This is a genomic window from Actinoplanes sp. NPDC049548, assembly GCF_040676695.1.
Classification (GTDB): domain Bacteria; phylum Actinomycetota; class Actinomycetes; order Mycobacteriales; family Micromonosporaceae; genus Actinoplanes.
In genome coordinates this window covers 113,490-227,430 of sequence record NZ_JBFAPM010000010.1, presented here as the reverse complement: position 1 = coordinate 227,430, position 113,941 = coordinate 113,490, and the positions used below count along the sequence as shown (strand labels likewise).

103 protein-coding genes and 1 pseudogene (2 of these 104 only partly in view) are annotated in these 113,941 nt (G+C 72.8%); 39 read left to right on the top strand and 65 right to left on the bottom strand.

Annotated elements, in window-relative coordinates:
- Window positions 1–602 carry the 3' end of a hypothetical protein gene (locus AB0J80_RS21425; protein WP_364707458.1) on the top strand. 790 nt of this gene lie to the left of the window's left edge, so only the last 602 of its 1,392 coding nucleotides appear in the window; its start codon lies off the left edge, out of view; it ends in the stop codon at window positions 600–602.
- A 7-nt stretch (window positions 603–609) separates the two neighbouring features.
- Here the strand turns inward: AB0J80_RS21425 and AB0J80_RS21420 are convergent, their stop codons facing one another.
- Window positions 610–954 (bottom strand): STAS domain-containing protein, encoded by a 345-nt coding sequence (locus AB0J80_RS21420; RefSeq protein ID WP_364707456.1) that lies wholly within the window; start codon window positions 952–954, stop codon window positions 610–612.
- 142 nt (window positions 955–1,096) lie between these two features.
- Here AB0J80_RS21420 and AB0J80_RS21415 point away from each other — a divergent pair, with 142 nt between their 5' ends.
- Together AB0J80_RS21415 and AB0J80_RS21410 are read left to right on the top strand one after the other, a co-directional pair.
- A complete protein-coding gene (locus tag AB0J80_RS21415) occupies window positions 1,097–2,236 on the top strand; it encodes a zinc-dependent alcohol dehydrogenase (RefSeq protein ID WP_364707572.1) in 1,140 nt (379 codons plus the stop codon).
- A 9-nt stretch (window positions 2,237–2,245) separates the two neighbouring features.
- Entirely contained in the window at window positions 2,246–2,815 is a 570-nt protein-coding gene (locus tag AB0J80_RS21410) for a hypothetical protein (RefSeq protein ID WP_364707453.1), read from the top strand.
- 12 nt (window positions 2,816–2,827) lie between these two features.
- Here AB0J80_RS21410 and AB0J80_RS21405 read toward each other — a convergent pair whose 3' ends face one another.
- Window positions 2,828–3,133: a hypothetical protein gene (locus AB0J80_RS21405; RefSeq protein WP_364707450.1), complete on the bottom strand. Its 306-nt coding sequence runs from the start codon at window positions 3,131–3,133 to the stop codon at window positions 2,828–2,830.
- Between the two features lie 192 nt (window positions 3,134–3,325).
- Between AB0J80_RS21405 and ligD the strand changes: the two genes are divergently transcribed.
- Entirely contained in the window at window positions 3,326–4,513 is a 1,188-nt protein-coding gene (gene ligD / locus AB0J80_RS21400; RefSeq protein WP_364707447.1) for a non-homologous end-joining DNA ligase, read from the top strand.
- Here ligD and AB0J80_RS21395 read toward each other — a convergent pair.
- The 4 genes from AB0J80_RS21395 to AB0J80_RS21380 are packed head-to-tail and all read right to left on the bottom strand — an operon-like array spanning window position 4,494 to window position 8,311.
- A complete protein-coding gene (locus tag AB0J80_RS21395; protein WP_364707445.1) occupies window positions 4,494–5,627 on the bottom strand; it encodes an EAL domain-containing protein in 1,134 nt (377 codons plus the stop codon). The genes ligD and AB0J80_RS21395 overlap by 20 nt on opposite strands.
- A 7-nt stretch (window positions 5,628–5,634) precedes the next feature.
- The gene (locus AB0J80_RS21390; protein WP_364707442.1) at window positions 5,635–5,814 is read right to left on the bottom strand and encodes a DUF1059 domain-containing protein; all 180 of its coding nucleotides are present in this window, start codon (window positions 5,812–5,814) and stop codon (window positions 5,635–5,637) included.
- A 20-nt stretch (window positions 5,815–5,834) separates the two neighbouring features.
- Window positions 5,835–7,931 carry an ATP-binding protein gene (locus AB0J80_RS21385; RefSeq protein ID WP_364707440.1) on the bottom strand — a complete coding sequence of 699 codons (2,097 nt, stop codon included), beginning with the start codon at window positions 7,929–7,931 and terminating at the stop codon, window positions 5,835–5,837.
- Entirely contained in the window at window positions 7,928–8,311 is a 384-nt protein-coding gene (locus tag AB0J80_RS21380) for a response regulator (protein ID WP_364707439.1), read from the bottom strand. The genes AB0J80_RS21385 and AB0J80_RS21380 overlap by 4 nt, the downstream gene beginning before the upstream one ends.
- 149 nt (window positions 8,312–8,460) lie before the next feature.
- On the opposite strand from AB0J80_RS21380, the gene AB0J80_RS21375 reads away from it, so the two are divergent.
- The 5 genes from AB0J80_RS21375 (at window position 8,461) to AB0J80_RS21355 (ending at window position 11,711) form a co-directional block, all read left to right on the top strand.
- Complete coding sequence (locus AB0J80_RS21375) at window positions 8,461–9,183, top strand: hypothetical protein (RefSeq protein ID WP_364707437.1); 723 nt, start codon at window positions 8,461–8,463, stop codon at window positions 9,181–9,183.
- Window positions 9,180–9,599, top strand: a complete 420-nt coding sequence (locus AB0J80_RS21370) for a phage holin family protein (protein ID WP_364707436.1) — start codon at window positions 9,180–9,182, stop codon at window positions 9,597–9,599. The genes AB0J80_RS21375 and AB0J80_RS21370 overlap by 4 nt, the downstream gene beginning before the upstream one ends.
- Window positions 9,575–10,246 carry a DUF3618 domain-containing protein gene (locus tag AB0J80_RS21365; RefSeq protein ID WP_364707433.1) on the top strand — a complete coding sequence of 224 codons (672 nt, stop codon included), beginning with the start codon at window positions 9,575–9,577 and terminating at the stop codon, window positions 10,244–10,246. Before AB0J80_RS21370 ends, AB0J80_RS21365 begins: the two co-directional genes overlap by 25 nt.
- Window positions 10,247–10,366: 120 nt before the next feature.
- Window positions 10,367–10,546: a YegP family protein gene (locus AB0J80_RS21360; protein ID WP_364707430.1), complete on the top strand. Its 180-nt coding sequence runs from the start codon at window positions 10,367–10,369 to the stop codon at window positions 10,544–10,546.
- A gap of 469 nt (window positions 10,547–11,015) precedes the next feature.
- Entirely contained in the window at window positions 11,016–11,711 is a 696-nt protein-coding gene (locus AB0J80_RS21355) for a hypothetical protein (RefSeq protein ID WP_364707428.1), read from the top strand.
- Here AB0J80_RS21355 and AB0J80_RS21350 read toward each other — a convergent pair.
- Complete coding sequence (locus AB0J80_RS21350) at window positions 11,665–12,891, bottom strand: ROK family protein (protein ID WP_364707426.1); 1,227 nt, start codon at window positions 12,889–12,891, stop codon at window positions 11,665–11,667. The two genes, AB0J80_RS21355 and AB0J80_RS21350, sit on opposite strands and share 47 nt — an antisense overlap.
- 33 nt (window positions 12,892–12,924) lie before the next feature.
- Entirely contained in the window at window positions 12,925–14,349 is a 1,425-nt protein-coding gene (locus AB0J80_RS21345; RefSeq protein WP_364707424.1) for a cellulase family glycosylhydrolase, read from the bottom strand.
- Between the two features lie 237 nt (window positions 14,350–14,586).
- Here AB0J80_RS21345 and AB0J80_RS21340 point away from each other — a divergent pair, with 237 nt between their 5' ends.
- From AB0J80_RS21340 to AB0J80_RS21330, 3 genes are all read left to right on the top strand, one after another.
- Window positions 14,587–16,758 carry an RICIN domain-containing protein gene (locus AB0J80_RS21340; protein WP_364707421.1) on the top strand — a complete coding sequence of 724 codons (2,172 nt, stop codon included), beginning with the start codon at window positions 14,587–14,589 and terminating at the stop codon, window positions 16,756–16,758.
- An 82-nt stretch (window positions 16,759–16,840) separates the two neighbouring features.
- A complete protein-coding gene (locus AB0J80_RS21335) occupies window positions 16,841–17,818 on the top strand; it encodes a Ppx/GppA family phosphatase (protein ID WP_364707418.1) in 978 nt (325 codons plus the stop codon).
- Window positions 17,819–17,852: 34 nt separating this feature from the next.
- Window positions 17,853–19,823 (top strand): ATP-binding protein, encoded by a 1,971-nt coding sequence (locus AB0J80_RS21330; RefSeq protein WP_364707415.1) that lies wholly within the window; start codon window positions 17,853–17,855, stop codon window positions 19,821–19,823.
- A 35-nt stretch (window positions 19,824–19,858) separates the two neighbouring features.
- Here AB0J80_RS21330 and AB0J80_RS21325 read toward each other — a convergent pair whose 3' ends face one another.
- Window positions 19,859–20,344 (bottom strand): hypothetical protein, encoded by a 486-nt coding sequence (locus tag AB0J80_RS21325; RefSeq protein ID WP_364707412.1) that lies wholly within the window; start codon window positions 20,342–20,344, stop codon window positions 19,859–19,861.
- 140 nt (window positions 20,345–20,484) lie between these two features.
- On the opposite strand from AB0J80_RS21325, the gene AB0J80_RS21320 reads away from it, so the two are divergent.
- Entirely contained in the window at window positions 20,485–21,336 is an 852-nt protein-coding gene (locus tag AB0J80_RS21320) for a polysaccharide deacetylase family protein (RefSeq protein ID WP_364707409.1), read from the top strand.
- 9 nt (window positions 21,337–21,345) lie between these two features.
- Here the strand turns inward: AB0J80_RS21320 and AB0J80_RS21315 are convergent, their stop codons facing one another.
- The gene (locus AB0J80_RS21315) at window positions 21,346–21,651 is read right to left on the bottom strand and encodes an STAS domain-containing protein (RefSeq protein ID WP_364707407.1); all 306 of its coding nucleotides are present in this window, start codon (window positions 21,649–21,651) and stop codon (window positions 21,346–21,348) included.
- Window positions 21,652–21,759: 108 nt separating this feature from the next.
- On the opposite strand from AB0J80_RS21315, the gene AB0J80_RS21310 reads away from it, so the two are divergent.
- From AB0J80_RS21310 to AB0J80_RS21300, 3 genes are read left to right on the top strand one after another with little or no spacing between them, the layout of a single operon-like run.
- Window positions 21,760–22,887, top strand: coding sequence for a hypothetical protein (locus AB0J80_RS21310; RefSeq protein ID WP_364707404.1), 1,128 nt, complete (start codon window positions 21,760–21,762; stop codon window positions 22,885–22,887).
- The gene (locus tag AB0J80_RS21305) at window positions 22,884–23,798 is read left to right on the top strand and encodes an ATP-binding cassette domain-containing protein (RefSeq protein ID WP_364707402.1); all 915 of its coding nucleotides are present in this window, start codon (window positions 22,884–22,886) and stop codon (window positions 23,796–23,798) included. Before AB0J80_RS21310 ends, AB0J80_RS21305 begins: the two co-directional genes overlap by 4 nt.
- Window positions 23,795–24,625 (top strand): ABC transporter permease, encoded by an 831-nt coding sequence (locus AB0J80_RS21300; RefSeq protein WP_364707399.1) that lies wholly within the window; start codon window positions 23,795–23,797, stop codon window positions 24,623–24,625. Before AB0J80_RS21305 ends, AB0J80_RS21300 begins: the two co-directional genes overlap by 4 nt.
- Here the strand turns inward: AB0J80_RS21300 and AB0J80_RS21295 are convergent.
- Complete coding sequence (locus AB0J80_RS21295; RefSeq protein WP_364707396.1) at window positions 24,600–25,796, bottom strand: MFS transporter; 1,197 nt, start codon at window positions 25,794–25,796, stop codon at window positions 24,600–24,602. The genes AB0J80_RS21300 and AB0J80_RS21295 overlap by 26 nt on opposite strands.
- A complete protein-coding gene (locus tag AB0J80_RS21290; RefSeq protein WP_364707394.1) occupies window positions 25,793–27,430 on the bottom strand; it encodes an FAD-dependent oxidoreductase in 1,638 nt (545 codons plus the stop codon). The genes AB0J80_RS21295 and AB0J80_RS21290 overlap by 4 nt, the downstream gene beginning before the upstream one ends.
- 87 nt (window positions 27,431–27,517) lie before the next feature.
- On the opposite strand from AB0J80_RS21290, the pseudogene AB0J80_RS21285 reads away from it, so the two are divergent.
- From AB0J80_RS21285 to AB0J80_RS21265, 5 genes and pseudogenes are all read left to right on the top strand, one after another.
- Window positions 27,518–27,820: pseudogene (locus tag AB0J80_RS21285) on the top strand (metalloregulator ArsR/SmtB family transcription factor); the annotation flags it as partial.
- Between the two features lie 12 nt (window positions 27,821–27,832).
- Complete coding sequence (locus AB0J80_RS21280; protein WP_364707569.1) at window positions 27,833–28,201, top strand: metalloregulator ArsR/SmtB family transcription factor; 369 nt, start codon at window positions 27,833–27,835, stop codon at window positions 28,199–28,201.
- A gap of 72 nt (window positions 28,202–28,273) precedes the next feature.
- Window positions 28,274–28,963 (top strand): helix-turn-helix domain-containing protein, encoded by a 690-nt coding sequence (locus tag AB0J80_RS21275; RefSeq protein ID WP_364707391.1) that lies wholly within the window; start codon window positions 28,274–28,276, stop codon window positions 28,961–28,963.
- On the top strand, window positions 28,960–29,685 hold the full coding sequence (locus AB0J80_RS21270; protein WP_364707388.1) for an MIP/aquaporin family protein: 726 nt from the start codon (window positions 28,960–28,962) through the stop codon (window positions 29,683–29,685). Before AB0J80_RS21275 ends, AB0J80_RS21270 begins: the two co-directional genes overlap by 4 nt.
- Window positions 29,682–30,086: an arsenate reductase ArsC gene (locus tag AB0J80_RS21265; RefSeq protein WP_364707386.1), complete on the top strand. Its 405-nt coding sequence runs from the start codon at window positions 29,682–29,684 to the stop codon at window positions 30,084–30,086. The genes AB0J80_RS21270 and AB0J80_RS21265 overlap by 4 nt, the downstream gene beginning before the upstream one ends.
- Window positions 30,087–30,138: 52 nt before the next feature.
- Here AB0J80_RS21265 and AB0J80_RS21260 read toward each other — a convergent pair whose 3' ends face one another.
- The 26 genes from AB0J80_RS21260 to AB0J80_RS21135 all read right to left on the bottom strand — a co-directional run bounded on the left by AB0J80_RS21260 (window position 30,139) and on the right by AB0J80_RS21135 (window position 62,231).
- On the bottom strand, window positions 30,139–30,903 hold the full coding sequence (locus tag AB0J80_RS21260) for an alpha/beta fold hydrolase (protein ID WP_364707384.1): 765 nt from the start codon (window positions 30,901–30,903) through the stop codon (window positions 30,139–30,141).
- A gap of 53 nt (window positions 30,904–30,956) precedes the next feature.
- On the bottom strand, window positions 30,957–31,916 hold the full coding sequence (locus tag AB0J80_RS21255; protein WP_364707382.1) for an ATP-binding protein: 960 nt from the start codon (window positions 31,914–31,916) through the stop codon (window positions 30,957–30,959).
- Window positions 31,917–31,962: 46 nt separating this feature from the next.
- On the bottom strand, window positions 31,963–34,209 hold the full coding sequence (locus tag AB0J80_RS21250) for an ATP-binding protein (RefSeq protein WP_364707379.1): 2,247 nt from the start codon (window positions 34,207–34,209) through the stop codon (window positions 31,963–31,965).
- Between the two features lie 103 nt (window positions 34,210–34,312).
- Window positions 34,313–36,058, bottom strand: a complete 1,746-nt coding sequence (locus AB0J80_RS21245) for a hypothetical protein (RefSeq protein ID WP_364707376.1) — start codon at window positions 36,056–36,058, stop codon at window positions 34,313–34,315.
- Window positions 36,055–37,332, bottom strand: coding sequence for a hypothetical protein (locus tag AB0J80_RS21240; protein ID WP_364707374.1), 1,278 nt, complete (start codon window positions 37,330–37,332; stop codon window positions 36,055–36,057). Before AB0J80_RS21240 ends, AB0J80_RS21245 begins: the two co-directional genes overlap by 4 nt.
- Complete coding sequence (locus tag AB0J80_RS21235; protein ID WP_364707372.1) at window positions 37,329–40,847, bottom strand: hypothetical protein; 3,519 nt, start codon at window positions 40,845–40,847, stop codon at window positions 37,329–37,331. Before AB0J80_RS21235 ends, AB0J80_RS21240 begins: the two co-directional genes overlap by 4 nt.
- On the bottom strand, window positions 40,844–41,854 hold the full coding sequence (locus tag AB0J80_RS21230) for an endonuclease/exonuclease/phosphatase family protein (RefSeq protein ID WP_364707369.1): 1,011 nt from the start codon (window positions 41,852–41,854) through the stop codon (window positions 40,844–40,846). The genes AB0J80_RS21235 and AB0J80_RS21230 overlap by 4 nt, the downstream gene beginning before the upstream one ends.
- A gap of 133 nt (window positions 41,855–41,987) precedes the next feature.
- Window positions 41,988–44,264: a fibronectin type III domain-containing protein gene (locus AB0J80_RS21225; RefSeq protein ID WP_364707366.1), complete on the bottom strand. Its 2,277-nt coding sequence runs from the start codon at window positions 44,262–44,264 to the stop codon at window positions 41,988–41,990.
- A gap of 71 nt (window positions 44,265–44,335) precedes the next feature.
- On the bottom strand, window positions 44,336–45,289 hold the full coding sequence (locus AB0J80_RS21220; protein ID WP_364707363.1) for an endonuclease/exonuclease/phosphatase family protein: 954 nt from the start codon (window positions 45,287–45,289) through the stop codon (window positions 44,336–44,338).
- Entirely contained in the window at window positions 45,286–45,678 is a 393-nt protein-coding gene (locus AB0J80_RS21215; protein WP_364707360.1) for a response regulator, read from the bottom strand. Before AB0J80_RS21215 ends, AB0J80_RS21220 begins: the two co-directional genes overlap by 4 nt.
- Before the next feature lie 5 nt (window positions 45,679–45,683).
- Entirely contained in the window at window positions 45,684–45,995 is a 312-nt protein-coding gene (locus AB0J80_RS21210; protein WP_364707357.1) for an STAS domain-containing protein, read from the bottom strand.
- A gap of 66 nt (window positions 45,996–46,061) precedes the next feature.
- Window positions 46,062–46,484, bottom strand: coding sequence for an ATP-binding protein (locus AB0J80_RS21205; RefSeq protein WP_364707355.1), 423 nt, complete (start codon window positions 46,482–46,484; stop codon window positions 46,062–46,064).
- Window positions 46,481–47,875 (bottom strand): PP2C family protein-serine/threonine phosphatase, encoded by a 1,395-nt coding sequence (locus AB0J80_RS21200; protein ID WP_364707353.1) that lies wholly within the window; start codon window positions 47,873–47,875, stop codon window positions 46,481–46,483. Before AB0J80_RS21200 ends, AB0J80_RS21205 begins: the two co-directional genes overlap by 4 nt.
- A complete protein-coding gene (locus AB0J80_RS21195) occupies window positions 47,872–48,216 on the bottom strand; it encodes an STAS domain-containing protein (RefSeq protein ID WP_364707350.1) in 345 nt (114 codons plus the stop codon). Before AB0J80_RS21195 ends, AB0J80_RS21200 begins: the two co-directional genes overlap by 4 nt.
- Window positions 48,216–49,055 carry a dolichyl-phosphate beta-glucosyltransferase gene (locus tag AB0J80_RS21190; RefSeq protein WP_364707347.1) on the bottom strand — a complete coding sequence of 280 codons (840 nt, stop codon included), beginning with the start codon at window positions 49,053–49,055 and terminating at the stop codon, window positions 48,216–48,218. The genes AB0J80_RS21195 and AB0J80_RS21190 overlap by 1 nt, the downstream gene beginning before the upstream one ends.
- Window positions 49,052–50,344, bottom strand: a complete 1,293-nt coding sequence (locus AB0J80_RS21185) for an oligosaccharide flippase family protein (protein ID WP_364707344.1) — start codon at window positions 50,342–50,344, stop codon at window positions 49,052–49,054. The genes AB0J80_RS21190 and AB0J80_RS21185 overlap by 4 nt, the downstream gene beginning before the upstream one ends.
- A complete protein-coding gene (locus tag AB0J80_RS21180) occupies window positions 50,341–51,498 on the bottom strand; it encodes a glycosyltransferase (RefSeq protein WP_364707342.1) in 1,158 nt (385 codons plus the stop codon). The genes AB0J80_RS21185 and AB0J80_RS21180 overlap by 4 nt, the downstream gene beginning before the upstream one ends.
- 266 nt (window positions 51,499–51,764) lie before the next feature.
- Window positions 51,765–52,454 (bottom strand): response regulator transcription factor, encoded by a 690-nt coding sequence (locus AB0J80_RS21175; RefSeq protein ID WP_364707339.1) that lies wholly within the window; start codon window positions 52,452–52,454, stop codon window positions 51,765–51,767.
- Between the two features lie 87 nt (window positions 52,455–52,541).
- On the bottom strand, window positions 52,542–53,297 hold the full coding sequence (locus AB0J80_RS21170; RefSeq protein WP_364707336.1) for an EAL domain-containing protein: 756 nt from the start codon (window positions 53,295–53,297) through the stop codon (window positions 52,542–52,544).
- 144 nt (window positions 53,298–53,441) lie between these two features.
- Entirely contained in the window at window positions 53,442–53,876 is a 435-nt protein-coding gene (locus AB0J80_RS21165) for a glycosyltransferase (protein ID WP_364707333.1), read from the bottom strand.
- A gap of 45 nt (window positions 53,877–53,921) precedes the next feature.
- Window positions 53,922–54,950 (bottom strand): hypothetical protein, encoded by a 1,029-nt coding sequence (locus AB0J80_RS21160; protein ID WP_364707330.1) that lies wholly within the window; start codon window positions 54,948–54,950, stop codon window positions 53,922–53,924.
- Between the two features lie 77 nt (window positions 54,951–55,027).
- On the bottom strand, window positions 55,028–57,331 hold the full coding sequence (locus AB0J80_RS21155; RefSeq protein ID WP_364707327.1) for an ATP-binding protein: 2,304 nt from the start codon (window positions 57,329–57,331) through the stop codon (window positions 55,028–55,030).
- Window positions 57,292–58,977: a S8 family peptidase gene (locus AB0J80_RS21150; protein ID WP_364707324.1), complete on the bottom strand. Its 1,686-nt coding sequence runs from the start codon at window positions 58,975–58,977 to the stop codon at window positions 57,292–57,294. Before AB0J80_RS21150 ends, AB0J80_RS21155 begins: the two co-directional genes overlap by 40 nt.
- A gap of 139 nt (window positions 58,978–59,116) precedes the next feature.
- Window positions 59,117–59,500 carry a response regulator transcription factor gene (locus tag AB0J80_RS21145; RefSeq protein WP_364707321.1) on the bottom strand — a complete coding sequence of 128 codons (384 nt, stop codon included), beginning with the start codon at window positions 59,498–59,500 and terminating at the stop codon, window positions 59,117–59,119.
- 5 nt (window positions 59,501–59,505) lie between these two features.
- Window positions 59,506–60,690 (bottom strand): response regulator, encoded by a 1,185-nt coding sequence (locus tag AB0J80_RS21140; RefSeq protein WP_364707318.1) that lies wholly within the window; start codon window positions 60,688–60,690, stop codon window positions 59,506–59,508.
- Window positions 60,687–62,231 (bottom strand): ATP-binding protein, encoded by a 1,545-nt coding sequence (locus tag AB0J80_RS21135; protein ID WP_364707316.1) that lies wholly within the window; start codon window positions 62,229–62,231, stop codon window positions 60,687–60,689. Before AB0J80_RS21135 ends, AB0J80_RS21140 begins: the two co-directional genes overlap by 4 nt.
- A gap of 177 nt (window positions 62,232–62,408) precedes the next feature.
- Between AB0J80_RS21135 and AB0J80_RS21130 the strand changes: the two genes are divergently transcribed.
- Together AB0J80_RS21130 and AB0J80_RS21125 are read left to right on the top strand one after the other, a co-directional pair.
- Complete coding sequence (locus AB0J80_RS21130) at window positions 62,409–64,571, top strand: ATP-binding protein (RefSeq protein ID WP_364707313.1); 2,163 nt, start codon at window positions 62,409–62,411, stop codon at window positions 64,569–64,571.
- Window positions 64,568–65,758 carry a response regulator gene (locus AB0J80_RS21125; RefSeq protein ID WP_364707311.1) on the top strand — a complete coding sequence of 397 codons (1,191 nt, stop codon included), beginning with the start codon at window positions 64,568–64,570 and terminating at the stop codon, window positions 65,756–65,758. Before AB0J80_RS21130 ends, AB0J80_RS21125 begins: the two co-directional genes overlap by 4 nt.
- On the opposite strand, the gene AB0J80_RS21120 is transcribed toward AB0J80_RS21125, so the two are convergent.
- The 5 genes from AB0J80_RS21120 to AB0J80_RS21100 all read right to left on the bottom strand — a co-directional run bounded on the left by AB0J80_RS21120 (window position 65,745) and on the right by AB0J80_RS21100 (window position 70,397).
- Entirely contained in the window at window positions 65,745–66,908 is a 1,164-nt protein-coding gene (locus AB0J80_RS21120) for an HD domain-containing phosphohydrolase (protein ID WP_364707309.1), read from the bottom strand. The two genes, AB0J80_RS21125 and AB0J80_RS21120, sit on opposite strands and share 14 nt — an antisense overlap.
- Before the next feature lie 81 nt (window positions 66,909–66,989).
- Window positions 66,990–68,177, bottom strand: coding sequence for an ABC transporter permease (locus AB0J80_RS21115; RefSeq protein ID WP_364707307.1), 1,188 nt, complete (start codon window positions 68,175–68,177; stop codon window positions 66,990–66,992).
- A complete protein-coding gene (locus tag AB0J80_RS21110) occupies window positions 68,174–68,827 on the bottom strand; it encodes an ABC transporter ATP-binding protein (protein ID WP_364707304.1) in 654 nt (217 codons plus the stop codon). The genes AB0J80_RS21115 and AB0J80_RS21110 overlap by 4 nt, the downstream gene beginning before the upstream one ends.
- On the bottom strand, window positions 68,824–69,861 hold the full coding sequence (locus tag AB0J80_RS21105) for a peptidoglycan-binding protein (protein ID WP_364707303.1): 1,038 nt from the start codon (window positions 69,859–69,861) through the stop codon (window positions 68,824–68,826). Before AB0J80_RS21105 ends, AB0J80_RS21110 begins: the two co-directional genes overlap by 4 nt.
- Window positions 69,858–70,397, bottom strand: coding sequence for a hypothetical protein (locus tag AB0J80_RS21100; protein WP_364707301.1), 540 nt, complete (start codon window positions 70,395–70,397; stop codon window positions 69,858–69,860). The genes AB0J80_RS21105 and AB0J80_RS21100 overlap by 4 nt, the downstream gene beginning before the upstream one ends.
- 105 nt (window positions 70,398–70,502) lie before the next feature.
- Here AB0J80_RS21100 and AB0J80_RS21095 point away from each other — a divergent pair, with 105 nt between their 5' ends.
- Together AB0J80_RS21095 and AB0J80_RS21090 are read left to right on the top strand one after the other, a co-directional pair.
- Window positions 70,503–71,159: a response regulator transcription factor gene (locus AB0J80_RS21095; protein WP_364707298.1), complete on the top strand. Its 657-nt coding sequence runs from the start codon at window positions 70,503–70,505 to the stop codon at window positions 71,157–71,159.
- On the top strand, window positions 71,156–72,403 hold the full coding sequence (locus AB0J80_RS21090) for a HAMP domain-containing sensor histidine kinase (RefSeq protein WP_364707295.1): 1,248 nt from the start codon (window positions 71,156–71,158) through the stop codon (window positions 72,401–72,403). Before AB0J80_RS21095 ends, AB0J80_RS21090 begins: the two co-directional genes overlap by 4 nt.
- Here the strand turns inward: AB0J80_RS21090 and AB0J80_RS21085 are convergent.
- The 5 genes from AB0J80_RS21085 to AB0J80_RS21065 all read right to left on the bottom strand — a co-directional run bounded on the left by AB0J80_RS21085 (window position 72,349) and on the right by AB0J80_RS21065 (window position 76,873).
- Window positions 72,349–72,846 carry a GNAT family N-acetyltransferase gene (locus AB0J80_RS21085; RefSeq protein WP_364707292.1) on the bottom strand — a complete coding sequence of 166 codons (498 nt, stop codon included), beginning with the start codon at window positions 72,844–72,846 and terminating at the stop codon, window positions 72,349–72,351. The genes AB0J80_RS21090 and AB0J80_RS21085 overlap by 55 nt on opposite strands.
- On the bottom strand, window positions 72,846–73,862 hold the full coding sequence (locus AB0J80_RS21080) for an LLM class flavin-dependent oxidoreductase (RefSeq protein WP_364707289.1): 1,017 nt from the start codon (window positions 73,860–73,862) through the stop codon (window positions 72,846–72,848). The genes AB0J80_RS21085 and AB0J80_RS21080 overlap by 1 nt, the downstream gene beginning before the upstream one ends.
- 78 nt (window positions 73,863–73,940) lie before the next feature.
- A complete protein-coding gene (locus AB0J80_RS21075; protein WP_364707286.1) occupies window positions 73,941–75,314 on the bottom strand; it encodes a S41 family peptidase in 1,374 nt (457 codons plus the stop codon).
- 70 nt (window positions 75,315–75,384) lie between these two features.
- A complete protein-coding gene (locus tag AB0J80_RS21070; protein ID WP_364707283.1) occupies window positions 75,385–76,404 on the bottom strand; it encodes an LLM class flavin-dependent oxidoreductase in 1,020 nt (339 codons plus the stop codon).
- Window positions 76,405–76,447: 43 nt separating this feature from the next.
- A complete protein-coding gene (locus AB0J80_RS21065) occupies window positions 76,448–76,873 on the bottom strand; it encodes a hypothetical protein (RefSeq protein ID WP_364707281.1) in 426 nt (141 codons plus the stop codon).
- Between the two features lie 95 nt (window positions 76,874–76,968).
- On the opposite strand from AB0J80_RS21065, the gene AB0J80_RS21060 reads away from it, so the two are divergent.
- Window positions 76,969–78,012, top strand: a complete 1,044-nt coding sequence (locus tag AB0J80_RS21060; protein ID WP_364707278.1) for a hypothetical protein — start codon at window positions 76,969–76,971, stop codon at window positions 78,010–78,012.
- Between the two features lie 20 nt (window positions 78,013–78,032).
- Here the strand turns inward: AB0J80_RS21060 and AB0J80_RS21055 are convergent, their stop codons facing one another.
- Genes AB0J80_RS21055 through AB0J80_RS21035 form a run of 5 tightly spaced genes read right to left on the bottom strand, consistent with a single transcriptional unit; the run spans window position 78,033 to window position 85,007 of the window.
- Complete coding sequence (locus AB0J80_RS21055; RefSeq protein WP_364707276.1) at window positions 78,033–79,064, bottom strand: 5'-3' exonuclease H3TH domain-containing protein; 1,032 nt, start codon at window positions 79,062–79,064, stop codon at window positions 78,033–78,035.
- A 42-nt stretch (window positions 79,065–79,106) separates the two neighbouring features.
- Complete coding sequence (locus AB0J80_RS21050; protein ID WP_364707275.1) at window positions 79,107–80,024, bottom strand: ABC transporter substrate-binding protein; 918 nt, start codon at window positions 80,022–80,024, stop codon at window positions 79,107–79,109.
- A complete protein-coding gene (locus tag AB0J80_RS21045; RefSeq protein ID WP_364707272.1) occupies window positions 80,021–81,988 on the bottom strand; it encodes a bifunctional diguanylate cyclase/phosphodiesterase in 1,968 nt (655 codons plus the stop codon). The genes AB0J80_RS21050 and AB0J80_RS21045 overlap by 4 nt, the downstream gene beginning before the upstream one ends.
- Before the next feature lie 18 nt (window positions 81,989–82,006).
- Complete coding sequence (locus AB0J80_RS21040) at window positions 82,007–82,594, bottom strand: TetR family transcriptional regulator C-terminal domain-containing protein (RefSeq protein WP_364707269.1); 588 nt, start codon at window positions 82,592–82,594, stop codon at window positions 82,007–82,009.
- A 13-nt stretch (window positions 82,595–82,607) separates the two neighbouring features.
- Window positions 82,608–85,007, bottom strand: a complete 2,400-nt coding sequence (locus AB0J80_RS21035) for a PEP/pyruvate-binding domain-containing protein (protein WP_364707266.1) — start codon at window positions 85,005–85,007, stop codon at window positions 82,608–82,610.
- A 198-nt stretch (window positions 85,008–85,205) separates the two neighbouring features.
- On the opposite strand from AB0J80_RS21035, the gene AB0J80_RS21030 reads away from it, so the two are divergent.
- The 3 genes from AB0J80_RS21030 to gabT all read left to right on the top strand — a co-directional run bounded on the left by AB0J80_RS21030 (window position 85,206) and on the right by gabT (window position 89,049).
- Window positions 85,206–86,240 carry a hypothetical protein gene (locus AB0J80_RS21030; protein WP_364707263.1) on the top strand — a complete coding sequence of 345 codons (1,035 nt, stop codon included), beginning with the start codon at window positions 85,206–85,208 and terminating at the stop codon, window positions 86,238–86,240.
- A gap of 92 nt (window positions 86,241–86,332) precedes the next feature.
- Entirely contained in the window at window positions 86,333–87,769 is a 1,437-nt protein-coding gene (locus tag AB0J80_RS21025) for a gamma-aminobutyraldehyde dehydrogenase (RefSeq protein WP_364707262.1), read from the top strand.
- 2 nt (window positions 87,770–87,771) lie between these two features.
- The gene (gene gabT, locus AB0J80_RS21020) at window positions 87,772–89,049 is read left to right on the top strand and encodes a 4-aminobutyrate--2-oxoglutarate transaminase (protein WP_364707261.1); all 1,278 of its coding nucleotides are present in this window, start codon (window positions 87,772–87,774) and stop codon (window positions 89,047–89,049) included.
- Here gabT and AB0J80_RS21015 read toward each other — a convergent pair.
- Complete coding sequence (locus tag AB0J80_RS21015) at window positions 89,035–90,240, bottom strand: saccharopine dehydrogenase C-terminal domain-containing protein (RefSeq protein ID WP_364707258.1); 1,206 nt, start codon at window positions 90,238–90,240, stop codon at window positions 89,035–89,037. The genes gabT and AB0J80_RS21015 overlap by 15 nt on opposite strands.
- A 101-nt stretch (window positions 90,241–90,341) precedes the next feature.
- Between AB0J80_RS21015 and AB0J80_RS21010 the strand changes: the two genes are divergently transcribed.
- The 7 genes from AB0J80_RS21010 to AB0J80_RS20980 all read left to right on the top strand — a co-directional run bounded on the left by AB0J80_RS21010 (window position 90,342) and on the right by AB0J80_RS20980 (window position 98,497).
- Window positions 90,342–90,824, top strand: coding sequence for an Lrp/AsnC family transcriptional regulator (locus AB0J80_RS21010; RefSeq protein ID WP_364707255.1), 483 nt, complete (start codon window positions 90,342–90,344; stop codon window positions 90,822–90,824).
- Window positions 90,821–92,191, top strand: coding sequence for an aspartate aminotransferase family protein (locus AB0J80_RS21005; RefSeq protein WP_364707566.1), 1,371 nt, complete (start codon window positions 90,821–90,823; stop codon window positions 92,189–92,191). Before AB0J80_RS21010 ends, AB0J80_RS21005 begins: the two co-directional genes overlap by 4 nt.
- Window positions 92,176–93,447: an FAD-binding oxidoreductase gene (locus AB0J80_RS21000; protein ID WP_364707252.1), complete on the top strand. Its 1,272-nt coding sequence runs from the start codon at window positions 92,176–92,178 to the stop codon at window positions 93,445–93,447. The genes AB0J80_RS21005 and AB0J80_RS21000 overlap by 16 nt, the downstream gene beginning before the upstream one ends.
- A 145-nt stretch (window positions 93,448–93,592) precedes the next feature.
- Complete coding sequence (locus AB0J80_RS20995) at window positions 93,593–95,914, top strand: hypothetical protein (RefSeq protein ID WP_364707249.1); 2,322 nt, start codon at window positions 93,593–93,595, stop codon at window positions 95,912–95,914.
- Between the two features lie 237 nt (window positions 95,915–96,151).
- Window positions 96,152–96,667 (top strand): helix-turn-helix domain-containing protein, encoded by a 516-nt coding sequence (locus tag AB0J80_RS20990; RefSeq protein WP_364707247.1) that lies wholly within the window; start codon window positions 96,152–96,154, stop codon window positions 96,665–96,667.
- Window positions 96,664–97,875, top strand: coding sequence for an MFS transporter (locus tag AB0J80_RS20985; RefSeq protein WP_364707244.1), 1,212 nt, complete (start codon window positions 96,664–96,666; stop codon window positions 97,873–97,875). The genes AB0J80_RS20990 and AB0J80_RS20985 overlap by 4 nt, the downstream gene beginning before the upstream one ends.
- 31 nt (window positions 97,876–97,906) lie before the next feature.
- Window positions 97,907–98,497 (top strand): hypothetical protein, encoded by a 591-nt coding sequence (locus AB0J80_RS20980; protein ID WP_364707242.1) that lies wholly within the window; start codon window positions 97,907–97,909, stop codon window positions 98,495–98,497.
- On the opposite strand, the gene AB0J80_RS20975 is transcribed toward AB0J80_RS20980, so the two are convergent.
- On the bottom strand, window positions 98,472–98,654 hold the full coding sequence (locus tag AB0J80_RS20975) for a hypothetical protein (protein WP_364707240.1): 183 nt from the start codon (window positions 98,652–98,654) through the stop codon (window positions 98,472–98,474). The genes AB0J80_RS20980 and AB0J80_RS20975 overlap by 26 nt on opposite strands.
- A 420-nt stretch (window positions 98,655–99,074) precedes the next feature.
- On the opposite strand from AB0J80_RS20975, the gene AB0J80_RS20970 reads away from it, so the two are divergent.
- Window positions 99,075–100,382, top strand: coding sequence for a hypothetical protein (locus AB0J80_RS20970; RefSeq protein ID WP_364707237.1), 1,308 nt, complete (start codon window positions 99,075–99,077; stop codon window positions 100,380–100,382).
- Here AB0J80_RS20970 and AB0J80_RS20965 read toward each other — a convergent pair.
- The 8 genes from AB0J80_RS20965 to AB0J80_RS20930 form a co-directional block, all read right to left on the bottom strand.
- Entirely contained in the window at window positions 100,379–101,200 is an 822-nt protein-coding gene (locus AB0J80_RS20965) for a phosphotransferase (protein WP_364707236.1), read from the bottom strand. The two genes, AB0J80_RS20970 and AB0J80_RS20965, sit on opposite strands and share 4 nt — an antisense overlap.
- Window positions 101,201–101,355: 155 nt before the next feature.
- Window positions 101,356–101,832 (bottom strand): NUDIX hydrolase, encoded by a 477-nt coding sequence (locus AB0J80_RS20960; RefSeq protein ID WP_364707235.1) that lies wholly within the window; start codon window positions 101,830–101,832, stop codon window positions 101,356–101,358.
- Window positions 101,833–101,859: 27 nt separating this feature from the next.
- Entirely contained in the window at window positions 101,860–103,245 is a 1,386-nt protein-coding gene (locus AB0J80_RS20955) for an FAD-dependent oxidoreductase (RefSeq protein ID WP_364707234.1), read from the bottom strand.
- A gap of 3 nt (window positions 103,246–103,248) precedes the next feature.
- On the bottom strand, window positions 103,249–104,025 hold the full coding sequence (locus AB0J80_RS20950; RefSeq protein ID WP_364707231.1) for an ABC transporter permease: 777 nt from the start codon (window positions 104,023–104,025) through the stop codon (window positions 103,249–103,251).
- Window positions 104,022–104,879 carry an ABC transporter permease gene (locus AB0J80_RS20945; RefSeq protein WP_364707228.1) on the bottom strand — a complete coding sequence of 286 codons (858 nt, stop codon included), beginning with the start codon at window positions 104,877–104,879 and terminating at the stop codon, window positions 104,022–104,024. Before AB0J80_RS20945 ends, AB0J80_RS20950 begins: the two co-directional genes overlap by 4 nt.
- A gap of 2 nt (window positions 104,880–104,881) precedes the next feature.
- The gene (locus tag AB0J80_RS20940) at window positions 104,882–106,135 is read right to left on the bottom strand and encodes a spermidine/putrescine ABC transporter substrate-binding protein (protein ID WP_364707226.1); all 1,254 of its coding nucleotides are present in this window, start codon (window positions 106,133–106,135) and stop codon (window positions 104,882–104,884) included.
- The gene (locus AB0J80_RS20935) at window positions 106,132–107,235 is read right to left on the bottom strand and encodes an ABC transporter ATP-binding protein (RefSeq protein ID WP_364707223.1); all 1,104 of its coding nucleotides are present in this window, start codon (window positions 107,233–107,235) and stop codon (window positions 106,132–106,134) included. The genes AB0J80_RS20940 and AB0J80_RS20935 overlap by 4 nt, the downstream gene beginning before the upstream one ends.
- Window positions 107,236–107,247: 12 nt before the next feature.
- Complete coding sequence (locus AB0J80_RS20930; RefSeq protein ID WP_364707221.1) at window positions 107,248–108,684, bottom strand: aminobutyraldehyde dehydrogenase; 1,437 nt, start codon at window positions 108,682–108,684, stop codon at window positions 107,248–107,250.
- Between the two features lie 272 nt (window positions 108,685–108,956).
- Here AB0J80_RS20930 and AB0J80_RS20925 point away from each other — a divergent pair, with 272 nt between their 5' ends.
- Together AB0J80_RS20925 and AB0J80_RS20920 are read left to right on the top strand one after the other, a co-directional pair.
- Window positions 108,957–110,534 (top strand): GGDEF domain-containing protein, encoded by a 1,578-nt coding sequence (locus AB0J80_RS20925; protein ID WP_364707219.1) that lies wholly within the window; start codon window positions 108,957–108,959, stop codon window positions 110,532–110,534.
- A gap of 69 nt (window positions 110,535–110,603) precedes the next feature.
- Entirely contained in the window at window positions 110,604–111,302 is a 699-nt protein-coding gene (locus AB0J80_RS20920; RefSeq protein WP_364707217.1) for a helix-turn-helix domain-containing protein, read from the top strand.
- Between the two features lie 184 nt (window positions 111,303–111,486).
- Here AB0J80_RS20920 and AB0J80_RS20915 read toward each other — a convergent pair whose 3' ends face one another.
- Window positions 111,487–112,983: a S8 family serine peptidase gene (locus AB0J80_RS20915; protein WP_364707216.1), complete on the bottom strand. Its 1,497-nt coding sequence runs from the start codon at window positions 112,981–112,983 to the stop codon at window positions 111,487–111,489.
- A gap of 70 nt (window positions 112,984–113,053) precedes the next feature.
- On the bottom strand, window positions 113,054–113,941 hold the 3' portion of the coding sequence (locus AB0J80_RS20910) for a type III PLP-dependent enzyme (protein WP_364707214.1). Its footprint extends 234 nt past the window's final position; 888 of the gene's 1,122 nt are visible here — the last part of the coding sequence; its start codon lies beyond the right edge, outside the window; it ends in the stop codon at window positions 113,054–113,056.

Sequence of the window (113,941 nt, the reverse complement as noted above, 5' to 3'; positions counted from 1 at the left end):
TCCCGCCGGACCCGGGCCCCTCCCGGTACGCCGAGCTCACCGGCGAACCCGGGTTCGACCAGGACCTGCGCCGCTGCGGAAGCCCGGCGCACCGCGTGCTGTACCCCAGCCCGTCGGTGCTCAGCGCGTTCACGGCCGACCTGCACCGGCAGTGGTGGGGGACCGAGGGACGGGCCGCGGACCGGTGCGTCGTGGAGACGGGCTCCTTCATCGACCCCTGGCACGTGCTCAGCGCCGGGCTGGTGCCGTACTGGTGCGAGTCGGCAGCGCAGCGCGCCGTGGACGCCGCCGGATGGTGGCTCGCCGGCAGCGAGGCGTTCGACGAGGTGGCCGTCCTGCCGCAGCCGCCCGGCGTGCGGAGCGAGACGTACGCGACCGCGCCGCTGTGGCGCTCACTGGCCGCCTTCGCGGGCACCCGCCCGCACGTCGACAAGCTGGCCATGACCCGCTACCCGATGCTGCCCATGGCGGCCGCGCGGGCCTCGTCGGCGCTGGCCACGATGAGCCCGGCCGACCCCGCCCCGCCGCCGCGGATGCCCGTCGCCGGGGTGCTCGCCGCGCTGCGGTCGTCCGGACCGGGCGCCGGGCTGCTGGTCGCCTGACCGCAGCTCAGCCGGCCGGCTCGCCGGCGGGCGACGGCTGCGCCTCGTCGGTCAGCGTCGCGTGCAGGTTCGTCACCTCGAGCACCATCCGGACGACCGGGCCCGGGTCGCGCAGCTTGAGCGTGATGCCGCGGGCGTTCGCGGCCCGCTGGGCGGCGACCAGCATCCCCAGCCCCGACGAGTCGAGGAACGTCACCGCGCTCATGTCGATGTCGAGGCGCGTGCAGTCGCGGCGGTCGACCACCTGCTGCAGCACCTGCCGCAGCAGTGCGGCGTTGTCCACGTCCACGTCGCCCTCGGGAACGACGACGATGGTGTCGCCCTCCCGCTCGATCGTGCAGTCGAAAGGCATGGTCCGGCTTCCTCCCCAGGGTGCGGGCGCCTGCGTACCCCGCCCTGCCGCATCGGAAACATCGCCACGGCCCGGGCGTTTGCCCCCACCTCCGCCGGGTAGCCAGGGCCGCAGCCGACGTGGAGGTGGGACAGTGCGCGCGATGGTCTACCGGGGGCCGTACCGGGTCCGGGTGCAGGAGAAGGAACGCCCGGCGATCGAGCATCCCAACGACGCGATCGTGCGGGTGACCCGCGCGGCGATCTGCGGTTCGGACCTGCACCTCTACCACGGGATGATGCCGGACACCCGGGTCGGCATGACGTTCGGCCACGAGTTCGTCGGCGTTGTCGACGAGGTCGGCTCCTCGGTGGAGAACCTCAAGGCGGGCGACCGCGTCATGGTGCCGTTCAACGTCTTCTGCGGCAGCTGCTACTTCTGTGCGCGCGGGCTCTACTCGAACTGCCACAACGTCAATCCCAACGCCACTGCGGTGGGCGGCATCTACGGCTACTCGCACACCTGCGGCGGCTACGACGGCGGGCAGTCCGAGTTCGTCCGGGTGCCCTTCGCCGACGTGGGGCCGAGCCTCATCCCCGAGTGGATGGACGAGGACGACGCGGTCCTGCTCACCGACGCGCTGGCCACCGGCTACTTCGGCGCACAGCTCGGCGACATCGTCGAGGGGGACACCGTGGTGGTCTTCGGCGCCGGGCCGGTGGGCCTGTACGCCGCCAAGTCGGCCTGGCTCATGGGCGCCGGCCGGGTCATCGTGATCGACCACCTCGACTACCGGCTCGCGAAGGCCGAGTCGTTCGCGCACGCCGAGACGCTGAACTTCACCGAGTACGGCGACATCGTCGTGCACCTCAAGAAGATCACCGACCACCTCGGCGCGGACGTGGTCATCGACGCGGTGGGCGCCGAGGCGGACGGCAACTTCCTGCAGCACGTGACCGCGGCGAAGCTGAAGCTGCAGGGCGGGTCGCCGGTGGCGCTCAACTGGGCCATCGACGCGGTCCGCAAGGGCGGCACGATCTCGGTGATGGGCGCGTACGGACCCATGTTCAGCGCGGTCAAGTTCGGCGACGCCATGAACAAGGGGCTCACCCTGCGGATGAACCAGTGCCCGGTGAAGCGGCAGTGGCCCCGGCTGTTCGAGCACGTCAAGAACGGCTACCTGAAGCCGAGCGAGATCGTGACGCACCGGATCCCGCTCGAGCACATCGCCGAGGGCTACCACATCTTCTCCGCGAAGCTCGACGGCTGCATCAAGCCGCTCATCGTCCCCAGCGCGTCCTGAGGAGCAACCATGGCGTACACACCGGAGAAGCCCAAGGCGGCCGAGTCCAGCGACCAGCTGCGGGCCCGCATCCCGGGCTGGGGTGCCGACCTGGATCCCAGGGACCGTCCCGCCGTGCCGCGGGAGCGGTTCGACCCGAACCTGAGCGGGGCACGCTGGGAGTTCCCCGAGCGCCAGCCGGAGAAGTGGCCGCGGGAGCGCTCGATCGAGCACAAGTTCCTCACGCCGGTGTTCGGCACGTCCTGCCCGCCCAAGGGCCTCTCGGGCGTCATCCGCAGGTACGCGTACCGCCGGTACAGCGAGGGCCGCGCGGCGCACTGGCTGCTGCTGCTCGCCGCCGACCGGGTCGACACCGCGGAGAGCACGCTGCGCTCCTTCGTCAGCCTCCGGCCCGACAACCCGGTCACGCAGACCGGTGTGCTCAGCGAGATCTCGCACCACGGGCTCGCGTCTCGGCGCGGACACGGACGCGCGGACGTCAGGCATCACGCGCTGGACCCGGTCATCGTCGCGGCGCCGTGGGTGCTCGGCGGCTGGGTGGCCTACCGCCTGGCCCGCCGGGTCGCCGGCCGGCGCTGAGCGGTCGGCCGGTCAGATACCCGAGGGTGTTCCCGGGCTGTCGTCGGTGGAGCCCTGGCCGAGGCTGCTGCGCCGGCCCGCCACCGCCGGGTCGGGGGAGAGGTTCGGCTGCCCACCCTGCTCTCCGGCCTGCGGCTGGTGCTCCTCGTCCGGGTCGTAGGCGATTGGCCGGTCGGGTGGCCGTACGTCGGTGCCGTCCTGGGCGGTCGGATCCTGCGCGGCGCGCTGCTCGGCGATGCTGCCGTCGCCCACGGCGGTGGGCTCGCTGCCTTCGTCCAGAGGGTTGTCCGCGTCGATGCCCCACGGTTGTTCGCTCATGGGCACGGGCTACCCGGTGCGGCCCCGGCTAACCCGCGTCCGGCTCCCGGTATGCCCGGGTGCCTCCCGAACCCCATTGATGTAGTTCGCGGAGATCGCGTCGCTCCGCTTGACGAGCGCCGCCGCAGGGACGTCACTGGAGATCATGACGGCGCTGACCGGGTCCGCGACACCACCGCAGGGTAGCCTCGCGTGACCGCCCGTGCGCCGCTGCCCGAGACGGTGGCGCCGATGCTGGCCACCCTCGGCGCGCCGCCAGGAGGACCGGGGCAGGCCATCGAGTTCAAGTGGGACGGCATCCGCTGCGTCGCGTACGCCGAGGACGGCGCCGTACGCCTGCAGAGCCGCAACGCCAACGACCTGACCGGCGCGTACCCGGAGCTCGCGAGCCTGAGCGACCTGGCCGGCGCCCGTTCGCTGGTCCTCGACGGCGAGCTCGTCGCGCTGGACGCCGCCGGCCGCCCCTCGTTCGGCCGGCTGCAGCAGCGCATGCAGGTGGCGCAGCCGGCGCCGGCCCTGGTGGCGGCGGTGCCGGTCGTCTACTACGTCTTCGACCTGCTCAACCTCGACGGCGTCGCGACCCTGCAGCTCCCGTACGCCGAACGCCGCGCCCTCCTCGCCGGCCTCGGCCTGAGCTCCGAGGTGGTCCGGGTACCCCCGCACTTCGTCGACGCCGACCCGCAGGCGGTGCTGACCGCCGCCGAGGCGCAGGGCCTCGAGGGCATCGTCGTCAAGCGGCTGTCGTCGGCGTACCAGCCGGGCCGCCGGTCCCGGGACTGGATCAAGGTGCCGTTCAACCGGACCCAGGAGGTCGTGATCATCGGCTACAAGCCGGGACAGGGCCGCCGCGCCGGCACCATCGGCTCGCTGCTGCTGGCGGTGGCCGGGCCGGACGGCAGGCTGTCCTTCGCGGGCGGCGTGGGCACCGGCTTCACCCAGCAGATGCTGACCCACCTGCAGGACATGCTGCGGCCGATCGCGCGGTCGTCGGCGCCGGTCCCCGGCATCCCCCGCGAGTTCGTCCGCGGTGCCCTCTGGGTCGAGCCCGAGGTGGTGGGGGAGGTGGCGTTCCGCAACTGGACGTCCGACGGCCGGATGCGGCACCCGTCCTGGCGCGGCCTGCGGCTGGACAAGCGCCCGGCTCAGACCTGGCCCGGGGCCGCCGGCGAGGACGTCGAGATGGCGATGACCACCGCCGACGGAAGCTGGCTGGTGGAGGTGATCCGGCAGGGCCCGGTCACGTTCTGCCGCATCACCCACGGCGACGACGTGATCGACCGTATCCCCGAGATCGCCGACGTGGAGGCGATCCTCACCCGGGCGGGCGTGCGGCTCGCCGACCTGCACCCGGCGACGGGGGTCACGTCCGCGACGGCGTGACCGGGTCGTCCGCGGTGCTGATGGCGTGGATCAGCCGGGGCATCCGGACCACCCCGACGTAGCGTCCGGCGTTGTCGGTGCACAACAGCGGCTGCGCCCAATCGGTACGGGTGATGGCCCGCAACGCCGCCTCGGCGACCGGCGAGTCGACGTTGACCCGCATCGCGGGCGTGATGACGGGCACCGGGGCGCTGCGGTCGTCGAGCACGGCGACCGGGCGCTGCTGGTCGTCGCAGAGCACCACCAGGTCGACTGCGGCGTCGTGGAAGGCGGCGCCGGCCATCGCGGCGTCGGTCACCACCGGGGGATGCTCGAGGTGCCGGCGCAGGGTGTGGCCGGTCCCGGCCCGGCTGCGCGTGCCCAGCGCGAGGGCGACGTCGGGCACGACGGGAGCCCAGGGCGCCGCCGGCCGGCCTAGGTGGTAGCCCTGCGCCAGCGGTACGCCGAGGTCGGCCAACGCGGTGAGCTCGCCGGCCCGCTCGATGCCCTCGGCCAGCAGCCAGGCGTCGATCCGGCCGGCGAAGATGCCGAGCATCTCCACCAAGGCGCGTTTGGCCTCGTCGTGGTCGATGTCGACGATCAGAGCACGATCCAGCTTGATCATGGCCGGGCGCAGGGCGAGCAGGCGGGTGAGCCCGGCGTACCCGGACCCGGCGTCGTCGACGGCGAGCAGGGCGCCGGCCGCGCGCAGGCGGTTGAGGTCGGGCTCGAGCCCCCGCCAGTCGTCGATGACGACATGCTCGGTGAGCTCGACGATGACACCGCGCAGGTCGCCCTGGTCACGCCACACGGCCCGGACGACGTCGGCGTCGAGCACCTCGGGCCCGATGTTGACGGTGAGGAAGCAGTTGGCGGGCAGCGAGGCACGCTGCGCGAACCCGGCGCGCAGGGCGGCGGCCTGCAGCTCGGCGCTGAGGCCGTGCTCGTGGGCGGCGGCGAACCACGGCTCGGGGCTGCGGACCGGATGGCCCGCGAACCGGGTCAGCGCCTCGTAGCCCACCACGACGCCGCGGGCGACGTCGACGATGGGCTGGTAGACGGCGTGCAGGCCGTGCCCGGCGATCGCCGAGCGCAGCATCCCCGGCCAGTCGGGCGGAGGCTCCTCGGCCGGCACGGCGTCTCTAGACCCGCACGGGCCGCACCGCGGCACGGACGGCCTCGACGAGCTCCGGCGGCACGGTGGTCAGACCGTGGTCCTCGGCGGCGTGCCGGGCCACCGCCGCCAGGATCTCGTCCTCGGTGTCACAGACGAACCGCGCGTCGCAGCCGGGTACGACGTCACCGCAGGCAAAGGTCTTCATGTCCTTCTCTTCGGTCGTGATCAGGTCTCGCTGAGGGTCCGGGCGGGTTGCGGGCCGCCCGCCGGTGCGGAGACGGCCACCGGGAGGGTGAACCGGATGCAGGTGCCCTGCCCGTCCGGGTTCGGTTCGGCGGTGATCGTCCCGCCGTGGCGCTCGACGATCCGGCGGCAGATGCCCAGCCCCAGGCCGGTGCCCTGGTAGCCGGCCGTGCGGTGGGCGCGGTGGAAGTTGTCGAAGACGCGGCCGTGCTGGCCGTCGGGGATGCCGATGCCGTTGTCGCGGATCCGCACCTCGACCTGCCCCGACCCGCCGTCCACCGCGGTGACCCGCAGCTCGGGGGTGACCCCGGGCGCCGTGTACTTGATGGCATTGCTGATCAGGTTGTCGAGCAGCTGCCGGATCAGGACCGGATCGGCGTGCACCGGCCGCAGCTCGTCGACGTGGAAGCGGGGCACCGGGCCGCCGCCGCTCTGCGCCTGGTCGACCCGGGCGGTGGCCAGATCGGCGACCACGGCGCCCAGCGGCAGGTCGACCGTGGCGAGGGCGGCGTCGCGGGCCGTGGTGTAGGCGAGCAGGTCGTTGATGAGGTTGCGCATCCGGGTCCCGGCGCGCTGGATGCGGCGCAGGCCGTCGCGGGCGTCCTCGACGGCCGCGTGTTCCGGGGCCTCTTCGAGGGCCGACACGGCGGCGTCGGACCAGCCTTCGACGGTGGCGAGCGGGTTGAGCAGGTCGTGGGCGACGACGCCGGCGAAGGAGGCGAGCTCGTCGCGATGCCGGCGGTCGGCGGTGACGTCGCTGAAGATGCTGACCGTGCAGGGGCGGCCGTCCACCAGGCGTGGGATCTGGGTGGCGGCCACGTGCAGGATGCGTCCGTCCGGCACGCTGGCGTTGCGGACGACGATGTCCATGCTGTGTGGTTCGCCGCTCTCCGCGGCCCGCCGGTAGGGCAGCTCGTCGGTGCCCAGCGGGGTGCCGTCGGGGTGGAAGAGGCCGTAGAAGCCGGCATCGGCCATGTGGCCGCTGGTGCTGACCACACCGCCCATCAGCCGGACGGCGGCCGGGTTGCGCAGGATGAGCCGGCCGCGGTCGTCCATGACCACCAGACCCTCGGCCATGCTGTCCACGATGGTCACCAGCATCGACGCCTGGTCGCCGGCCCGCTTCTCGGAGGCGCGCAGGTCGGCGAGCAGCCGTGCCCGCTCGTCACGGCTGAGGGCCAGGGCGAGACCGACGACGGCGACCATGCCGACGAACGCCTGAGCGACCAGCGCCCGTACCGCGTTGTCGCCGATGTGCGCGAACGGCCCGTCGCCGTGCAGCGTGAACAGCACAGCGACCGCGCCGAAGACCAGGTCGTGCAGCACCACGAAGCCGGTGTGCAGCCGGAGCCCGGCCCAGACGGTCATCGTCAGCAGCGGGAACGCGAGGGGCAGCCCGTGGTCGACGCCGAATGCCACGGTGTACGTGAGCGCCGAGACCACGATGACGGCGACGTACTCCAGCAGCCGCACGCCGCCGGGTGCCGGGATCGCGGAGCGCCGTCCCGCCCGGCGCTCGGCGCGCCAGCGGTGCAGCGCGTGGCCCAGCCGCAAGCCCGCCGCGCCGATCAGCAGGATGCTGACGGTGTTGCGGGTCATCCAGACCGCCGCCCCCGGCCACGAGTAGACCCCGTTGACGATCCAGCCGGCGGTCGGTCCGACAGCGGCACCCGCGACGGTGGAGAGCAACGCGCAGACGGTGAGGCGCCACAGCTCGCCGAGCCGGGCCAGCGGCTCGTCACCGCCACCGCCCCACAGGTGCGGCAGCCAGCGCCGGAAGAGGTACGCGAAAAGCCCCGCCTGCACGAGGTTGGCCACGACGAAAAGCACCGCGAGCAGCGCGGGCGCACCCGTCGCCATGTTGACCGTGACCGTCACCGCCGACAGCGCCAGCACGTCCACCCATCGCCACCGCGAGCGGTACTGGGTGAGGAACCAGACGGCCGAGACTCCGGCGGCGGGCCAGACCAGGCTGAGGTTCGTGCCGTCCAGGATCGTCTGCCGGCCCAGCCAGGTGGCGGCCAGGTACAGCACCGTGAAGACCGCCGTACGCCCCAGCGAGCCGCGCAGGGTGATCATGGCGTCTCCGGCCGCCGGCGGGCGCGAGAGGTCACGTCGTGCAGTGCGTCGTGCAGAGCCGCCGGCGAGAAGGGCTTCGCGACGTAGCCTGCGCCGTACCGGGCGGCCGACGCCAGGACGTCGGCGTCCCACAGGACCGTCACGAACACGGTCGGCAGGCCGGGGACGGTCTCCCGGAGGCGCTCGAGGAGAGCGAAGCCGTCCATGCCGGGCATGTCGACGTCGAGCACGGCGGCGTCCGGCGCGCCGTGCACCGCCACCTCGGCCAGCGCGGTCGGCCCGTCGTGCGCGCAGATCACCTGATGACCCGCCCGGACCAGATGACGCGCGGTCAGGGCGCAGATGTCGGGTTCGTCGTCGACCACCAGCAGCCGTGCCATTCGCCGCACCCCCTTCGCAACTCCTATCGGCAGCATGCGTGCGGACGCTGAGATCGCTTTCACCCGGTGGAGAAGGATTGCAGTGGATCACGGTGGGTAGGCAGAGGACCGCACCACACTGCCGATCACCTTCAGGAGGAGGCGCTGATATGACTGACGTATATGCGGACCCGTACGCGCCGAACGGCACGCACGCGGGCGCGTCGTCGGCGGCCAGACAGGCGGCGGGCCAGAGCGCCCAGGCCGCCGGGCAGGCGGCGAGCGAGGTCGCCGGCACTGCCAAGCACCAGGCCCAGCGGGTCGCGGCGGAGGCCGGGACCCAGGCCCGGACGGTCGCGGCCGAGCTGCGCGACAAGGTCGGCGAGCAGGCCCGTACGCAGAGCGACAAGCTCGTGAGCACCATCCGTGAGACGGCCGACCACCTCGACGAGATGCGCGGCGACCGGCAGGACTCCCCGGCCGCGGCCGTGGTCTCCCGGGTCGCGGAGGGCGGCCGGCAGCTGGCCGACTACCTGGACCGCAACGGCCCGGACGGAGTGCTGCGCGAGGTCACCGACTTCGCCCGCCGTCGTCCCGGCGCCTTCCTTGCCACCGCCCTGGCCGCGGGCTTCGTGGTCGGGCGCCTGGGCAAGGGCGTGGTGAAGGCCGGTGACGACGACGGCAAGCCGGCGAGCGACGCGTTCGTCTCCCGCACGCCCGACACCCCGTCGTACGGCACCGAGTCGTACGGGACCACCGGCTACACCCCGGCGTCCACGTACGGCACCGGCACCACCTACGGCAGCTCCACCCAGTACGCCGCCACCGGCACCGGCACTCCCGTCGTCGCCGACAACGGCTACGCGACCGACCTGCCCGGAGGGACCCGATGACGGCGACCGCCCACCGCGGCGAGCACCGCGAGGACGTCGGCTCCACCTCCATCGGTGAGCTGATCGGCAACGTCAGCAACGACCTCTCCCAGCTGTTCCGCCAGGAGGTGGAGCTCGCCAAGGCGGAGCTCAAGCAGGAGGCCACCAAGGCCGGCAAGGCCGCCGGGATGCTCGGCGCCGCCGCGTTCGCCGGCTACATGACCATCGTGCTGCTCAGCTTCGCGCTGGTGTTCGCGCTGGGCAACGTGATGGACCTCGGCTGGGCCGCGCTCATCGTCGCGGCACTCTGGGGCGCCGCGGGCGCGGTGCTCGCCCTGAACGGCCGCAAGAAGCTCAAGACCGTCGATCCCGTACCGCACCGCACCGTCGACACGATCAAGGAGGACGCGCAATGGCTCAAGAACCCGACCGGCTGAGGCAGGAGATCGAGCAGACGCGGGCCTCGCTCACGCGCGACGTGGACCTGCTGGCGGAGAAGACCAGCCCCACGCGCGTCGCGCAGCGGCGGTGGACCGCGGTGAAGGAGAAGATCATGGGAACCTCGGACCACGCCCGGCACGCCGCCTCCGGCGCCGCCCACTCGGCGGCCGGCACCGTGCAGGACAAGGCCTCGCAGCTCGGCGACAAGGCGTCGCAGCTGGGCGGCATCGCGTCGGACAAGGCGTCGCAGCTCGGCGACAAGGCCTCGGACGCGGCGCACAACGTCGCCGACACGGTCCGCGGCACGCCGCAGGCCGTCACCCAGCAGACCCAGGGCAACCCGCTCGCCGCCGGCATCATCGCCTTCGGCGTCGGCATGCTGGCCGCCACCCTGATCCCGGTCACCGAGGCCGAGAAGCGCGCCGGTGAGCAGCTCAAGGAGCACAGCGGCGACCTGACCGACAAGGTGAAGGACGTCGCCGCGGGCATGAAGGACGAGCTGTCCGGCACCGTTCAGGAGGCCGTCGGCCAGCTCAAGGAGACCGCGCAGGACGCGGCCCAGACGACGAAGCAGCAGGCTCAGTCGTCGGCGCAGGACGCACAGGAGCAGAGCAGGCGCGCGCTCAGCGAAGCCCGTTCCTGACCCGTCGTACCACCCGACAGGCCCGCGGTCGTACCGCGGGCCTGTCGCTGCGCAAGGTGTGAACTCCTGGTTTCAGTGCGGTCCGGCATCGGGTATCAGCTGGTCAGGAGGTGATCACCGATGAAGTTCATCGTGAAGAAGTCGAGCAACGGGCAGTTCCGCTTCAACATGGTCGCGAGCAACGGCCAGACGGTGGCGACCAGCGAGACATACACCCGCAAGGCGTCCGCGCTGGAGACGATCGAATCGATCCGCAAGAACGCGCCCGGCGCAACCGTGGACGACCAGACGTCCAACTAGGACGGCGCCCGGCCCGGCCTCGTCCCTCGTTTCGCCCATGCACCATCCCTGAGCTGACGAACTCCCCTCGGTAGGCGAACCCTCCCGTCACTCTGACCGGGACACCCCGCGACGCGCGCGGGGGAGGGCCACGACAGGGGCGGCGATGACGATGGGTACCCCGAGGTACGGGCCGGCCGGGCCTTCGTCGTCTTCTGGCCGGGCTGAGCTCTCCTGACCCGCCCTGCAACGGCTACGAAGCCGTCGGCCCACTGCCGCTGGAGAAACGGCTACATAGCGCTCGCCTCCGGGCAGCGCCCCGGCGACCCCCGGCCCCGGCCTCGGTGCAGGTGTTCGGACTGAGCCGGCTGAAGTAGCCTCAAGATTCGCTCAACGACAGGTCAGCATTGCGGCAGTCCGCTCACTGAGGCGTAGTCCCCGGACGATCGGCACCGGAGTCCGGGCGTCGAGTGGAGCGACTGTGAGAAGGATGCGGCGAGGTGACGCCGCGGGCAACCGGCCCCTCGTCGCCCTGGCGGTCGCTATCGCTCTGTCGCTGCTCGCCGCGCTCATGAGCATGGGCTTGACCAGCCTGACGGAGCAATCGCAGATCGACGAGAAGCTGTACCAGAGGAGTCTGAGGGACACGTCGTACCGCAACGACGAAGCCCGCTTGCAGGCGGGCGTCCAGAACCTGCGAGACGAGGCGCTTGTTGCGCGCACTCGGGCGGTGGCCACCAGCTCGTACAGCACGAAGTGGATCATCGAACTCGACAGGGATTTCAGGCGCGGGTTCCCAGGAACCGGCACTGACCCGGAGCTCCTGGACGCGTGGACGCAGTTCCTGAACGTGTGCCTTCGCGAGCTGAGCATCGCTGACGGCCGCCCCGCCCCCGTCACCGCAGGACCCGACCCGGTGATCGCTGCGGAGAGGCGTCTGATGACCGTGATGAAGGCTGACGAGCGCGTGCACGACGCGTCGACCCAGCGGACCTTCGACGAGGAGGTGCTGCCCATCCGGCACCGGGCCGGCCGGGACAGAGCCATCGCCGCCGCGTGCGGCTTGTTCGTCGCGACGGCTGCCGTCACCGTCATCGTTCGCCGGCGGCGCGCCGCGACTAAGGCCGCTCGATGCCCGGTCAGGTCGCTGTCGTCTCGGCGGCGATCATCGCCTCCACCGGCATGATGGCCGCGCCCAGGGCCACGGCGTCGCCGCCGAAGGTCGAGGGGCGCAGGTCGAACTGGGCGCCCGGGCGGAGCAGGCTGTGCTTGCGGATGGCCTGTTCCAGGGGCTCCGCGAGGCGTTCCATCAGGCGCAGGCCGACCCAGCCGCCGATGATGATGCGCTGGGGGTTGGTCAGGTTGACCATGTTGGCCAGGCCGATGCCCAGGGTGTCGATCACCTCGTCGCGCAGCCGGGCGGCGGCGGGGTCCGTCTCGGCCGCCTCCAGGAAGGCGCCGATGGCGCGCCAGCCGGTGCCGTCGAAGACGCCGCCCTGGTCGCGCCAGGCGGTGAGGATGGCGTCGGAGCCCGCGTACGCCTCGACGCAGCCGTGGCCGCCGCATCGGCACGGGCGCCCGCCACGTTCCACTTTGGTGTGGCCCCATTCGGTGGCGCTGCCGGCGTACCCGTGGGTCAGGCGGCCGTCGCTGACGACGCCGAGACCGACGCCGCGGCCGAGCAGGGCCACCAGGCAGTGCTCGACCTCGTGCGCGGCGCCGAACCACAGCTCGGCCTTGGCCTGGGTCTTGGCGCCGTTCTCCGCGAAAACCGGGGCGTCGGCGGTGACCAGCCGCTCGACCGGCACCGGCGGCCAGCCCAGCGACTGGGCGTAGAGCACCTGCTTGCCGTCGGCGTCCGTCTCGACCAGGCCGGGCAGGCCGACGCCGACGCCGAGCAGCCGGGTCCACGCCTGCGGGTTGCGCTCGCGCAGGGCCGCGATGGCGTCGCTCAGGTCGTGGGCGATGGTCTCGGCGTCCTCCTGCTCGCGGCCGCCGCGGAACTCGCGGTCGACGCGGTTCATCGTGAGGTCGAACAGCTCGACCGCGACGCCGCGTTCGCCCATGTCGGCGCCGACCGAGTAGGCCGCCTCCGGGCGGGGGCCGATGAGCGCGATGGGCCGGCCGCCGCGGGAGGCGACGGAGCCGTTCTCCTGGACCAGGCCCTCGGCGATCAGCTCGCCGACCAGCTTGGTGACCGAGGCGGGGGAGAGGTCGCAGAGCCGGCCGAGCTTGGCCCGGGTGGTCTCCCGGGCCAGGATGATGTGCCGCAGGACCAGCGAGCGGTTGCGGTGGCGCAGCGACGTCACGGTGGATGCCTCGGGGACGACCAGCCGCTGGCGACCCGAGGTGAAACTGACGCCCAATATGCCTCCGACAGCCACGACCTGCGCTTATGTCTACCCGGTTCGTCCGGTGAGGTCCAGTCCCCGCAGTTCGCCGCTGGTCGTCGCGCGGATCACCAGCGCGTCGCCGGACCAGTGCGCGTCGAAGGCGGCCGGGTCGGCGGCGTCGATCGTCCAGCCGGCGGGGCGGGCGGCGAGCGGGAAGCGCAGCTCGTCGCCGGCTTGCAGGGTGACGGCGAGCGGGTCGGCGTACGGCTCTCCGGCGGTGTGGTGCCAGATCGCCTCGAGCGTGGCCTCGTCGTGGCCGGCGAAGCGGCTGGGCGCGGCCGGGCCGGTCTCCGCGTGGCCCCACGCCGGCAGGCGCAGCGGTGCCCGGCCGAACAGCGCGTTCAGGACGTCGTCGCGGACCTCGCACCGGTCCAGGGCGACGTTGTCCAGCATGGTGTCGAGCAGGCGCTGCGCGGTCGCGGCGTCCACGTCGTCGGCCGGGTCGGCGATCCGCTCCCAGCCGTCGGGTACGCGGGCCGAGACGGGCGAGGTGCGGGTGCCGAGCTTCTTCCAGGGCCAGAAGTTCCAGCCGATGCCGTGCTGCTCGTAGAGCCGGGTGGCGGTGTAGATCCACTCCGGGGTGTTCTCGCCGCCCTCGCCCATGTAGATCGGCACGCCGAGGCGGTCGCGGGCGCGCAGGTAGTCGTCGATGCTGGCGCGTTCCGGCGCGCACCAGTAGCGGTGGAACTGCAGCACGGAGTTGGGGTCCAGGACCTCGGTGAAGACCGACACGTCGGTGGCCCACTGCGGGCCCTCGTACATGATGAGATGGTCCGGGTCGACCTCGCGGATCGCGGCGGTGAGCTCGGTGTAGAGCTCGATCAGCTCGCGGGGGTAGACGTGCTGCCACTGCTCCGGCAGCGGCTCGTTGAGCAGGTCGTAGCCGAGGACGGTGGGGTTGCCGCGGTAGCGCCGGGCGATCTCGCGCCAGAGCCGGACGGTCAGCCGCCGGTAGCGCTCCTCCATGAACAGCTCGGGCTTGCCGTGAGGCGAGTCGTCGATGTTCGTGCCGGTCTGGCCTCCCGGCGCCCCGTGCAGGTCGAGCAGCACCCACAGCCCGTGCCGGGCGCACCAGTCGATCAGCTTGTCGATGAGGGCGAAGCCTTCGGCGAGCAGCTCGCCGTCGTCGGTGATCACGACTCGGGAGTTGATCGGCAACCGGACGTGGTCGAAGCCCAGGGCCGCGATGCGCGCGATGTCGTCCTCGGCCACGAAGACGTCGCGGAACCTCTTCCAGAAGTCGGCGGCCGCGTCGGCGCCGATCAGCCGGGCGATGCGCGCCTCGATCTGCCGGGGTGAGGCGAGGCCGTCGCCGAACCGCCACATGTAGCCCTCGGGCAGCAGCCAGTTGCCCAGGCCGACCCCGCGCAGCAGCAGCGGGCGGCCCGAGGCGTCGACGATCTCGGCTCCGCGCGTACGGATGTGACCCATCGGGCCTCCCGGGGTTTCGTTCAAGCTAAAAATAAGGGTAAGCTTGCTCGGCAGGCTAGCAGGAGCCGGCCGCTGCGGACAGTCCCGAGCGACGTCGTGAGTCATTCAGGAATGGCGAGAGAGCGCTCTCCAGACCTCATTCGCAGGTTTTCTTTAAATGCGGTTCATCGTCTTGACTCGATGACGTAACGCGTTTTGACTGACGTCCCCCCACCTCCTTTCCCCGAGAAGGACGTCATGAAGAAACGCAGACTCGCTGCGGGGCTCGGCGCCGCCCTCGCGGTCGGTGCGCTCGGCATCGCCGGCATCACCGACGCGTTCGCCGCCACCACCGGATCCCTGGTCAGCGCGGCGAACGGCAAGTGCCTCGACGTGGCGGACAACTCGACCGCCGACGGTGCGGTCGTTCACATGTGGACGTGTTACGACAGCGTGGCGAGCCAGAAATGGACCCTCGCCGACAACGGGTCGGTGCAGTCGCAAGGCAAGTGCCTGGACGTCGTCAACGGCGCCACCACTGACGGCGCGGTCGCGCACCTGTGGACGTGTTACGACAGCGTGGCGAGCCAGAAATGGACGCTGACCGCCGGCCGGGACCTGGTGAACACCGCCTCTGGCAAGTGCCTGGACATCAAGGACAACAACCTGGCCGACGGCGCCCGGCTGCAGCTGTGGTCGTGCACGGGCGGCGCCAACCAGAAGTGGACGGCGTCCGGCACACCGACCACCCCGCCGACCACCGTGCCGCCCAACCCGCAGAACCCCGACCTCGGGCCCAACGTGACGGTCTTCGACCCGTCGATGTCCGCCGCGACCATCCAGAACCGGCTCAACCAGGTCTTCAACCAGCAGGTGGCCAACCAGTTCGGCAACGCCCGGTACGCGTTGCTGTTCAAGCCGGGCAGCTACAACGTCGACGCCAACGTCGGCTTCTTCACGCAGGTCGCCGGCCTGGGCCTGACGCCGGACGCGGTGACCATCAACGGCCGGGTGCACGCCGAGGCGGACTGGTGGCCGGACGGCTCGCAGAACGCGACCCAGAACTTCTGGCGCTCGGCCGAGGGCCTGTCCGTCACGCCGACCGGCGGCCTCGACCGGTGGGCGGTCTCCCAGGCGGCGCCCTACCGGCGCATGCACGTCCGGGGCAACCTGGCCCTGTCCGACGGCGGCTGGTCGTCGGGCGGCTTCATGACCGACACCAGGATCGACGGACAGATCCAGTCCGGTACGCAGCAGCAGTGGCTGACCCGCAACTCCACGATGGGCAGCTGGACCGGCTCCAACTGGAACCAGGTCTTCGTCGGGGCCCAGGGCGCCCCGGCGAACAGCTTCCCGAGCCCGCCGTACACCACCGTCGGGCAGACCCCCAAGGTCGCCGAGAAGCCGTTCCTGTACGTCGACTCGGCCGGCGCCTACCAGGTCCTGGTGCCGTCGGTGCGCACGAACTCCGCCGGGACGACCTGGGCGAACGGGAACCCGGCGGGCACCTCGCTGCCGATCAGCACGTTCTACGTGGTGAAGGCGGGCGACACTGCCGCCACGATCAACGCCGCCCTGGCATCCGGCAAGAACCTGCTGGTCACCCCGGGCGTCTACCGGCTCAACGCGCCGATCAACGTCACCCGGGCCAACACCGTCGTGCTGGGCCTCGGGCTGGCGACCTTCGTGCCGGACAACGGCGTCGTGGCCATGAACGTGGCCGACGTCGACGGCGTACGGGTGGCCGGCCTGCTCTTCGACGCCGGCACCACCAACTCCCCGGTGCTCATGGAGGTGGGCCCGAACGGCGCGTCGGCCGACCACTCGGCGAACCCGACGGTGCTCTCGGACGTGTTCTTCCGCATCGGCGGCGCGATCGCCGGCAAGGCATCGGTCAGCCTGCGGATCAACAGTGACGACGTCATCGGCGACCACGCGTGGATCTGGCGGGCGGACCACGGCAACAGCGGCACGGTCGGCTGGACGATCAACACCGCCGACAACGGCCTGACCGTCAACGGCGACGACGTCACCTTCTACGGCCTGTTCGTCGAGCACTACCAGAAGTACCAGACCGTCTGGAACGGCGAGAACGGGCGCACGTACTTCTACCAGAACGAGATGCCGTACGACCCGCCGAACCAGGCGGCGTACATGAACGGCTCGACGCAGGGCTGGGCGGCGTACAAGGTGGCCGACTCCGTCACCAACCACCAGGCGTGGGGGCTCGGCAGCTACTGCTACTTCAACGTCAACCCCGCCGTCGTCAACGCCCGGGCCTTCGAGGTGCCGGCCAAGCCGGGGATCAGGTTCACCGACATGGTCACGGTGTCGCTGGGCGGCACCGGTACGATCTCGCACGTCATCAACAACACGGGCGCCGCGGTCAACAGCGGGCACCAGGTCACGTACCTCACGACCGGCCCGTGACCTCGCCGCGGTCCGGCCGGCGGGGTGACCCGGCGGCCGGACCGCCAGGTGAGAGAACGTGAATCGTGGGTAGGCGGCGGCCATGCGTCTGGCGGTACTGGACATCGGCTCGAACACGGTGAACGTGGTGGCCATCGACGCCGACGGCGGGGTGCCGCTGCCGGCGCACAGCTGGAAACTGCACACCCGCCTCGCCGAGCGGCTGGGCCCGGACGGGACCATCGCGCCCGGCGGACGCCGCCGCCTGGTCGCGGCGGTGGAGCAGGCCGCCGGGGAGATCCGGCGGGCCGGGGTGGACTTCCTCTTCGCGTACGCGACGGCCTCGGTGCGGGACGCACCCAACCGGGACGCGGTGCTGACCGGGATCCAGGCCGCCACGGGGATCCGGCTCGGCACCCTGTCCGGGCTGGAGGAGGCGCAGCTGACGTTCCTGGCCGCGCGGCGCTGGCTGGGCTGGAGTGCCGGGCCGATGCTGCTGCTGGACATCGGCGGGGGCACGCTCGAGGTGGCCTTCGGCCGTGACCGGCTGCCCGACTCCGCGCTGTCGCTGCCGCTGGGCGCCGGGCGGCTCACCCGCGAGTTCCTGCGCGACGGGGACCCGCCGTCCCGCCGGGCGGTCCGCAACCTGCGCAAACACGTCCGCGACCAGGTGCGGCGAATCGCCGCGCACGGCTCCTGGGAGGCGCCCCGGACCGCCGTCGCCGCCTCCAAGACCTTTCAGCAGCTCGCCCGGCTCACCGGGTCGGCGCCGCTGCGCCGGGGGCCGTTCGTGGTCCGGGAGCTGCAGCGCCGGACGTTGCGGCCGTGGATCGACCGGCTCGCCGGCCTGCCGGCGGCCAAGCGGCAGCGGCTCCCCGGGGTGTCGGCACACCGGGCCGGGCAGATCCTCGCGGGCGCCATCGTCGGGTACGAGGTGATGCGCGGGCTCGGCGTCGACTCCGTCCGGATCTGTCCCTGGGGGCTGCGCGAAGGCATCCTCCTGCGCCGGCTGGAGGCGTACCAGCCGGAGCTCGGCAACGCCGCGTGGACGTCGTGGCCCCCTCCTCTGGCGGCGATTTAGCATGTTTCGCCGCTTTCCGGCCTAGGGTGGAAGGATGGCCACGGTACTGGTCGCGGAGGACGACCCGGATCACCAGCGGTTGATCGCAGGGGTCATCCGCCGCGAAGGGCACGACGTCATGGTGGCCGGCGACGGCCGCGCGGCGCTGCTGGCGACCGCGCACCGGCGGCCGGACCTGGTCGTCGCCGACGTGGACATGCCGGAGATGGACGGGCTCCAGCTGTGCCGGGCGCTGCGCGCCGACCCGGACCTGGCCGACGTGCCGATCGTGCTGGTCACCGCCTTCTCGCTGCCCGGTGACACCCGGCTGAGCGAGGCCGGCGCCACGGCGGTGATCCGCAAGCCCTTCACCCTCCAGGAACTGGGCAAGGCGCTGTCTCCGCACCTCGGCGAGGCCTCCGCGCGGTCGCCGGCGGCGCACATGCCCCTGCTGGAGGACGCGGCGCTGGACCCTGTCTTCGTGGAGGCCCTGCTGCAGAGCGTCGACACCGGGCTGGCCGCCTGCGACGCCGACGGCCGGATGATCCTGCTGAACCCGACGGTGCGGGAGTTCTTCGGCGACACCAGCGAGGCCGTCCCGCTCGACGAATGGGCCAAGCGGTTCGCGCTGCGTCACCACGACGGCACCGAGCTCAGCGCCGAGGACCTGCCGATGACCCGCGCCCTGGCCGGCGAGGTGGTCGAGCAGAGCGGCCTGCTGGCCACCGACCGCCACGGCCGCCAGCGCTGGCTGACCATCAACGCCCGCCCGGTCCGCGACTGGGACGGGGCGGTGGTGGGCGCGGTCGCCGCCGTGCAGGACATCACGCTGGCCTACCGGTCGCGCCTCTACCAGGCGTGCAAGACCGAGGTGCTCAAGGCCCTCGCGGAGAGTACGAGTGCCGCGGAGGCCCGCGCGCAGGTGGTGCGTACGGTCGGCGACATGCTGGGCTGGCGCACCGTGCGCCTCTGGCTGGTCGACCCCGTCACCGACCGGTTGCGCGTCGAGGCGGTGTACACCGGGCCCAATGAGCGGCCGCTGCCCATCCCGGCCAGCATGGCCCGCGGGGAGGGCCTGGCCGGTCAGTGCTGGCAGCGCGGGGAGCTGCTGTGGGTGACGGACCTGCACGCCGAGGACTCGCCGGTGCTGCCCGAGGTCGTCGCCGCCACCGAGTTCCGTGCCGGGGGAGCGGTGCCGGTCCGCAGCGGCGAGCACATCACCGGCGTCATGACGTTCTTCTCGTACGACCAGCAGGAGCCCGAGCCGGCCCTGGCGTTGCTGCTGACCGGCGTCGCGGGCAGCATCGGGGCGCACGTGCAGCAGCACCGGGCCGACGACCTGGCCCACCATCTCGCGGCGGCCACGGACGAGTACGTCGCGCTGGTGGGGCACGAGCTGCGTACGCCGCTGACGTCGATCAGCGCGTACATCGAGCTTCTCGCCGAGGCGCCCGGCCTGACCCCGGACCTGCGCGAGCTGGCCCAGGTGGTGGACCGCAACAGCCGCAGGCTGCGCGACCTCGTCGACCAGCTGCTGGACCTCGCCGCGCTCGACGCCGGGCACCGCACCATCACGGTCGGCGAGGTGAACCTCACCGAGGTGACCGGCGCCGCCGTCGCGGCCGCGGGGGAGCGCCGCATCACCTTCGAGACGAGGCTGATGCCGGGACTGACCATGACCGGGGACTCCGACCGGCTGCGGCAGGTCGTGGACAACCTGGTCGACAACGCCGTCAAGTTCAGCCCCGACGGCTCCACCGTCACGGTGGACCTGACCGGGGACGACGAGACCATCGTCCTCACGGTCACGGACAACGGCATCGGTCTGCCCGGCGACGACCGGCCGGCGCTGTTCCGCCGGCTCTACCGCGGGGACAACGCCCGGCACAGCGGCATCCCGGGCAACGGCCTCGGCCTGGCGCTGTGCCGCGCCGTGGTGGAGCGGCACCACGGCACCATCACCCTCAGCCGCCATGAGCCGGCGGGCACCACGGTCACGGTCCGGCTGCCCCGCCTGCACGGCTAGCCCGGGCCCCGCTGCCGGAGCCCGGACGCGCCGGGTCAGCGGCCGAAGCCGCCGCGGCCGTGCCCGCCGAAGCCCCCTCCGAAGCCGCCTCCGGGCCCGCCTCCCGGGCCGCCCGGCGGCAGGACGCCCGACTCGGCCGCCTTGAGGATGGCGGCGGCCTCGTCCTTGGTGAGCTTGCCGGCGGCCACCGCTTCGTCCAGGCGCGTCTTGAGCTGCGCCGTCCTGTCGGCCTTGGCCTTCGCCTGCAGGTCGGTCTGCACCTTCTCCAGCGCGGCGGCCACCTTGGCCTTGTCGATGCCCAGCTCGGTGGCGAGCGCGCCGGCCAGCTCGTCCTGGCGCTGCGCCCGGGCGGCGTCGCGGTCCTCCTGGCTCTTCGCCGGGGCCGAGGTGGACGGGGAGCCCGACGCCGAGGGGCTCGGCTCGGCCTGGGCGGGGCCGGCCAGCACGAGCCCGAGGACGCCGGCCGTACCGGCCGCGGCCATGCCGGCGACGGCGGTGGTGAGTTTCGTCGAACGCTTCACGTCGTACCTCCGTGTGCAGTGGTCAGCATCACGGTCGGCGGTGGACCTGTCAGGAACCTGTGATGACGCCAGGTAGCACCTGAAAACAGGGTCAGGACGGGACGATTCGACCTTGTCCATATTTGCTAGCTTGGTTTGCCATGATCAACCCACGGACGGAGGTCTCCCGCCGCCGGCTGCTGCGAACCGGTCCGGCCATCGCCGGCGCGCTGATGCTGGCCGCTTCGGCCCCGGTCCCGCAACCCCGCCGGCCCCGGTACACCACCGCCCCCCGTCCGGCCACGCCCCAGCAGCCCGTGAAGCCGGCTCCGGCCCGCACCCCGGCCGTACCGGTGCTGAAGCGTCCGGTGTTCACCCTGCGCGACTACCGGCGGGTCGTGCCCGGTCCGGCCTTCCCGGGCGACGCGGTGGCGCTCACCATCGACGACGGACCCCATCCCCTGTGGACGCCGAAGATCCTGCGCCTGCTGCAGAAGCACCACGTGCCGGCGCTGTTCTGCATGATCGGCAACCAGGTGCTGGGCCACGAGGCCGTGGCGCGCGACGTCGTGCGCGACGGCCACCTGGTCGCCAACCACACCTGGAGCCACCCCGTACGGATGTCGCGGCTGCCGCAGGCCAAGGTCCACCGGGAGCTGGACCGGGCGCAGAACAAGATCTACGACACCACGGGGCAGGCACCGGCGCTGTTCCGCTCGCCCGGCGGCGACTGGTCCCCGGGTCTGCTGGCGGGCGCGGCCAAGGCCCGGATGGTGCCGCTGGACTGGAGCGACGATCCCCGCGACTGGTCGCGTCCGGGCGTACCGGCCATCACCCGCCGGCTGCTGGCCGCCCGGCCCGGCCAGATCCTGCTCTGCCACGACGGCGGCGGGGACCGGTCCCAGACGTACGCGGCGCTGCGGACGGTGATCCCCGCCCTCAAGGCCCGCGGCTACCGGTTCGTGGCGCTGCACCAGCCCGGCGCTCAGCCCACGAAGACGCAGAAGGGGTGACCCGCCGGTTCACGAGCCGGGGTCGGTGAGCGCGTCCAGCATCCCGGTGATCTCGAGGACCCGCCGCACCGTTCCGGACACACCGGTCAGGCAGAAGGTGATGCCCCGGGCGACGCCCTCGGCGTACGCGCGGTCGAGGGCGGCGACCCCCGAGGAGTCGCAGAAGGTCACCCCGGCGAAGTCGGCGACGACCCCGGTCGCGTCCGGCACCGCGAAGGCGTCCCGCAGGGCCGTCTCCAGGGCGCCGACGGTGGCCATGTCGATCTCGCCGGTGACCGTGAGACGGACGGCGCTGCCCGGGTGTGACTCGGTCACCACATCCACCGGCACCCGTCCTCCGCTCGCCTCGATCAGGGTCAGCTAACCACATCGCGCGCGCGTTCCACGGCGCGTCCGTCCGCCGCTCCGGCGTAGATTCGCAGCATGAGGGACCTCCGGCAGACGGGCCGCACGGTCCGGGGGCAGGCCCGGCGCCGGTGGAGCCTCGTCGCCGCCCTCATCGTCGTGCTGACCGCCATCCCCGTCGTGCTGGCCCATCGGCCGGTGCCGGCCACCGCGGTGGCCGCCGGCACGCTGCGCGACCGCATCACGGCCTCCGCGGTGCGGCCCTTCCACGGCTACGCCCAGAGCGCCGGCTCCCTCGGCCTGCCCCGCCTGCCCGGCCTCGACCGGGTCACCGACGTGCTCAGCGGCACCACCGAGATGCGGGTCTGGTACGCCGCACCCGACCGCTGGCGCGTCGACGTCCTCGGCCCCGGCACCGAACGCGACCTGTACCGGACACCCGAGGGTCAGGTCGCCTGGGACTACGGCGACAACCAGCTCACCGAGATCGTGGGCGAGCAGCCGGTGCACCTTCCCCGCCCGGCCGACGTGACCCCGCCCGAGCTGGCGCGCCGCCTGCTGAGCCTCGCCACCGGCGATCGCATCGAGGCGCTGCCGTCCCGGCGCGTGGCCGGCACCGTGGCGGCGGGGTTGCGCATCGTCCCGGCGGCCGCGGGCGCCACCATCGCGCACGCGGACATCTGGGCCGATCCGGAGACCGGCCTTCCGGTGCGGGTGGAGGTCACGGCCCGGGGCGCCCGGCGTCCCGTCTTCGTCACCCGGTTCCTCGAGGTGACGCTCGCGGAACCGCCCGCCGCGGTGCTCGTGCCACCCGCGCGCAGCCCCGGCACCGGCTTCACCTCCACGGCCGCCGCCGACGTGGTGAGCTCCCTCGCCCGGTGGGACTCGACGACGCTGCCGCCCCGGCTCGCGGGGCAGCCGCGCAGCCCCGACTCGGGCGTCGTGACCGCGTTCGGGGCGTACGGGACGGGCCTGGCCCGGTTCGTGGTCGCGGGGCTGCCCGGCCGGCTCGGCCGCGACGTGTACGGCGACGCCGCCCGCTGGGGCAGCCGGCTGAACGTGCCGGGCGCGGACGCCGTCCTCATCGCGGCGAACCCGCTGCACATCCTCGTGGTCCGCGCCGACCGGACCTGGTTCGTCGCCGGCTTCGTGGACCCGCCGATGCTGACCCGCGTCGCCGCCGAGCTCGCGGGGGTCGCCGCATGATCGTCACCCGCGACCTCACCAAGACCTACGGCCGGGTGACAGCGGTGCACGGCGTCGCCCTCGAGGTGCGCGAGGGGGACCGGTACGGCCTGCTCGGCCCGAACGGCTCCGGCAAGACCACGCTGATCCGGATGCTGCTCGGCCTCGTGTACGCCACCCGCGGCGAGATCGAGGTGTTCGGCCTGCCGATGCCGAAGCGCGTCAAGGAGGTTCTGCCGCAGGTGGGGGCGCTGGTCGAGGGGCCGGGGGCGTACCCGCACCTGTCCGGGCGTACCAACCTGGCGCTGCTCGACGCGGCCGGTCCCGGAGGTGCGCGGCGCGACCGGCGGCGGCGCATCGGTGAGGCGCTGGAACGGGTCGGGCTCGCCGGCATCGACGGGCGTCCGGTCCGCGCGTACTCGCTGGGCATGCGGCAGCGGCTCGGCCTGGCGGCGGCTCTGCTGCGCCGGCCGCGGCTGCTCGTGCTGGACGAGCCCACCAACGGCCTGGACCCGCGCGGCATCCGTGAGGTCCGCGACCTGCTCACCGAGCTGAACGAGGGCGGCACCACGGTCCTGCTCTCCAGCCACCTGCTCGCCGAGATCGAGGCGTTCTGCACCCGGGTGGGCGTGATGGACCGCGGGCGGATGGTGCTCCAGGACGACCTGGCCACGCTGCGCGGGCCGACCGGCCGGGTGCTGTTGGACACCCCCGACGGCGACCGTGCGTGCGCGCTGCTGGACGGCCGGGTGGAGCACCGGGAGGGGCAGCGGCTGACCGTACGCCACGACGCGCCCCACGACCTCAACACCACGCTGGTCACCGCCGGCATCCGGGTGGCCGGGCTGGTGCCGGAGCAGCGCTCGCTGGAGCAGGTGGTCATGGCGGCGACGACCACCAGCTCCGACCGGGTCGAGGGGAGCACGGCATGATCCGCGTGGAGCTGGCGAAGCTGTTCCGCCGACCCCGCACGTACGTGATGGCGGCCCTGCTCTGCGCCCTGCCGTTCACGGTGGCGGTCTTCCTGGCCACCACCCGGATCCCGCCCCCGCCGGGGCAGGGCGGCGCCTTCCTGTCCGCGGTTCTGGGCAACGGCGCGCTCTACCCGGCGGCGGCGATGGCGCTGGTGCTGCCGGTGCTGCTGCCGGTGTCGGTGGCCGTCCTGGCCGGCGACGCGGTGGCCGGTGAGGCGGCCGCCGGCACGCTGCGCTACCTGCTCATCCGGCCGGTGGGGCGCACCAGGCTCCTGGTGGCCAAGCTGGTGTCGCTCATCGTCTTCGTCCTGTTCGCGATCGGCACCGTGCTGGTCACCTCGTACCTCACCGGCACGGCCCTGTTCGACGCCGAGCCGGAGGGGTCGGTGACGTTGCCGGCCGACGTCACGTCGCTGTCCGGGGTCGCCATCACCCCGGCGGGTCTGGCGATGCGGCTGCTCGGCACGGTCCTGTACCTGACCGTCTCGATGCTCGGGGTGGCGGCGCTGGCGCTCTTCCTGTCCACGGTGACCGACTCGGCGCTCGGCGCGGCGATGGGATCGCTCGCCGTCCTGGTCGCCAGCCAGGTCCTGGTGACCCTCGACGCGGCCGCCTCGGTGCGGCCGTACCTGCCGACCCGCTACTGGCTGGCCTGGATCGACTTCTACCGCGACCCCATCCTCTGGCGGGACATCGAGCGCGGCGCCGCCCTGCAACTGGTCTACCTGGTCGTCCTCCTGGGCGCCGCCTGGGCCAACTTCATGACCCGCGACGTACGCAGCTAGCCGGAGACGCGGCCCGTAGGGTGGCCGCACCGATGGCGGTTGCTGCGATGACGCAGCAGGCGGCAACTCCGGTGAGGACACCGGTGTAGCCCGTCGTGGTGGCGTGCAGCCAGGCGGCGGCCAGTGGCGCGGCGGCTTTGGCCAGGGTTGCGGGGATGACCAGAACGCCGGCGAGGGTGGCGTAGCGGCCGGTGTCGTAGCGTTCGGCCAGGAGCAGCGGCCGGGCGATGGTGGCGACGCCGAAGCCGATCCCGAAGCCGGCGACGGTGACGATGGCTCCCGCCGTGGTGGTGCCGATCCGGGGCATGGCGAGCGCGGCGAGGGCCTGAACGGTGAAGACGGCGGCCGTGACGGTGCCGACGCGGTAGCGCCGCTGCAAGCCGGAAGTCAGCAGACGCCCGGCGACGGAGAGGACGCCGAGCAGGCCGGCGATGGTCGCGGCGAAGGCGGGCCGGTGCCCCCAGGCGACCAGCGCGCCGACCAGGTGCACCGTCAGGGCGCTGACGGCGGCGGTGTGGGCGGTGAATCCCGCGGCGAGCAACCAGAATGCCCGGTCGGTCAGGGCGGTGCTGACAGCTGCCCGGGGCCGGTGCGATGTCGTGAGGTCACTGTGGAACGGGCGTCCGATGGTCAAGGCGTGCAACGGCACGGTGACGGCTTGGACGGCGGCGAGGACCACCAGGGCGGTGCGCCAGCCTCGGATGTCGGTGAGCCAGCCGGTCAGGGGAAGGAAGACGGTGCTGGCGAGGCCGGCCACGGCGGTGAGGGCGAGGAGTGCACTGCCGCGCCGCCGGCTGTCCGTGCCGGCGATGATGACGGCGAATGCGGCCTCGTAGAGGCTGGCGGCGCCGGCGGCGCCGGCGCCGATCTGCACGACGTAGAGCTGCCACAGGTGGTCCATGACGCTGGACATCACCAGAGCGAGCACGCCGAGCAGGGACCCCGCGGTCATGAGGCCACGTCCGCCGTGACGGTCGAGCCATCGGCCGACCGGGACAGCCAGCACCGCCGCGGTCAGGACGTTGCCGGTGAAGGCGCCGGTGACCGCGGTGGTGCTGACGTGGAGGTCCGCAGCGATGGGGGAGAGCACGACCGGGAACGCGTAGTAGAGACAGCCGTAGCCGATGGTCTGGCTCATCGCGAGCCCGGCGACCAATCGGCTGCCGGTCACCCGCAGCAACCACCACCGCCGGAGGTGACGACCTCCGGCTCGGCGGCCTCGGCAACGATGTCGAACTGGTTGCCCGCCAGGGCGGCGAGCTGCACCGCGACGGCGGGGTCGATGCCGACCTCGGCGGCTCCGGCGCGGGCGGCGGCGGCCACCGTGCCGGCCTCCGGCAGGTGCTTCAGCGCGGCCGAGATGAGCCGGCCGGGGACGTCCGGGGCGAGCCTGTATCGGGTGGCGGCGTCGTCGAGCATTGCCTTGGCGCCGAGGGTGGCCGAGCAGACACCGGTCTCGGGCAGGTCGAGCTGCACGTCCCGGGCGGCGACCCAGTCCCCGGCGAGGGCGGCGGTGATGGAGCGGACCTGTTCGTAGCCGGTGGCGAGCAGGAACGTGGGGGCGCGGCCGTAGGACTTCATGCCGACGGCGTAGTAGCCGGGCTCCGGCTGGGTGAGCTCGTCGACGCCATGCGGGCGTACGGTGCCGCACGAGTGCTCGTTGGGGTCGATCAGCGGGGCGAGCGCCCGGGTGCAGCCCAGCGCCGGGTCGAGGTCGAGCCGCAGCTCACCGGCGATCGAGTGGTCGGGCCGGAACCCGGTCGCGGCGACGATCCGTTCGGCGGTCAGGGTGCGCCCGTCGTCCGCGATCAGCTCGGCGCGTCCCTCGGCGGTACGGACGGCCGTGACGGCGAACCCCGTCACCAGCTCGATCCGGCCCGACTGCACGAGCAGCTTGACGCCCGTGCCCAGCGCGCCCCGGCCCGGCAGCGCGTCGGCGTCCCCGCCACCGACCGCGCGGTCGATGCCGCCCCTGGTGGCCCAGGTGATGCGGGTGCCCGGGACCTGCTCGGCCAGCTCGGCGAGGGCGAGCAGGGTGTTGGCCGCGGAGTGGCCGGCGCCGGTGACGACGGTGTGCTTGCCGGCGAACAGTCCGCGGTCGGCACCCAGCACGTCAGGCAGCGCGTCGCCGATCAGCTTCGCCGCCTCAGGCTCCCCGTGGGCGGGCAGGCCGTTGGCCCCGAGGACGTTCGGGGTGCGCCAGGTGCCCGAGGCGTCGATGACGGCCGCGGCCCGGATGTCCTCGCCGGTGGCCAGGCGTACGACGAACGGCGCCTGCTCGCGTCCGGCTGTCTTGACGCGGTCCACGCCCACCCGCCCGATCGCCACCACCTGCGCGCCGTAGCGCACGTGCGGGGCGAGGGCCGGCAGCTTCGCGAGCGGCTTCAGGTACGCCTCGACCAGCTCGTCGCCGGTGGGCAGGACCTCCGGGTCCGGCTCGGCCCAGCCCGCCTCGGCGAGGAGCCGGCGCGCGGCGTGGTCGATGTCGTAGCGCCAGGGGGAGAACAGGCGCACGTGTCCCCACTGCGCCACCGCAGCTCCGGCCGACGGCCCGGCCTCCAGCACGAGGAACGGCAGCCCTCGCTCGGTCAGGTGTGCGGCCGCCGCCAGCCCCACGGGTCCAGCTCCGATGATCACGACCGGATCCGCCCGCTTATCAGCCGGCACTGATGCGTCCGACGCGGCGCCGCAGCACGAGGCGCCGGTCGCGACCGCGTCCGCCTTGGCCGCGGGGTCGCAGCAGGCGCCTGCCCGAGCGGCGGCCTCCGCCGTACCGCAGCACGGCCCGATCTGGTCCTTGTCCATGAGCGTTCCTTCCCGTTCATAACTTGATCGCCGTCGAAGTGGCTCGTCAACCTTGCCCCTCGTTTAGACACATGTCAAGCTAGATCCATGTCCGCTCTTTCCCCGGCTCCGGCCGCCGCCTTGCCGGCATGCTGCCCGCCGCTATCGGCGCAGGCACTGAACTCGCAGGTCGCCGGGCGTCTCGCCCCGGTGTTCAAGGCGCTGAGCGATCCCGTCCGGCTACGGCTGCTGTCGTTGATCGCCTCCACCAGCGAGGTGTGTGTCTGCGATCTGACGGATGCGTTCGAGGTCACCGGCGCGACGATCTCGCATCACCTGCGAGTCCTGCGGGAATCCGGCCTGGTGGACTGCGAGCGGCGGGGTACCTGGGTCTACTACTGGGTACGGCGCGATGCCCTCGACTTGCTCGGCGGACTGCTCAGCACCGCGACCGCCGGGACCGTCACGGCGCCGTGCAGGACGGATCAGTCCGCGGTTATATCACCACAGCCTGATGTCGTTCGGCTCCTGGCCGATCCGCTCCGCGCGCAGATGGTGCAGATCCTCGCCGAGGGACCGGCCACCACCTCGGATCTGGTGACCGGCACCGGCGCCAAGCAGCCCAACATCTCCGGGCACCTCAAGCAGCTGCGCGAAGCCGGCGTAGTGAGGGCCGAGCCGCGTGGCCGGTTCACCTACTACCGGCTCGACCCGGCCGCCCTGGACGGCGCGGCGATGCACCTTGCCGGTCTCGCCGCGCGGGCGCGGGCCGACACCGAACCGGCACGGTAGCGCCGCCCGCGGGTTGTGTTCACCGGCTGTTCGCTTGCCCGGGCCGGGAACAGCGCAGTAGACATTGACTCAATGATGACTGAGTATTCCGTGCGCGCCCGGTCCCGCGTGCATGCCGCACTCGGCGATCCGGCCCGGCTGGCGATCGTCGACGCCCTCACCGTCGGCGACACCTCCCCAGGCGAGATCGCATGCACCCTAAGCATGCCGAGCAACCTCGTCGCCCACCACGTCAAGGTGCTCGCCGAGGCCGGGATCCTGGAACGGACCCGCTCCGAGGCCGACCGGCGCCGCACCTATCTGCGGCTGCGCCCGGAAACCCTGGCGATGCTGCGACCGCCGCGGCTGCCCGGAGTCCGGCGGGTGGTCTTCGTCTGCACGCACAACTCCGCGCGCTCGCAGCTGGCCGCCGCGCTCTGGGCCGACCGGGCCCACCGGCCGGCCGCTTCCGCCGGCACCCACCCGGCGCCCCGCGTCCATCCCAAGGCGGTCGCCGTGGCACGGCGGCACGGGCTTCGGCTCGAGCCCTCCGGTACCTCGCACGTGGCTGACGTCGTCGGCGACGGGGACCTGGTCATCGCGGTCTGCGACAGCGCCCATGAGGACCTCGGCACCGGCGCGTCCCCTCGCCGGCTGCACTGGTCCGTTCCCGACCCGGTCCGGGTCGGCACCGACGCCGCCTTCGAAGCCGCGTACACCGACCTCGCCGGACGCATCGACCGCCTCGCGCCCGCGCTCGCGCTCGCCGGGGAGCCGTCATGACGCGGCGGGTGCTTGCCGAGTTCGTCGGCACCGCACTGCTCGCGGCTGCCGTCGTCGGCTCCGGCATCATGGCCACCAGACTGTCGCCCGGCGACGTCGGCCTGCAACTGCTGGAGAACTCGCTCGCGACCGCGTTCGCCCTCGGCGCGCTCATCCTGACCTTCGGCCCGGTGTCCGGGGCCCACTTCAACCCGGTCGTGTCCGCCGCGGACTGGTGGCTCGGCCGCCGCCACGGCACCGGCCTCACCGGCAAAGAGCTGGGCTGTTACGTCGCCGCGCAGACCGGGGGCGCGGTCGCCGGAACGGCGCTGGCCAACGCGATGTTCGACCTCGTCCCGGTCGCGCTCTCGACCACGAGCCGCACGGGGACGCACCTGTGGCTGGGCGAGGTCGTCGCCACCGGTGGCCTTCTCCTGCTGATCTTCGCGCTGGTCCGCTCCGGCCGGGCCGCCGTCGCGCCCGCGGCCGTGGGTGCGTACATCGGCGCGGCGTACTGGTTCACCTCGTCCACCAGCTTCGCCAACCCCGCCGTCACCATCGGTCGGGCCTTCACCGACACGTTCGCCGGCATCGCCCCGGCCTCCGTGCCCGCCTACCTCGGTGCTCAGCTCGCCGGCCTGCTGGTCGGCACAAGCCTCGTCGCCGCCCTCTACCCGCACGCCGGAGCGGACGCCGACGACGTCGTCGTCCCGCAGCCATCCCACCGCATGGAGCGCCCGTGAGCCGCAAGCCGTCCGTTCTCTTCGTCTGCGTGCACAACGCCGGTCGTTCGCAGATGGCGGCCGGCTGGCTGCGTCATCTCGCCGGTGACAGCGTCGAGGTCCGTAGCGCCGGGTCGATGCCCGCCGACGTGGTCAACCCCGCTGCCGTCGAGGCCATGCGGGAGGTCGGCATCGACATCACCGGCCAGACCCCGCGGAAGCTCGAGTGGGAGACCGCCGAGAGCAGCGACGTCATCATCACCATGGGCTGCGGGGACGCATGCCCCGTGTTCCCCGGTAAGCGGTATGAGGACTGGAAGCTCGAGGATCCGGCCGGTAAGGGCGTGGAGTCGGTGCGCCCGATCCGCGACGAGATCCGCGCCCGGGTCGAGAAGCTGCTCGCCGACCTGACAGCCGCGTAACGCCTTGCGTGGCCGCCACTGCGAACCGCCATGGAGCCGTGTTCCGAATCGCCTAGGCCGGGCAGCTGTCGGGCTCGGACAGCGGGGCCGTGCCTACCGCGGCCAGCACCAGGGCGGTGACGATCGGGTCGGTCGGCAGGGCGCTGTGCGAGATCCGGGCGTCCGGGCAGATGCTCTGCACGGGGACGTTGACCGCGCCGTCCAGGCGGGCCGAGTCGGGCGGCTGGACCGTCTCGTCGTTCTCCGTCCAGATCGACAGCCAGGGCAGGCCGTCCGGGACCTCGTCGTCGAGGCTGTCGAGCAGGGAGCTGCCCGGTGCGAGCTGACGGCACGCCTGCGGGCACTGGCCGGGGGCGAAGGCGGCGCCGGCTCCCGCGACGCGGGAGCCGTGCTGCGGAGATCCGAGGGTGATGACGCGGCGCGCCACGTTCGCGCCGCCCTCCCGGTCCACCCAGAGCCGGGTCACCACCCCGCCGGCGGAGTAGCCGACGACGTCCACGGACGGAGCCCCGCCGGCCAGGGCGGCGTCCGCGGCGGCGGCGAGGGTCCGCGCCTGCTCCCGCAGGTCGCCCGTGCCGTCACCGGGCAGGGTCAGCACCGTCGCGTCGCGGCCCGTGGCCCGCAGGCGCTCGGCGAGGCGGGACAGGGCGGTGCGGCTGCCGCCGTACCCGGGAACCAGCAGGACCGGTCCGGGCCTTGACTGGTCGGCGCGCGGTCCCGGGTCGCGGCGGTTCAGGAACCGCACACCGGCGACCGCGACCACCGCGACGAGGATCGCCGCTGCGGCGAGCAGCAGCAACCTGCGACGCGGGGACACACCTCATCATGACTCGTGCGCGACGGTGTGTCCCCGGGTTGGGTGGCGGCCGGTCAGCGCCCGGCGTCCGCCGCGATCGGGAGCTGCCCGCCCGCGGGGTCCGCTGCGGCGGCCGGAGGCTGTCCGGCCGGCGCCTCGGCCACGGCGGCCGGGAGCGTGAACCAGATCCGGGCGCCGTCGCGGAACTGCGGGTCGGCGCCGATGGCACCGCCCAGGCGCTGCACGATGCGCCGGCAGATGGTCAGGCCGAGGCCGGTGCCCGGGTACGCGTCCGGGTGCGCCCGGTGCAGCTCCCCGAAGATGGCCTCATGCTGCCCGTCGGGGATGCCGACGCCCTGGTCGGTCACCTCCACCCGGACCAGCCCGGCCTCGGTACGCCCGGAGATGTGCACCTTCGCGGGCTCATTCGGGCGGACATACTTGAGGGCGTTGCCGAGCAGGTTCTCCATCAGCCGGCGCAGCATCCCGTGGTCGCCGCGGACCGGGGGCAGCGTCTCCCACGTGATCTGCGGCTGCGGCCGGGGCCCGGCGCCGGGACGGGGCAGCTCGACCGCCCGGTCCGCCACCACGTCGTCGACGAGGGCGGACAGGTCGATCGTCGTGAGGTGCAGCCGGGCGCCGCGCACCGTCGAGTACGCCAGCACGTCGTCGATCAGCCGGCGCATCCGGTCGGTGCCCCGGTTGATCTCCGCCACGAAGTCGTCGTAGTCCTCCGGGTGCGGGTAGCCGATGTCGAGGTGGGTGAGGAGCTGGGCGTACCCGCAGATGCCGGCGAGCGGCGCCTTGAGGTCGTGGCTGATCTCGCGGGAGAACGCCTCGAGCTCCTGCACCGACTGGCTCAGCTCGCTGACCCGGCGCTCCAGCTCCGCGTTGCGCACGCGTTCGCGCTCGAGCTCGGCGTACAGGTTCGCCGCGGGGCGCTGCGTCGTGGTGACGACGTACCGGCGCGGGAACCGGCCGATCCGCCGGCGGCGCTGCGACCACCGCTGGGCGCGGGAAGTCACGACTGGCATGGGGGCACCGTCCCGGGTGGCTGGGGTCGAGGGGGCGAGGGGGAGGTCAGCGTTGTCCGGCACTGTCGGCCCCCTCCTCGTCGGAAGCCAGGTATCCGGCCATGACGCGGACGGCTCCGGCGACGGCTTCTTCGACGCCGGCGACCAGTGCGCTCAGGTCCTGCTCGGTGGCCTCGGCGGTGGCGTTGCGCTCCACCTCGGCACAGGCGTCGGCGAGCGAACAGGCCCCGAGCAGGGCGCTCGACGACTTGAGCGTGTGCGCCGTCTTGCGCAGCGCGTCGTGGTCCTGCCGGCGCAGCGCGTCGGCGAGCGCCGACCGGCGCCCGTCGAGCTGGGACAGGAACGTGTTCACCGTGGTCACCACGAGCGCCCGGTCCTCGAGCTGCTCCTCGAGGTCACGCAGCTTGCTCAGGTCCGGCGAGTCGGCGCCCACCGCGGGTTCCGCGTCGGGTTCCGGTTCCTCCGGTGGCCCGGACAGGTACGGTTCCAGCGCGGCCCGCAGCTCCGGCAGCGTGATCGGTTTGCTGAGGTGGCCGTCCATCCCGGCCTCCAGGCAGCGTTCCCGGTCGCCGTGCAGGGCCGTGGCGGTCAGCGCCAGGATCGGCGTGGTGCAGCCGGCCGCCCGGACCTGGCGGGTCGCTTCCAGCCCGTCGGTGCGGGGCATCTGCACGTCCATCAGCACCACGTCGTAGGGCGTCTCGCCGAGCAGGGCGTCCACGGCCGCGGAGCCGTCGGCCACACCGTCGCACTCGACGCCCAGCAGCTGGATCATGCGCCGGAACACCGTACGGTTCACGTCGTTGTCCTCGGCCAGCAGCACCCGGCCGCCGGCCAGCGGCGGGACCGTGATCGGCGCGCCGCGCACGCCGGTGCGCTCCAGGTTGAGCGCCGCGACCAGGCGGCCGATCACCAGCGGGGCGGTCAGCACGCCCGGCTTGCGGACGATGCCGGTCCGCGGGTCGGTCGCGCTGATCATGAGGGTCCGGCCCTTGGGGCCGAGTGCCTCGGTCATGGCGTCGGCGCGGCGGATGGCTTCGGGGTCGTGCGAGTCGTCGCACCACAGCACGGTGTCGACGTCCGGCACGCGCTTCAGCACGTCGTCGAAGCGGGCCGGCACCGGTTCGGCGCCCGCGCCCTGCAGCAGCCAGGACATCGCCAGCGTCGAGCGCGACGTGGGCGCGACGACGGCGATCCGGCGCCGGATCAGCGGCGGCGGCGAGGCGGCCGGCGGCTGCTGCGGCGCCCGCTCCAACGGCAGGCGGATGAAGAACTGCGAGCCCTCGCCGGGCTCGGACTGCACGTCGATGGTGCCGCCCATGCACTGGACGAGCCGGGTGGCCAGGGCCAGGCCGAGGCCGGCACCCTCGTGCCGCCGCGCGGCCGACGAGTCGGCCTGCACGAACGGGGCGAAGATCCGTTCCCGGTCGGCCTCGCTGATGCCGGGCCCGGTGTCGGAGACGGTGATCAGGTACGCGTCGTCGCCGTCGCGCTCGGCCGTGACGATGACCTCGCCGGACTCGGTGAACTTGACCGCGTTGCCGACCACGCAGGTCAGCACCTGGCGCAGCCGGTCGATGTCGCCGAGCACCGCGGCGGGGAAGTCGGGCGCGGGCGTGGCGAGCAGCAGGAGGCCCTTGCGGCGGGACTGCTGCTGCAGCGGCTCGACGATGCCCTCGAACACCCGGCGCAGCACCACGGGCTTGCGCTCCACGTGCAGGCTGCCGGTCTCGAGCCGGGCGAGGTCGAGCATGTCGTCGGTCAGCGCCTTGAGCGAGTGCACCGACCGGTGCACGCTGTCGACGATCTCCCGGACGTCCTGCGGCAGCTGCTGGGCGCGCAACAGGTCGACCGTGGCGACCACGGTGGTGACAGGGGTCCGGATCTCGTGGCCGAGCAGCGCCAGGAACTGCGACTTGGCCTGCGCCGCGGCGTCCGCGTCGACCGTGCCGCCGGTGGGGGCGGCGGCCTGCTCGACCGTCACGAGGCGCCGGTGGGAGCCGCAGTCGCTCTCCAGGTGGGTGACCCGCACGCTCGCCTCGCCGGCCGCGTCGCACCGGCACGGCAGGACCGCGGGTGCCGCCTGCGGCGTCATCTCCCGTACGGCGGTGAGAAGCTGCTCGTGCCCCGGGCAGGGCTCCGCGGGTGCGGCCAGCACGGCACCCTCCGCGGGGTACGCGGGGCCGCCGTCCGGTCGTGCCCATCGCCCGTTGGCGACCAGGACACGTCCGTCCGGATCCACGATCGCCGCCGGGCCGGGGAAGGCCTCGACCAGCGTGCGCGCCGCAAATCCCATGCGCTGACCTTTCGGATGAGCTCGGATACGGGGAGTCGGATCCGTGCACCCAGGGTGGGGGCTCGGAGGGGCTGCGGGGGGAGCGTTCGGGAGCAGCCGGGTTTCAGTGCACCTGTTCCTGCCGCGCGGGGGCGGCGAGGTGGCGTGGAGCCCTCGCGGGACCGGCGAGCTTGCGCTCCCGCGTGGCCCGGCGGCGGCGCCGGACCAGGACCGCGACCAGGAGCAGCACGGCGGCGCCGACCATCGTCACCAGCCACCAGAACGGCTTGCGCAGCGGGTCGGCCACCGGGGGCCGGATCGGCCGGCCGAGGTTGGCGTCCTTGCCGACCAGCGTGTTCGCCCGCTTGGCGGTGCCGTCGGCGTGCAGCAGGCCCTCCGCGCCGTGCGGACCGGACTGCCAGGGCAGCATGGTGGCGGCCTCGGTGGTCATCCCGTCGCGCAGCCAGGCGAACACGGTCCCGCGTACGCCGGCGCGGGCCGCTATCAGCCGGGTCTGCTGCACGTCGTACGCCTGGTCGTGCTCGGTGTGACCGCCCGGGAAGATGCCGTTGTAGGTGGACAGCCCGTACCGGGACAGCAGCAGCGGGCGGCCGGCGGCGTTGCGGGACACCCGGACCAGCGCGGACGCCAGCTCGTCGTGCGCGCCGTCCCAGGCCAGCGACACCGCGTCGAACAGTCCGTTGACCGAGGGGCTGGCGGCCGAGGAGACGCCCGCCCAGGAGACGGTGGCCGGCCGGTCCGGATCCACCGTCCGCAGCTCGGTGACGGTGTGGACCACCCAGCCGTAGACCTCCACCGAGCCCGCCACGCCGGTGGCCCGCCGGTCGGGGGCGTCGGCGATGTCCCACATCGCGATGGCCTGGTGGTCGCGCAGGGCGCCGACTACCGCGCGCAGGTGCATGTCGGTGGCGGCCCAGACGTCGGGGGTCAGTCCCGCCAGCCCGGAGAACAACACCGGCACCACGCGTACCTGCTGTGCGGCTGCCAGGTCGAGGAACTTGCGGAACAGCTCCAGCTTCTCTTCGTCCGCCGCGTCCCCGCCCAGCTCTTCGTAGGGCAGGGGCACCCGGACGGTGTCGAGCCCGAGCTTCGCGACGGTGGCCAGGTCCGCGGCGACCGCCTTCTCGTCCAGCGGCTTGTCGAAGGGCAGCTGGTAGCCGATGCCGTGCAGCGGGGGGACGGTGCGGGCGGTGGTGGCACGGACGCCGGCCAGGACCGTCGCGCCCGTGCCGCCCGCCGTCCGGCCGATGATCACCGGCGGCCTGGTGTCCACCCGGCGCAGCTGCTGGATCCGCCAGTAGCCGTCCTGCAGCGCCAGCACGACGTCGTAGGTCTCGTGCACGTCGGTCAGCGTCGGCAGGCCGGCGGTGACGGCCGAGCGGACGATGTTGGCGTCGGTGTCACGGACCGCGACGGTCATCCCGTCCAGGGCGAAGAACTGCAGCTCCAGGTGGTGGGCGATGGACCAGGAGGCGGTCGCCGACCGGGGTACGGCCAGCGCCGCGCTGCGGGCCGGCTCGGCGAAGGTGCTGGTCACCGGCTCGGTGTCGCCGGTGGTCTGGTAGCGCCCGATCGCCGCCCAGGCGCGGACGTACGCCGCCTCGACCTGCACCCGGGTGGCCGGGTCGAGCACCCGCTGCGCGTCCCCGCGGTCCGGCAGCCAGGTCACCAGCCGGTCCGCCTCCGGCGGCAGCTCGGCCACCTCGTGCAGGGCGGAGGTCGACAGCGACCCGGGCAGCTGCCAGCTGGCGAGCCGGGCCACCCCGGCCAGGACGGCACCGCACGCGATGGCGCCCACGACCGCGGTCGACTGAAGGATCAGCCGCTTCATGCGGTTGCGCTGGATCACCTCAGCGTCACCCGCTGGGTCTTGCCGAGCACGGTGGCCCGCACGGAGAGCACGCCGCTGAGGGCGTCGTCGGGCAGCTCGACGCGGTACATGCCGTTGACCAGCTGGCCCGAGTCGTGGGCCTTGTGCCCCTTCGCGTCGATGACCGACACGGCAGCCGGCGTACCGTCGGCGACCAGGGCGCCGAGCGAGCCGCGCACCGGGCCCACGACGACGCCGATGCCCTTCGGGTTGCGGCGGGCGGTGAGCGTGATCGTGGGTCGCACGGCCCGGAACCGGACCTTGAGCGGGCGGGCGGTGGGGGCGCCCCGGCAGGTCCCGCGCAGGGCGATGGTCGTGGGCGCGCCCGGCGCCTCGATCGCGAACTGCGCGACGCCGCGCACGGTGTAGCCGTCCGCCTCGCTGCCGCCGGCCGGGTCTTCCCAGCGCAGGTTCACCTCGGTGCCGTCGGGCTGCACGTTGCCGAACCGGTCCCGCAGCACCGACGTCCGCACCGTGAGCAGCGACCGGCCGTCGGCGTCGGGCACGGCCCCCGCGACCTGCAGCGTGAACGGCACCGGGGGACCGGCGACCTCGTCCAGGCTGACCGTCGGCCCGCTCACCGAGCCGACGCCCACGCGAACCTCGCCGCTGGCCGCCGTCGTGCCGGATCGCAGCAGCCCGTACGCCAGCAGCCCGTCCATCCGCAGCTCGGTACGCCGCTCACCGGCGCCGGCCCGGCCGCGGATGACGTCCACCCGCGTGCCGTCCGGGGCGGCGTTGCCGTACCGGTCGGTGGGCACGGTGACCACCATGGAGGTGTCGGTGCCGTCGGCCACCACGGAGCGCGGGCCGACGGCGGCCAGCGCGGGCCCGACGACGGGTCCGGGCGCGACGGTCAGGGTGCCGGTGGCCACGGAGTTGCCGCTGCGGGCGATCAGCGTGACGGTGCCCGCCCACCGGGTGGTGTCGTCGGACAGCTCGAAGGTCGCGCCGTCGCGGTCCGCTACGGCGTCCACGCTGACGGCACCGATGGAACCGACGCTGACCAGCGAGACGGCCGCGCCGGGCGGGGCGCCTCGCACGGCCACCTTGACCGGCTCGGCGGCCTGCACGCGGTGCGTGTACGCCAGGCTCAGCTGCATCGGGCGGGTGATGAGCACGCCCAGGTCGGCGTCGAACGCCCGGTTGATCACGACCGCCGCCGACGCGGCCACGACCGTGAGCGCGGTGCCGGCCGCGAGCAGGCGCAGCAGCCGGCGGCCGTCGGGCAGCTCGCGGCGGCGGTGCTTCATCGGCCGCCCCGGATGTACGTGCTGGCGTACACGGTGATGCCGGCGAAGCCGCTGGACTCGGGGGCGCGCAGCATGACCGGCCGGCGGGGTGCCTGCTGCGGCTTGTCGTCGGCGCCGGTGTAGCCGGCCGTCGGCAGCCCGGAGCCCTTGATGTCCGTGCCGTCCGCCAGGGGGATGCGGAACTTCGTGCGGCGCTGCGGAGCGATGCTGTCCGCCAGGTACGCGTGGTCCACCCAGGCGAGCTGCCCGTCCGCGGCGGTGTACGCCATCAGCAGGTGCGGGATGGCCGCCTCGACGGTCATGTCGTTGCGGATCTCGCCCTCCAGGTAGGACTGGCCGTCGGACTCGGTGACGTGCAGGCCGGTCACCTGCAGTCCCCGCGTGGTGCCGCGGGGGGTGACGACCGCGCGGGCGTACACGGCCACGGACGCCGGGACGTCGTCCGCCCCGAGCACCAGGGGCGTGATCTGCAGCGGGTCGAACTCGACCGGCCCGTGCAGGCCTCCGGACGACTTGGCCTTGGACGCCGGCTGCGCGGCCTCGTCCTGCGCGTCGGGCCCGGCTTCGTTCTTCTTGACGCCGCCGTCGACCTCGGTGCCGTACGCGCCGAGGCCGGCGATGCGCTGGAACTCGATCCGGAACGGGGACGTCTCGCCCGGCAGCAGCTTGTGGATGAGAACCTGGGCGGCGTCCCACGACGCCAGCAGCCGCCCGCTCTTGTCGCGGATCTGGGCGTTGACCGTCACGTCGGCCGGGTCCACGTCCATGTTCGTCACCTCGCCGACGACCACCCAGCGGCCGTCGGCCAGCAGGGACCGCACCGAGCCGAACGCCAGCTGCGGCCGGTCCTGCACGTCCGCGGTGGGCGTGCCGTCGGCGGCGATCGCCCGCCGTCCCTGCTCCAGGAAGGTGACGCCCTGGCGCTGCACGAACTGGTCCGGCGGCTGGTACACCTCGGCCGGTGGTAGGTCGATGCGCCACGCGTTCTGGTACCAGCGCGTGACCATCCGGCGGGTCATGTGGAACTCCTCGAGCGACGTGAGGAACGTCAGCTCGGCCGTGACGGTGGTGCCGGTCGCCGTCTCCTCGGTCACCGTGGCCACGATCGACTTGAGCTTGCCGAACGAGGCCACCAGGCCACCGTTGCGGGAGAGGTTCACCTGGTAGTCCGCGAAGGAGGGCGCGGTGCGCGGGTCGAGCCGGGCGTACGCGTCGGTCTGCCGGTTGAAGTCGAGGTCGTCGTAGTAGGCCTTCACCACGTCCACCGGCGTCGGGTCGACGGGCCAGTGCCGGTAGCCGACCCAGCCGAGGCCGGCGAGCATGGCGAGGATGACGGCGGTCGCCTGGAAGCGGCGCCGGAGCGGGGACACGTACCGGTGGGCGGCGCGGCGGCGCAGCCGCTCCAGCATCGACCGCAGGCGCGGCGTCTCGGCGGTGCGCTCGGCACTGATGCGGCCGGACGCGCTGAGCAGTTTGCGGTCGATCCGGGCCACCAGCCGGCTGCCCAGGTTGGGCCCGGGCATCCGCCAGAGCAGCCGGTTCGCCCACCGCAGCGCCCGCGACACCCGGCCCGGCACCCGGGCGCCGCCGGACGCCCAGGCGAGCAGCAGGATGGCGGAGAGCATCGACGAGGGCGGGATGATGCCCCACATGAGCCGCTGCCAGCGGGGGACCTCCCGGTCGACCTCGGTGTCCGGCAGCGGGGGTACGTCCGCCCGCTCCCAGACCATGATCCCGTTCTCCAGCGTGCCGAGCTCGTGCCAGCCGCTGAAGTTCAGCAGCGGCGCGTAGAACGCGTCGTTGTTGAAGACGTATTTGAGGTTGTACCGCTCGGGTACGGCGAGGAACTGCTGCAGGCTGCCGATGCCGGGAAGGCCGGAGTACTTGGCGCCCTCCAGGCGCTCGACCGGCCGCGAGGTGAGCTCGGGCAGCCGCCGGGCCGAGTGGTAGTTGCCGTCCACGGTCTGGGCCGTGGTGTTCGCGCTGAGCCAGGCCATCTGGTCGCCGAAGCCCAGGGCCAGGTAGCGCCAGCGCCAGTGCTCGTCCTTGTTGAGGAACGAGACGATCGGGCCCGGGTCGATGGCCTGCGGCTGGAACGGCCGGTAGTGGGTGAGGTTCGCGGAGAACAACGTGAACGCGATGTGGGTGGTGGCCAGCATCATCGGCAGGAGGCCGGCGAGGCGGCGGCCGAAGTTGTGCACCAGCCAGGCGCGGACGGTGCCGTCGATGGTGCTCGTCACCAAGGCGCCGGCGAGCGGCAGGATCGATATCGTGGCCCAGAACGTGAACCGGTCCAGGGTCAGGATCTCGTACGCGCCGCCCAGCAGCATCTTCGGCAGCGGCGTGGTGCCACCGGTGCCCAGGAAGGTGAGCCCGGCCAGGGACAGGGCCAGCGGCCAGGCGTTGGAGGTGAAGCCGCGCAGCAGCGCGTACGGCAGCACGATGAGCGTGGTGCCCCACGGGATCAGCCAGAAGACCAGGCCGGCGTTGGTGTTCACCAGGTAGTTGTCCCGGCTGGCGTGCGGGATGGTGACCTGGGTGATGGGGTCGCTCAGCGACGACAGCCAGTACGGCAGGACGACGATGACCAGGCCCATCACCATCAGCGTGCCGAACGCCATGGTCCGCCCGAACGGCCGCATGACGCGGCGCAGCCGGCGTGCCACCACCGGCCACAGCGAGGTGCGGCCGATCGCGTCCAGGTGACCGCCCGGCTCGTCGGGCAGCGGCGCGCGCAGCTCGATGACCAGCGCGCTGATCAGCACCGGGCCCACGAAGAAGACCGCGCCGAACAGCGTGGTGACGTGGTGTCCCGCGGTGGCGCCCATGGTGCAGACGAGGCCGAGCAGAAGCCACTTCGCGCGGCCGGTCCGCACGTAGCGGTGCGCGAACGGCAGCGCGTTGAGCAGGAAGCCCAGCGAGAACGTGGTGGGCAGCTGGCCGAAGACGTGCACCGTCTCGGAGATCGACGACGACACCACGAGCAGGATCGCGGCCCAGCCCGCCGCCCGCTCGTCCACCCAGATCCGCGACCAGCGGTAGACGCCGAGGGTGAGGTTGCAGAGTGCGAACAGCTGGACGATCACGAACCCGCCGCGCAGGCCGACCAGGGAGCTGAGCGCGGCGATGGCGTAGTGGCTACCGGGCGGGTAGCTGACCGTGGTGAAGCCGGTGTACCAGCGGTCGTCCCAGGTGTCGAACCAGCCGCGGCGGTAGTGGTCGGCCATGAAGATGTGCACGTACGCGTCGTACGTGCGCTGGTAGCTGCCGCTGAGCAGCAGCGCGCCGTGGTAGAAGGCCAGCACGCCGAGGGCCACCAGCAGCAGCCGGTGGCGGCGTACGAAGCCGGCGGCGCCCGCCGCGGCGGGCGCCGGAGCGGGCTGCGCCGGGGCGGCCGGAACGGGGGGCGCGGGCGCCGGAGCGGCCGGCGGTGGCGGGAGAGGTACGGGGGACTGCGGCGCCGGAGGCCAGTCGGCGCCGGGCAGGCCCCGCCCCTCGATGTCGACGGCGGTCACGACGCGGCGGGTACGGCGATGTCGACGGCGAGCATCCGGTGGTCGCTGCCCGGGTTGTCGCCGGTCTCGGCGCGCAGGACGGTCAGCGGTTCCGACACCATGGCGTGATCCAGGCGCAGCATCGGCATGACCGGTCCCCAGCCGTTCGGATAGGTGAAGCCGAAGCCCTCGCCGGCCTCCGTGAACGCGTCGCGCCAGCCGGCCTCGGTCAGGTCCGCCAGCGACCGGTGGTCGAGCGTGGCGTTGAAGTCGCCGATCAGCACGGTCGCGGAGTTCTCCGCGGGCAGCATGGTGCGCAGCGACGCCAGCTGGGCGCGCCACCGGGTGCGGTTGGTGCCGGACAGCGGCGCCACGGCGTGCACGGCGACGATCCGCACGGTCCTGCCGCCGCGCGTGATGGTGGCCGTCGTCATGGGGGAGCCGTCGACGTCGAAGGCGCGGGCCGCGGTCAGCGGCAGCTTCGAGAAGATCGCCGAGCCGTGGAACCCGGGCAGCGCGTCGATGACGCTGTACGGATAGGTCCCGGGCAGGCCGGCCTTGCGCAGCCGCGCCAGGTGTTCCGGCGTGACCTCCTGCAGGCTCAGCACGTCGGCGCCGGAGTCGCGCAGCTTGCGGGCCACCGACGTGACCGCGCTGTTGCCGGCCTTGAGGTTGGCCGAGAGAAGCCGCACGGTGGCGGTCGCGCCCGGCGCCTCCTGAGGGCCCGAGGTGCAGTAGGCACCGGCCAGCCACGTCACGTGGGCCAGGCACAGCACCACGGCGATGGCGGCTTCCACACGCTGACGCCGGAGCACCGCGACCACCGTGAGCGGCACGGCCAGCACGAGCAGCCAGCCGGCGACGGGGGTCACCGCGACGAGGACAACGGCGTTCTCAGCGGCGACGTGCCCGAGCACGACGACGAGCAGGAGCAGGGCCGCGCCGGCGCGCAGCACCCACGGGAGCACGGCCGCGCTGCGGCCGGTACGGGACGGCCCGTACCCGACCGTGCTTTCGACCGTTTTCACATCTTTACGATCGGACACTTCCGCGATCTGCTGAGCGCGGAACCGGTGTGGTCTCGGCCATCGCGGCGAACGACGGCGACGGGGCGGGTCAGTCGTCTAGACTGCCCCGCCCCGCGCTCGATGCCACTGCCGGTCAGCTCTTGACCAGCACCGCGCCGTTGAACTCGACCGCCGAGGAGCCCAGCTTCAGCAGGCCCACCGCCGTGCCGGCCGGTGCCGCGCCGCACGCGCACCGCTTCACGGCGCCGGCGAGGCTGCTCACCGTCAGGACCTGCTTGCCGGCGAGGGTCACCGTCAGCACGTCCCCGGAGATCTTGACGGTCACGTTGTGGGCGACGCCCGGGTTGAGGCCCGACAGCACGCTCGAGGTGGCCAGCGCCCGGGAGCAGGTCGCCCCGGCCGTCTGCTGCCGCAGGACGTACGCCCATCCGCTCGACGACTGCTCCAGCTGCATCACGTAGCTGGTGGTGCCCTTCGCCGTACGGCTGGCGCGCAGCTCGAGCCCGTAGTGGCTGCCGGACCGTAGCGTGGTCTGCACGCTGACGCTGAGGTCGGCACCCGAGGTCTTGGTGTCGATCACCTCGGTGGTGGTGCCCGAGGGCATCACGACCGCCGCGTTGGTCACCTGCGCCTCGCCCTGCACGACCGCCCAGTCCGTGGCGGACTGGACCCGCGGGGTGGGGGTGAAGCTGCGCAGCGCGATGTCGTCGATGTAGAAGGTCTGACCCTTCAGCAGCTCGCCGACCTCGACGAAGGCGCTCGCCGCCACCGCGCCGGCGGGCGCGGTGAACGTGCCGCCCGACGGCTTCCAGTCGCCGACGGTCCTGGTCAGCCGCTTGGTCCGGACGACCGAGATCTGCTCGCCCTTGGCGTTCCACCACGAGATGCCGAGGTTCCACTGCGTGGGCTGGGTGGTGGCGAAGCCCTGCGCCGCCACGACCAGCTGCTGGCCGGCCGCGGTCGGCACGGCCCGGGCGGGCCCGGCGCCGGCGGTGATGTTGCGGGCGACGCTGTTCGCCATCGCGGTGATCGCCATGCTGGTGGCACCGTCGTACGCGAGCTTGTCGGTCATGATCACGACCGGCAGGTTGCTCGGCGGGTAGATGCCGTGCCAGTCGGCCGTGCCCTCGCTGAAGGAGACGTCGACGGAGCTCTGCGACAGGGCCTCGTCGTTGACGATGACCTCCTGGTTGAACAGGTCCGTGCCGCTGGCCTTCGGGTCCTGCGTGTCGAGGCCCATCACCCAGAGCCGGTAGCGGCCGCTGGGCACGTTGTCGAACGACACCGCCAGGTTGGCGCCGTTGTTGATGGTGCGCTCGTCGCGGTAGGTCCAGCCGTCGGTGGGCAGCAGGTACACGCCCAGCTTCTCGTAGTTGCCCGCGAGCTTCGTGTAGAAGTTCACCGTGACGTCGCGGCCCGACGAGGTGACCGAGATCGGGTACGTGGAGGTGACCAGCTGCGTGCGCACGGCGACGTCCACGTACTCCAGGTCCGCACCGACCGACCGGCCGGCGTCGTTGACCGCCCGCACCGAGTACATGCCGGTCGACGCGGCGGGCAGGCTCAGCGTGGCGCCGGTGACGTATCCGGCGGCCTTCCAGCTGCTCACCGTGCTGCTGCCGGAGCCGCTGCCCACCTCGTACCCGCTGATCGCGCTGCTGCCGTGCCAGCTGGGCTCGGTCCAGGAGAGCACGACCCGGTCCGGGGCCGCGGGGTCGCGGACCGCCGTGAACCAGCGCGGCGCGGTGGGCGTGGCGCCACCGAGCTGCTCGGTCTCGGTCAGGCCGACGCCGTCCTTGGTGACCGCGGCGACCGAGACCTCGTAGAGCCGGGTGTTGTCGAGCAGCGGCGCGTCCAGGTCGGTGTCCAGGGACAGCAGCGTGAGCTTGCGGCGCGTGAGGGCGTCGACGAAGGTGACCCGGTAGAGCAGCACCGGGCTCAGCCCCGGGCGGTCCGGCTTGGTCCACTCGACGTGGATGCCACCGCCCGGCAGCGCCGAGCCGAGCACGTTGACCGGCGGGCCGGACAGCACCGGGTTGACGGTCAGCTCGTCGGACGTGGTGCCCATCGAGGCGATGTTCTCGGCCACGACGCGGACCTGGTAGATCGTCATCAGCGAGGTGCCGTCGACGGCGTACCGGGTGGAGGTGGCGGGCACGGTGATCCGGGACCGCTTGCCGTCGGCGAACATGGAGACCACGTAGTGATGCACCGGGCCGGTGGCCTTGGTCCAGGTGAGGGTGAAGTCACGCGGGTCCAGGAAGGACCGGGTGGCGCGCAGGTTCGTCGGCGCGGTGGGGACCGTGGTGGCCGCTTGCGCGGTCCGGGGCGCCGCGATCAGGCTCGACACCAGGCCCAGCACGGCAAGGCCGGCGATGATCCGGTACCGCTTTCGTACGTGCAACGCCATCTCACACTCGATTCGAGGGTCCTGAAGTACCCCTGCCATCGGCGGCGGCGGGCGGCAGATGAGTTTTCCGGTCAGACCGTCGCCGGTGCCAGGTCGACGACCAGGCGGCGGTGGTCACTGCCGGCGCTCGTCTCGACCCGCGCGCCGCGGACCGCCAGGCCCGGGGAGACCAGCACGTGGTCCAGGCGCAGCAGGGCGGGCATCGGCCGGCGCCAGCGCGGCCAGGTGGCGCCGTGGCCGGAGCCCGCCTCGTCGTACGCGTCCCGCAGTGGGCCGCGCAGCAGCGCGGCCATGGACCGGTGGTCCGCGGTGGCGTTGAAGTCGCCGGCGAGCACGAGGCCGGCGCCGGTCGGGGCGGTCATCTCGGCCAGCGCCCGCAGCTGCCGCCGCCAGGCGGCGAGCTTCACGCGGTTCATCGGCGCCTCGGTGTGCACGTTGACCACCCGCAGCATGCCACCGGGCAGGCGCAGGTCGGCGCGGGTCATCGGACCACCGGCGACGTCGATCTGCGCCGCGTCCGCGAGCGGGTGGCGCGAGAGGATCACCGAGCCGTGGTATCCGGGCCGCGGGTCCAGGACCGTGTGCGGGTACGCGTCGAGCAGGCCGGCCGACTTGATCGCCGCCAGGTGCTCGTCGGTGACCTCCTGCAGGCAGCAGACGTCGGCCTCGAGGGCGGCGAGCTCGGCCGCCAGCTCCTCCATGGCGGGGTTGCTGACCAGCACGTTGGCCGTGACCAGGCGAAACCGTGGCCCGGCCGGATCCGGACCCCGCCGGTTGCGCAGCAGGATCCGCGCCAACCGGCCCACCTGGACGACGGCCGGCACGGCCAGCACCGTGGCCAGAGCGGGCTGGCGCAGCAGCGCCGCGACACCGGCGAGCGGCACCGCGGCCAGCGTGCACCAGTCGGCCACGGCGGTGGCGCACACCAGGACCGCCAGCCCCTCCGGACGCAGCAGGCGCAGCAGCACCAGGCCGTAGAGCAGGACCGTCGCCACCACCAGGGCGGCGATCAGAGCGGTGGTCACCCGACGTGTTCCCGGCCCGGCCCGCGGACCCGCTCGACGCACGCCCGCAGCTCGCGGGAGTGCACCGGCTTGGTCAGGAACGCGTCCACCCGGTGCCGCCAGCCGTCGGCCTCGGAGGACGAGGACTCGATACCCGTCACCAGGATGAAGGGCGCGGGGGACCGGCCCGCCACCGGCAGCTGGTCGAGCAGGTCGATGCCGGTGCCGTCGAGCAGCTGGAAGTCCGAGATGATCAAGCAGTAGTCGGAGCTGCCGGCGAGCTCGAGGGCCGACTCCACGGAGGTCGCAGTGTCGGGCCGGTAGCCCATCTGCTGCAGCATCCGGCAGAGGATCATGCGGGACACCACGTCGTCCTCGACGACCAGGACCGGTTCGGTCGCGGCGTCCATGCGGGTCACTCCCCGGGCGCGGCGTCGCGCATGGTGAAGATCTGGTCGAACTGCGTCAGCTGGAAGATCCGGTTGGCGTTCTCGCCGCTCGGCCGGATGAGGACCAGCTCACCGCCGGAAGCCTGCAGCTCCCGGTGGGTCCGCACCAGCACGGCGAGGCCCGCGCTGTCGATGAACGTCACCTCCGTCAGGTCGATCGCCATCCGCTTGCAACCACTCGAGATGAGCCGGCGGACGGTGTCCCGCAGGCCCTGCGCCTCGAGCGAGTCGAGGCGTCCCTTGAGGGCCACGGTCGCGGCACCTACGGCTTCGTCCATGTGCTCCGTTGTCTCCACAGCTGTCCCATCGGCGTCATCGGTGCGAAGTTGAGGGCATGTCCGGCGTCATCCCGCCGGGTCGGGCGCTCGCCGCGAGATCCGCAGCGTGCAGATGTTGGTGGCGTCGACCCGGTCGTAGTCGACCTGGTCCACGAGCTGGTTCACGATCATGAGGCCGTACCCGCGGATCTGCGGGACGCCGGCGCGCGGTGCGACGACCGCGTGCCGTTCGAAGGCGCATCCGGTGTCGGTGACCGTCAGCTCGACGGTGGTGTCGTCGGCCCGGCCGGTGACGGTGAGCTCGCCCGGCCCGCCGCCGTACGCGTGGTCCACGACGTTGACGCAGACCTCGTGCAGCGCGAGCTCGATGCGGGAGAGCAGACCGGGCACGTCGCCGGGCAGCGGCTCGCCGAGCAGCTCGGTGAGCCAGGGACCGAGCCGGCGCAGCGACTCGTGGTCGGCCGGCATGACCAGGGTGGCGATGCTCATCGGGCCACCTCCGCCGCGCGCAGGACCACCAGGGTGCAGTCGTCGTCCGGCTGGGTGTCGGCGGCGTGCTGGGCCACCTCGTCGAACAGCCGCCGGGCGACCTGGGCGGGCACGTCGTCGTGGCGCCGGCCGTACGACAGGGCCTCGTGGGCCCGGCCGACCGCGGTCAGGAAGCGTTCGTAGCCGAACAGCCGCCCCCTCGGGTCCTGCTGCTCGGCCAGCCCGTCGGAGCCGAGCACGAGCAGGTCGCCCTCGTCGAAGGGCAGCCGCAGCGAGCGGGCGTCCACCGTGCTGAGGGCGCCGATCGGCAGCGTCGCGGGCGGGATCACCGTGACGCCGGAGCGGTCCGCCCGGGCCAGCGGGCTGTGCCCGGCGTTGCAGACGTCGACGTGACCCGAGCCGGGCAGGTAGCGCCCGACGGCCATGGTGATGAACCGGCCCGCGTCGACCAGGTAGCCGAAGAGCTCCTCGTTGACCTGGTTGACGACGTCCGCCGGGTCGTCGGAGCGGCCCGCCACGCAGGCGTTGCGGATCGCGGTCACCGCGCGCGTCATGATCATGGCGGCCGGCAGGCCCTTCCCGGCGACGTCGCCGACGGCGAACCACAGCGCCCCGTCACGCGGCGCGAAGGTGAAGAAGTCCCCGCCGGCTAGGTTCGCGGGTACGCACTCGGCGTACACCTCGGCGCCCGGCACCTGCGGAGGCTCGGTGGACAGCACCGCCTGGGCGAGCGCCGAGGCCATCTGGTGCTCCTGCTCCAGCTGGGCCCGCTCGACCTCGGACTGGTGCAGCCGGGTCAGGTTGACCAGCCCGCCGATCACCGCCGCCACGGCGGCGACCAGCTTGACGTCGCCGGTGTCGAAGGCCGGGCCACGGGTACGCGTGATCGCGATGGCCAGCGCGGGCGACGTGCTGACCGGCACGGGCGCCACCATCGTCGGCGTCGGCGCGTCCGGCCACACCGCGGGCTCGGTCAGCCCCCGGGCGACGGCCTCCTCGGCGATCCGGGTGAGGATCGGGAAGTGGGCCTCGTCGCCGGCGCGGTAGAGCAGCCCGCCGCCGGCGAGCACCCCGCTGTCGCACTCGGTGCTGGTGAGCACGGCGGCCGCCGTACGCTTGTGCGCCTCGGCGTGGTCGCGGCTCTCCGCCTGCACCCGGGTGAGGTCGTAGAGCGCCAGCAGCCGGTCCTGGGCAGCGACCAGGGCGTCCGTCAGCTCCTCCTCGGCCTGCTCGTGCAGGTCGAGCAGCTGCAGGACGTGCTGGGCCGCCACGACGGCCTCCGGGACCGATCCGGCCGCGAAGGGTCCGACGTCCAGGCGTGCCTGCTCCGTGCCCGCCGCGCGCAGCAGCGTGTTGACGGCTTCCGCCATGGTCGCGGGCACGGCACTCATCCCGTGAATCCCGGGGTGTCGGGCACGGTCGGCGCGTACCGGATGGAGAACGCCTGGTCCAGGGCGGTGAGCTCGAAGATCACCCGGACCGGGTCGGACGGGTTCAGCAGCACCAGCGTGGCGCCGACGTCCGTCGCGGCCCGGGCGGCCCGCAGCAGCTCGGCGAGCGCGCTGGAGTCGATGAAGTGCACGGCGGACAGGTCGATGTCCACCGAGAGGCCGCTGCCGTTCGCAAGCAGGTCCGCGAGCAGCTCGCGGAACCGGGGCGTCTCGTGCGCGTCGAAGCGGCCGGTCAGCGTGATGAGGTGCCGCTGGTCCCAGCGCTCACTGCGAATCTCCATCAGTGCTCTCCTACGGAAACCGATACCGAGGGCGCCGGCCCTGCGCCTGCGCCGAGGTGGTTGTGCTGCATGTAGCGTCCCCGGGCGGAGTTCATCCGTACCTTGAACATCTCCCGCAGGAACTGCAGGGTGACGGACACCGGGTTGACGGTGGAGCCGGGAGCGTCGATCCACTCCACCGGCACCTCCGCGATGTTCATGCGGTTCTTCTGGGCCAGGTACAGCACCTCCAGGTCGAAGGAGAAGCCGTCGATCACCTGGAGGGCGAAGAGGCGCTTGGCCGCGGTGGCGGTGAAGAGCTTGAAGCCGCACTGGGTGTCGGAGATCGCCAGGCCGCCGCCGATGCGCACCAGGGCCTGCAGGCCGGCGCTGAGCATCTTGCGCAGCCGGCTCTTGCCCGCCACCACGGCGCCCGTGGCGCTGCGCGAGGCCACGACGATGTCGTACCCCTCGACCACGATCTTGCGGTACAGCCGGTCGAACTGCTCGATCGGCGTCGACTGGTCGGCGTCGGCGAAGAGCACCACCGAGCCGCGCGCCGCCATGACGCCGCGGCGCACCGCGCTGCCCTTGCCGCCGTTGCGGGCGGCCACCAGGACGCGCATGTTGGCCAGGCGCATGTTCTGCAGCAGGCTCACGGTGCTGTCGGTGGAGCCGTCGTCGGCCACGATGAGCTCCCACGGCTCGCCGCGGGACGACATGTAGGTGGCGATCGCGCCGATCGTCGGGATGATCCGCTCTTCCTCGTTGTAGGCGGGGATCACCACCGACACCACGGGAGGCACGGTGATCTCGTGCGTCGCCCAAGCCCGGTACGCCTCGTAGGCACTGTTGTTCATCGGGGAGTTCGCCTTTCGACCGTCGGTTGTGGGGAGGGTTTACGGGCAGTGCGACATACCGCCACGAGGACGACCAGGATGGTCATCGCCACGAGTTGGGCGCGGACCAGCTCCTGCATGCTGTGGTTCCAGTGCAGCAACAGCACCGTCTGCACCACGGCGCCGCTGAGCAGGGCCCAGGACTCCGAGGTGCGCCCGGTGGCCAGGTAGTGGCTGGCCACCAGGTTCGACACGGCGAACAGCGTGGTGCTGATGACGTACACCGTCAGCAGCCCGCCGAGGTTCCGGTAGTTCGAGCCTAGGAAAATTCCGATGAAAAAATTGCCGAACAGCGCGGACCCCACGGCGCAGAGGCCGCCGATCCCCGCGACGGCGTAGATTCCGCCGCGCAGCAGCTGGTCGGAGTTCTGCCCGGCGGCGTGCCGGCGGGCGGCGGCCGGGAACACGACCGTCGCCACCGACCAGGACAGGAAGAACGCCGCCCGGCCCATCAGCGCCAGCGCGGAATAGGCGCCCGCGGTGGCCGGCTCGAGGAAGTGCTTGGCGATCAGCACGTCGCCGTTGGTGATGATGATCTGGGCGCCGAGCAGCAGTCCCACCGCCGCCGCGTACGCCCGGATCTCGGTGAGGTCCGTGGCGCGCACCTTCGGCTGGAGGCTGCGCGTGTTCGTCGCACTGCGTACCGTCAGCCAGGTGGCGATGTAGGAGACCGTCAGCCCGGCGGTCACCCCCGGCACGCCGCCGCCCAGGGCGAGCAGCGTCACCGAGACCGCGACGCGGACGAGCATCTCCACCAGGAAGGTGACGGCGAGCCGCCCGAAGGCCAGCCGGCCCTGGAGCGCGCCCCGGCCGACCGCCTGGGCCAGGTAGTACGGCATGCCGAGGCCCAGGACGACGAACGGCCAGGCCGACGCGGTGTGGAACACCACCTGCAACTGCGGCGCCGTCAGGATCAGCACGGCGGCCAGGGCGATGCCGGACGACCAGGCCCAGCGCCGCAGGCGTCCCGCGAGCCGGTCGGCCACGGAGGTCATGCCGGCGACCTCGAAGTTGCCGACCGAACGGGCGGTGACCATCTGCAGGCCCATGGCCAGGGCCGTCACCACGGCCATCAGGGTCACCATGAGCGTGGCGTCGGAGAACTCGGCCGGGGAGAGCCAGCGCGCCATCACGAGGTTGAGCACGTAGTTGCCGGCGTGCGCGGCGGTCGTGGCCAGGCCCAGCACCATGCCGGCCCGGGCCAGCTTGGTGCCGGCGGACTCCTCGGCCAGTACCGCGGTGTCGCTCATCGGGACTTCCCCTCGAGCACCCGCTGCATGTGCATCACGTGCCACTCGACGACCTCGGACATCGGGATGCCGGTCGCGGCGGCGAAGTTGCGGCGGCCCAGGCTGGTTCGCAGCTCCGGGTTGTCGATCATCTCGGCGAGGGAGTCGGCGAGGCTGGCGGCGTCGCCCGGCTCGAAGTACGTGCCCCGGAAGCCCTCCTCCTCGATGATCTCGACGAAGTCGCCGATCCGGGGCAGCGCCACGGCCCGGCCGTACTCGCCGGCCTGGTGCAGGACGCCCGAGCTGCCGGTCGTCGAGGTGTACGGGAACGCCACCACGGTCGCCGAGCGGAACAGCCCCGCCACGTCCTCCTCGGCGACGTAGCCGGTCTGCACCACGTTCGGCACATCGGCGTACCGGCGGGCGACCTCGGCCAGGTAGCCGGGGGAGTTGGGGCTGTCCGAACCGGCGATGACGAGCTCCAGGTCCTCGTAGCCGCGCTGCAACAGCAGCCGGTACGCCTCGACCAGAACGTCGACCGTCTTGTAAGTGCCCCACTTGCCGAACGCCAGGATCCGCCGCGGGCCGGGCGGGACGTCGAACGACGGCACCGCCAGCTCCTCGAAGCTGCCGTGCGGCGCGAGCAGGGCATTGCGGGCGCCGTAGCGGTCGCGCAGCAGCTCGACGTAGCGCGGGATGGTGACGGCGACGAGGTCGGAGCGCAGCAGCGCCCGGGTCAGCACCCGGCCGGCGGTCTTCATGACCCAGGCGGTCAGGCGCGAACCGGCGAACCCGGCGTCGCGCATGTCGACGTTGTCCGCCAGGTTGTGCAGCACGACGACGCTCGGCACGCCCAGCAGGCGCAGCACGGCCGGCGTCAGCAGCCCGAGGGCGCCGGGCAGCCGGCGGTCGCCGAACGTGGCGAACTGCAGGTTGAACAGCACCACGTCGGGCCGGGTGGCGCGCACCGCGCGGACGATCCGCAGCAGGTTGCCGATGCTGTTGAACCGCCACGCGCCCAGGCTGCGGGTGCCCGGCAGGGCGGCCGGCGGGCCGGCGTCGGTCTCGTCGGCGTAGACGACGACCTCGGAGACCTCGGGTACCCCGGCGAGGTGCCGGACGAGGTGGAAGCCGAACTCGTTGAGGCTGTTACGGCCGGGGGGAAGGGCGGTCACGACCCCGATTCGCAACGCCCGTGTCGCGGTAGTCACGCTATTCCGTCGGTTGCGAGGGCGGGATCCTGAACGATGTGCGGCGTGCAGTTGCCGTTCGTCGCGCAGATCACGGAGGCGGGCTGGGCCTGGGTCATGGCACAAAGTCTGGGCCGGTCACGGGCGATTTCCGGTCCGCTCCGGGGTGCCGTTGGGTTGTTCCCAAGGCCCGTACAGAACGAAAGGCACCACGCGCGGTGCGCGTGGTGCCTAAGAGGTGAACGGGCCGGTCAGGGCTCGAAGCGGTAGCCGACCCCGCGCAGCGTACGGATGTGCCGTGGTGACGACGCGGACTCGCCGAGCTTCTTGCGCAGGTTGCCGACGTGCACGTCGATGATGTGGTCGTCGCCGTACCAGTTGTCGCCCCAGACGTCCTCGAGCAGCTGGCCGCGGGTGAAGGTGCGGCGCGGCGCGGAGGAGAGCAGGTCCAGGATGCCGAACTCGATCTTCGTCAGCTCGAGCACCTGCCCGTCCAGGGTCACCTCGCGGACGTCGGGGTCGATGCGCAGCCCGCCGTACTCGCGGATCGCGGTGCTGGGAGTGGAGGCAGAGGTCCGGGGCCGGCGCCGCATGGCCTGGATCCGGGCGGCCAGCTCGCGCGGGGAGAAGGGCTTGGTGACGTAGTCGTCCGCGCCCACCGACAGGCCCACGACCTTGTCCACCTCGTCGGTGCGACCGGTGACCATGACGATGTAGGCGTCGGTGAAGAGCCGGATCTGGCGGCAGACCTCGATGCCGTCGACGTCGGGCAGCCCGAGGTCGAGGATGGCGATCTCCGGCCGCTCCTTCTGGGCCTGCTCCACCGCGCCGCGGCCGTCGGTGGCGACGACCACGTCGAAGCCCTCCCGCTCCAGCAGGTGTTGGCAGAGCAGCATGAACTCGGGTGAGTCCTCGACGACGAGCGCGCGCGGCCTGGCCACGAAGCCTCCAATTCCCTGCGGGACGACGAGCGGCGCCGCGTTCGCGACGGTGCCGCCTGAAAGACCTATCGGCCGTCCCGGGGCGAATCAAAGGTTCCGCATGCCCCCGGTGATGTCGGCGCGGTCCGGCAGCGGCCCGGGCCGGGCCATGAAGTAACCCTGCCCCAGCTTGACCCCGAGCGCCCGCAGTTTCTCGTGTTCGGCCACGGTCTCGATGCCCTCGGCGATCAGCATCGCGCCGATGTCCTCGGCGAAACCGACCAGCGAGCGGGCCAGCGCCATCCGCACCGGGTCGTTGTCGATGCCCCGGGTGAGGGTGATGTCCAGCTTGATGATGTCGGGGCGCAGCTGCAGGATGTGGCTGAGGCTGGCGAACCCGGCGCCGGCGTCGTCCACGGCGATGAGGATGCCGGCCTCGCGCAGGCTCTCGGTCACCTTCACCAGGGCCGGGTAGTCGTGCACCTGGGTGTGCTCGGTCAGCTCGACGGCGATGCCGCGCGGCGCGTGCGCCAGCAGGGTGGCGCAGACCTGCGGGGTCAGCAGCGCCTCCACCGACAGGTTCGCGCTCAGCCACGCCCCGGCGGGCATCTCGTCCAGGTACGCGAACGCCCGCTCCAGCGCCAGCAGCTCCAGGTCCACCCCCACGCCGGCCTCGAGGGCGGCGGCGAACGCGTCCGCCGGGCAGGGGAAGTGCGCCTGGTCGAAGCGGGCCAGCGCCTCGTACGCCTTGACGACGCCGTCCTCGAGGTGCACGACCGGCTGGAACGTCGGCTGGATGGCCTGCGAGTGGATCACTTCTCGCAGGTTGTTCAGGGCGGGCAGGGCGGCCGCGGTGAGAGTCATGCCGACTGTTTCGGCAGCAACCCTCAAGTCTGTCTCATTCACGTTTCAAGTAATCGGCAAGCGTTTCCCGCATCGGCCGAGCCCACGCCGAACGCGCGGGACCCCGGCACGCCAGGCGTGCCGGGGTCCGGGGTGCGACGAGGGTCAGGCGAGCACGGACTCCCGCTCGCGGGCCCGGTGGAGGCACTCGATGAGCTCGTGCGGATCGACCTCGACGTCCGCGTCGACGTCGACGACGCCGACGTACGCCCCGCCGGCGGCGGCGAGTCCGGACTGCAGCGCCGCGCCCTTGTCCTGCACCTGCGGGTCGGCGATGACCCGCAGCCAGGGCAGGTCCTCCAGCGTGCGGTCGGAGCCGTCCCGCGAGCCGCCCGACACGGCGATCATCTCGAAGGAGATGTTCTGCGCGTACAGCAGCTCCGCGATGCGTTCCACCGCGCGCCGCAGCTTGGCGCCGGGGTTGTGGAAGGGGATGACGACGGTGAACTCGACGGCGACCGGGCCTGACGGCGCGGTGGCCCGGGGTGCGGGGCCCGCGACCACGAAGGGCGGGACGGCGATGAGGTGTGCGACGGTCATGCCCGGTGATTCGGCTTGCAACCTCAATGCAACCTCAGGCGGCTCTCAAGCCGGACGCAAAGCTTCCGGCATCCGGCGGGCGGTCCGGGGCAGCCAGCGCACCAGCTCCGCGGTCCGCGGGTTCGAGCCGTACGCCAGCAGCGTGAGGAACACCCCGTACACCGGCAGGTGGCCGAGCAGCTCGGTGCCGCCGAACAGCAGCAGCGTGGCGTTGAACGGGATGCCCGCCACCAGCACGGCCGCCTGCGGCAGGGCGCCGGAGATCACCAGCAGCCCGAAGAGCAGCTCGGTGGCGCCGGCGACGGCCACGAAGGTGTCCGCCGGCACGTGGATGCCGACCAGCGCGAACACGTCGAGCTGCGGGAAGAGCCGCAGCGTCTCGCGGGCCAGCGCCGGGTTGGCGAGCTTCTCGGCGAAGGCCAGGGTGATCAGGGCACCGCCGGCGCCGAGGCGCAGGGCCAGCAGCGCCCGGCGCAGCGTGGCGGCGTCGGGCTCGACCCGGCCGAAGGTGGCGTCCGACGGTGGCACGAACGCCAGGAAGACCGCGACGCCCAGCAGGTCCATCGCCGACAGCAGGCCGACCGGCCCGGTCATCAGCAGCGCCAGCGGACCCGCCAGGGCCAGCAGGACGGCCGCCGGGCGCAGCCGGACACCGGTGATGAACCAGACGCCCAGCGCGCCCTCCAGCAGCAGCAGGGCACCGCCGCCGGGCAGCTCGCCGACCTCGAGGTCGTGGGTCAGGAAGTGCCCGGAGACGCCCGCCGCGAGCAGCGAGACGCCCAGGTGGACGGCGAGCAGCCGCGGCACGTACGGGACGAGCCGCCCCACGAACCCGAGCACGGGCAGCTCCGGGGCCGGCAGCCGGTGCACCGCCACCCAGCGCCAGCCGAGCGCCACCAGGGCCACGCCCAGGATGAACGCCAGCGTGAGCGGGCGGGCGGTGAAGGACCAGTCGCCCGGGTAACCGTCGGGGCCCGGCACGAACCACTTCTCGTGCGCCGCTGCGGGGGCCGGCACGGCCAGCACGGCGAGTGCCGCTCCGATCGCTGCCGCGCCGCGTGTCCAGGTGCTCATCGTTCTCACTCCGATCATCGTTCGTCGTCACCCTTCATACGGGCGTACGCGGTGAAGATCGAGCGATCCGGCGCAGGTCAGGACCAAGGTCCCGGGTCTTCGGGACCCTCTGCGGGCAGGGACAGGGTGAAGCGGGACCCGACGTTGACGGTGGACTCGAGGGTGACGTCGCCGCCCATGGCGCGGGCCAGCCGCCGGGCGATGAACAGGCCCAGGCCGGTCCCGCTGGTGCTCATGGTCATGGGGTCCTCGACCCGGTGGAACTTCTCGAACACCTTCTCCAGCGAGTCCGAGGGGATGCCACGGCCGTGGTCGCGGACGTCGACGTGCAGGAACCGCTCGTCGCGGCGCAGGCTCACCTCGACGGTACGGTCCTGAGCCGAGTACTTGAGCCCGTTGCCGATGAGGTTGGTGAGCACCTGGACCGTCCGGCCGTTGTCGCACCGGGCCGGCCAGGGGTCCTCCGGCAAGGTCAGCTCGACCCGGTCGGTGCGGAGGTCCTCGACGGCCTGCCGGACGATCGCCACCAGATCGTGCGTGGCGACGTTCACCTGCAGCGACGCCTCGTCCGGGTTGTCGCCGAACCGCGATGCGAGCAGCAGGTCCTCCACCAGCCGGGACAGGTGGGCCGCCCGGTCCCCGATCAGGGTGAGCGCGTCGAGGCGCTTCTGCGGCGTCATTCGTTCGCCGCGGGTCCGCAGCAGGTCGATGTAGCCCATGATCGGTGTGAGCGGGGTGCGCAGCTCGTGCGACACCATGGCGATGAAGTCGGACTTGAGCCGCTCGGTGCGGTACTCGCGGGTGAGGTCGCTGATGACGACGACGTCGCGTACGAGCTCGCCGCCGGCGAAGATGGCCGAGTGCGCGAGCCGCAGCCGCCGCTCCTCGCCGTCGCTGCGGCGTACCGTCAGCTCGGTCGCCACCCGGGGCACGTCCACCGTGACCGGCAGGAGCAGCTCGCGTTCCTCCTCGGCGGGCACCTCGAGCAGGTCGCCGACGGGCCGGCCGGCCGCGTCGGCGGCGGACGTGCCGGCGATGTCGGCCAGCGCCTGGTTCCAGACCTGGACCAGGCCGCCGGCGCCGACCACCATGATGCCCTCGGCGGACTGCTCGACGACGGCCTGCAGCTTGCTGCGCTCCTCGGTGAGCCGCTCCAGGTGCTCGGCGCCGCGCATCGCCACGGCCAGGGCACTGCCCAGCGAGGCCAGCAACGTGACGTCGCCGGTCGACATCCGCCGCCGGCGGCGGCTCGCGAACGCGGCCGTGCCCTGCCGGCTGCCGCCGCCCTCCACCGGGACCACGACGACATGGCGCAGGCCGGGCGGAAGGTCCTCGGTCAGCTGCACCGGCGCCTCGACGTCCCGCCACGGGACCAGGTAGTCCGGCAGCGGCCCGGCCCGCACGGCGGACGGCTCGGTGGCGTCCGCGGAGAGCGCCGAGCCGTTGCCGGACACGGCGATGAAGCCCAGGTCGGCGTCGAAGGCCTCGCGGACCAGCACCAGGAACTGCCGGACGACGTCCTCCCGTTCGGCGAGGGCGTGCGACAGCTGCAGCAGGCACGCGGAGCGGGCGCGCTCGTCGGCCTCGCGGGCGGCGGCGCGGTACGCGTACGTGACGGCCAGGGCGGGCATGGCCATGAACGGCAGCAGCAGGGGCGCGTGGAGGGCGACGACCGTCGTCGTCAGCCCGGTCGCCATGGTCCCGACCGCCATGTAGACCGACAGCCGGGCCTCGGACCGGATCACCGTCCACGGCGGGACCTCGTTGATGAAACCGAGGATCTGGGCCAGGCAGCACAGGTTGACGGCGGTGAAGGCCAGGGTGCCGGCCACCACGCCGGCGAGCACGCGCGCGGTCATGGTGCCGGCCGTGCCGCCGATCACGTGGACCAGCAGGATCAGCACCGACACGGCGGCGGTGTACGTACCGAGGTTGAACGCGGCCTTCACCGCGGGCCGGCGCTGGACCAGGCTGGCCAGCACCAGGCCGGCGACGGCGGCCAGCAGCGCGTGCCGCGGCGGCAGGAGCAGCACGTCGATGACCAGCGCCGCCTCGTAGAGGGTGAGCTCCTCGACGGCCTCGCCGTGGCGCAGCCGCACCACGGTGATCTCGGCGAGGCAGGTGAGGACGACGAGCCCCGGCACCAGCCAGGCCATCGGGACGCCGGTGCCGGCGAGCACGCTGTCGCGTCCCGGCATGGCGAGCACCACGACGGCGCCCAGGCCGGCACCGAGCGCACCGACCGCCACGACCCGCCGCAGGATCGGGTCCCGCGCGAACGCGCGCACGGCGCCGGTCACCCGCTGCGGAAGCGGGCGACCGGCGCCGTGCGGCTCGGCGGTCACGACTGCGGCAACCAGGCCCAGGACGAGGCGCTCCACCGGTCGGCGGCCCAGGCCCGTGCGGCCCAGTCCTCGCCGGCCCAGGCGCGGGCGGTCCAGTCGGCGTCCGCCCAGGCCCGCGCCGCCCAGGCGCGTGCCGCCCAGTCGTCGGACGCCCAGGCCCGCGCGGCCCACGCCCGGGCGGCCCAGGCCCGTGCCGCCCAGCTGCCGTCCGCGCCGGCCCAGGCCCGCGCCGCCCACGCCCGTGCCGCCCAGGCCCGCGCGGCCGGGTCGAGCTGCGCCCAGGCCCGTGCGGCCCAGTCGCGCGACGCGGGGCTGAGCCGGTTCCACTCCAGGTCGGCGGCCTGCGCGTCGCCGGCGCCGAGCGCCTCGGCGAGAGCGGACCAGCGCTTGGCGTCGCGGCGCACCGCGTCGGTGTCCTCGTCGTAGCGCGTCTGCGCCTTGCTCTTGCGCCAGTCGGGCGCGGCGGCGAGCACCCGGCCGACGTCGAGGCCGCCCGCACCGCCACCGGCCGCCGCGGTCAGCCCCGGGCTCGGGTAGGCGGTCGAGACCAGCAGGTTCTTGATCGCGTCGGGGCCGAGCTTCGGCTGCACCGCCAGCGTCGCCGCGATGGCACCCGAGGTCACCGCGGCCGCCATCGACGTGCCGGAACCGCGGAAGTAGCCGTCGCCGACCCGCGCCGCCGGGTTCTCCCGGTCGACGATGCTGCCGGGCGCGCGCAGGCTGACCACGTGACCGCCGGCGGCGACCAGGTCGGGCTTGGCGTCGCCCTGCTTCGTCGGGCCGCGGCCGGACCAGACGCCGACCACGTCGTCGCCGCGGTCCGCGGTGCCGGACGCGTCCAGGCCGCCCGTGGTGAGCAGCACCGGGTCGTTGCCGGGCGAGGTCACCGAGCCGGTGCCGGGCCCGTCGTTGCCCGACGGTACGACCACCGTCACGCCCTGGTGCCACAGCGCCTCGAGGGCCTGGTTCAGCGGGTCCACCTGGTACGGCAGCGGGCTGTCCGCCGACAGCGACAGGTTCAGGACCTGCACGTCCTTCTTGTGGTCGCTGACCCACTGCAGGCCCCGCAGCACCGTGATCAGGTCGGTACGCCCGTCCGCGTCGGCGACCTTCACGTCGACCAGCTCGGCGGCCGGGGCGACCCCGCGGTACGCCCCACCCGAGGCGGCTCCCGACGCGGCGATCAGGCCGGCCATGAACGTCCCGTGGCCGTAGCCGTCGCCCGCCCCCGTGCCGGTGAGGTCGACGCGCCCGGCGACGCGGCCGGCGAGATCCGGCACCTCGGCGATGCCGGTGTCCACCACGGCCACCGTCACGCCGGCTCCCTCGCGGCCGTTCGCCGGCATGCCGAGCATCTGGCGCACGGTCGTGGCGCTGTCCGCGGCGTCGGACGAGGCGTCGGCGACGGTGAGCTCGCGCTGCGGGACGACCGTCCATTCCTGCGGGAGGGTGGTCCGTGCCGGCAGCAGCGCTGCGACGCCGTGCGCCAGCGGCAGGCTGGCCAGTACCCGGCCCCCGGCGGACTCGACGGCGCTCGCGGCCGCGGCGGCGCCCGTACCGGTCACCACCACCTCCCGCCACGGCCCTGCGGCGCTGTGGGCGGCCGCGGACACCGGCAGGGCGGTCGTCGTGGCGACGGCGGCCGCGGCCAGCGCGACTCCCCGGCGACGGTTGTGTGTCATGGGCGTACGCACCTCGCTTGTCGGCGAAACGACTTCGTCTGCGACGGCGCACGTTGCAGGTCCGGTGCCGACGCGAGGAACAGCATCGGCGGGCCGGCGGTGGACTTGAGCGGAACTTGAGGTCGGCTTGCGGTGGCGTTCACAGGTCGGTCACCCGGACCTCTCGGCTGAGCGCGCCGTCGAGCAGATCGAGCACGGCGTCCGCGGTGAACGGCTTGGCCAGGTAGTAGTCCACGCCGTCGGCCCATGCCCGGGAGTTGGTGCCCGGCTCGGCCGCCGCGGTGAGCATGAGCACCGGCACCGGCTCGCCGCCGAGGGCCCGGATCGCCGCGAGCACCGCGAAGCCGTCCAGGCCGGGCATCATGACGTCCAGGATGACGAAGTCGGGGTCGACGGTCTCCACGGCCTGCACCGCGGCCAGCCCGTCCACCGCCACGCTGACCTCGTAGCCCTCGAGCTCCAGCACGTCGGTGAGCAGACTGCGGATCCCCGGGTCGTCGTCGACCACCAGAATGCGTGCCACGGATGTCACCCCCCTCGCCCGGCGCCGCAGGCCGACGGCTCGGCCTGCCGCACCGCGTCCTCGGCGGCCTGCCGCCAGTCGACCGTCTGTGCCTGCAGCTGGGGATGGGCGAGCAGCAGCGCCAGCTCCTGCTCGTCGGCCCCGGGAGCGTTCTCCGCCTGCGTGACGAGCAGGTGGGCCGTGCGGACGGCGCCGGCGACGCCGAGCCCGGACGGCTCCGGCCGGTGCGGCGTGTCCCGCTGGGCGACCGCGCCGATGATCGGGGCCGGTACGCCCCACAGGTGCAGCAGCTCGACGCCCGCGTCGCGGAAGGGCACGCCGTCGCGCGTACCGTTCTCGAGGTCGACCGCCGCCGGCTCGCCGTCCTCGCGGGCCAGGCAGATGAGCCGTCCGACGTCCTGCAGCAGGGCCGCCGCCTGGGCGTGCGGCCGGTTCGCCGGCGAGGCCAGCCGCTCGGCGAGCCGGGCGGTCGCCCGGGCATGGCACCAGGTGGCCGCCAGCACCGGCGCGGCGCCGGGGTACCAGCCGGGCGGCGACCAGGAGCTCCCCGCGTCGGCCACGGCCTGGATCATCGTGACGCCCATCGCGTGCACGATCGCCTCGATCGAGTAGTTGCGCGGGCGGGCGCCGAAGAACCGGGAGGAGGACAGCTGCAGGAGCTTGGCGGCCAGCCCGATGTCGCGGGTCGCGGTGCTTACCGCCGTGTCGAGGTTCGCGTCGGGCGCGAGCAGCGCGTCGATGCCGTCGGCGTGCCCGGGCAGGACCGGGATCGAGCGGACGGCTCCGGCGATGCGGCGGGCCGTTGCGGGGTGGGCGGCCGAGGTGTGCAGCAGGAGCTGGTCGACCACCGCGGTGAGGGTCTCGGCGTCGGAGGGTTTGGTGAGGAAGCGGTGCCCGGCCATGGCGACCTGGACGATCGCCTCCTCCTCGATGTGCCCGGAGAGCACCACCCGGGCCGTCCCGGGGTGCGACCGGCTGACCTCCGTGAGCAGCTGGGCGCCGTCCATGCCGGGCATCCGCATGTCGGAGACCACCACGTCGCACGGCGTGGCGGCCAGTCGCTCCAGGGCCTCGGCGCCGCCGTTGGCGAACTCCATGTCCCACTCGCCGCGGCGTCCGCGCAGCGACCGGCGCAGCCCGTCGAGGATGCGCGGCTCGTCGTCGACGAACAGCACCCGCGGTGTGCTCATGAGTCCTGGCGTCCGTCGACCGGCAGCCGCAGCGTGAAGGTGGTGCCCTCGCCCGGCACCGACTGCACGTCGATGGAGCCGCCGTGCCGGTCCAGCACCGCGCGGGCGAGGGCGAGGCCCTGACCGGTGCCCTTGCCCACGCCCTTGGTGGTGAAGAACGGGTCGAAGATGGACTGGCGGATGTGCTCGGGGATGCCGCTGCCGTCGTCGGCGAAGGTGATGACGACGTCCGGCCCGTCGAGCCGCGTGCCGATGGTGATCCGGCCCCGTTCTCCCCGCCCCTCCATGGCGTCGGCGGCGTTGACGAGCAGGTTGAGGAACACCTGGTTGAGGTCGCCGCGGTGGCACAGCACCTCGGGCAGCTCGGCGAGGTCGAGCTCGACGTCCGCGACGTACTTCACCTCGTTGCGGGCGACGGTCAGGGTGGTGCGGATCGCCTCGTTGAGGTCGGCGTACGACTGCTCGGCGGTGTCCTTGTAGCTGAACGACTTCATGGCCCGGACCAGCGACGCCACCCGCTCCACGCCCTCGAGGGTCTGCTTGACCGCGACCGGGATCTCGGCGATCAGGTACTCCACGTCCGCCTTGTCCTCGGCCGCGCGGGCCCGGGCGGTGCGCTCGTCCCACGCCACCTCGCCCAGGTCCGGGGCCATGCACTCGCGGTAGACCATGAGCAGCTGCGCGATGTCCTGGTACGCGTCGGCCAGGAACCGGGTGTTGTCGCCGACGAACTGGATCGGCGTGTTGATCTCGTGCGCCAGGCCGGCGGAGAGCCGCCCCAGCGACTCGAGCTTCTGGTCGTGATGGGCCGCCAGCTGCGCACGGCGTGTCTCGGTGACGTCGCGGAAGGTCACCAGCCGGCCCTGGCTGCCGGCACCCACCCGCAGCGGAGCGACCGAGCAGACCACCTGGAACGTGGACCCGTCCTTGCGGGCGAACACCGCGTCCACCGCCGCCGCGGGATCGCGCAGGGGACAGTCTTGCTCCGGCACCGGCGTGCCGCCGGGGGCGGGCAGGTGGACGGCCGCGTGCACCTGGCGGCCGAGCAGGTCCTCCTGGGACCAGCCGAGCATCTCCGACGCCGCGCGGTTGAGGGACGTGAGCCGGCCCTCGCCGTCCACGGTGTAGAGACCCTCGGGCATGTCCTGCATGAACGCGGTACGGAACGCGGTGGCGACGGTGTGCGCGGTGATGTCGGTGAGCACGAGGCACAGGCCGGGCGACCCGTCGCCGGGCAGCGGCCGGCAGTCGACCCGCCAGGTCCGGACCCGGCCCGGCTCCGTCGCGTCCGGGGCGTCGAACCGTTCGCCCACGACGGGTGTCCGCGTCGCCAGGACCTGGCTCAGCAGGGGTTCCAGCCGGTCCGCGAGGGAGGGCAGGGCCTCGGGCACTGTCAGCCCGGCCAGCTCGGCGGCGGGGCGGCCGGTGACCGCCGCGAACCCCGCGCCGGCCCGGACGAACCGCAGGCGCTCGTCGACGAAGGCGACGCCGGCCGGCACCGCGGCCTCGATCGTCTCCAGCAGCGCCGAGACGTCCGCCATCGCGTCCTCCCTCGAGTGGTCCCTTTCTCCCCATCGGCTCCCTGGCGGATCCGCTGAGGCGCAGGTCACAGGAGTGTCAAGAACCGGTGGCTCCTCCGCTTATCAGAAGTCTGTATCTCTCGCCGCGTGCGCCGATAGGGATGAAGAAGCGCACACCGGGACGACCGGGGGTCAGGTATGGACGGGATGCCGGTACGGCTGCAGCGGTGGATCCGCGGGTCGAGCTCCATGCTCGGGCAGGTCCGTGCCCTCTTCTTCGTCTTCCTGCTCATCTGGCCGTTCGTCGGCCTCTGGGGCGCCTTCGCGACGTCGCTACCTTTCGGCATCGCTGCGGTCGCCGCGACCCTGGGCCTGCTCGTCTGGCTGTACGTCGGTTACCAGCGCGGACGGTTCCCGGCTTGGAGCTGGGTCGCTGAGGGCGTCTGCGTCTGCGTCATCGCCGGTGCTTCCGACTACCGCACGACGATCGCCTTCTGCTTCATGTGGGTCAACTTCCGTTCCCTCTACGGCGGATTGCGAGAGAAGGCACTGGCGGTCGCGACCCTGGTCGCCATCATGGCGACAGGCATGATGGTCTTCGACGCCCAGGTCGAGGCCACGGCGACCCTGCTCCTCACGGCGTTCGTCGCGTTGGTGGTCAACCACGTGCTGGCCCGGGTCAGCGCAGCCCGCGACCGGGCCGCCGCGCGCGAGCGGGCCGCCGCCTCGGCCGGCGCCGGCCTGGTCGCTGCCACCACCCGCGAAGAAGCCATGGACGTCACCCTCGGCGCCGCGCTGAGCATGGACGAGGAGGTGAGCGCCGTCCTGGTGGTCACCGTCGCGGGCCCCGCCCTGCACGTGGTCGCCGCGGCGGGCGACGTCGGTACGGAGGCTTCCGGCTGGGTGGGTGAGCTGGCGGCGCTGCCCGAACAGGCCCGGACCGCCCTGGTGCCGGGCGGTTACGAGTACCTGGCCGACGGCGCGGCGCACGACGTCTGTGAGGTGTTCCGCCTCCGGCCCCACGCCGGTGTCGCGCTCGCGCCCCTGGCCGTGCACGGTTCCTGCTTCGGCCTGCTCCTGCTCGCCATGAACGGCCGGGCCACGGACGACCTGTCGGCCCCGGTGAAGACCCTCGCGGACGAGGCCGCGCTGACCCTCGACCAGCTGCTCAACCGCTCGCGGCTCAGCGCGGTCGTCGACCACTCGCCGGACGCGCTGGTGCTGGCCAGCGAGGCGGGCATCATCCGCTTCGCCAACCCCGGGACGCAGACCCTGCTGGGCGAGTCCGCCGCGGCTCTGACCGGCCGGGACCTGTGGTCGCTGCTGCACCCCGATGATCTCGAGGACATCCTGACCGCCGGAGCCGGCCCCGGCGTACCGGCGGCGCGGCCGTGCCGGATCCGCAGCCGCGAGGACGCCCCGTGGACCAACGTCGAAGCGGTCATCGACTACGTCAACGAGCACGACGGCTCCCGCAGCATCGTCTTCAACGCCCGCGACGTCTCCGAACGGCAGGCGCTGGAGCTGGAGCTGCGGCACGCGCAGAAGCTGGAGTCGGTCGGGCGGCTCGCCGCCGGCATCGCGCACGAGATCAACACGCCGATCCAGTTCGTCGGTGACAACGCCCGGTTCCTGGAGACGGCCTTCGCCGACCTGAACCGGTTGCACGAGGCGTACCGGGACCTCGTCGACGCGGCGCGCAAGGGCGCCGAGTGCGGGGAGGCCATCGAGCGCGTCGAGCGGGTGGCCGAGGAGATCGACATCGACTTCCTCCTCGAGGAGGTGCCGATGGCGCTGCAGCAGAGCCTGGAGGGCATCAACCGGGTCGCGAACATCGTGCGCGCCATGAAGGCCTTCGGTCACCCCGGCAGCGAGGAGAAGACGCAGGCGAACCTCGGCGAGGCGATCGCCAACACGCTGATCGTCGCGAACAACGAGATCAAGTACGTCGCCGACGTGGAGACCGACTTCGCCGACCTCCCGCCGGTGTACTGCCACCTCGGCGACATCAACCAGGTGGTGCTCAACCTGGTGGTCAACGCCGCCCACGCCATCGCCGCCGCCGACCGGGGCCGGGGCACCATCCGGGTCCGCACCCGGTCGGAGAGGTCCCAGGTGGTCATCGAGGTCGAGGACACCGGCACCGGGGTGCCGCCGGAGATCGCCGACAAGCTGTTCGACCCGTTCTTCACCACCAAGGAGGTCGGCACCGGCACCGGCCAGGGTCTCGCGCTGGTCCGTACCCTCGTGGTGGACCGGCACGGCGGGTCGGTGGACTTCACCAGCGAGCCGGGCGCGGGCACGGTGTTCACCGTCCGGTTGCCGGTCGGCGCCGACGACATGGCGGAGGCGGCGTCATGACGCACCGGCCGCACATCGTGTTCGTCGACGACGAGCCGCGCATCCTCAGCGGCCTGCGGCGGATGCTGCGCACCCACCGGGACCGCTGGGACATGTCGTTCGTCGAGGGCGGCCAGGCGGCGCTGGACTCCCTGCACAGCCGGCACTGCGACGTGATCGTCACCGACTACCGCATGCCCGGCATGGACGGCGCCCAGCTGCTCGACCGCGTGCGCAAGGAGTTCCCGGCGACCGCTCGGGTCATCCTCAGCGGCCAGACCAACGAGGACAACCTGCTGCGGATCATGGTGCTGGCCCACGAGTTCATCAACAAGCCCAGCACGCCGGAGCAGATCGTCACCGCGGTCGAGCGGCTCATCGCCCCGGCCGCCCCCGACGACGCGGTACGCCGCGACGTGGCGGTCATCGAGTCGCTGCCGAGCCCGCCGCACACCCTGGTCGAGCTCATCGACGCGTTCGCCACGGAGGACGCCAGCGCGCAGTCGGTCGGCCGGGTGCTCGAGCGTGACCCCGCGGTCGCGGCGAAGGTGCTGCATCTGGTGAACTCGTCCGCGTACGCGATGGGCCGCAAGGTCAACAACGTGGTGCAGGCGACCGCACTGCTCGGGCTGCCCACCATCCGGGGCCTGGTGTTCATGCACGACATGGTCCGCGAGTTCGATCCGGCCGGGGTCCTGCCACCGGTGTGGATCGAGCGGCTCACGGTGCACGCCGTCGAGACGTCGCGGCTCGCCGGGCGCTTCGCCGCCGGCCGGGACTGGGAGGGTCATGCCTTCACGGCGGGCCTGCTGCACGAGGTCGGGCAGCTGGTTCTCGCATCGTCGCGGCCCGCCGAGTTCGCAGGGGCGCTGACGCGGTGGCGGGACACGCCCGATGTGCCACTCTGCGACGTGGAGCGGGAGATCTTCGGTATCGACCACCGCGAGATCGGGGCGCGCCTGCTGCGGCTCTGGTCGCTGCCCGAGCCGGTCATCGAGGCGGCGTCGGCCCACCAGGAGCCGGCCGAGCCCGGGGTGGCCTCCGATCCCGCGTCGGCGGTCGCGCTGGCGCACCGGATCGTGGAGGCGGAACTCGAACCGGTGTGCGGCCCGCACGGCGCCCCGGCCCTCGGCGACGACGAGCTTAGCGAGCCGGTCCGCGAGGCGGCCGCCCGGTGGCGGCGGGAACGGTCCCCTAGGCCGGGCTGACGGTCAGCAGCGGCTCGGCCACGCCGTCCTCGAGGGCGGCGAAGTTGCGCAGCCGCGTGATCAGGCTGACGGAGACCTCCTGGCCCGCGCTGACCAGCCGGACGCCGGACTTACTGGTCACCGGGGCGGCGAGCACCATCCCGGACCGCAGCTCGTCGAGCGTCACCGGGCGTACGGTCTCGCCGTCGGAGATCGCCGTGGCCGCGTCCAGCGCCTCCAGCAGCGCCGGGTCGTAGTGACCCGCCCGTCCGGCGAGGGTCGCCGCGGCGACGGCGGGGCTGGTGCCGTGCGAGATCAGCTCGTCGAAGTCCTGGACGATGTGGATCAGCCGCCCGCCGAACGGGATCCGCTCGCCCGCCACCTGGTCCAGGGGCGCCCCCGAGCCGTCGAAGTTCTTCCGGGAGTACCGGATGGCGTCGGCCACCGGCTCCAGGCGGGGGATGGGGGAGATGATGTGGACCGCCACCTCCGGAAGGTCGTCGGTCATGGCCTGCTCGGCCGGGGTCAGCTCGGCGCCCAGGGCCAGCTTCTCCGCCACCGCGGGCGGCAGCGAGACGATGCCGATCTGGGACAGCATGACCGCGAGCTCGGCGACCCAGCGGTCCTCGACCTCGTCCGGGTACGCGTCGAGGAGCTGGATCGCCCGCCGCGACAGCCGGTTGGCCCGGCCGAAGGCATCGGGGTTGGACAGCGACAGCACGTCGTTGAGGGCCATGACGCTGCCGTTCAGGGTGCGCTCCAGCAGCTCCCGTTCCGCGACCACGAGCCGGTGCTGGGCCACGCAGTCGCGCAGTGCGGCGCTCATCGTCTCGGTGTCGACCGGCTTGAGGAGCATGCGGAAGACCTGGCCCTCGTTGACCGTCTTCGCGGCGTCCTCGAGGTTGGTGTGCCCGGTGAGGAGCATGCGGGTGGTGTCCGGCGCGACCTTGCGGGCGGCGGCGAGGAACTCCGCCCCGTTGATGCCCGGCATCAGGAAGTCGGAGACGATCACCTCGAACGGCTCGGGCTGCCGCAGGGCGAAGAGCCCCTTCGCCGCGCCGACGGCGGTCTCCACGTCGAAGTCCCGGCGGAGCTGGCGCCGCATCCCGTCGAGCAGGTTCGCTTCGTCGTCCACGAGCAGGATCCGCGGACGTTTGTTCGGCAGCGTCATCGTCGCCCCTATTCCCAGGCTGGCAGATCTACGCTATCCGTACTCATCGCCCGAAGTGGCCGAAACGCGGCGAAGGCCCGGTCAGGTCGTGAGGGCCTCCGTGGGGGTCAGCCGGGCCGCCCGGACGGCCGGGTAGAGCCCCGCGGCGGCACCCACCGTGAGCGTGGCCGCCAGCCCGCCGGCGAGCGCCCACAGCGGTACGGCCACCGGCCATGACCGCCACCACGCCCACGCCGCCGTGATCACCGCGCCGGCCGCGGCGCCGGCCGCACCGCCCAGCGCGGACAACAGCAGCGACTCCATGAGGAACTGCCGCCAGATCTGTCCGCGGGTCGCGCCCAGAGCCCGGCGCAAGCCGACCTCCGCGCGCCGCTCCAGCACCGAGATGAGCATGGTGTTGGCCACGCCGACGCCGCCGACCAGCAGTGCCACCGCACCGAGGCCCAGCATCAGCCCCTGCAGCGCGGCATCCGTGGCCCGGGTGGCGGCGAGGGCGTCCGAGGGCCGGGAGACCTTGACCTCGTTCGGCGCCGCGGGGTTCACCGTGGCGGCCAGGACCGCGCGAACCTGCTCCACCGCCGCCTCCCGCGACCGGGTGTACACGGTCGTCGGCGAGCCGTCGAAGCCGAGCAGCCGCTGGGCCGCCGACCAGTCCACGAGGGCCGCGGCGTCCAGCTCCCGGGCCAGCGGCACGGGGGCCAGGATCCCGACGACCGCGAACCACCGGCCGCCCAGCCACACCCGCGGTCCGGGCGCCCGGATGCCGAGCCGCTCGGCGGCGGTCGCCCCCAGCACGACGGCCGGGGCGTCCGGCGCCGTGCCGGTCAGCCACCGCCCGCGGGCGATCCCCGCGCGCAGCGTCGCGGCCAGGTCCGCGCGGGCGGCGAGCACGGCGATGCTGCCGTTCTCCGCCACCGGGATGTGCTCGTTGCGGTAGACCTTCGCGTCGAGCAGCCCGGTGGCGCTCACGGAGTCGACCGGGCCGATGCGGCCGACCATGGCGAGCGACTCCGGCGGCAGGTGGGCGTCCTCGCCGCCGAGCGTCGAGCCCGGCGCCGCGGTGAGCAGGTTGGTGCCCAGGGCGGCCAGGGTCCGGTCCAGCCCGGCGCGGCTGGAGGCGGAGATGCCGACCACCGCCAGCATGGCCGCGATCCCGATGGCGATGCCGGCGGCGGACAGCACCATGCGCAGCGGGCGGGCCCGCAGCCCGGCGGCGCCCAGCCGGACGACGTCCGCGGTGGCGAGGCGGGCCGGGCGGGGCGCGCTCACGACTCCACCAGCCGGCCGTCGCGCAGCCGGACCACGCGGGGGAGCGAGGCCGCGATGTCCCGGTCGTGCGTGATCACCACCAGCGTGGTGCCGGCGGCGTGCAGGTCGTGCAGGAGCGCCATGACCCCGGCACCCGCGGCCGAGTCCAGGTTGCCGGTCGGCTCGTCGGCCAGCAGCACCTGCGGCTCCCCGACGACGGCACGGGCGATGGCCACCCGCTGCCGCTCGCCGCCGGACAGCTCGTGCGGCCGGTGGTGCGCCCGGCGTCCGAGCCCCACCCGTTCCAGGGCCAGGCCGGCGCGGCGCAACCGCTCCCGCCGGCGGACGCCGCTGTAGAGCAGCCCGTCGGCGACGTTGTGCAGCGCCGTCACGCCGGGCGCCAGGTGGAACTGCTGGAAGACGAAGCCGATCGTGCGGGCGCGCAACGCGGCCAGGTTGCGGTCGGCGAGCGAGGCGACGTCGTGCCCGGCGATGCGTACGGTGCCCGCCGACGGCCGGTCCAGGGCGCCCAGCAGGTGCAGCATCGTCGACTTGCCCGAGCCCGACGGCCCGGACACGGCCACGAACTCGCCCCTACCGATCGTCAGCGTCACATCGGCGAGGGCCGTGACCCCCGGGTACTCCTTGCGTACCGCGGTCATCCCGATCATGCCGGGATCCCCACGGTCAGGCCCTCGCGCAGGCCGGACGCCCGGACCTCGACCCGGCCGTCCGCGAACATGCCCACCTCCACGGGCAGGTAGCGGGTGCCGTCGGCATCGACGACCTCGAGGCCGTAGCCGCCCTCGGCGAGCGCCAGCAGCGCGGCGACCGGGACGGTGAGGACGTTCTTACGCTCCTCACCCCGGTACGTCACCTCGACGGGCCCCTCCCGCAGCCGGCCGGGGGAGCCGTCCAGGGAGATCGTCACCGGCACGGTCGGGTCGCCTCCGTCGTCCTTCGGTTCCGCCCGCGTGCCGACGTACGTGACGCGGCCGGAGACCTTCTTACCGTCGGGAAGTGTCACGCGGACCTTGACGCCGCTCGCCGCCCAGCCGGCCGCGTCGGCGTCCACGTCGGCGGTGACGACGGTCGCCGCCCCGGTGTACGTGAGCACATCGCCGGAGGCCGCCGCGCCGGGGCGGGAGCGCAGCTCCGCGATGCGGACCGGGCCGTTGGCGACGGTGGCCCACGTGGAGTCGACCACGCCGGTCTCGGGCAGGCCGAGCTTCTTCTGCCAGCGCCGGACCGCCTCCGCCGTGCGGCCGGTGTACTCGTCGTCGGCGGTGAACTCGTCGTAGCCGAGGCTGCGCAGGTTGCGTTCGAACTGGGCGACGTCGGGGCCCTCCGAGCCCGCAGACAGCGACCGGTAGAGCGGCAGGATGCCGTAGAGCAGCACGACGGGCCGGTTGTCGGCGCGCAGCATCGTCCCGCCGCGCTTGACGACCCGGCCGGCCGGAGGCAGCCACGTGAGCGTGCCGGTCGCCTTCGAGGTGAACGGCACCGGGTCGCCGTACCCCAGCTCACCGTCGATCTCCACCGACCGGGCGAGCGTCTCCCGGCGTACCTGGGTGGTGGCCGGCGGGCGGTCCGGGGCCGGCGCCGAGCCGGACCGGTCGTCCAGGCCGAGGGCCGCCGCACCGCCCCCGGCCAGGACGACCGCGGCGGCGGCGGCCACGACGACCGTGCGGGTCCGCCGCGTCATCCCGTCACCTTCGTGACGGCGCCGACGCTGTCCGGGCCGAGACCGCGACACTTCTCCATCGCTTTGCGCAAGGCCGCACCGTCGCCATCTGTGCCCCGCTCGAGCTGCAGCCCCCCGGTGGCCGGATCGGGATCCGGGAAGTCCGGCACGCCGTTGGCGCGCATGCACTTCGCCATGTCCCGCAGCTTCGCCAGGTCCTCCGGCGTCACCTTCGGCGGCTCGCCACCGTTCGGCAGCAGCTTGTGACACTTCTCCATGGCCGCCTGCATCTTGCGGCTCTGCGGGGTCTCCCCCTCGCCGGCCTTCTGCGCGGGCACGGCGATCATCCCGTCGGCTCCGGGGTCGGGCACGTCGACGCCCGCGGCGCGCATGCACTGCGCGAACTGCCGCCGCAGGCCGGCCTCGTCCGCCGCCGGCGCCGAGCTGGGCCGCCCGCCGCCCGCCGAAGCCACCTGCGGCTCGTCGCCGCCTCCGCCGCAGCCGCCCAGGGCGAGCGCCGCGAGCAGGGCCAGCACGATCCTGTGTCCGTGGGTCATCACGGCTCCTTTCGGTCGGCGGAAGCAGACCGCAGGGGCCATAAGCCCGGTGTCAGCGCCGGCGCTCACAGGATTTTTATGGGAAGCACCGGCACCATGTCTCGCGTGCGGGTACTGATCGCGGAGGACGAGGTCGTGATGGCGGACGCTATAGCGGAAGGGCTGCGGCTGCAGTCGCTGGCGGTGGACACTGTCCACGACGGCGACGCCGCCCTGCAGCGGCTGGCGGTCAACGACTACGACGTGCTGGTGCTCGACCGGGACCTGCCGGTGGTGCACGGCGACGACGTGTGCCGGGCCGTCGTCGCCGCCGGCGGCACGGTACGGGTGCTCATGCTCACCGCCGCCGGAGAGCTCGACGACCGCGTGCGCGGGCTCGCCCTCGGCGCCGACGACTACCTGCCGAAGCCGTTCGCCTTCGCCGAGCTCGTCGCGCGGGTACGGGCCCTGGGCCGCCGCTCGCGCCCCGCGGCGCCGCCGGTGCTGGAACGGGCGGGCATCCGCCTCGACACGACCCGGCGGGAGGTCTTCCGCGACGGGCAGTACGTGGCGGTGTCCCGCAAGGAGTTCGCCGTGCTCGAGGAGCTGCTGCGCGCGGACGGCGCCGTGGTCAGCACCGAGGAGCTGCTGGAACGGGCCTGGGACGAGCACACCGACCCGTTCACCAACGTCATCCGTACCACCGTCATGACGCTGCGCCGCAAGCTCGGGCCACCCGCGGTCATCGCCACCGTCACCGGAGTGGGGTACCAGATCCCGTGACGCACCGATGGACCGTACGCGCCAAGCTGACCGCCCTGTACGGCACGCTCTTCCTGCTCGCCGGCGCGGCCCTGCTGGCCATCACCTACCTCCTGCTCGCGCAGGCCCTGCACGACCAGGCCGTGGACCGGACGCTGGTGCTCGCCGTCCCGGCCATGCCCGCGGACGTCGACCTGCAGGCGGCCCCGGTGTCGGGCACCGCCCGGGCCACGGGCCTGACGCCGGCTCAGCAGGCCGAGGCGCAGCGCCGGTTCGAGCTCGCCGAGAGCCTGCAGGAGGAGTTCCGCTCGCGCACCCTGACCTCGCTGTTGCAGCGCGGCGGCATCGCGCTGGCCTGCGTGGCCGTCGTGGGCGTGTGGCTGAGCTGGCTCGCCGCGCGCCGGACGCTGCGGCCACTGCAGCAGATCACCGCGACGGCCCGCCGGGTCGCCGACCGCACCCTGCACGAGCGCATCGGCCTGACCGGCCCCCACGACGAGCTGCGCCGGCTGGCCGACACGTTCGACGACATGCTCGCCCGCCTCGACGCCGCCTTCGCCTCCCAGCGCCGCTTCGCCGCGAACGCCTCGCACGAGCTGCGCACACCCCTGGCGATCAACCGCACGCTCGTCGAGGTGGCGCTCAGCCGCCCACACGCGTCACCGGAGATCCGGCAGCTCGGCGAGACCCTGCTGGCGGTCAACGCCCGGCACGAGAAGCTCATCGACGGCCTGCTCCTGCTGGCCCGCTCCGACCAGGAGGTGCAGGACCCGGTCCCGGTCGACCTGGCCGGGATCACCGCCGCGGTGGTGCGGGCCGCGCGGCCCGCCGCCGAGGCCGCCGGGGTCGAGCTGACCGCGGTCACCCGGCCCGCACCGGTACGCGGTGACCCGGTCCTGCTCGAGCGCCTCGTGCACAACCTCGTGCAGAACGCCGTCGCCTACAACGTCCGCCCCGGCCGGGTCGAGGTCTCCTGCGGACCGGGCGGCCTCACCGTCACCAACACCGGGCCGGTGATCGCCGCCTCCGAGGTGCCGCGGCTGTTCGAACCGTTCCAGCGGCTCGCCGACCGGGTCGGGTCCGCGCACGGCACGGGGCTCGGGCTGTCGATCGTACGGTCGGTGTGCCGGGCGCACGACGGTGACGTGACCGCCGAGCCCGGCCCGAGCGGGGGTCTGACGGTGACCGTCACCCTGCCGCCGGGCCGGGATCAGGACGCGGTCGGGGCACGGCCCAGGGAGATGCCGGAACCCGCGAACCCGTGACGCTCGTAGAACCGCACGGCACCGGCGTTCCGGTGATGAATGCCGGCGGAGAGGTAGGTGATCCCGTGCGCCACCGCCCACGTCTCAGCCGCCCCGAGCAGAGCCGCGCCGACACCCCGGCCTCGCACCTCGTCCGCGACGACCGTGTGGATCTGCGCTGAGGGCTCCGGACGCAGGATCTGGTGGTCCGGCGGATCGGGGCTGCGCACGACTTCCACCATCCCGACCGTCCGCCCGCCGAGGTCGGCGACGAGCACGACATGGTGCTCGGCCGGACCCGTCAGCACGGCCGTGAAGTGGCGCAGGACCGCTTCGCGCGCCGGCACCCGGTACGCCTGCGGATCGAGGGCGATGTGTGCCTCGGCGTTCGCGATCCGCAGCCGGACGAGGGACTCCCCGTCGGCCGGGACGGCCGGGCGCACGGTGATCTGCTCGGGTTCCATCAGCGGGGGCGCCAGCCGAGCGCGGGCCCGAGCCGGGTCGCCAGGTCGGTGAGGATCTGCACGTAGTCGGCGTGCTCGAAGCTGAACGGCAGCGCGAACGCCACCTCGTCGATCTCGCGGAACGCGGCGTGCGCGTACAGCCGTTCCGCGATCTGTTCGGCGGTGCCGACCAGGTCGGGCGCGAACATCATCCGGGCGGGGCCCTGCGGGCTGCGGGTACGCGGCGTGCGCTGCTCCGCGTACGCCTCGTACCGCGCCCGCTGGTCCGCCGTGGCGCTGTCGGTGGGGATGACCACGAGGCCCTGCGAGACCCGTGCCCGCTGCCCGTCGGGGTGGTGGGCGCGGAACGCGCGTACGTGCGAGAGCTGGACGGCGGCGAAGTCCTCGGACTCCTCGGCCTTGACCACGCTGCTGGTCAGGAAGTTCATGCCGTGCTCGCCAGCCCACTGCGCCGACCGCAGGCTCGCCCCGCCGTACCACATCCGTTCGCGGAGCCCGGGTGCGTGCGGCTCGACCCGCTTGGAGAACACCTCGAAGCCCTCGGTGCCGCTGAAGTCCCGGGCCGGCTCGCCGGCGACGAAGCCGAGCAGCCGTTCCACCCGCCGGTAGCTGAAGTCCTCGGCGTCGCCGGTGTCCGGGTAGAGCGCCTCTTTGACGGTGTCGTAGTGCATCGGCGGCCCGACGCTGACGCCGGGGTTGAGCCGCCCGCCGCTGAGCAGGTCGACCGTGGCGAGGTCCTCGGCGAGGCGCAGCGGGTTCTCCCAGCCGAGCGGGATGACGGCGGTGCCGAGCTCGATGCGGCTGGTGCGCTGGGACGCGGCGGCGAGCACGGCGACGGGGGAGGAGATGCCGTACTGCAGGTGGCGGTGCCGCACCCAGGCGCTGTCGAACCCGAGCTCCTCGCCGAGCCGGATGATCTCCAGCGTGGCCTCGTGCCCGGACCGCGGGTCGGCGCGGTCGAACAGGCCGATGGTCAGGAAGCCGAGTTTGCGCAAGGGTTGGGCAGGTTGCGGCACGCCGTTCATTCTGCCCGATCAAGCGAGCGCTGCGGTGGCACCCAGCAGGCCGAGCGCCGCCGCAGCGCCGCACCCGAGTCAGCCGGTCAGCAGGTCGCGGGCCTTCCGGAGGGCCGAGTCGGTGCCGCTGCCGAGCTCGGCCGGGGTGAACACCGGACAGGCGATCGTGGGCGGGATGCCGGTCACGTCGAACGTCCGCCCCGCCGCGGTGAAGTACTCCTCGTTGGGCAGCGCGAACTCCCATCCGTTCGGCAGCGTCCGCGGCATGATGTCGGAGAAGACGCCCTGGGTGGGCTGCCCGATGCGGACCGGGGCCGGCCGGCGGCCCAGCAGGGCCTGGGTGAACGTCTCCCCGGCGCTGACGGTGAGGCTGCCGGTCAGCACGGCGACCGGGCCGGTGTAGCGGGGACCGGGCCGCGGCCGCACCGGTACGGGAACCGGACGGGTGCGGCTGCCCGGGTCGTCCGGGTCGTTGCGAGCCCGCTTGCGGTAGGCGAGGTACGGCCGGCCGGTCAGCCGCTCCGCGATCCGGATGCCGAGCGCGTCGGAGCCGCCCCGGTTCAGGCGGAGGTCGAGGATCAGCCCCCGCAGCGCGTGCGGGCCCCTGGTGCGCCCGGCCGTCACGATGGCGTCCAGCGCCTCGTCCAGCGCCGCGCTGTCGTCTGCGACGTCGCCGTCCTCGGTGTAGCCGGCGAACTTGGTGATCCGCAGATAGCCGATGCGCCCCGGCAGGTCGGCGTACGTGATCCCGCCCCTCGCCCAGGTCTGCCTGGACCCGGGGAGCTGCGCATCGGTGATCTCCAGTGCGCGCTCCTCAACGGTCGCGCGGGCGGGTGTGCCTTCGCGGACGCCGAAGTAGCGGTGGGTGCCGTCGGCCACCAGCCCGGTGTGCGCGTCGTGGAGCGGTTCGATCATCGACCGGAGGACCGTGAAGAGCTCGTCGTCGGTGGAGTCGGGGCGTACCAGCGGCCGGTGCGAGGCGCGCATCGCGTCCCAGTCGACGCCGTGCTGCCGGAAGAAGGGGTAGTTCTCGGCGAACGTCTGCCAGAAGATGTCGAACGTGCTGACGGGGTCCGCCGGGGTCGGACGGTCGCACGTCTCGGGCAGCCGCGCGATCGGGAGCAGGTCGCGGACTCCGGTGGAGCCTTGCACGGCGAGGCGGGCGCGACCGTGCCCGGCCGGCCGCAGGGTGAAGTCCGGGACGCCCTCGCCGGTGAAGTGCCCGCCGCCGGTACCCGTCGCGGTGAACCAGGGGCGGCAACTGATCCGGGTCGTCTCGTACGCCTCCAGCCGGCCGTCCTCCACCGAGACCGCCATGCCGTAGCCGTCCACCTGCCACAGCCCGTCGCCCCGGGCGGCGGCGTGTGCGGGGGAGGCCGCGGTGCCGGTCAGGAGCAGGGCGCCGATGAGGGCGGCGCTTGCGTACCTTCGCTTTCGCGATGTGTTCTGCATGAACCGAGTCTCGTGAGCACGACCGGCCGAGTCAGTCGGGCCAGTACCCCGTTTCGGGGTAGTGCGGGCCCTACCCCGCGCTCCATCCGATCGCCGGGGCGATGTGCTCGGCGATGGTCCGCAGGATCCGCGCGTTGTACTCCACCCCGAGCTGGTTCGGCACCGTGAACAGGATCGTGTCGGCCGCGCGTACCGCCTCGTCGGCGGCCAGCTCCGCGGCGATGCGGTCGGGCTCGCCGGCGTACGTACGCCCGAAGCGTGACCGGACCCCCTCGAGCAGCCCGACCTGGTCCTCCTGTGCCTGGTCGCCGAAGTACAGCCGGTCGATGTCCTCGGTGATCGGCAGGACGCTGCGGGACACCGAGACGCGCGGCGCCCGCGTGTGGCCGTGGTCCTTCCAGGCCTGGCGGAACAGCTCGATCTGCTCGGCCTGCAGCCGGTCGAACGGCACGCCGGTGTCCTCCGACAGCAGGGTCGAGCTTTGCAGGTTGACGCCGAGCCCGGCCGCCCACTGCGCGGTCGCGCGGGTGCCCGCGCCCCACCAGATCCGCTCGCGCAGGCCCGGCGACTGCGGCTGGATCGCCAGGCCGCCGCTGATGCCGGTGCGGGCCGGATCGGTACGCGCCACCGCCGCCCCGGAGATCGCGGCGAGGAACACCTCGGTCTTGCGCCGTGCCGCGTCGGCGGCGTTCTCGCCCTCGGCCGGCACGTACCCGAAGGCCTCGGCCCCGCGCAGAACGGTCTCCGGTGATCCGCGGCTCACGCCCAGCTGCAGCCGCCCGCCGCTGATGAGGTCGGCGGCGGCCGCCTCCTCCGCCATGTAGAGCGGGTTCTCGTAGCGCATGTCGATGACGCCCGTGCCGATCTCGATCCGGGACGTGCGCGCGGCGATCGCCGACAGCAGCGGGAACGGTGACGCCAGCTGCCGTTCGAAGTGGTGGACGCGGACGAACGCGCCGTCGACGCCGAGCTCCTCGGCGGCCTGGGCCAGCTCGATGGTCTGCAGCAGCGCGTCCGCGGCGGTGCGGGTCCGGGATCCGGCGGCGTTGCGCCAGTGCCCGAAGGACAGGAACCCGATCTTCTTCCTCACGCCGGACCCAACGAGTCCACCATCCGCCGGATTCCCGCGCGGTCTACTCGCCGGTCCGGTCGTCCCGGTCCAGGTCCGCCGGCGGGGCCGGGTGCGTGCCGTCGCGGCGGAGCCGGTCGATGCGGTCGACGCCGCGCTGGACGGCCTCGCGCGAGCGCAGCAGGAACTCGTTGCTGCGTTCGGTCTTCGCCGACGTGCGCTCGATGGCGCCGCGGAAACGCTCGATGGGGTCGGCGGTCCCGCCGCCCTGCCTGCCGGCCTCGGCGTCGAGCAGGCGCTCCCGCTCGTTGGCGGCCGCCTCCCGGGCGTCGGCCTCCATCTCACGGCGGTCGGCCCTGCGCTCGCGGGCGTCGGCGCGCTCGTCGCGCAGGTCGGCAGCCTGTTCACGCTCGCGGATCCGGCGTTCCCGCTCGTCCAAATCCGTCGCCCTGTCTGTCCGCGCGTCACCCGGCGTGTTCGCACCGCCCACGCAATGCAGGGTACCCACAGGGTGTTGCGCAGTACCATCGTCAGACCCGCGCCTGGAGGTAGGAGTTGTTGCAAGTCCGCCGCATCCGGCCGCGCGTGGGTCTCGTCGCCGCGCTGGCCGCCGGCGGCCTGCTGCTGGCGGTGCCACCGGCGGCGCAGGGGCGGCGGACCGGCCCGTCGCCCGCCGCCGTGGCCTGGCCCGCCGCGCAGCGGGCCACGATCCCGGCGGCTCTGCCGGACGGCACCGCGTACGAGCCGGGGGTGTTCGCCGACGCGAGCACCTCGGCCGGCACCGCGCCCAGCCGGGACGGCAAGCTCGCGCGGCTGGTCGTGCGCGCCGCGGACGGCTCGGTGCGGCAGCTGCGGGCGCTGCCGTCGTCGCGGAACCCGTCGTTCCAGAGCCTGACCGTCGCCGGTGACCAGCTGATCTGGTTCGAGCGCACGGACTCCGGCCTGGAAGTGTGGGCCGGGAGCCTGCGCGGGAGCGGGGCCGCGCACCGGATCACCGCCGACACCGGCCAGGCGCGTTTCTACCGCTCGGAGCACGATCTGGTGGTCGCCGACGGCGCCCTGCACTGGGTCGCCTCCGGCCCGGCCGGGGTCACCGAGGTGCGGTCGGTCGCTGTCGGTGGCGGCCCGGTCGGGGTACGCGCCGTGCCCGGCACCTGGCGCCTGCTCGCCTGGCCGTGGATGGTCGACGGGGTCGCCGACACCCGCGGCGCCCGTACCCTGCACAACCTGGCGACCGGCGGCGACGTGGCGATCGCCCGCCCGCGCAAGGGCGCCACCGACTGCAGCCCGGCGTGGTGCCGGACGGTGTCGCTGGACGACGACGGTGGCAGCCGCATCGACCTGATGCGCCCGGACGGCAGCGAGCGCCGCGAGATCGCCGGCGACACGGCGACGACCGAGCTCGTGGACGTCGCGCCGCTCGACCGGTTCGAGGTGTTCGTCCGGGTGAGTGCGGCCTCGGAGCTGACGGGCAACGCGCAGCTGCTCGCGTACGAGACGGCGACCCGCCGCACCGTGGAGATCAGCCCGGACGCCGGCAGCGTGGCGTACCGCAACGGTGTGCTCTGGTGGTCCACCGGCAACCAGGAGACCTTCGTCCGGCACAGCCTGGATCTCCGCACGGTGTGACCGGGCGTCACTGCCAGGCATCAGAAGAGGCTGAGCTGGCCCGGCGTGGGATCGCGGCGCCCGCTCATGCCGCGGCGGATCACCCACGGCCGCAGCTCGGGGATCGGGTCCTCGTCGCGCGGCTCGCGCTGCGGCGGCACCCCGCCGGTGAGCGCCCACAGCGACGGACCCAGGTTGATGCCGCGCGCCCGCAGCGCCCGCCGGAAGTCGGCGAGGCTGAGCGGCAGCCGGGTGCTGTCCAGGTCGGGCAGGTCGAGGTCGCTGCGCATCCGCATGAGCCGCCGGTTGCGGTCGACCACCTCCCGTACGCCGGGCGCCGCAAGCTGCTCGGCGGCCTTGTCGCCGACGGCCTCCCGCACCAGGTGAGCCGCCCCGGTGTCGAGCGCGGCCCACGCGCCGTCGACCGTGCCGAACGCGGCGAGCAGCTTGGCGGCGGTGGCGGAGCCGAAGCCCCGCACGCCCGGCAGGTTGTCCGAGGGGTCGCCGCGCAGGGCCGCGAAGTCCCTGTACTGCCAGGCCTCCACGCCGCACAGCTCGGGCAGCCCGGCCGCGTCGACCAGCACCGCCTCGTCGAAGCCGCCGTTGCGCACCCGCAGCACCGAGGTCGCGTCGTCGATGAGCGCGAACGCGTCCCGGTCACTGGTCATCAGCACCGACCGCCAGCCGTGGCGCCGTGCGTGGGCCGCCGAGCTGGCGAGCACGTCGTCGGCCTCGTACGCCGGCGGGCACACGACGCGTACCCCGGCCTCGGTCAGCAGCTGCGGCGCCCCGGCGATCTGCTCGGTGAGGTCGGCGGGCTTCTCCGGCCGGTGCGCCTTGTACCCGGCGTAGTCGGTTCGGCGCGCGGAGTCGTCAGGGCAGTCGAAGCCGACGATCAGCGCGTCGGGCCGCAGGTACGCCGCCGCCCGTGCGATGAACCCGACCAGCCCCCGCAGCGCCCACACCGGACGCCCGTCCGCGTCGAGGAAGCCGTCGCCGGCGCCGGCGTGGTAGGCGCGGTGCAGCAGGCTGTTCCCGTCGAGGACGAGCAGCAGCGGGACCGGCGGCGACACCCGCCGAGTGTAGGCATGCCCCCGCGCCCCGTACGCACCGCGTCAGTCCGTCGTGGAGTTCCCACCGGCCGCGTTGATCGACGACGCGTTCAGCGCGCCGGCGCCCAGCCCCCAGCGGTTCAGCAGCTCGGCGTACGTACCCGAGCGGATCAGCCGGTCGAGCGCGTCGCGCAGGCTGTCCCGCAGCGCGGTGCGGTCCTTGGGCACCGCCAGCCCGTACAGCCCCGGCTCGTACTGGACGGTGGAGGCGAGCTGGTAGTGCGCGCGGGTGCGCTGGTCGGTGGTGAGGTGCGCGGCCGGCGGGTAGTCGTTGAGGACCGCCACGGCCCGGCCGGTGCGCAGCTGCAGCAGCGCGTCGGCGTTGGTCTTGTACGTGCCCACGGTGATCTTCTTCGTGCCGCAGCCCCGCTGGGAGCGCTCGAGCAGGTCCTCCTGGACCGTGCCCTTCTCGACGGCGACGACCTGCCCGCAGAGGTCCTTGAGGTCGGTGATGCCGCGCGGGTTGCCCCGCTGCACCACGATCGACGTACCGGCGGCGAAGTAGTTGAGGAAGTCCGCCTTGGCCTCCCGCTCGGCGGTGTCGGTCATCGACGAGAGAACCCCGTCGTAGGTTCCCTTGGCGGCCTCGTCCAGCGAGGTGCCGAAGTCGGCGGCGACCATCTCGACCCGGACCCCGAGCACCGCGCCGAGGGCGGCGGCCAGGTCCGGCTCGAAGCCGATGATGCTGCGCCCGTCGGTGCCGTAGGACTCCATCGGCGCGTAGCTGGGATCCGTCGCCAGCCGGATCACGCCCTTGTCGCGGATCTCCTGCGGCAGCGCGTCGTGCAGCGCCCGGTCCACCTCGATGCCGCGGGACCCGGCCGAGCCCGCACCGTTGCGGCCGGCTTCTCCGCCGCACCCGGCGGCGGTCAGTGCGAGCAGCGCACCGGTCACCGCCGCAGCGATCCTCAGGGTCTTCATCGTCCAAGGCCTCCCGTCAGGAGCCGGCGGTCGCCGGTGGTGGTCTCGATCAGCTCGTTCCAGGTCAGCGGCGGTGCCAGCAGCCGGCCCTGCGCGGCGTCGCAGCCGGCTTCCTCGAGCCAGGCCCGCGCCTCGGGGGACTCCACGCCCTCGGCGGTGACCCAGCAGCCCAGCCCGTGCGCCAGCTCGACGACCGATCGCACGATCGCCTCGCTCTCGGGGTTGCGCGCGACGCCTGCCACGAAGACCTGGTCGATCTTGATCTCCGAGACGGGTACGGTGCGCAGCTGCGACAGGCTGGTGTAGCCGACCCCGAAGTCGTCGACGGCCACGCCGATGCCGAGGCCGACCAGGTCGATCACCGTGCGGGTGGCGACGGCGGTGTCGCCGGCCAGCGCCGTCTCGGTCACCTCCAGCATGAGCCGGTCCGCCGGAGTCCCCGTCTCGGCGAGCAGGCCGGCGACGAACTCCGTGAAGCCGGGCTGGTCGAGGTTGCGCGCGGAGACGTTGACCGACACCTGCCAGGACCGCCCGGCCGTCGTCCAGTCCCGCTGGTCGGCCAGGGCCCGGCGCAGCACCCAGTCGGTCAGCGGTGCGATGAGCCCCGACTGCTCGGCGGCGGGCAGGAAGTCGGCGGGGAACAGCAGCCCGCGTACCGGGTGCTGCCAGCGGACCAGTGCCTCCGCGCCGCAGATCTCGCCGTCGCTCAGCCGGATCTTGGGCTGGTAGTGCAGGACCAGCTCGTCGCGTTCCAGCGCGTGCCGCAGCTCGGCCTGCACGACCAGCCACTGGGTGGCGTGCGCGACGCCGCCGCCGGCGTACAGCACGATGCCGGCCGTGCCGCGCTTGCCCTGGTACATGGCCGCGTCGGCGGACTTGAGCAGCTCCTCCACGCCGGCGCCGTGCTCGGGGTAGAGGGCGACGCCGAAGCTCGCCTCGATCGTCAGCGGGATGCCGTCGAGCACGATCTCCTCGGTGAGCCGGTCGCGGGCGGCCGTGAGCAGGGCGAGCGCCTCCTGCGGGCCGGCGCCGGGCAGGATGACGCCGAACTCGTCGCCGCCCAGCCGGGTGACGGTGTCGCCGGGTCGCAGCGCCGCCACGAGCCGCTCGGCGACGACCTTGAGCAGCTCGTCGCCGGCGTGGTGGCCGAGGGTGTCGTTGACCTCCTTGAAGTGGTTGAGGTCGACGAGCACCATGGCGCCGCGGCGCGGTGCCCGCTCCAGGGCGGCCTTCGCCCGCTGCCGGAAACCGGCCCGGTTGGGCAGGCCGGTGAGCGTGTCGTGCAGCGCCTCGTGCTCCTGGCGGGCCGCGTAGCGGCGCAGGGAGCGCGTCGTGGACCAGGAGATCAGCGCCAGGACCAGGTAGAGCCCGACCAGGCCGGCGGCGAGCCGCCAGTACGTGACCCGCATCTGCTGGTCGAGGCGTGCGGCGATGCCGTCGTACGGCAGGTACAGCTCGAGCACCCCGACGGCCCGCCCGGAGGCGCTGGCGACCACGGGTTGCAGCACCCGGATGACCTCCCCGGTGGCCCGCCCGGAGTCGGCGACGACGGCCACGTCGGTGTGTCCGACGGCGGCGGCCTTGAACGCCGGGTCGGACAGGGGGATGCCGCCGGCGGTCGAGCCGTCGTCGGAGAAGACGACCTGCCCGCTGAAGCTGCGCAGCCGGATCCGCACGACCGAGCCGTGGAAGATCGAGAAGTCGGTGGCGGCCTGCAGCCGGTCGCGCTGGGCGGTGGTCAGGCCGGTGGTCAGGTCGGCGTCCTCCAGCGCGGGTGCCACCGCCATCTCCTCGATGACCACGGCCTGCGCCCGCCCCTGCTCCTCGGCCTGCCGGATGGCGTCGGCGCGGTAGCCGGTGACGAGCACGGCGCCGAGCACGGCGACGGGGACGAGGCTGGCGGCGGCGTACGCCGCGAACAGCCGCGACCCGCCCTTCGCACCCGTTCTGCTCCGCAGCCGCACGCTGCCCAGATCGGCGGCTCAGGGCGCCGATGAAGGAGAACCGCCGAAGAGCAGGTCGAGGTGCGCGTCCAGGGCGGCCAGCGCCTGCTCCGGTGGGTAGTGCCCGCCGAGCAGGTAGACGCCCAGGCCCTCCATGAGCGCCAGCAGCCCGGCGGCCGCCCGGTCGGCGTCCGGCCCGGGCAGCAGCCCGGCGAAGAAGGCGGTCATCTGTGCCGTGTCCTCGTGCAGCGCCGACGCCGCCGCGGGCCGGACCGCCGTGTACGCGAGGAACGCCAGCGCCACCCGCCCGTCGGCGCGGCTCTCCTCGTCCAGCGGCAGGACGGCGGTGATGATCGTACGCAGCAGCTCCCGCGGTGCCGGGGCGTCACCGAGCCGGGCGACCGCCGCCGTGACCCGGGCCTGCGACCGGTCCCGCACGACGCCGAGCGCGAACCTCATCATCTCGTCCTTGGTGCGGAAGTAGTGCTGCACCATCCCGGCGGAGACGCCGGCCGCGGCGGCGACGTGGCGCAGGCTCACCGCCTCCAGCCCCTGCTCGGCGGCGACCCGCATCAGCGCGTCGGCGATGCGGGTACGCCGCTCGAGGGCGTCGACCTTCTTGGGCATGGCCGCGATCGTTTCACAGCGCGGGCGTGCCCACCGTGACCGTGCCCGCCGCGCCGTCGACGGTCACGACCTGCCCGGTGGTGATCGCGCGGGTCGCGCCCGGCACGCTGATCACGGCCGGGATGCCGTACTCGCGGGCCACCGTGGGGCCGTGGGCCATGACCGCCCCGGTCTCGGTGACCAGGGCGCCCGCGGTGAGGAACAGCGGTGTCCAGCCCGGGTCGGTGGTCGCGGCGACGAGGATCTCGCCCGGTTCGATGCGGGCGGTGGCCGGGTCGGTGACCACCCGCGCCGGCCCGGTGGCCCGCCCGGCGGCGGCGCCGACTCCGGTCAGCACCCCGTCGGTGGCGGGCGGGGCGGGCAGCAGCGCCTCGACGTCCGTACCGTCGGAGAGCAGGGCGACCGGTACGGTCCGGCGGCGCAGCTCCCGCCGGTGCTCCGCCCTGCGCCGGGCGACGACGGCGTGCAGGCCGGTGTCGCCGGGCAGCGCGGCACGGACCTCGTCGAGGGTCAGGAACATGATGTCGTCCGCCTGCTCGAGGCGCCCGGCCGCGGTCAGCTCGGCGCCGATGAGCAGCAGCTGGTCGCGTACCGACCGCAGCCGGTACAGGCCGGCGAACTTCCCGGCCTCGCGCAGGCCGGCCAGCGCCCGGGCCCGGCGCAGCAGGAAGACCGCGATCCGGCCGCGCACCGGGCGGCGGCGGGCCCGCCGGGCGATGTCGCGCAGTGTGGCCTCGGCGGTGGCGGCGGCCGCGGCGAACCGCCGGTCCGGGGCCTGGTCCGGGTCGGTGAGGCGCAGGTGGTTCGCGACCATCGCGAGGACCGGCGCGGGGTCCTCCGCCCAGCGCGGCACGCCCAGGTCGACCTCGGCGACGCCGCGGTGGCCGTACGCGCGCAGGAAGGTGTCCAGGCCGACGTCCGGCAGCGAGCCGCGGAGGTAGCGGGCGGCCAGTTCCTGCGGCGCCGTGCCGAGGAACAGGTCACGGTGGGCGGCGGCACGCTGGGCGACCCGCCACAGCGCCAGGTCCATCTCGATGGTGACGTTGTGCGGCATGCCGCCGAGCACGGTGTGGATCTCGTCCGGCGTGGCGACGCCGCGCAGCAGATGAGCGGGCAGGGTCGCGGCGAGCATGCCGGCCACGATGGGCCAGGCGATGTCGTCCGGGCCGTCCGCCGCATCCCGCGCCTCGGCGAACGCCAGCCGGTCGGCGGCGGTCCTCGGCCCATCGGGTACGGCGGAAGCCTCGCGCAACCGGTCGACGGCCCGCCACAGCCGCGCCCGAGCCTTGTCGGGACGCGCCAGCGCCCGCACGATGCCCGCGACGGCCCGGGCGGCGGTCCCCGGCGCGCCCGGCCGTGCGCCCGTCTTCGCCGTCGGGCCGGGAGCGAACCGGGGATCGGCGAGCACGTGCTCCATCGCCGCCTGGGCACGCGGGCCGAAGTCGACGGCGAGCAGCTTGACCAGCCGTTTGCGGGCCGTCCGGCTGCGGGCGAGGTCGGTGAGGTCGCCGTACAGGCGCCCGCCGATGTCGACGACCTCGGCGCGGACCCCCAGCGACGCGAGCATCGCCTCGATCTGGGACCGGAGGGTGGCCATGCCCATCGGGGTGACCGGCCGCAGCATTCCCTGGACGGTGCCGAACTCGACGTACACCCGGGGGAGCGGCTTCCCGGTCGCCGGGGGCATCGGGAAGAGCGTGGTGATCGGGCGCGACTGGAGCAGCCAGATGCCGTCGCCGTCGACGGCCCACTCCACGTCCTGAGGGCCGCCGAAGTGGTCCTGCAGCCGTTCGCCCACCCGCCGCAGCTCGGCGAGCTGCGAGGAGGTGAGACAGCCGCCGACGTCCGGGACGGAACCGTCCAGGACGTAGTGGTCCACGGCCACCGCCCCGTCGACGACCGCCGTGCCGAGCCCGGGTGCGGCGTCGACCAGCATCTCGGCGCGGCAGCCGGTGAGCACGTTGGCGGTGAACAGCACTCCGGCGGCCTCGGGGTCGACCATGCGCTGCACGACGACGGCCATGCGGACGCCGGCGTGGCCGATGTCGTGCGCGTCGCGATAGGCGACGGCGCGGGCGCCGTGCAGGGAGTCCCAGCACGTGCGGACGGCCGCGATCAGCTCCTGCGTCCCGTCGACGCCGAGGACGGTGTCGTGCTGGCCCGCGAAGCTGGCGTCCGGCAGGTCCTCCGTGGTCGCACTCGACCGTACGGCCACGGGCCCGCCGCCGAGCCGTGCGTAGGCCTCGGCGATCTCGGCCTCCGGCACCACCCCCGACCGGTACGCCTCGGTCGTGACGCAGAAGCCGGATGGCACCCGCTCGCCGAGCCGGATCAGCTCGCCGAGCCGGGCAGCCTTCCCGCCGACCAGCTCGGCCATCGCCGCGGACGTCTCGGACAGCGCCACCACCCGCATCTGAGGCCTCCCGTTTGCAATACAACTGCATTGCATAACACCGTACGGCGTCGGCAGTGCCACGGCAATGCCCTGCGTTGGGGGCGCCGATTCCGCACAAACACGCCGTTCCCCATCAATGGTCGCGGCGGTAGACTTACAGCACCTTTCGGCGCTCAGCGCGGACCCGCCGCCCCTCCTGCCCACGGAGGAGCCGACGTGCGAGTCCTCGAGCAGACCCGTCCCCGCCGGAAGGCGGCCGGTCGTACCGCGGCCGTGGCCCAGCGGCACACCGCAGCGCTTCTCCTTCTCCTCGCCACGGCGTTGACCGGGGCCTCGGCATCCTTCACGGCCCCGCCAGCGGCCCTGCCGCCGGCGGAGGACCTGATCGCGGCGGCCCGCGGAGCCGGACCGCTGGGCGCCATCGCGCAGCGACCGCACACCCTCAGTTCCGCACAGCTTGCCCGGGCGGTCGCGCTGCGTGCCCTGCTGCCGTCCGCCGAGATGTCGCGGTTGGACCGCACGCTCGCCGGGGCCGCGCCCGCGGCGCAGCGCTATCTGGCGCAGGCCTTCGCCGCGGGCCATCCGGTGGCGGAGCTGGTCGCCTTCGGGGCGGTCGTGGCCGGGCGCGACGCCGGCTGGCTGGCCCGCCGCTTGGCGCCGCTGGACCCGGCCAGCCCCGGCCCGGTGCGGTTCCTGAGCACCCGGATGCGCCAGTTCGACGGCACGACCTGCGGGTCCGCGGCCATCGTCGCCGCGAAGGCGGTGCTGGACCCGCTCTACGCCTGGGCGCTGACGACCGGCGGCCGGCCGGACTCGCCGGAGGAGAGCGACGAAAGCTTCGCTCGCCGCCTGCGGGCCGAGCAGCAGCGGGTGCACGACCGGACGGACACCCTGTGGCCACAGTCCCTGGGTACGCCCCCGTGGGGGGTCAGCGCCCTGCTCAGCCGGGACCCGGCCGGCCTCGGCGCACGGTACCGCTGGGTCTCGGCGGTGCCCCTCGTGCCGGCGCTCGCCGGGACGGTGCTGCGCCGGGCCCTGGCGGCGGCCGCGCTCGGTTACCCCGTACCGGTGCTGCTCGGGGATCTGATCCCACGCCACTATGTGCTGCTGCTGGGGCAGGACGGGGATGCGGCGTCGTTCTACGAACCGAGCGCGGGCGCGGTCATCGTCGTGTCCACACGCGACCTGCTGCGACCGGACGTCCGCAAGCTCGGGTTCCCCCGGCTGCACGGCGCGGTCCTGCCCGGCTGATCGACGGAACCGGCGGTTTCAGGGGCTTGTCTGCTGCGGATTCGGTGGAAGGATGAGGCTGCGAGTCCTGATACCGCATCGTTGGAGGCCGGATGACCGCCAAGACCGTGCTGCACAACTTCATCGCCGGGGCTCCGGCCGCTCCCGCCGAAGGCCGTTTCTCCGACCTCGTCGACCCCTCGACCGGCGAGGTGTTCGCCAGCGCACCGGTCTCCGGCAAGGAGGACGTCGACCGGGCGGTGCGGGCCGCCGCCGACGCCTTCGAGGGCTGGCGCGACACCACGCCCGCCGAGCGCCAGCGCGCCCTGCTCCGGCTTGCGGACGCCGTCGAGGCCCGCGCCGACGAGCTGGTCGCCGCCGAGTCGCGCAACACCGGCAAGCCGCTCGGGCTCAGCGCGAGCGAGGAGCTGCCGCCCGCCGTCGACCAGATCCGGTTCTTCGCCGGCGCCGCGCGGCTGCTCGAGGGCCGCTCCGCGGGGCAGTACCTGGCCGGTTACGAGAGCTACGTGCGCCGCGAGCCGGTCGGCGTCTGTGCCCAGGTCACCCCGTGGAACTACCCGCTCATGATGGCGGTGTGGAAGATCGCCCCGGCGCTGGCCGCGGGCAACACGGTCGTGCTCAAGCCCTCCGACACCACCCCGGTCACCACCGTGCTACTGGCCGAGCTCGCCGCCGAGTTCCTGCCGCCGGGCGTGTTCAACGTGGTCACCGGCGACCGGGACACCGGCCGGGAGCTCGTCGGCCATCCGGTGCCGCGGATGGTCTCCATCACCGGGTCCGTCCGCGCCGGCATGGAGGTCGCCGGTTCCGCCGCCACCGACCTCAAGCGCACCCACCTGGAGCTCGGCGGCAAGGCTCCGGTCGTGGTCTTCGACGACGCCGACGTCGAGGCCGCCTCGGCCGCGATCGCCGAGGCCGGCTACTTCAACGCCGGCCAGGACTGCACGGCCGCCACCCGGGTCCTGGCCGCCCCGGGCGTCTACCAGGACTTCGTCGCCGCGTTGACCGAGCAGGCGCGCGGGACCCGGACCGGCGCCCCCGACGACGAGGAGGTCCTCTACGGCCCGCTGAACAACGCCCGCCAGCTCGAGCGGGTCAGCGGCTTCCTGGACCGGCTGCCGGACCACGCCACGGTCGAGGCGGGCGGGGTGCGGCAGGGCGACCGCGGCTACTTCTACACCCCGACCGTCGTCTCCGGCCTGCGCCAGACCGACGAGATCGTCCAGGACGAGGTCTTCGGCCCGGTCATCACCGTGCAGCGCTTCACCGACGAGGACGAGGCGGTGCGCTGGGCCAACGGCGTCGAGTACGGCCTGGCGTCCTCCGTCTGGACCCGCGACCACGGGCGCGCCATGCGGATGACCCGGCGGCTGGACTTCGGGTGTGTCTGGGTCAACTGCCACATCCCGCTGGTCGCGGAGATGCCGCACGGCGGGTTCAAGCACTCCGGTCACGGCAAGGACCTCTCCGTGTACGGGCTGGAGGACTACACCCGCATCAAGCACGTCATGCACTACACGGGGGAGTAGCCGTGCCGTCGTCCGAGGAGCTGCACAAGCGGCGTACGGCGGCCGTGGCGCGGGGCGTGGGCTCCGTGGTGACCTCCTATGTGGAGAGCGCGAGCGGCGGGACGGTCCGCGACGTCGACGGCCGGGAGTGGATCGACTTCGCGTCCGGCATCGCGGTGACGAGCGTCGGCAACAGCGCGCCCGCGGTCGTGGCGGCGGTCCGGGAGCAGGTCGAGCGCTTCACCCACACCTGCTTCATGGTCGCGCCGTACGAGTCGTACGTGGCGCTCTGCGAGAGGCTGATCGCGCTGACTCCCGGGGGGTTCGACAAGCGGGCGGCGCTGTTCAACTCGGGGGCCGAGGCGGTCGAGAACGCGGTCAAGATCGCCCGGCACGCCACGGGGCGCCCGGCCGTCGTGGTGTTCGACCACGCGTACCACGGCCGGACGAACCTCACGATGGCGCTGACCGCCAAGGTGATGCCGTACAAGCACCGGTTCGGGCCGTTCGCCCCGGAGGTCTACCGGGTCCCGATGTCGTACCCGTTGCGCGACGGCGGGCTGTCCGGGCCGGACGCCGCCATCCGGGCGATCGACGTCGTCGAGAAGCAGGTCGGCGGCGCCAACGTCGCCGCGGTGCTCATCGAGCCCATCCAGGGCGAGGGCGGCTTCGTCGTCCCGGCGCCCGGCTTCCTGCCCGCGATCGCCGCCTGGGCGCGGGGCTCGGGTGCGGTGTTCGTCGCCGACGAGATCCAGACCGGCTTCTGCCGTACGGGCGCCTGGTTCGCCAGCGAGCACGAGGGTGTCGAGCCCGACCTCGTGACGACGGCGAAGGGCATGGGCGGCGGATTGCCCATCGCCGGCGTGGTGGGTCGTGCGGAGCTGATGGACGCCGTGCACGCGGGCGGCCTCGGTGGCACGTACGGTGGCAACCCGGTCGCGTGCGCCGCCGCCCTCGCCGCCATCGAGACGATGCGGGAGCTGGACCTGGCCGCCGCGGCGCGCGCGCTCGAGGCCCGCCTGCTGCCCGCCCTGCGGGAGCTGGCGGACCGCGACCCGGGCATCGCCGAGGCGCGCGGCCGCGGCGCCATGCTGGCGATCGAGCTCGTCAAGCCGGGCGGCGTGGAACCCGACGCGGCCCGTACGGCGATGGTCGCCCGGGCGTGCCACGACGCCGGGCTGCTGGTGCTCACCTGCGGGACGTACGGCAACGTCATGCGTCTCCTGCCACCGCTGGTGATCGGCGAGCCGGAGGTGGACCGCGGCCTGGAGCTCCTGCGGACCGCCCTACTGGGTGCGTAGCGCCCAGGGCGAGCCGTACGCGGTGAGCAACTCCAGGAACGGCACGGCGTCGAAGGCCTCCGGGCCGAGGACGCCGGTGCCCGACCACGTGCCGGCGGCGAGCAGCTCCAGCGCGACCACCGGGTTGACCGCCGTCTGCCAGACCACCGCCTGGGAACCGTACTCGCGCATGGACCACTGGTTGTCGACGACGTGGTAGAGGTACACGGTGCTCGGCGCGCCTTGCTTGTCGAGGCCGGTCACCAGCGTGCCCGCGCAGGTGGCGCCGGTCATCCGCTCGCCCAGCGTGGACGGGTCCGGCAGCACCGCCGCTACCACGTCCCGCGGCGACACGCTCACGCCGCCCACGCGCACCGGCCGGGTCCGGTCCAGGCCGAGCTTGTGCAGGGTCTTCAGCACGTCGATGAACTCCTTGCCGAGCCCGTACTTGAAGGTGACCCGGCCGGCGTCGATCCAGCGGGGGATGAGCAGCACCTCCTCGTGCTCGACGTGGACGCACTCCACCGGCCCGATGCCGCCGGGGAAGTCGAACGTCTCCGGCTCGGACAGCGGCTCGGTGGTGAACCAGCCCCGGCCGCGCTCGTAGACGACCGGCGGGTTGAGGCATTCCTCGATCGTCGTCCACACCGAGAACGACGGCGCGAACTCGTAGCCCTCGACGACGATGTTGCCGCCGTCGCGCACGCCGATCTCGTCGATGCGCGAGAAGAGATGATCGGCGGCGTACCGGGCGAAGACGTCGGAAAGCCCCGGCTCGACACCCATGCCGACCAGCGCGAGCCGGCCCGCGGCCTGCCAGCGCCCGGCCGCGGCGAACTGCTCGTCACCGAGCTTCACCCCGGTCCGCTCGTACGGCTGCTGCGGGTGCGGGCGCGACAGCGACATGGCCATGTCGAGGTAGTCGGCGCCGGCGGCGAAGGCACCCTCGAAGACCGGCATGACGAACCGGGGGTCGACGGCGTTCAGGACATGGGTGATCGCGTGCTCGCGGCACAGCGCCGCCACCGCGTCCGCGGACGAGGCGTCCACCCGGGCGGCGGTGAAGCGGGAGTCCGAAAGGGACGCGACCGCGCGCTGCGCGCGGGCGAGATCGTAGTCGGCGACCACGATCCGGTCGTAGAAGTCGCGCCGGGCGGCGATGCCGGTGGCCGCGCCGCCCACGCCGCCGGCTCCGAGCAGAAGGATGCGCATGGGGGAGACGCGCCTTTCGCCAACTGAAACCTTGTCCGCAGAGCGTCGTGGCCACGGAAACACTTGTCAAGAGCGCTCGAAGCTGCGATAAACGTATGTACATGAATCCGGGAGGGGATAATCGGCGCGTGACGGACCAGGCCCTGGACAGCATCAACAAGCAGATCATCGAGCACCTGCAGCGCGACGGACGGATGTCCTACGCGACGCTCGCCAAGACCATCGGGCTCTCGGAGGCCGCCGTACGCCAGCGCGTGCAGCGCCTCCTCGACCACGGACTGATGCAGATCGTCGCCGTCACCGACCCGCTCACGCTGGGCTTCGCCCGCCAGGCCATGGTCGGCGTGAAGGTGCTCGGGGACATGCGCCGCGTCGCCGACGAGATCGCGGCCATCCCGGAGGTCGACTACGTGGTGATCTGCGCCGGCGGCTACGACATGCTCGTCGAGCTGGTCTGCACCGACGACGAGCACCTGCTGGAGCTGCTCAACGACAAGATCCGGGCGATCGAGGGCGTCTCCGCGACGGAGACGTTCATGTACCTGAAGCTCGCGAAACAGACCTACGCGTGGGGGACGAGATGAGCCAGGACCTGGCAGCCGCTGCCCGTGACCACCTCTGGATGCACTTCACCCGGCTGTCGGCGTACACCGGGGCGGACGCCGGCGAGGTGCCGGTCATCGTGCGCGGCTCCGGTCCGTACATCTTCGACCAGCACGGCAGACGCTACCTGGACGGGCTCTCCGGGCTCTTCGTGGTGCAGGCCGGGCACGGCCGCACCGAGCTCGCCGAGGCCGCCGCCAAGCAGGCGGCCGAACTGGCCTACTTCCCGGTCTGGTCCTATGCGCACCCCACGGCGGTGGAGCTGGCCGAGCGGCTCGCGGCGCTGGCGCCCGGCGAGCTCAACCGCGTCTTCTTCACCACCGGTGGCTCGGAGGCCGTGGAGAGCGCCTGGAAGCTGGCCCGCAGCTACTTCAAGCTGGCCGGCAAGCCGATGAAGACCAAGGCGATCTCCCGGTACGTGGCCTACCACGGCACCACCATGGGCGCCCTGTCCATCACCGGCCTGCCGCTGCTCAAGCAGCAGTACGAGCCGCTGGTCCCGAGCACGGTCCGGGTACCGAACACCAACTACTACCGCCGCCCCGACGAGTCCATGACCGAGGAGCAGTTCGGGATCTGGGCCGCCGACCGCATCGCCGAGGCCATCGAGTTCGAGGGCCCCGACACGGTCGCCTGCGTCTACCTGGAACCGGTGCAGAACGCCGGCGGATGCTTCCCGCCGCCACCCGGCTACTTCGCCCGGGTCCGCGAGATCTGCGACCGCTACGACGTGCTGCTGGTCTCCGACGAGGTGATCTGCGCGTTCGGCCGGCTGGGGGAGTACTTCGGCTCCCAGCGCTACGGCTACACGCCGGACATCATCACCTGCGCCAAGGGGCTCACCTCCGGCTACGTCCCGCTGGGCGCGATGATCGCCTCCGAGCGGCTGGTCGAGCCCTTCCTCACCGGCAACGCCTCCTTCGCGCACGGCATCACCTTCGGCGGGCACCCGGTCGCCTCCGCGGTCGCCCTGACCAACCTGGACATCTTCGAGCGCGAGGACCTCAACGGTCACGTCCGCGCGCAGACCGGGCTGTTCCGCTCGTACCTCGAGCGGCTGCGCGACCTGCCCATCGTCGGCGACGTGCGCGGCGACGGCTACTTCTTCGGCATCGAGCTGGTCAAGGACAAGGACACCAAGGCCACCTTCGACGAGGCCGAGTCCGACCGGCTGCTGCGCGGCTTCCTGTCGCAGGCGCTGTTCGACGCCGGGCTCTACTGCCGCGCCGACGACCGCGGCGACCCGGTGGTGCAGCTCGCCCCGCCGCTGATCTGCGAGGAGTCGCACTTCGCCGAGATGGAGCAGATCCTGCGGACGGTGCTGAGCGAGGCATGGACCCGGCTCTGAGCCCCTCCTTCTGGCTCGACTCGCTCGGCCCGCTCACCCGCCGCCGGCCGCTGTCCGGCGACACCACCGCCGACGTGGTGGTCGTGGGCGGGGGCTACACCGGGCTGTGGACCGCGTACTACCTCGCCGTCGCCGCGCCGCATCTGCGCATCGTCGTGCTGGAGGCCGAGCACTGCGGGTTCGGCGCCTCCGGCCGCAACGGCGGGTGGTGCTCCGGCCTGTTCCCGGTCCCGTACGCGAAGCTCGCCCGCCGCTACGGCGCGGACCGTGCCGAGGCCCTGTACCGGCATCTGGCGGAGACCGTCGACGAGGTCGGCCGGGTCGCGGCGGCCGAGGGCATCGACTGCCACTACGCCAAGGGCGGAAGGGTGACGCTGGCCCGCTCCCGGGCCCAGTTGCAGCGCCTGCAGGAGTCCCCGGACTTCGTCGACGCGGACACCGCCGCCAAGATCTGCGGGGCCACCGGGGTGCTCGGTGGCACGTACAGCCCGGACTGCGCCGCCCTGCACCCCGCCCGGCTGGTCCGCGGGCTCGCCGAGGCCGTCGAGCGACGCGGCGTCACGATCCACGAGGACACCCCCGTGCTCCGGCTGCGGCGCGGCTGCGTGGAGACGACCCGGGGCGCCGTCCGGGCCCCGATGATCGTCCGGGCGCTCGAGGGCTACACCGCCACGCTGCCCGGGCACCGCCGTGCCCTCGCGCCGGTCTACTCACTGATGATCGCGACCGCCCCGCTCGACGCCGCGACCTGGGAGCGGATCGGCCTGGCGCGGCGCGAGACCTTCAGCGACGAACGGCACCTCATCGTGTACGGCCAGCGCACCGCCGACGACCGCCTCGCCTTCGGGGGCCGCGGGGCGCCGTACCACTTCGGTTCGCGGGTGCGGCCCGCGTACGACCGGATGCCGGCGGTGTTCGAAGCCCTGCGCGCCACGCTCACCGAGATGTTCGGCATCGACCCGCCGATCGTCGCGCGCTGGGGCGGTCCGCTCGGCGTCCCGCGCGACTGGATGCCGTCGGTGGGGGTTCACGAGGGCATCGGGTGGGCGGGCGGCTACGTCGGTGACGGGGTGGCGGCGGCGCATCTGGCCGGGCGTACGCTCGCCGACCTGATCCTGGGCGATCTCACCGAGCGCACCACGCTGCCGTGGGTGGGCCACCGGTCGCGCCTCTGGGAACCCGAGCCGCTGCGCTGGCTGGGCATCAACGCCGCGCTGCGGGCCACGGCGCTGCGCGACGCCTGGGAACGGCGATGATTCATGTCACAAGGTTCGCGTTTCCCCGCGTAAAACGCTGATCGGACACAATTCCCTCCCCTCTTCGGCCGAGGACTCCACCGGGACCGGGATCGTACGGTTGCACCCGATTCGCTCCCCTTTCCCCGACCCCCCCGGAGAACCGATGCGTTCCACCCCGACCGGTCGCCGCACCGCAGCGGCGATCGCTCTCACCGTGCCGGCGGCGCTGATCAGCGTGACCGGCCCGGCCTCGGCCGCCGAGCCCGCCCCGGCGTACGCGCTGGCCGCCACCGTGAGCCCGGCGCCGCTGACCGCGGCCGAGTGCACGGACCCCACCTGCATCCTCGTCGCGGCCCCGCGCGGCGGCACGCTCGACGACTACGCGGTCATCAATGCCGCCATCACCACGGCGGCGGGGCGGACCACCCCGACCAGCACCGCGACCGTGCTGCTGCGCAGCGGCACGTACCGGCTCACCAAGGGCCTGAAGCTGCCCCCGAACGTCAACCTGCGCGGCGCCGGCATCGCGGCCACCACGCTGCTGATGGACCCGACCGTCAACTGGAAGAACTTCAGCTACAGCTTCCTGGTCCTGCCCAGCGACGCCAAGCAGGACGGCAGCACGAACCTGGTTTCCGACCTCACCGTCAACGGCAACTGCCGCACCGGCGCCGGCGCCCCCACACCGTCCGCCCTGCCGGGCCGTCCGGGCGACCCCTGCGACTTCCTCGCCCCGACCGGCGCCACCGGCAACACCGGCGGCGGCATCAAGGTCGGCGACCGCTGGACGGTCCGCCAGGTCCGCTTCACCAACTTCGAGTACTTCAAGCTCTGGGTGTCCGGCACCAAGGACGCCCGCATCGTCGACAACCGCTTCGACAACTGGGGCGGCGCCGAGTCCGACGGCGAGGACAACATCGGCGGCGGCGGCCTCAACGACGGCACCGTCATCGAGAACAACCAGTACGACGTCACCGCGCGCGGCAACTTCTTCGACTTCACCAACGCCCTCAACACGACGGTGCGCAACAACATCGTCCACACCAACAAGACCGTCGCGGCGGCCCGCAAGGTCACCGAGTACGGCAACCTCTACTTCGAGGGCGTCATGGGCGGCACCGTGACCGGCAACGTCCTCGAGGGCTCGCACATCGTCCTGCAGTCCAACGCGCGCTACTCGCACGTGTACCCGAACAAGGACGTCAACCAGCCCCGCGACATCCTGGTCGCGAACAACCACATCATGGACTCCGCCACCGCCGGCGTGGCCATCGGCTACGAGGACTACCTCGACACCGACAACACCGGTGGCACCGCCGACGACCAGATGCTGCAGAGCGCGGCGGACTCGGTCGACCACTACGTACGCCTCGGCGGCAACAACGTCGTCCGCGACAACCTCATCGAGCGTTCGCGGGAGAGCGGCATCCTGGTCTACGGCAATGCCGCCGTGAAGAAGAACCCGGACACCATCGTGGGCAACCGGGTCGTCAACTCGGGCTACGCCGGCTCCACCACCTACAACACCGGCGTCGGTTACTTCGAGACCGCGGGCATCGGCGTGTCCGCCGGCACCGGCGACCAGATCTACGGCAACGAGATCGTCGACGACCAGGCCCGCCCGACCACGTGGTACGGCGTCCAGATCGGCGCCCGCAAGGGCACCTCGACCCCGACCGGCACGGTTCTCACCGGCCCCGCCGGCGAGACCAACACCACCACGGGCATCATCGCTTCGCCGGTCCGCTACGGCACCCTCGCCCCGGAGGCCCCGGCGAACGTCACCGCCACCACGTCCGGCCTCACCTGGAGCGAGTCGTACGCGACGACCAACCCGATCGCCGGCTACCGCGTCTACCATGACGGCGCCCTCGTCGCCGACCTGCCCGTGGGCAGCGCCGAGATCCCGGCCAACCTGCTCAGCGCCGACGACGCGAGCCTCGAGAACGCCGCCGCGGGCACGGCGGGCTGGACCCCCGGCACGTCCGTCTCGCTCTCCCGTACGGACACCGCCGGCGCCATCGGCGGGGCGTCGCTCAAGCTGACGGCCACCGGCAGCGGCCAGATCAGCACCTACGGCCCCAAGGTCCCGGTCACCGCGGGCACCACGTACACCTCGGTCGCCTCGTTCCAGGCGGGCACCGTCAGCCGCCGGGTCCGCGCCGGCCTGGCGTACACCGACGCGACGGGCAAGGTCACCCGCCTCGCCAGCGGCAACTCTGCCACCGTCGACCCGGCCACCGGCTGGGTGACCAGCTCCTACTCGGCCGCCGCCCCGGCCGGTGCGGTCACCGTCCAGGCGTTCCTCATGGTCGAGGGCGCCACCCCTGGCGAGACCCACCTGATCGACCGCATGGGCCTGGTCACCGGCGCGGTCACCGAGCAGTGGGTGGACCCGGCGGGCATGGCGGGCCGCTACGACCTGGTGTCGTACCGTGCCGAGACCGGCGACAACTCGCCGTCGGTCACCCGCGTCGTCTCCTGACGCACGATCGTCGCAGCTCGGGCCCGGCTTCCGTTCTGGAAGCCGGGCCCGACCCGCGCCACTGCCTGCGACTCCGCTCCGACAACCGGTAACCCAGCCTCCTAGGACGCCTGAGCGGCTGTGCCGCACGCCGCCCACCTTGCAAAGAAGGCTTTGCAAAGATAGCTTTGCGTTATGTCACCCTCTGAGCCGACGGGAGCGCTCGACGCTCAGTCCCTCCGCGGTCTTGCTCATCCGATGCGCGTGCGAATCCTTGCCGTACTGCGAGAGGAGGGACCGTCGACGGCGACGAAGCTCGCCGTCCGGCTCGGTGAGTCGAGCGGCTCGACCAGCTACCACCTGCGTCAGCTGGCGACTCACGGGTTCATCGCCGAGCACCCCGAACCCGGGGGTGGGCGCGAGCGGTGGTGGCGAGCGGTGACAGGCGCCAACAGCCTGGACGCGGCGGTCGCCCGGCAAGCACCCGAGGAAGCGGAGGGCTACCTGCGAGCCGTCGCCATCGCCGACTTCCAGCGGGTCCAGGACTTCCTCGCCACCGCCGCCGGCATCCCGTCCGAGTGGGACGAGTCGGTCACGATCAGCAACTCGGCCCTGCGGCTCACCGCGGCCGAGGCCCGGGAGCTCCTCGGCCGCATCGGGGCATTGCTCTCCGACTACCCAGCCGACGAGCCGGGACAGCCGGCACCTCCCGGAACCGAACGCGTAGCGGTCCAATGGCAGGTCTTTCCGCAGGGGATCGGGCGGCAGCAGTGAACCGGCCGCTGGCGTGCCTCCTGACCGCCGAGGCGCTGTCCATGCTCGGCAGCCGCATCGCGTTCGTCGCGATTCCGTGGCTCGTGCTCACCACGACGGACTCGCCGATCCTCGCCGGTGTGGCCGGCTTCGCCGAGATGCTCCCGTACGTCCTGGCCGGGCTGCTCGGCGGACCGCTCATCGACCGCATCGGTCCCCGTCCGGTCGCCGTCGCCGCGGACCTCACCAGCGTGCCGGTGGTCTGCGCCGTACCCCTCCTCTGGCATTCCGGCGCCCGGTCGTTCGGCCTGCTCGTGGTGCTGGTCGCGGTAGCCGGTGCGCTCCGCGGCTTCGGCGACGCGGGGAAGAGGACGCTGTTCCCGCGCGTCCTCGCCGCTTCCGGCATGTCCACCGAGCGGGGCACCGCCCTGTACGACGGCATCGGCCGGGCGGCCACCCTGGCAGGACTGCCGCTGGCGGGACTGCTCGTCGCCACCGTGGGTGCCGCCGACGTCCTGCTGTTCGACGCCGCGACCTTCGGAGCCAGTGCACTGCTCGTGGCCTTCCTCGTGCCGGGCACCCCTCCCGGTCCGGCAGATCAGCGGTACCTGGCGGCGCTGGCAGAGGGCTTCCGTTACCTGCGCGGCGACCGCCTGTCCCTCGGCATCGTGACGATGCTCTTCGCGACGAACCTCTTCGACCAGGCTTACAGCACGGTGTTCGTTCCCCTCTGGATCCGCGACGTCCTGCACAGCCCGGCGGCTCTCGGCATGACCGGCGCGGCCTTCGGAGCGGGCGCCGTGGCCGGCAACCTCGCGTACACGGTGCTGGCACCGAGACTGCCGCGCCACCGCACCTTCGCGCTCTGCTTCCTGCTCGGCGGCTCGGCCCAGCTGTTCGCCCTGGCGCTCACCGACCGGCTCTGGATCCTGCTGCTCACCGCCGCAGGAGCGGGAGCCTTACTGTCCACCGTGAACCCCATCCTGATGGCCGTCGCGTACGAACGCATCCCGCCCGACCTGCAGGGCAGAGTCCTCGGCGCGGCCCTCGCGGCCGCCTGGGCGGGCATTCCCCTGGGCGGCCTCATCGCCGGCTGGGCCGCGCAAGGCCTCGGACTACGAGCCGGAGCTCTGGTCGCGGCCGCCGGCTACCTGGCGGTGACGGCGGCGCCCTTCCTGTTCGCCCGCTGGCGGGAGCTGGACGCCAGACCGGTGAGCGTCGCGCGCTGAAACTGTCACACCCCCGCGGCAGGATCTCGCCATGGATGCCGACACCGTCCGGCCGCTGCACGACCGCGCCCAGCTGCTCAGCGTGCTGACCACGCTGCTCGACCTGGTCGGTGGCGGGACCGACTACCGGCTCGTCGGCACGGGAGCCGCCCTCCTGCAGGGCGTCGACCTGCCCACCGGCGACATAGACATCCTGCTCAAGCAGCGCGCCGACGTGGATCGCTTCGCCGCGGCCCTTTCGGGCTTTCCCTGCCTCGACCCGCCGGCCTGGCTGGCCGGCGCGGCCCAGTACTTCGCCCACTTCGTCGTGGCAGGGGTGAAGGTCGGCTTCAGCACGGTCGAATACCGGGCCGACACCGACGTCGTGGAATGCGCGGGTGCCGGGCCGTGGCGCCACTACGTCGTCGTGCCGTGCGGGCAGCACGCGGTCCCGGCCGTCCGGCTGGAGCTGCGGCTGGTCTCCGAGCTCGTCCGAAACTGCCCGGACCGCTGGCGACCCCTGACGGATCACCTGCGCGACCACGGCGCCGCCCTCGACCTCGTGCGGCGGGGAATGACCGATCGGGCGGTCCCGCCGCCCCTGCAACGGGAGGTGCTCAATCTTCTGCGTCCGACTCGATGATTGACGCGGCCCGCCGGAGAACGCTGCGAACGTCTTCGGCATGGAGGCGTAGCACGATACTGCCGCGATCTACGCCGACGGCCTCGACGTCGATCATGATGCCGGCCACGTCGGCTGTCACCGCGTCGTTGTCGTACCTGCTGAGCAGGACGATCAAGTCATTCCGGAGCATGGCGAGCCCTTCTGGCGTCACGAGATGCGCTGCGGTGCAGCTGCCCAGGTGTCAGCCGACTGGGGTGTCCGGCGGGCGGTCCAGCGAGGCTCGGCACTACGGCGGTCGGTGCATTCCACAACGCCGACCGATGCCGCGACTGGCCGTCCGGCACTGGCTCACCCTCCTGCCAGGCCCACGAGTCAGGACAGGGCCACCTCAGTCCGCAGGTGCATTCATTCCGTAGGAACGGCCACCGCCGCCGCTGATGTTTCATGCCGTCAGCCTGCGGCGCACACGAGTCGGTGACCACGGCACATCACCCGGAGAATTGACCGGCATCGGAACCGGCACTTTGCGCACGGACGCATTCCCCCACAGTTGTCGAGGGTGGACACTGGCCCCGGGCGGAATCGGAGGTTCGGATTGCCGGGCAACGAGAGGTTCGCGCGGGCGCGGGCGGCGAAGAAGCTGACCGAGGGCCAGCTGGCGGAGCTCGTCGCCGACCTGATCGCGTCACTGACCGGGCGACGTCCGCCTATCGATGCCGACCATGTCGGCCGCATCGAACGTGGCCTGATCACGTGGCCCGGACGCGCTTACCGGTCCGCGTTCCGGACCGTCCTGGGGGTCACGGCCGACGCCGAGCTGGGGTTCTACTCGCGTCGGTCCGGCGGCACCCACCGGCCGGCGTCGATCGACGTGGACCGGCAGCTGCCGGCGCTCGCCAGTGCCGCCACCGTCGGCGAACTGACCAGCGGCACGATCGGTGCCCTTACCTCGGGGCTCGGCGCCCCCCGGATGCCCGCTCGGGTCGGGCGCGCCGATGTGGCGGACCTGAACCGGGTGATCGATGGGATGGAGCGCGCCGATCACGCCGCGGGGGGTCGTACCGTGGTGCGGACGCTCGCGCTGGCGCAGCTTTCGTGGGCGCAGGAGACCTTGCGGCTGTCGTCCTTCCGCGCAGCCGACGTGCGGACGGCATGGATGACCGCGGTGGCGCGGCTCGGGCGGCTTGCCGGCTTCATGTGTGTCGACGCCCGGGACCATCGCACCGCCCGGCAGACATTCTTGATCGCGCTGCAGATCGCCGCGGCGGCCGACAGCTGGCCGAGCAGGCTGAATGTCATCTCAGGCATGGTGCGGCAGGCGGTTCATCTCGGCGACGGCAGGTCCGCGCTGCTGCTGACGACCCTGGCGCGGGCCGGGGAGTCATCCGCAAGCCTAACGACGCTGGCGATGCTGCGAGTGCTGGAGGCCCGTGCGTACGGCGTGCTGGGACGAGCTGCGGAGGCAGCGGCAGCGGTGGAAGCCGCGGAGTCCCTGTTCGCCCGGCGTAAGCCGGAGGACGACCCGCCCTGGCTGTGGTTCTATGACGAAGCCCAACTGCTGGGCGACACGGGTCACGCGCTGTACCCGCTGGCGTTGGGCGGTTGCGACGTCGACGCGATCCGGCGTCTGCGCGGCGCAGTCGATCTCCATGATGTGGCCGATCTCCGTGGGCGGGCGTTCTCCCTCACCAAGCTGGCGACGCTCGAGGTCCGGACCCGATGCGGACGGGAAGCGCTCGCGACCGCTGACCGGGCCATCGCAGCGACGGCGGATCTGCGGTCCGGCCGAGCCTTGGACTTCCTGAACGATCTGGGCCGCGCCCTGCGCAGCGCGGGCGACGAAGAGTCCAGAGCGCTCGCCGCGAAGGTCAGCGAGACGTTGCGGACCGCGCGGCGCGCCTAGCGCGCTGCCCATCGGCGGGGGAGGGCCGGGTCTTTCAGGCAGGCGATGCGATGTGCCACCTCGGCGGCGACCTGCTCGGACTCGGTCGCGTGCATTGCGATCCAGGCGGTCATGCGAAGCTCACGCATGCTGCGCAACAGCGGAAAGGTCGGCGCCTCGGTCACGTCGAAGCCGTACGCCGACACGAAGGCTTGGTATTCCTTCCTGCTGATCCAGCCGAGCGAGGTCGCGTACAGGCCGGTCGGCGCCAGATCCCACTCGCGTGGCCCGATGCAGGCGGAGTCCAGATCAAGGAGCACGGTGTCGCCGCCGGCGGCCCGCAGCAGGTTGCCGAGGTGCGCATCACCGTGGATGACGCCCTCGGCCAGCCCGAAGCGGGCGGACGCCCAGCGCTCCCGGAGGTCGTCGAGCACCTCTCGCAGGGCGTGTCGCTGCTGTTCCTGGATGGGCGCCTGCTCGACGCGCTCCGGAATGTGCCCCCAAGGGTCCAGCGTGGGCAGGTCGACCTCGATCTCGGCCCGGTGTAGCACGCTGAGGACGGAACCGAGCTCGCCGATCGTCGGCGGCCCACCAGAGCCAGTCACCTCCGCCCAGAACGTGACCGGGTGGCCCTCGACGGCGACGGGTTGCGGCACGCGCCACGGTCGCACGCACGGCACCCCGGCGTCGAGCAACGTCGCTGCGAGGCGCACCTCACGTTCGGACGTCTCCGCCCAGGAGCTGTCGCGCCCCACTCGACCGATGACGCCTTCTGGCAGGCGGACGATCGCGTTCGAACCCAGCCGGACCAGTTCGGCCGGCGTGCTCGCGAGCCCCACCGCTGCGGCGGCTGTCTGCGCCAGCTCTACGGCCCGTGCGCCGGTGAAGTCAGCGGACATCGATCGCGAAAGCACGACGACAAGCCTCGCACGCGGAACGACCGGAGCCCATCGCGCCAAGGTCCGCGGCCGCGCATGTGCTTGCCGTGAGCGGATCAGGCCACGAGGAATCCGTTCTCGAGGTAGACGGTCGTGTTCTCGGCCCGAGCCCGGACCGCCGCGGCGATCCGGCGGGCCAGCAGATCGGAGAGCCGCCGGCCGGCCTCCCGCTCGGTGCACCAGGCCCAGCTGCGCAGCTCCTCGGCCGGCAACCGGATCCGCGCCGTGTGCTCCGGTGTGAGGACGCCGCCGTCGAAAACCAGCATGAAGCCCTCGGTGCGGCCCGGTCGCGGCGGCACCCAGTCAGTCACCAGCAACCGGCCCGGCTGCACCGACAGCCCCAGCTCCTCCTCAAGCTCGCGGACGGCCGCGGCGTACGGCGACTCGTCGGCGTCCACCACACCGCCTGGGATCTCCCAGTAGTCCTTGTAGGTGGGCTCGACCAGGAGCACCCGGCCACGACCGTCGGAGAGCAGGACCGCGGCCCCCATCCGCTTGCGTGGCAACGTCGCGGTGTAGTCGGCATTCGTCACCGCACCAAGCTAGCCACTCCTGACGGGTCAGGAGTCGAAGCCGAGCCCCACCCGGTCCAGCGTCCGCAGCCACAGGTTGCGCCTTCCGTCGTGGCGGTCCGCCTGGGCGATCGACCACCGGGTCAGCTGGATCACCCCGGTGCGTACCGGTTCCGGCGGGAACGGTACCGGCTTGCTGCGGACCAGTTTCAGCGACGTCAGCTCGGTGCGGCCGCCGTCCAGCAGGTCCAGCATCACCTTCGCGCCGAAGCGGGTCGCGCCCACTCCCAGGCCCGTGTAGCCCGCCGCGTACGCGAGCCGCCCGCTGTACGCCGTACCGAAGAAGCCGCTGAACCGGCTGCACGCGTCGATGACGCCGCCCCATTTGTGGGTGAAGCGCACGTCCGCCAGGTGGGGGAACGTGTCCGCGAAGTGGCGGGCCAGGATGCGGAAGGTCTCCTCGCGCTGGTCGTGGTCGGTGGTGATGCGACCGCCCCGGTAGTAGACCGCGTCGTAGCCGCCCCAGAGGATGCGGTTGTCGGTGGTGAGGCGGTAGTAGTGGAACTGGTTGCCGGAGTCGCCGATGCCTTGGCGGTGGCGCCAGCCGATCGTGGCGAGCTGGTCGGCGGTCAGTGGTTCCGTCATGAGGGCGTAGTCGTAGACCGGGATCACGTAGTGGCGCAGGCGGCGCAGCAGGTTGCTGTAGGCGCCGGTCGCCAGCGCGATGCGGGGGGCGTCGACGCGGCCGCGCAGGGTCTGCAGGCGCAGGCCGCCTGCGAGTCCCTCTATGCGGTCGACGCGGGTGTTCTCGTAGAGGCGGACGCCCAGGTCGAGGCATGCGCGGCGCAGGCCCCAGACCAGGCGGGCCGGGTCGAGCATGGCGCAGCCGTCGCGGTCCCACACCCCGCCGAGGTACGTGGGGGAGTCGACCTCCGCCCGCACCGCGTCGCGGTCGAGCAGCCGCACGTCGAGGCCCCGCTCGGCGGCCGCCGACTGGTACGCGGACAGGTCGCGCAGCTGCCACGGCGCGGTGGCCACGTGCAGTTCGCCCGTACGCGCGAAGTCGCAGTCGATGGCGTGCCGCCGGACCGTCTCCTCGATCTCGGTGAGGTTCTGCCGGCCGAGCCGCTCGAGGGTGTCCATCTCGTCGGGGAAGCGGCTGAGCCCGTTGTCGAAGCCGTGGGTGAGGCTCGCGGCGCAGAAGCCGCCGTTGCGTCCCGATGCCGCCCAGCCCGCGGTGCCGGCCTCGACGACGACGACGTCGCGGGACGGGTCGCGTTCCTTGGCGAGCAGGGCCGTCCAGAGGCCGCTGTAGCCGGCGCCGATCACGGCGAGGTCGGCGGTCTCGGCCGATGCGAGCGGGTCGGTGGCGGGGGGCGCGCCGGGCTGCCGCAGCCAGTACGGCTCCGGGACGGCGTCGGCGAGCGTGTGCACGCCTCAGCGCCGCTGCGGGCGGGAGCGGATGCTCGTGATGACCGCGATGAGGACGCCGATCAGGAAGATCAGGGTGCCCATCACGTTGACCTGCGGGGGGAGGCCGACCCGGGTGGAGCCCCAGATCCACAGCGGGAAGGTGGTGGCGGTGCCCGCGGTGAAGTTGGTGACCACGAAGTCGTCGATGCTCAGGGCGAAGGCCAGCAGCATGCCGGACATGACCGCCGGCAGGATGATCGGGAAGGTGACGCGCCAGAACGTCGTCCAGGGCGTGGCGCCGAGGTCGGCGGCGGCCTCCTCGATGGAGCGGTCGAGGGTGAGCACCCGGGCGCGGACGACCACGGCGACGAACGAGATGCAGAACATGACGTGCGCGATGGTGATCGTCACGACGCCCGGTCCGACGCCCAGCGACACGAACAGGGTGAGCAGGGAGGCGCCCATGACCAGTTCGGGGGAGGCGATGGCGGCGAACATGACGAGGTTGACCGTTCCCGAGCCGCGGAAGCGGTAGCGGCCCAGGGCGTAGCCGATGCCGGTGCCGAGCGCGCCGGCCGCCAGCATCGTCACGACGGCGACGGCCAGGGAGGTGACCAGCGCCCGGGTGAGCTCGTCGAGCTCGAAGACGCGGCCGTACCACTTGAGGGTGAAGCCGTCCCAGGTCTGGTTGTAGCGGCCGGGGGTGTCGTTGAAGCCGAAGAGGACCATGACCAGCACCGGCAGGGTCAGCCAGGCGATCACCAGCCACGTGTACGCGTACAGCACCCGCCGGCCCGTCATCGCGCCGCCACCTTCATCACGTCCTCGGTGCCCAGCGCGCGGGCGTACGCGAAGACGCCGATGAGCAGCACCGCCATCAGCGTGAACGACAGCGCGGAGGCGGTCGGGTAGTTGGAGCTGGTCAGATACTGCGCCTGGATGACCTGGCCGATCATCGTGGTGGACGAGCTGCCCAGCACCGCCGAGTTCACGTAGTCGGAGCTGGCGGGCACGAACGTCATCAGGACGCCCGCGAAGACGCCGGGCAGCGCCAGCGGGAAGATGACCTTGCGGAAGGCGGTGGCGGGGTCGGCGTACAGGTCGCGGGCCGCCTCGACGACCCGCGGGTCGATGCGTTCCAGGGCCACGTAGACCGGCAGGACCATGAACGGCAGGAAGTTGTAGACCAGGCCGCCGATGACGGCTACCGGGGTGCCGAGGATGTGGAACTGCGCGGGCAGCAAGCCGGCGTCCTTGAGCGGGCCGAGCAGCAGGCCGTCGTCGGTGAGGATCAGGCGCCAGGAGATCGTGCGCAGCACGAAGGACACGAAGAACGGCAGGAGCAGCAGGAACAGGTACGTGGGTTTGCGGCGCCCACCGTAGAAGGCGATCCAGTACGCGACCGGGAACGCCAGGACGATGAGGACGACGGTGGTGATCGCGCCGTAGGCCAGCGAGCGGACCAGCTGGGGCTCGTAGTTCGCGATGGCGTCGACGTACGTCTGCCAGTGGCCGGTGAGCACGTACCCGTTGACGACGTCGCCCTCCTGCAGCGACAGCGACAGCATGGTCACCATCGGGACGACGAAGAAGAGCAGCAGCCAGAGCCCGCCGGGCAGGACCAGCAGGTACGGCGCGATCCGGCGGCGCAGCACGGTCAGCCCAGCACGATCGGCTCGAAGATGCTCTGGTACTGCTGCTGTTCCGCCTGGGTGGCGAAGTCGCGGTAGTAGTGCAGCTTGGCGTAGTCGGCGGCGGCGGGGAACACCAACGGGCTCTGCGCCACGGCCTCCAGCGACGCCTTGTCGTCGCCGGACTTCGCGGCCGCGTCCTTCCTGATCTGCTCCCGCGCGGCCGGGACCGGGCACACGTAGTTGATGTACTCGGCGAGGGAGGCCGCGATGTCCACCTGGTAGAAGAAGTCGATCAGCTTGATGGCGTCGAGCGGGTTCTTCGCGGTGACGGGGATGGCGAAGTTGTCGGTCCAGATGGTGCCGCCGTCCTCGGGGATCACGAACGTGAAGTCCGTGCCGTCGGAGACGTTCTTCTGGAAGATGTCACCGGACCAGGCCTGGGTGATCCAGACCTCGCCCTTGCCGAGCGCGTCGACGTAGCTCTGGTCGTAGTAGTTGCGGATGACGCCGGCGCTCTTCTGCTCCTTGAGCTTCTCCGCGGCCTTCTTCCAGTCGTCCGGTGTCGATTTCTCCGGGTTGATGCCGAGCGCCATCATGCCGAAGTTGCCGAGTTCCTGGGTGTCGGAGAACATGCCGACCTTGCCCTTGAAGGCGGGGTCCCACAGGTCGGCCAGCCTGGTGACCGGCCGGTTGATCTTCTTCGGGTCGTAGGCGATCCCGGTGATGCCGGAGGTCCACGGGACGGTGTAGACGTTGCCCCGGTCGAACGCCTCGTTCTTGTACGCGGGATCGGCGTTCGCGGCGTAGTTCGGCAGCTTGGTGTGGTCGAGCGGGGCGAGGAAGCCGGAGTCGACGAACTGCTTGAACTGGATGCCGTTGGTGATGACCATGAGGTCGAAGCCGATGTCCTGCCCGGCCTTGAGCTGCGGCTGCACCTTGGCGAACCAGGGGCCCATCTCGAGGATGACCTCCTGGTACTTCACCTGGACGCCGGTCGCGGCGGTGAACTTCTTCAGCTCGGGGTGCGCCGGGTCCATGTAGAGGGGCCAGTTGGCAAAGTTGACCTTGCCGTTGCTGGTCTTGCCGGACCAGAACTTCGCCACGGCGTCCGGGGCGGGGGCGCTGGCGCCGGGGGATCCCTTGCCCTTGACGCCGCAGGCGCTCAGCGCCATGCCGAGCGCGGCGAGGCCGGACATCCGCAGGGTGTCGCGGCGGTCGAACCGCCGCTGGGTCAGCCCGCGGAGCAGGGCCGGGCCGGGGGTGGGGGGCTGGCTCATCGGACTCCGATCGGGTACGAGTGCTGCGGGCTCCAGGTCAGGAACACGCGGTCGCCGGGCGCGGCCAGGTCCTCGGCCGAGTAGGCGTTCTGGTCGAAGACCACGAGGTCGGCGCCGGCCCCCGTTTTCACGGTGTAGTTGGTGGAGGTGCCGTGGTAGACCACCTCGGTCACGATGCCGGTCAGGATGCTGCCGTCCACGCCGACCGGGGCGTGGCGGTTGAGGTCGATCTTCTCCGGGCGTACGGAGACCTCGAGGGCGTCGCCGGTGCGCACGCCGTCGGGGACCGGCACGAGGACGCGCTCGTCCGGGCCGTACGTCAGCACGGCGATCCCGGCCTCGACGCTGTCGGCCGCGCCGTCGAGCAGGTTCGACGTACCGATGAAACCGGCGACGAAGCGGGTGGCCGGGCGTTCGTAGATCTCGCGGGGCGAGCCGAGCTGCTCGATGCGCCCGGCCTGCATCACGGCGATGCGGTCCGACATCGTCAGCGCCTCGCCCTGGTCGTGGGTGACGTAGACGAAGGTGATGCCGACCTCGCGCTGGATGCGCTTGAGCTCCATCTGCATCTGCTGGCGCAGCTTGAGGTCGAGGGCGCCGAGCGGCTCGTCGAGCAGCAGCGCCCGCGGCCCGTTCACCAGGGCCCGGGCCAGCGCGACCCGCTGCTGCTGGCCACCGGACATCTCGCGGGGGGAGCGCTTCTCCATGCCCGTCAGCGAGACGATCTCGAGCATCTCGCCGACGCGGCGGCGGATCTCGTCCTTGGCGACTTTCTTGCGCTCCAGGCCGAAGGCCACATTCTGGTACGTCGTGAGGTGCGGGAACAGCGCGTACGACTGGAAGACCATGTTCACGTCGCGCTTGTGGGGAGCCACCCGGGTGACGTCCGTGCCGTCGAGGTACACCGTGCCGCCGGTGGGCTCCTCGAAGCCGGCGATCATCCGCATCGTCGTGGTCTTGCCGCAGCCGGAGGGCCCCAGCAGGGAGAAGAACTCGCCGGGCCGGATGGCGAGGTCCAGCGGCAGGACGGCCCGCACGGTCTCGCCGTGGGACTGGAAGTCCTTGTGCACCCCGGCGAGCTCGATCGCGACGTCTGACATCTGCGCCCCTCTTCAGCCGAGCCGGCTCATCACGTGCTTGATGCGGGTGTACTCCTCCAGGCCGTACCCGGCGAGGTCCTTGCCGTAGCCGGAATGACCGAAGCCGCCGTGCGGCATCTCCGACACGAACGGCAGGTGGTTGTTGATCCAGACGGTGCCGGCGTCGAGGCGGCGCGACATCCGCAGGGCGCGGCCGTGGTCGCGGGTCCAGACGCTGGCGCTCAGCCCGAAGCGGGAGTCGTTGGCGCAGCGCACGGCGGCGTCCTCGGAGTCGAAGGACTGCACGGTGATGACCGGGCCGAAGATCTCGTCCTGGATCATCTCGTCGCGCTGGCGCAGCCCGGCGACCACCGTCGGCTCGACGAAGTAGCCGTGCTCGCCGATGCGCCGGCCGCCGGTGACGATCTCGGCGTGCCCGGGGGTGCGCTCCAGGAACCCGCTGACCCGGCCGAGCTGGTCGGCGTTGTTGAGCGGCCCGTACGCGGCGGCCGGATCGTCGGGGCGGCCGACGACCGTGGCCTTGGCCGCTCCGGCGAGCGCCGCGGTGAAGTCCCCGGCGATGCGGTCGTGCACGAGGACGCGGGTGGCGGCGGTGCAGTCCTGCCCCGCGTTGAAGTAGCCGGCGCCGGCGATCGCCTCGGCGACCGCGGCCACGTCGACGTCGTCGAAGACCACGACCGGGGCCTTGCCGCCGAGCTCGAGGTGCACCTTCTTGAGGTCGGCGGCCGCGGCGGCGGCGACCTCCATGCCCGCCCGGGTGGAGCCGGTGATCGACACGAGCCGCGGCACCGGGTGGGCGACGAGGGCGCGGCCGGTGTCGCGGTCGCCGCAGACGACGTTGAGCACGCCGGGCGGCAGGAACTCGGCGGCGATCTCGGCGAGCAGCAGCGTCGTGACGGGCGTGGTCTCCGACGGCTTGAGGACGACCGAGTTGCCGGCGGCGATCGCGGGGGCGAACTTCCAGACCGCCATCATCATCGGGTAGTTCCAGGGGGTCACCTGCGCGCAGACGCCGATCGGCTCGCGGCGTACCCAGGAGGTGTGGTCGCGCAGGTACTCGCCGGCGGACCGGCCCTCCAGCATCCGCGCGGCACCGGCGAAGAAGCGCAGCTCGTCGAGGATCGGCGGCATCTCCTCGCGGCGGGTCACGGCGACGGGCTTGCCGGTGTCGCGGCACTCGGCCGCGATGAGCTCCTCGGCGCGGGCCTCGACGGCGTCGGCGAGCCTCAGCAGCGCCCGCTGCCGCTCGGCCGGGGTCGTGTCCCGCCAGGTCTCGAAGCCGGCGGCGGCCGCGTCCATGGCCGCCGCCACGTCCCGCTCCGACGAGACCGGCGCGGCCGCGTAGGCTTCGCCGGTGCACGGGTCGATGACGGGTGACGTCCGCCCGTCGGCCGGGTCGGCGGACGACCCGCCGACGAAGTTGCGCAGGACGGGCAGCGCGGCGCTCACGTATCCGGACCTCCCGGGTCGACGTGGCGAGACCTTGACACATCCAAAGGCGTCAAGACAAGGGAATCCGAAGTATTTTTCGGGCACGAAACGGATTCAGATGTATCACGCTCGTTGAGCGACGTAATCCGATGTCCCCGGCCACCTCCGGAGGAGCGGACAAGTCGGGCCCGCGATCGGGACGAAAGCCCCGGAACGGACGTTGTGTTTTTCCGTCCCGCGCTCGGGTCACTAAGGCTCCGATTTCGGCTCCGTCGGCCGATCGGGAACCTGTGAGCATCAGGTCCCCGGAAGCCGTCGCGGAGCCCTCGGGCGTCGCCGCGCGCCTGGCGGCCGAGCTCGACTCCCTCGAGAGCCACGAGGGTCACGACGTGGACGCCATCCTGGTGCGCGCCGCCGAGGCGGCCTGGGCGGCGGAGGCCCTCGGCGACGCCCTGCTGCTGCGCCGCGCGCAGCTCGTGCAGGCCGACATGCGGCAGCGCACCGGCAACGTCGGTGAGGCCGCCCGGGTCTTCCTCACGATCCAGGCCTGGGCGCAGCAGCATGCGTGCGTACCGCTGCTCGCGCGCAGCCACTTCCACCTCATCCTCACCTACCACTACCTCGGCGACCACGCCGCGAGCCTCGAGCACGCGCTCGCCTCGGTCGAGCTGCTCGAGGAGACGGCTCCCGCCGGTCTGCGGATCACCTACCTCATCCGGCTGGCGAACTCCCTCGCCGAGAACGGCTCGGTCAGCGCTGCCCGCGAACGGTACGACCAGGCGGAGCGGCTCGCGCTCGCGTGCGGCGACCTGCGCCGGCAACTGCTGGTGCTGAACAACCTCGCCTACACCGAGATCGAGGCCGGACGGACGCGCATCGCCCAGGGCATCACCGCTCGCATGCACGCCATCGTCCGTACCCTCGGTCGCGACTTCGGCGTCGGCGAACGCGACACGATCGCGACCGTACGGATCAGCGCGGGCGACTACGCCGGCGCCGAGCAGATCCTCGCCGGCATCCACGACACCTCCCGCTGGTTCGAGGCTCACGAGATCGTCGAGGCCCGGCTGACGCTGGCCACCGCGCAGCGCCTGCTGGGAGCCCTCGAGCGCGCGCAGAGCACCCTCGACCGCTGCCGGGCGTCCTGCCGGGGCGTCAGCCTCGGACCGGTCCGGGTCCGGGCCATGGCCGAGCAGGCCGAGCTGTACGCGGCGGCCGGCAAGTACGCTGCCGCGTTCGAGGAGTACAAGCGCTTCCACGCGGCCGCCGAGGAGCTGCGCTCGCAGCAGCAGGAGGCGCGGGCGCGCACCCGGCAGGCGATGTTCGAGACCGCCGAGGCCCGGCGCGAGGCCGAGCGCTACCGCGAGCAGGCCCGCCGCGACCCGCTGACCGGCCTGTACAACCGGCGCTTCGTCGACGAGCGGCTGCCGCAGCTGATCACCAACGCCGCGGCGGCCGGCGTGCCGCTCACGGTGGCCCTGGTGGACCTCGACCACTTCAAGCGCATCAACGACACGCTGTCGCACGACGTCGGCGACCGCGTCCTGGTCGCCGTCGCCGACCTGCTCGCAGGTGCGCTGGACGACCGGGACAAGGAGTCCTTCGCCGCCCGGATGGGTGGCGAGGAGTTCCTCATGGTGCTGCCCGGCCTCGCCGACCCGGATGCCGGGCCGTGGCTCGAGGCCCTGCGGCTCGCCATCCGCGAACACCCGTGGACGCCGGTCACCGGCGATCTGCCGGTGACCGTGAGCATCGGTGCGGTGGTGGGCGTCCCCGGTGCGGGCGAGGACCAGGCCGCGCTGCTCGCGGAGGCCGACCGGCGCCTCTACGAGGCCAAGCGGAACGGCCGCGACCGCGTCGTCCTCTGACCATCACGTGGTTGATGATGGCTGGGTGGTTGACCTTGACACGGTGTCATGGCTTGGAGTTCAGGGGCCATGTTGAGTATCGGAGATCTTGCCCGGCACACCCGGGTGTCCGCCCGGATGTTGCGGCACTACGACGCCCTCGGGCTCGTGACGCCGGAGCGCGTGGACGAGTCCACGGGCTACCGGTGGTACGCCGCGTCGCAGATCGGCCGCGTGAACAGCGTCGTCGCCCTGAAAGAGCTCGGCTTCACGCTCGAGCAGTGCCGCTCGATCCTGGATGAGCGCGTCGGCATCGACGATCTCATGGACCTGCTGCGTCTCCGGCAGGCTGAGCTGGCTCAGCGCATCGAGGCGGACACGGCGCGGCTGGCGGAGGTGGGCAGAAGGCTCCGGTCCATCGAGAGAGGGTTGACCGTGACCAACGAATCGTTCCAGCTGAAGGAGCTTCCCCCGCTGCGCCTGGTGCAGGCCGGTGCGGAGGTCAACGACATCAGCGAGATCGGGACCATGACGGCGGTGCTGCTCGACCGGGTTTCCCAGCGACTGTCCGCGACGGGTGTTCCTGCGGCAGGTCCGCGGGTGCAGACGTACTACGGCCGGCCGGACGGCTCGAAGATCGACGTTGCGGTGGGCTGGCCCGTCGCCGCCGACTGGAGTGCCCGGAGGGGCTGGACGTGGTGGAGCTGCCGCAGGAGAGCAAGGGAGCGAGTGTGGTCCACCATGGTCCGGCCTCCGACATCGCTGACGCCTGGCAGGCGTTCGACGTAGCCCTCGAACAGCGGGGCCTGGAGCCGTACGGCGTCAGTCGTCAGGTACATCTGCACGGCGATGCGCCGGACGACGTAGTGGTCGAGCTGCAGTGCCCGGTCCGCGCCCGCGGGTCGTTCTGCGGCTGAACGAAGAAAGGCCGCGCCCATCGGGCGCGGCCTTCTCTCGTGCTCGGGTCAGGCGGTCACTTCATCCAGGCGCCGCCGGCGCCGTGCTGCCAGGAGACCCCGGACCAGACCCGCGCGGACCACGGCACCCCGTCGACCAGGGTGTTCGACCAGCCGCGGGCGGTCCACGTGGCGCCGGACCAGGAGATGTCCGACCAGACCCGGCCCGCCCAGTCGGTGCCGGACCAGACCCGGCCGGCCCAGTTGGCCTGCCCGTACTGGGTGCCGCTCCAGCCGGTGCCGGTCATCGGCCGGCCCATCCAGTCGCCTCCCTGCCACGAGCGCTGGGCCGTGCTGGCCGCCGCCCACGTGGCCGACCGGAGCGGACCGAAGATGTCCCGCTCGCCGGTCAGCGGTACGCCGTCGAGGGAGACGATGGACGTGCCGCGCGCCTCCTGGATGCTGCCGGTGCCCGTGGACCGGGGCCCGATCACGGCGCACAACGTAGGCAGCTTGGCCGTGGCGCGGTCGAGGTCGAGCATCCGGCCGCCGGAGGTCGCGCCGCCGACGTACGGGCCGGACTCGCGCAGCGAGCACTTCAGCGAGTCGGGCGACAGCCAGGGGTAGCGCTGCAGGAGCACGGCCGCGGCCCCGGTCGCGACGGCGGTCGCCTGGGATGTGCCGCTGCCGACGAAGTACCGCTCGCCGACGCGGGCCGACGGGTATCCGGCGTCCGCCATCGACCCCGGCACGCGCAGCGACACGATCGAACGCCCCGGCGTGTACAGGTCGGGCACCCGCGGCGCCGCGCCGACGCTGGTGAACGAGGCCACCTGGTCGTCGGTGTAGGCGGTCGTGCCGCGCATGTCGGTGGCGCCGACGGTGATGACGTACGGGTCGAAAGCCGGGTTGGTGATGGCGCCGCCGGTGTTGCCGGAGGAGACCACGACCGCGATGCCTGCCCGGTACGCGTTCTGCACCGCGTGCGACAGCGGGTTCTTCATCCAGTTGGACACGCCGTCGGTGCCGTACGAGAGGTTGAGCACGCGGATGGGGTTGCGGGCGTCGTCGAAGCGGTGCTCCACCACCCAGTCGATGGCGGCCATCACCTGCGTCACGTCGACCGCGCCGTTGGCCGCGCCCACCTTCAGCGACAGCAGCTTGGCGTCGGGCGCCATGCCGCGGAAGCCGCTGCCGGAGGTGTCGCGGCCGGCGATGATGCCGGCCATGTGGGTGCCGTGGCCGTACGTGTCGCGCCAGCGAAGGTTCGCCACCTGGCTCTCGAACGACAGGTCCGGCCCGTTCGCCACGTTGCCGGACGTCAGGCCCTCGACGGGCGCAACACCGGTGTCGATCAGCGCGATGCCGATGCCCTTGCCGGTGTAGCCGCGCTCCGCCGCCACGTCCGCCCGGGTGATGCGGCGGACGTCGGTGAGGGTGGCACCGGCGGCGTTGAAGCTGTAGTCGGCTGATGCGGCCTGCGCCGGCGCCATCCCGGTCAGGGTGGTCGCCACCGTGGTCGCGGCCGCCATCGCCGCCGCGTACCGCCGAAGTCGTGCTCGTTGAGCCGTCATGGACGTGGTCATCGGCCTGCCCCGCGGCCACCTGAGGACTTTCGTCGTTGCTTTCCCGGCGCGAACCGCGTCAGATCAGCACCACCCGTGGCGGCGCGAAGCCGTTGAACCGGGACGCGTACACGCTGGTGTACGCCCCCGCGGAGCCGATCAGCAGCTCGTCGCCCTCCCGCAGGTCCGCCGAGAGCAGGACGTCGCGCGCGAAGGTGTCCTGGCTGTCGCACGTCGGCCCGGTCAGGTGGTAGCAGCGGCGCAGCCGGGTGCCCCGGGTGTCGTGGATCGGGTAGTGCAGGTGCCCGCCGGACTCCAGGACCTCCATCAGCCCGTGGAAGACCCCCAGGTCGGTGTGCGCCCACCAGCCGGAGGGGCGCTCCGCGACGCCGATCACCCGGCAGCGGAACGTCCCGGCCTCGGCGACCAGGCACCGGCCCGGTTCGGCGAAGACCTCCACCGGGTACGGCAGCCGGGCGAGGCCCGCGGCGGCCGCCCGCCCGAAGTCCGCCAGCGGGGGCACCGGCTCGTCGTACGCCGCCGGGAAGCCTCCGCCGATGTCGACCATCTCGAGGCGGACGCCGGCGTGCAGCAGCCGGTCCATCGCGTGTGCCACGTCGCGCAACGGCTGCAGGAGGGCGGCGGGCCGCAGCGACTGCGACCCCATGTGGAAGGTTATCCCGTACGGCACGAGTCCCAGCTCGCGCGCCTCCAGCAGCAGCCGGACGGCGCCGGTGACGTCCACCCCGAACTTGCCCTCGCTGGGGACGACGCTGTCCTCGCCGTAGGTGGCGAGGCGCGCGTACACCCGGCTGCCGGGGGCCTCCTCGGCGACCCGGTGCAGCTCCTCGGTGGAGTCGACGCTGAACCGGCCGACCCCGGCGGCCGCCGCGCGGGCCGTCTGCGCCCGTGCCCGGACCGGATTACTGAAGAGCAGCTCCCCGGGCGGTACGCCGGCACCGCTGAG

Bases quoted from the DNA above. Each gene is read 5' to 3' on its own strand.
- AB0J80_RS21345 (WP_364707424.1), bottom strand. From the start codon at position 14,349: ATGGGTCACATCCGTACGCGCGGAGCCGAGATCGTCGACGCCTCGGGC.
- AB0J80_RS21035 (WP_364707266.1), bottom strand. From the start codon at position 85,007: ATGCGGGTGGTGGCGCTGTCCGAGACGTCCGCGGCGATGGCCGAGCTG.
- AB0J80_RS20980 (WP_364707242.1), top strand. From the start codon at position 97,907: ATGGATGCCGACACCGTCCGGCCGCTGCACGACCGCGCCCAGCTGCTC.
- AB0J80_RS21010 (WP_364707255.1), top strand. From the start codon at position 90,342: ATGAATCCGGGAGGGGATAATCGGCGCGTGACGGACCAGGCCCTGGAC.
- AB0J80_RS21215 (WP_364707360.1), bottom strand. From the start codon at position 45,678: ATGGACGCCGCGACCGAACCGGTCCTGGTCGTCGAGGACGACGTGGTG.
- AB0J80_RS21240 (WP_364707374.1), bottom strand. From the start codon at position 37,332: ATGAAGCACCGCCGCCGCGAGCTGCCCGACGGCCGCCGGCTGCTGCGC.
- AB0J80_RS21005 (WP_364707566.1), top strand. From the start codon at position 90,821: ATGAGCCAGGACCTGGCAGCCGCTGCCCGTGACCACCTCTGGATGCAC.
- AB0J80_RS21100 (WP_364707301.1), bottom strand. From the start codon at position 70,397: ATGACCCACGGACACAGGATCGTGCTGGCCCTGCTCGCGGCGCTCGCC.
- AB0J80_RS21205 (WP_364707355.1), bottom strand. From the start codon at position 46,484: ATGAGCATCGCCACCCTGGTCATGCCGGCCGACCACGAGTCGCTGCGC.
- AB0J80_RS21330 (WP_364707415.1), top strand. From the start codon at position 17,853: ATGGCCACGGTACTGGTCGCGGAGGACGACCCGGATCACCAGCGGTTG.
- AB0J80_RS21165 (WP_364707333.1), bottom strand. From the start codon at position 53,876: ATGACCGTCGCACACCTCATCGCCGTCCCGCCCTTCGTGGTCGCGGGC.
- AB0J80_RS20950 (WP_364707231.1), bottom strand. From the start codon at position 104,025: ATGACGGGCCGGCGGGTGCTGTACGCGTACACGTGGCTGGTGATCGCC.
- AB0J80_RS21200 (WP_364707353.1), bottom strand. From the start codon at position 47,875: ATGAGTGCCGTGCCCGCGACCATGGCGGAAGCCGTCAACACGCTGCTG.
- AB0J80_RS21050 (WP_364707275.1), bottom strand. From the start codon at position 80,024: ATGAAGACCCTGAGGATCGCTGCGGCGGTGACCGGTGCGCTGCTCGCA.
- AB0J80_RS21160 (WP_364707330.1), bottom strand. From the start codon at position 54,950: ATGAGCACCTGGACACGCGGCGCGGCAGCGATCGGAGCGGCACTCGCC.
- AB0J80_RS21125 (WP_364707311.1), top strand. From the start codon at position 64,568: ATGACGCACCGGCCGCACATCGTGTTCGTCGACGACGAGCCGCGCATC.
- AB0J80_RS20940 (WP_364707226.1), bottom strand. From the start codon at position 106,135: ATGAGCCAGCCCCCCACCCCCGGCCCGGCCCTGCTCCGCGGGCTGACC.
- AB0J80_RS20915 (WP_364707216.1), bottom strand. From the start codon at position 112,983: ATGACGGCTCAACGAGCACGACTTCGGCGGTACGCGGCGGCGATGGCG.
- AB0J80_RS21120 (WP_364707309.1), bottom strand. From the start codon at position 66,908: ATGACGCTGCCGAACAAACGTCCGCGGATCCTGCTCGTGGACGACGAA.
- AB0J80_RS21195 (WP_364707350.1), bottom strand. From the start codon at position 48,216: ATGGAGATTCGCAGTGAGCGCTGGGACCAGCGGCACCTCATCACGCTG.
- AB0J80_RS21360 (WP_364707430.1), top strand. From the start codon at position 10,367: ATGAAGTTCATCGTGAAGAAGTCGAGCAACGGGCAGTTCCGCTTCAAC.
- AB0J80_RS21185 (WP_364707344.1), bottom strand. From the start codon at position 50,344: ATGAGCGACACCGCGGTACTGGCCGAGGAGTCCGCCGGCACCAAGCTG.
- AB0J80_RS21385 (WP_364707440.1), bottom strand. From the start codon at position 7,931: ATGATCACCCTGCGCGGCTCGCTGGGGCGTACGGCGGTCTTCACGGTG.
- AB0J80_RS21380 (WP_364707439.1), bottom strand. From the start codon at position 8,311: ATGGCACGGCTGCTGGTGGTCGACGACGAACCCGACATCTGCGCCCTG.
- AB0J80_RS21390 (WP_364707442.1), bottom strand. From the start codon at position 5,814: ATGAAGACCTTTGCCTGCGGTGACGTCGTACCCGGCTGCGACGCGCGG.
- AB0J80_RS21340 (WP_364707421.1), top strand. From the start codon at position 14,587: ATGAAGAAACGCAGACTCGCTGCGGGGCTCGGCGCCGCCCTCGCGGTC.
- AB0J80_RS20935 (WP_364707223.1), bottom strand. From the start codon at position 107,235: ATGTCAGACGTCGCGATCGAGCTCGCCGGGGTGCACAAGGACTTCCAG.
- AB0J80_RS21025 (WP_364707262.1), top strand. From the start codon at position 86,333: ATGACCGCCAAGACCGTGCTGCACAACTTCATCGCCGGGGCTCCGGCC.
- AB0J80_RS21000 (WP_364707252.1), top strand. From the start codon at position 92,176: ATGGACCCGGCTCTGAGCCCCTCCTTCTGGCTCGACTCGCTCGGCCCG.
- AB0J80_RS21040 (WP_364707269.1), bottom strand. From the start codon at position 82,594: ATGCCCAAGAAGGTCGACGCCCTCGAGCGGCGTACCCGCATCGCCGAC.
- AB0J80_RS20990 (WP_364707247.1), top strand. From the start codon at position 96,152: ATGCGCGTGCGAATCCTTGCCGTACTGCGAGAGGAGGGACCGTCGACG.
- AB0J80_RS21270 (WP_364707388.1), top strand. From the start codon at position 28,960: ATGACGCGGCGGGTGCTTGCCGAGTTCGTCGGCACCGCACTGCTCGCG.
- AB0J80_RS21190 (WP_364707347.1), bottom strand. From the start codon at position 49,055: ATGAACAACAGTGCCTACGAGGCGTACCGGGCTTGGGCGACGCACGAG.
- AB0J80_RS21075 (WP_364707286.1), bottom strand. From the start codon at position 75,314: ATGCAGAACACATCGCGAAAGCGAAGGTACGCAAGCGCCGCCCTCATC.
- AB0J80_RS21140 (WP_364707318.1), bottom strand. From the start codon at position 60,690: ATGAGCACACCGCGGGTGCTGTTCGTCGACGACGAGCCGCGCATCCTC.
- AB0J80_RS21225 (WP_364707366.1), bottom strand. From the start codon at position 44,264: ATGGCGTTGCACGTACGAAAGCGGTACCGGATCATCGCCGGCCTTGCC.
- AB0J80_RS21130 (WP_364707313.1), top strand. From the start codon at position 62,409: ATGGACGGGATGCCGGTACGGCTGCAGCGGTGGATCCGCGGGTCGAGC.
- AB0J80_RS21015 (WP_364707258.1), bottom strand. From the start codon at position 90,240: ATGCGCATCCTTCTGCTCGGAGCCGGCGGCGTGGGCGGCGCGGCCACC.
- AB0J80_RS21310 (WP_364707404.1), top strand. From the start codon at position 21,760: ATGAGGGACCTCCGGCAGACGGGCCGCACGGTCCGGGGGCAGGCCCGG.
- AB0J80_RS21255 (WP_364707382.1), bottom strand. From the start codon at position 31,916: ATGCCAGTCGTGACTTCCCGCGCCCAGCGGTGGTCGCAGCGCCGCCGG.
- AB0J80_RS21135 (WP_364707316.1), bottom strand. From the start codon at position 62,231: ATGGCGGACGTCTCGGCGCTGCTGGAGACGATCGAGGCCGCGGTGCCG.
- AB0J80_RS21355 (WP_364707428.1), top strand. From the start codon at position 11,016: ATGCGGCGAGGTGACGCCGCGGGCAACCGGCCCCTCGTCGCCCTGGCG.
- AB0J80_RS21300 (WP_364707399.1), top strand. From the start codon at position 23,795: ATGATCCGCGTGGAGCTGGCGAAGCTGTTCCGCCGACCCCGCACGTAC.
- AB0J80_RS21170 (WP_364707336.1), bottom strand. From the start codon at position 53,297: ATGACTCTCACCGCGGCCGCCCTGCCCGCCCTGAACAACCTGCGAGAA.
- AB0J80_RS21405 (WP_364707450.1), bottom strand. From the start codon at position 3,133: ATGAGCGAACAACCGTGGGGCATCGACGCGGACAACCCTCTGGACGAA.
- AB0J80_RS21410 (WP_364707453.1), top strand. From the start codon at position 2,246: ATGGCGTACACACCGGAGAAGCCCAAGGCGGCCGAGTCCAGCGACCAG.
- AB0J80_RS21335 (WP_364707418.1), top strand. From the start codon at position 16,841: ATGCGTCTGGCGGTACTGGACATCGGCTCGAACACGGTGAACGTGGTG.
- AB0J80_RS20995 (WP_364707249.1), top strand. From the start codon at position 93,593: ATGCGTTCCACCCCGACCGGTCGCCGCACCGCAGCGGCGATCGCTCTC.
- AB0J80_RS21305 (WP_364707402.1), top strand. From the start codon at position 22,884: ATGATCGTCACCCGCGACCTCACCAAGACCTACGGCCGGGTGACAGCG.
- AB0J80_RS21370 (WP_364707436.1), top strand. From the start codon at position 9,180: ATGACGGCGACCGCCCACCGCGGCGAGCACCGCGAGGACGTCGGCTCC.
- AB0J80_RS21375 (WP_364707437.1), top strand. From the start codon at position 8,461: ATGACTGACGTATATGCGGACCCGTACGCGCCGAACGGCACGCACGCG.
- AB0J80_RS21420 (WP_364707456.1), bottom strand. From the start codon at position 954: ATGCCTTTCGACTGCACGATCGAGCGGGAGGGCGACACCATCGTCGTC.
- AB0J80_RS21290 (WP_364707394.1), bottom strand. From the start codon at position 27,430: ATGGACAAGGACCAGATCGGGCCGTGCTGCGGTACGGCGGAGGCCGCC.
- AB0J80_RS21105 (WP_364707303.1), bottom strand. From the start codon at position 69,861: ATGACGCGGCGGACCCGCACGGTCGTCGTGGCCGCCGCCGCCGCGGTC.
- AB0J80_RS21275 (WP_364707391.1), top strand. From the start codon at position 28,274: ATGATGACTGAGTATTCCGTGCGCGCCCGGTCCCGCGTGCATGCCGCA.
- AB0J80_RS20920 (WP_364707217.1), top strand. From the start codon at position 110,604: ATGTTGAGTATCGGAGATCTTGCCCGGCACACCCGGGTGTCCGCCCGG.
- AB0J80_RS21320 (WP_364707409.1), top strand. From the start codon at position 20,485: ATGATCAACCCACGGACGGAGGTCTCCCGCCGCCGGCTGCTGCGAACC.
- AB0J80_RS21250 (WP_364707379.1), bottom strand. From the start codon at position 34,209: ATGGGATTTGCGGCGCGCACGCTGGTCGAGGCCTTCCCCGGCCCGGCG.
- AB0J80_RS21415 (WP_364707572.1), top strand. From the start codon at position 1,097: ATGGTCTACCGGGGGCCGTACCGGGTCCGGGTGCAGGAGAAGGAACGC.
- AB0J80_RS21210 (WP_364707357.1), bottom strand. From the start codon at position 45,995: ATGGACGAAGCCGTAGGTGCCGCGACCGTGGCCCTCAAGGGACGCCTC.
- AB0J80_RS21110 (WP_364707304.1), bottom strand. From the start codon at position 68,827: ATGATCGGGATGACCGCGGTACGCAAGGAGTACCCGGGGGTCACGGCC.
- AB0J80_RS21085 (WP_364707292.1), bottom strand. From the start codon at position 72,846: ATGGAACCCGAGCAGATCACCGTGCGCCCGGCCGTCCCGGCCGACGGG.
- AB0J80_RS21150 (WP_364707324.1), bottom strand. From the start codon at position 58,977: ATGACACACAACCGTCGCCGGGGAGTCGCGCTGGCCGCGGCCGCCGTC.
- AB0J80_RS21365 (WP_364707433.1), top strand. From the start codon at position 9,575: ATGGCTCAAGAACCCGACCGGCTGAGGCAGGAGATCGAGCAGACGCGG.